General features: G+C 38.9%; 109 protein-coding genes, 1 pseudogene and 1 riboswitch (1 of these 111 cut by a window edge). Of the genes and pseudogenes, 87 read left to right on the plus strand and 23 right to left on the minus strand.

What is annotated here, in order from left to right; genetic code table 11:
* Window positions 1–16 precede the first annotated feature (16 nt).
* Together ACP3VS_RS07910 and ACP3VS_RS07915 are read left to right on the plus strand one after the other, a co-directional pair.
* Entirely contained in the window at window positions 17–1696 is a 1680-nt protein-coding gene (locus tag ACP3VS_RS07910) for a methyl-accepting chemotaxis protein (RefSeq protein WP_426388517.1), read from the plus strand.
* A 363-nt stretch (window positions 1697–2059) separates the two neighbouring features.
* Window positions 2060–4021, plus strand: coding sequence for a methyl-accepting chemotaxis protein (locus ACP3VS_RS07915; RefSeq protein WP_426388518.1), 1962 nt, complete (start codon window positions 2060–2062; stop codon window positions 4019–4021).
* Between the two features lie 43 nt (window positions 4022–4064).
* Here ACP3VS_RS07915 and ACP3VS_RS07920 read toward each other — a convergent pair whose 3' ends face one another.
* Entirely contained in the window at window positions 4065–5459 is a 1395-nt protein-coding gene (locus ACP3VS_RS07920) for an alanine/glycine:cation symporter family protein (RefSeq protein ID WP_012293928.1), read from the minus strand.
* 187 nt (window positions 5460–5646) lie between these two features.
* Here ACP3VS_RS07920 and ACP3VS_RS07925 point away from each other — a divergent pair, with 187 nt between their 5' ends.
* The 12 genes from ACP3VS_RS07925 (at window position 5647) to ACP3VS_RS07980 (ending at window position 17797) form a co-directional block, all read left to right on the plus strand.
* Complete coding sequence (locus tag ACP3VS_RS07925; RefSeq protein WP_325881442.1) at window positions 5647–6345, plus strand: aspartate/glutamate racemase family protein; 699 nt, start codon at window positions 5647–5649, stop codon at window positions 6343–6345.
* A gap of 1 nt (window position 6346) precedes the next feature.
* Complete coding sequence (locus ACP3VS_RS07930) at window positions 6347–7405, plus strand: P1 family peptidase (RefSeq protein ID WP_012293930.1); 1059 nt, start codon at window positions 6347–6349, stop codon at window positions 7403–7405.
* 468 nt (window positions 7406–7873) lie between these two features.
* The gene (locus ACP3VS_RS07935; RefSeq protein WP_207889824.1) at window positions 7874–8434 is read left to right on the plus strand and encodes a M15 family metallopeptidase; all 561 of its coding nucleotides are present in this window, start codon (window positions 7874–7876) and stop codon (window positions 8432–8434) included.
* On the plus strand, window positions 8418–9212 hold the full coding sequence (locus ACP3VS_RS07940) for a M55 family metallopeptidase (RefSeq protein ID WP_012293932.1): 795 nt from the start codon (window positions 8418–8420) through the stop codon (window positions 9210–9212). Before ACP3VS_RS07935 ends, ACP3VS_RS07940 begins: the two co-directional genes overlap by 17 nt.
* 198 nt (window positions 9213–9410) lie before the next feature.
* Complete coding sequence (locus tag ACP3VS_RS07945) at window positions 9411–11240, plus strand: peptide ABC transporter substrate-binding protein (RefSeq protein ID WP_426388519.1); 1830 nt, start codon at window positions 9411–9413, stop codon at window positions 11238–11240.
* An 83-nt stretch (window positions 11241–11323) separates the two neighbouring features.
* Window positions 11324–12268 (plus strand): ABC transporter permease, encoded by a 945-nt coding sequence (locus tag ACP3VS_RS07950; protein ID WP_036161306.1) that lies wholly within the window; start codon window positions 11324–11326, stop codon window positions 12266–12268.
* A complete protein-coding gene (locus ACP3VS_RS07955; protein WP_012293935.1) occupies window positions 12268–13242 on the plus strand; it encodes an ABC transporter permease in 975 nt (324 codons plus the stop codon). The genes ACP3VS_RS07950 and ACP3VS_RS07955 overlap by 1 nt, the downstream gene beginning before the upstream one ends.
* Entirely contained in the window at window positions 13235–14308 is a 1074-nt protein-coding gene (locus ACP3VS_RS07960) for an ABC transporter ATP-binding protein (RefSeq protein ID WP_012293936.1), read from the plus strand. The genes ACP3VS_RS07955 and ACP3VS_RS07960 overlap by 8 nt, the downstream gene beginning before the upstream one ends.
* Entirely contained in the window at window positions 14295–15248 is a 954-nt protein-coding gene (locus ACP3VS_RS07965; protein WP_012293937.1) for an ATP-binding cassette domain-containing protein, read from the plus strand. Before ACP3VS_RS07960 ends, ACP3VS_RS07965 begins: the two co-directional genes overlap by 14 nt.
* Window positions 15245–16177, plus strand: a complete 933-nt coding sequence (locus tag ACP3VS_RS07970; protein ID WP_036167947.1) for a S66 peptidase family protein — start codon at window positions 15245–15247, stop codon at window positions 16175–16177. The genes ACP3VS_RS07965 and ACP3VS_RS07970 overlap by 4 nt, the downstream gene beginning before the upstream one ends.
* A 7-nt stretch (window positions 16178–16184) precedes the next feature.
* On the plus strand, window positions 16185–16970 hold the full coding sequence (locus ACP3VS_RS07975; RefSeq protein ID WP_031419620.1) for a serine hydrolase: 786 nt from the start codon (window positions 16185–16187) through the stop codon (window positions 16968–16970).
* Window positions 16967–17797, plus strand: a complete 831-nt coding sequence (locus ACP3VS_RS07980) for a C40 family peptidase (RefSeq protein WP_207889825.1) — start codon at window positions 16967–16969, stop codon at window positions 17795–17797. Before ACP3VS_RS07975 ends, ACP3VS_RS07980 begins: the two co-directional genes overlap by 4 nt.
* A gap of 393 nt (window positions 17798–18190) precedes the next feature.
* On the opposite strand, the gene ACP3VS_RS07985 is transcribed toward ACP3VS_RS07980, so the two are convergent.
* The 3 genes from ACP3VS_RS07985 to ACP3VS_RS07995 all read right to left on the minus strand — a co-directional run bounded on the left by ACP3VS_RS07985 (window position 18191) and on the right by ACP3VS_RS07995 (window position 21053).
* Window positions 18191–18634 carry a hypothetical protein gene (locus ACP3VS_RS07985; protein WP_230591380.1) on the minus strand — a complete coding sequence of 148 codons (444 nt, stop codon included), beginning with the start codon at window positions 18632–18634 and terminating at the stop codon, window positions 18191–18193.
* A gap of 109 nt (window positions 18635–18743) precedes the next feature.
* Window positions 18744–19529 (minus strand): glucosaminidase domain-containing protein, encoded by a 786-nt coding sequence (locus ACP3VS_RS07990; protein ID WP_230584372.1) that lies wholly within the window; start codon window positions 19527–19529, stop codon window positions 18744–18746.
* Between the two features lie 129 nt (window positions 19530–19658).
* Complete coding sequence (locus tag ACP3VS_RS07995; protein WP_426388520.1) at window positions 19659–21053, minus strand: hypothetical protein; 1395 nt, start codon at window positions 21051–21053, stop codon at window positions 19659–19661.
* Window positions 21054–21307: 254 nt separating this feature from the next.
* Between ACP3VS_RS07995 and ACP3VS_RS08000 the strand changes: the two genes are divergently transcribed.
* From ACP3VS_RS08000 to ACP3VS_RS08040, 9 genes are all read left to right on the plus strand, one after another.
* A complete protein-coding gene (locus ACP3VS_RS08000; protein ID WP_198694806.1) occupies window positions 21308–22261 on the plus strand; it encodes an ABC transporter ATP-binding protein in 954 nt (317 codons plus the stop codon).
* Window positions 22254–23771, plus strand: a complete 1518-nt coding sequence (locus tag ACP3VS_RS08005; protein ID WP_036161309.1) for an ABC transporter permease/substrate-binding protein — start codon at window positions 22254–22256, stop codon at window positions 23769–23771. Before ACP3VS_RS08000 ends, ACP3VS_RS08005 begins: the two co-directional genes overlap by 8 nt.
* Before the next feature lie 136 nt (window positions 23772–23907).
* Window positions 23908–24546, plus strand: coding sequence for a DUF2975 domain-containing protein (locus tag ACP3VS_RS08010; protein WP_036161312.1), 639 nt, complete (start codon window positions 23908–23910; stop codon window positions 24544–24546).
* An 11-nt stretch (window positions 24547–24557) separates the two neighbouring features.
* Window positions 24558–24770 (plus strand): helix-turn-helix domain-containing protein, encoded by a 213-nt coding sequence (locus tag ACP3VS_RS08015; RefSeq protein ID WP_031419630.1) that lies wholly within the window; start codon window positions 24558–24560, stop codon window positions 24768–24770.
* Between the two features lie 46 nt (window positions 24771–24816).
* A complete protein-coding gene (locus ACP3VS_RS08020) occupies window positions 24817–25140 on the plus strand; it encodes a DMT family transporter (RefSeq protein ID WP_012293949.1) in 324 nt (107 codons plus the stop codon).
* Window positions 25141–25152: 12 nt separating this feature from the next.
* Window positions 25153–25524, plus strand: coding sequence for a DMT family transporter (locus ACP3VS_RS08025; protein WP_012293950.1), 372 nt, complete (start codon window positions 25153–25155; stop codon window positions 25522–25524).
* Window positions 25525–25584: 60 nt separating this feature from the next.
* Window positions 25585–26298: an HAD family hydrolase gene (locus tag ACP3VS_RS08030; RefSeq protein ID WP_012293951.1), complete on the plus strand. Its 714-nt coding sequence runs from the start codon at window positions 25585–25587 to the stop codon at window positions 26296–26298.
* A gap of 158 nt (window positions 26299–26456) precedes the next feature.
* Window positions 26457–26888 (plus strand): hypothetical protein, encoded by a 432-nt coding sequence (locus ACP3VS_RS08035; protein ID WP_031419634.1) that lies wholly within the window; start codon window positions 26457–26459, stop codon window positions 26886–26888.
* A 97-nt stretch (window positions 26889–26985) separates the two neighbouring features.
* Window positions 26986–29202 carry a YheC/YheD family protein gene (locus ACP3VS_RS08040; protein ID WP_426388521.1) on the plus strand — a complete coding sequence of 739 codons (2217 nt, stop codon included), beginning with the start codon at window positions 26986–26988 and terminating at the stop codon, window positions 29200–29202.
* An 81-nt stretch (window positions 29203–29283) separates the two neighbouring features.
* Here the strand turns inward: ACP3VS_RS08040 and ACP3VS_RS08045 are convergent, their stop codons facing one another.
* Entirely contained in the window at window positions 29284–30495 is a 1212-nt protein-coding gene (locus tag ACP3VS_RS08045) for an ATP-grasp domain-containing protein (protein WP_426388522.1), read from the minus strand.
* A 140-nt stretch (window positions 30496–30635) separates the two neighbouring features.
* Between ACP3VS_RS08045 and ACP3VS_RS08050 the strand changes: the two genes are divergently transcribed.
* Both ACP3VS_RS08050 and ACP3VS_RS08055 read left to right on the plus strand, forming a co-directional pair.
* A complete protein-coding gene (locus tag ACP3VS_RS08050; protein ID WP_012293956.1) occupies window positions 30636–32030 on the plus strand; it encodes a Mur ligase family protein in 1395 nt (464 codons plus the stop codon).
* A gap of 146 nt (window positions 32031–32176) precedes the next feature.
* On the plus strand, window positions 32177–33565 hold the full coding sequence (locus tag ACP3VS_RS08055) for a UDP-N-acetylmuramoyl-tripeptide--D-alanyl-D-alanine ligase (RefSeq protein ID WP_036167963.1): 1389 nt from the start codon (window positions 32177–32179) through the stop codon (window positions 33563–33565).
* 49 nt (window positions 33566–33614) lie between these two features.
* On the opposite strand, the gene ACP3VS_RS08060 is transcribed toward ACP3VS_RS08055, so the two are convergent.
* Window positions 33615–34961, minus strand: a complete 1347-nt coding sequence (locus ACP3VS_RS08060; RefSeq protein WP_036167966.1) for a C40 family peptidase — start codon at window positions 34959–34961, stop codon at window positions 33615–33617.
* Window positions 34962–35204: 243 nt separating this feature from the next.
* Complete coding sequence (locus tag ACP3VS_RS08065; protein ID WP_426388523.1) at window positions 35205–35570, minus strand: VOC family protein; 366 nt, start codon at window positions 35568–35570, stop codon at window positions 35205–35207.
* A 414-nt stretch (window positions 35571–35984) separates the two neighbouring features.
* A riboswitch (cobalamin riboswitch) is annotated at window positions 35985–36173 on the plus strand.
* A 30-nt stretch (window positions 36174–36203) separates the two neighbouring features.
* Between ACP3VS_RS08065 and ACP3VS_RS08070 the strand changes: the two genes are divergently transcribed.
* The 6 genes from ACP3VS_RS08070 (at window position 36204) to ACP3VS_RS08095 (ending at window position 41810) form a co-directional block, all read left to right on the plus strand.
* Window positions 36204–36326 carry a hypothetical protein gene (locus ACP3VS_RS08070; protein WP_258858684.1) on the plus strand — a complete coding sequence of 41 codons (123 nt, stop codon included), beginning with the start codon at window positions 36204–36206 and terminating at the stop codon, window positions 36324–36326.
* Window positions 36327–36389: 63 nt separating this feature from the next.
* A complete protein-coding gene (locus tag ACP3VS_RS08075) occupies window positions 36390–36557 on the plus strand; it encodes a hypothetical protein (RefSeq protein ID WP_012293960.1) in 168 nt (55 codons plus the stop codon).
* A gap of 713 nt (window positions 36558–37270) precedes the next feature.
* On the plus strand, window positions 37271–38632 hold the full coding sequence (locus tag ACP3VS_RS08080; RefSeq protein ID WP_426388524.1) for a PepSY-associated TM helix domain-containing protein: 1362 nt from the start codon (window positions 37271–37273) through the stop codon (window positions 38630–38632).
* Between the two features lie 182 nt (window positions 38633–38814).
* Window positions 38815–40293, plus strand: a complete 1479-nt coding sequence (locus ACP3VS_RS08085; RefSeq protein ID WP_031419647.1) for a sensor histidine kinase — start codon at window positions 38815–38817, stop codon at window positions 40291–40293.
* The gene (locus ACP3VS_RS08090; protein ID WP_031419648.1) at window positions 40271–40957 is read left to right on the plus strand and encodes a response regulator transcription factor; all 687 of its coding nucleotides are present in this window, start codon (window positions 40271–40273) and stop codon (window positions 40955–40957) included. The genes ACP3VS_RS08085 and ACP3VS_RS08090 overlap by 23 nt, the downstream gene beginning before the upstream one ends.
* Window positions 40958–41099: 142 nt before the next feature.
* A complete protein-coding gene (locus ACP3VS_RS08095; protein WP_080720007.1) occupies window positions 41100–41810 on the plus strand; it encodes an ankyrin repeat domain-containing protein in 711 nt (236 codons plus the stop codon).
* 595 nt (window positions 41811–42405) lie between these two features.
* On the opposite strand, the gene ACP3VS_RS08100 is transcribed toward ACP3VS_RS08095, so the two are convergent.
* The 4 genes from ACP3VS_RS08100 to ACP3VS_RS08115 all read right to left on the minus strand — a co-directional run bounded on the left by ACP3VS_RS08100 (window position 42406) and on the right by ACP3VS_RS08115 (window position 46112).
* Window positions 42406–43011: a response regulator transcription factor gene (locus ACP3VS_RS08100; protein WP_031419650.1), complete on the minus strand. Its 606-nt coding sequence runs from the start codon at window positions 43009–43011 to the stop codon at window positions 42406–42408.
* The gene (locus ACP3VS_RS08105) at window positions 43008–43544 is read right to left on the minus strand and encodes a sensor histidine kinase (RefSeq protein WP_419185341.1); all 537 of its coding nucleotides are present in this window, start codon (window positions 43542–43544) and stop codon (window positions 43008–43010) included. The genes ACP3VS_RS08100 and ACP3VS_RS08105 overlap by 4 nt, the downstream gene beginning before the upstream one ends.
* Window positions 43545–44114: 570 nt before the next feature.
* Window positions 44115–45263 (minus strand): DUF418 domain-containing protein, encoded by a 1149-nt coding sequence (locus ACP3VS_RS08110; protein WP_036215600.1) that lies wholly within the window; start codon window positions 45261–45263, stop codon window positions 44115–44117.
* A gap of 141 nt (window positions 45264–45404) precedes the next feature.
* Window positions 45405–46112, minus strand: a complete 708-nt coding sequence (locus ACP3VS_RS08115) for a class I SAM-dependent methyltransferase (RefSeq protein ID WP_230584373.1) — start codon at window positions 46110–46112, stop codon at window positions 45405–45407.
* Between the two features lie 171 nt (window positions 46113–46283).
* On the opposite strand from ACP3VS_RS08115, the gene ACP3VS_RS08120 reads away from it, so the two are divergent.
* Entirely contained in the window at window positions 46284–46526 is a 243-nt protein-coding gene (locus ACP3VS_RS08120) for a hypothetical protein (protein WP_031419654.1), read from the plus strand.
* Between the two features lie 52 nt (window positions 46527–46578).
* On the opposite strand, the gene ACP3VS_RS08125 is transcribed toward ACP3VS_RS08120, so the two are convergent.
* Entirely contained in the window at window positions 46579–47628 is a 1050-nt protein-coding gene (locus ACP3VS_RS08125) for an NAD(P)/FAD-dependent oxidoreductase (RefSeq protein ID WP_012293971.1), read from the minus strand.
* Between the two features lie 147 nt (window positions 47629–47775).
* Between ACP3VS_RS08125 and ACP3VS_RS08130 the strand changes: the two genes are divergently transcribed.
* The 10 genes from ACP3VS_RS08130 to ACP3VS_RS08175 all read left to right on the plus strand — a co-directional run bounded on the left by ACP3VS_RS08130 (window position 47776) and on the right by ACP3VS_RS08175 (window position 59357).
* Window positions 47776–48564, plus strand: a complete 789-nt coding sequence (locus ACP3VS_RS08130) for an ABC transporter ATP-binding protein (protein ID WP_426388525.1) — start codon at window positions 47776–47778, stop codon at window positions 48562–48564.
* Between the two features lie 16 nt (window positions 48565–48580).
* Window positions 48581–49507 carry an iron-hydroxamate ABC transporter substrate-binding protein gene (locus ACP3VS_RS08135; RefSeq protein WP_031419655.1) on the plus strand — a complete coding sequence of 309 codons (927 nt, stop codon included), beginning with the start codon at window positions 48581–48583 and terminating at the stop codon, window positions 49505–49507.
* A gap of 23 nt (window positions 49508–49530) precedes the next feature.
* A complete protein-coding gene (locus ACP3VS_RS08140) occupies window positions 49531–50532 on the plus strand; it encodes a FecCD family ABC transporter permease (RefSeq protein WP_012293973.1) in 1002 nt (333 codons plus the stop codon).
* On the plus strand, window positions 50525–51532 hold the full coding sequence (locus tag ACP3VS_RS08145) for a FecCD family ABC transporter permease (RefSeq protein ID WP_036166445.1): 1008 nt from the start codon (window positions 50525–50527) through the stop codon (window positions 51530–51532). The genes ACP3VS_RS08140 and ACP3VS_RS08145 overlap by 8 nt, the downstream gene beginning before the upstream one ends.
* A gap of 157 nt (window positions 51533–51689) precedes the next feature.
* Window positions 51690–52631, plus strand: coding sequence for a nuclease-related domain-containing protein (locus tag ACP3VS_RS08150; protein WP_012293976.1), 942 nt, complete (start codon window positions 51690–51692; stop codon window positions 52629–52631).
* Between the two features lie 1102 nt (window positions 52632–53733).
* Complete coding sequence (locus ACP3VS_RS08155) at window positions 53734–54153, plus strand: MarR family winged helix-turn-helix transcriptional regulator (RefSeq protein WP_012293977.1); 420 nt, start codon at window positions 53734–53736, stop codon at window positions 54151–54153.
* Window positions 54154–54166: 13 nt separating this feature from the next.
* A complete protein-coding gene (locus ACP3VS_RS08160) occupies window positions 54167–55369 on the plus strand; it encodes an MFS transporter (protein WP_012293978.1) in 1203 nt (400 codons plus the stop codon).
* Window positions 55370–55531: 162 nt separating this feature from the next.
* Window positions 55532–56401, plus strand: coding sequence for an iron uptake system protein EfeO (efeO, locus tag ACP3VS_RS08165; RefSeq protein WP_012293979.1), 870 nt, complete (start codon window positions 55532–55534; stop codon window positions 56399–56401).
* A 6-nt stretch (window positions 56402–56407) separates the two neighbouring features.
* Window positions 56408–57667, plus strand: coding sequence for an iron uptake transporter deferrochelatase/peroxidase subunit (efeB, locus tag ACP3VS_RS08170; RefSeq protein ID WP_036166434.1), 1260 nt, complete (start codon window positions 56408–56410; stop codon window positions 57665–57667).
* Window positions 57642–59357, plus strand: a complete 1716-nt coding sequence (locus ACP3VS_RS08175) for an FTR1 family iron permease (RefSeq protein WP_012293981.1) — start codon at window positions 57642–57644, stop codon at window positions 59355–59357. The genes efeB and ACP3VS_RS08175 overlap by 26 nt, the downstream gene beginning before the upstream one ends.
* Before the next feature lie 56 nt (window positions 59358–59413).
* On the opposite strand, the gene ACP3VS_RS08180 is transcribed toward ACP3VS_RS08175, so the two are convergent.
* The gene (locus tag ACP3VS_RS08180) at window positions 59414–60268 is read right to left on the minus strand and encodes a pentapeptide repeat-containing protein (protein WP_031419663.1); all 855 of its coding nucleotides are present in this window, start codon (window positions 60266–60268) and stop codon (window positions 59414–59416) included.
* A 176-nt stretch (window positions 60269–60444) separates the two neighbouring features.
* On the opposite strand from ACP3VS_RS08180, the gene ACP3VS_RS08185 reads away from it, so the two are divergent.
* The 4 genes from ACP3VS_RS08185 (at window position 60445) to ACP3VS_RS08200 (ending at window position 66068) form a co-directional block, all read left to right on the plus strand.
* On the plus strand, window positions 60445–62025 hold the full coding sequence (locus ACP3VS_RS08185) for a PucR family transcriptional regulator (RefSeq protein ID WP_230584374.1): 1581 nt from the start codon (window positions 60445–60447) through the stop codon (window positions 62023–62025).
* A 131-nt stretch (window positions 62026–62156) separates the two neighbouring features.
* Entirely contained in the window at window positions 62157–63425 is a 1269-nt protein-coding gene (locus ACP3VS_RS08190) for a cytosine permease (protein ID WP_426388526.1), read from the plus strand.
* The gene (locus tag ACP3VS_RS08195) at window positions 63422–64525 is read left to right on the plus strand and encodes a DUF917 domain-containing protein (protein ID WP_426388527.1); all 1104 of its coding nucleotides are present in this window, start codon (window positions 63422–63424) and stop codon (window positions 64523–64525) included. Before ACP3VS_RS08190 ends, ACP3VS_RS08195 begins: the two co-directional genes overlap by 4 nt.
* Window positions 64518–66068 (plus strand): hydantoinase/oxoprolinase N-terminal domain-containing protein, encoded by a 1551-nt coding sequence (locus tag ACP3VS_RS08200; protein WP_426388528.1) that lies wholly within the window; start codon window positions 64518–64520, stop codon window positions 66066–66068. The genes ACP3VS_RS08195 and ACP3VS_RS08200 overlap by 8 nt, the downstream gene beginning before the upstream one ends.
* A gap of 229 nt (window positions 66069–66297) precedes the next feature.
* Here the strand turns inward: ACP3VS_RS08200 and ACP3VS_RS08205 are convergent.
* Window positions 66298–66528, minus strand: a pseudogene (locus tag ACP3VS_RS08205) (transposase); the annotation flags it as partial.
* Between the two features lie 779 nt (window positions 66529–67307).
* Between ACP3VS_RS08205 and ACP3VS_RS08210 the strand changes: the two are divergent.
* From ACP3VS_RS08210 to ptsP, 11 genes are all read left to right on the plus strand, one after another.
* A complete protein-coding gene (locus tag ACP3VS_RS08210; protein WP_012293989.1) occupies window positions 67308–68087 on the plus strand; it encodes a hypothetical protein in 780 nt (259 codons plus the stop codon).
* A complete protein-coding gene (locus ACP3VS_RS08215; RefSeq protein WP_012293990.1) occupies window positions 68084–68440 on the plus strand; it encodes a GntR family transcriptional regulator in 357 nt (118 codons plus the stop codon). The genes ACP3VS_RS08210 and ACP3VS_RS08215 overlap by 4 nt, the downstream gene beginning before the upstream one ends.
* Window positions 68441–68449: 9 nt before the next feature.
* A complete protein-coding gene (locus tag ACP3VS_RS08220) occupies window positions 68450–69172 on the plus strand; it encodes an ATP-binding cassette domain-containing protein (protein WP_426388529.1) in 723 nt (240 codons plus the stop codon).
* A 43-nt stretch (window positions 69173–69215) separates the two neighbouring features.
* Window positions 69216–70136: an ABC transporter ATP-binding protein gene (locus tag ACP3VS_RS08225; RefSeq protein WP_099805257.1), complete on the plus strand. Its 921-nt coding sequence runs from the start codon at window positions 69216–69218 to the stop codon at window positions 70134–70136.
* Entirely contained in the window at window positions 70114–71052 is a 939-nt protein-coding gene (locus tag ACP3VS_RS08230; protein ID WP_036161327.1) for an ABC transporter permease, read from the plus strand. Before ACP3VS_RS08225 ends, ACP3VS_RS08230 begins: the two co-directional genes overlap by 23 nt.
* A gap of 173 nt (window positions 71053–71225) precedes the next feature.
* On the plus strand, window positions 71226–73175 hold the full coding sequence (nagE, locus tag ACP3VS_RS08235) for an N-acetylglucosamine-specific PTS transporter subunit IIBC (protein WP_012293994.1): 1950 nt from the start codon (window positions 71226–71228) through the stop codon (window positions 73173–73175).
* Window positions 73176–73271: 96 nt separating this feature from the next.
* The gene (gene nagA / locus ACP3VS_RS08240) at window positions 73272–74423 is read left to right on the plus strand and encodes an N-acetylglucosamine-6-phosphate deacetylase (RefSeq protein WP_036161330.1); all 1152 of its coding nucleotides are present in this window, start codon (window positions 73272–73274) and stop codon (window positions 74421–74423) included.
* A gap of 33 nt (window positions 74424–74456) precedes the next feature.
* Window positions 74457–75167 carry a sugar isomerase domain-containing protein gene (locus ACP3VS_RS08245; RefSeq protein ID WP_426388555.1) on the plus strand — a complete coding sequence of 237 codons (711 nt, stop codon included), beginning with the start codon at window positions 74457–74459 and terminating at the stop codon, window positions 75165–75167.
* Window positions 75145–75897 (plus strand): glucosamine-6-phosphate deaminase, encoded by a 753-nt coding sequence (locus tag ACP3VS_RS08250; protein ID WP_180276562.1) that lies wholly within the window; start codon window positions 75145–75147, stop codon window positions 75895–75897. The genes ACP3VS_RS08245 and ACP3VS_RS08250 overlap by 23 nt, the downstream gene beginning before the upstream one ends.
* A complete protein-coding gene (locus ACP3VS_RS08255) occupies window positions 75894–76160 on the plus strand; it encodes an HPr family phosphocarrier protein (RefSeq protein ID WP_426388530.1) in 267 nt (88 codons plus the stop codon). Before ACP3VS_RS08250 ends, ACP3VS_RS08255 begins: the two co-directional genes overlap by 4 nt.
* On the plus strand, window positions 76157–77869 hold the full coding sequence (gene ptsP / locus ACP3VS_RS08260) for a phosphoenolpyruvate--protein phosphotransferase (RefSeq protein ID WP_031419728.1): 1713 nt from the start codon (window positions 76157–76159) through the stop codon (window positions 77867–77869). Before ACP3VS_RS08255 ends, ptsP begins: the two co-directional genes overlap by 4 nt.
* 194 nt (window positions 77870–78063) lie before the next feature.
* Here ptsP and ACP3VS_RS08265 read toward each other — a convergent pair whose 3' ends face one another.
* On the minus strand, window positions 78064–78831 hold the full coding sequence (locus ACP3VS_RS08265; RefSeq protein WP_012294001.1) for a sporulation protein: 768 nt from the start codon (window positions 78829–78831) through the stop codon (window positions 78064–78066).
* Between the two features lie 324 nt (window positions 78832–79155).
* Between ACP3VS_RS08265 and ACP3VS_RS08270 the strand changes: the two genes are divergently transcribed.
* The 3 genes from ACP3VS_RS08270 to ACP3VS_RS08280 all read left to right on the plus strand — a co-directional run bounded on the left by ACP3VS_RS08270 (window position 79156) and on the right by ACP3VS_RS08280 (window position 82178).
* Window positions 79156–79887, plus strand: coding sequence for a sulfite exporter TauE/SafE family protein (locus ACP3VS_RS08270; RefSeq protein ID WP_036215638.1), 732 nt, complete (start codon window positions 79156–79158; stop codon window positions 79885–79887).
* A gap of 31 nt (window positions 79888–79918) precedes the next feature.
* Complete coding sequence (locus ACP3VS_RS08275) at window positions 79919–80629, plus strand: cytochrome c biogenesis CcdA family protein (protein ID WP_426388531.1); 711 nt, start codon at window positions 79919–79921, stop codon at window positions 80627–80629.
* 67 nt (window positions 80630–80696) lie between these two features.
* Window positions 80697–82178 carry a multicopper oxidase family protein gene (locus tag ACP3VS_RS08280; protein ID WP_012294004.1) on the plus strand — a complete coding sequence of 494 codons (1482 nt, stop codon included), beginning with the start codon at window positions 80697–80699 and terminating at the stop codon, window positions 82176–82178.
* Between the two features lie 50 nt (window positions 82179–82228).
* Here the strand turns inward: ACP3VS_RS08280 and nhaC are convergent, their stop codons facing one another.
* Window positions 82229–83611 (minus strand): Na+/H+ antiporter NhaC, encoded by a 1383-nt coding sequence (gene nhaC, locus ACP3VS_RS08285; protein WP_031419733.1) that lies wholly within the window; start codon window positions 83609–83611, stop codon window positions 82229–82231.
* Window positions 83612–84150: 539 nt separating this feature from the next.
* Here nhaC and ACP3VS_RS08290 point away from each other — a divergent pair.
* The 6 genes from ACP3VS_RS08290 to ACP3VS_RS08315 all read left to right on the plus strand — a co-directional run bounded on the left by ACP3VS_RS08290 (window position 84151) and on the right by ACP3VS_RS08315 (window position 89442).
* Complete coding sequence (locus tag ACP3VS_RS08290) at window positions 84151–84771, plus strand: DUF47 domain-containing protein (protein ID WP_031419734.1); 621 nt, start codon at window positions 84151–84153, stop codon at window positions 84769–84771.
* A gap of 15 nt (window positions 84772–84786) precedes the next feature.
* The gene (locus ACP3VS_RS08295) at window positions 84787–85803 is read left to right on the plus strand and encodes an inorganic phosphate transporter (protein WP_012294007.1); all 1017 of its coding nucleotides are present in this window, start codon (window positions 84787–84789) and stop codon (window positions 85801–85803) included.
* A gap of 194 nt (window positions 85804–85997) precedes the next feature.
* Window positions 85998–86696 carry a response regulator transcription factor gene (locus ACP3VS_RS08300; RefSeq protein WP_031419736.1) on the plus strand — a complete coding sequence of 233 codons (699 nt, stop codon included), beginning with the start codon at window positions 85998–86000 and terminating at the stop codon, window positions 86694–86696.
* Window positions 86693–88144 carry a HAMP domain-containing sensor histidine kinase gene (locus ACP3VS_RS08305; RefSeq protein WP_099805253.1) on the plus strand — a complete coding sequence of 484 codons (1452 nt, stop codon included), beginning with the start codon at window positions 86693–86695 and terminating at the stop codon, window positions 88142–88144. Before ACP3VS_RS08300 ends, ACP3VS_RS08305 begins: the two co-directional genes overlap by 4 nt.
* Window positions 88141–89211: a LolA family protein gene (locus ACP3VS_RS08310; protein WP_036166357.1), complete on the plus strand. Its 1071-nt coding sequence runs from the start codon at window positions 88141–88143 to the stop codon at window positions 89209–89211. Before ACP3VS_RS08305 ends, ACP3VS_RS08310 begins: the two co-directional genes overlap by 4 nt.
* A gap of 9 nt (window positions 89212–89220) precedes the next feature.
* Window positions 89221–89442, plus strand: a complete 222-nt coding sequence (locus ACP3VS_RS08315) for a hypothetical protein (RefSeq protein ID WP_012294012.1) — start codon at window positions 89221–89223, stop codon at window positions 89440–89442.
* A gap of 135 nt (window positions 89443–89577) precedes the next feature.
* Here the strand turns inward: ACP3VS_RS08315 and ACP3VS_RS08320 are convergent, their stop codons facing one another.
* Together ACP3VS_RS08320 and ACP3VS_RS08325 are read right to left on the minus strand one after the other, a co-directional pair.
* On the minus strand, window positions 89578–89931 hold the full coding sequence (locus tag ACP3VS_RS08320) for a DUF4260 domain-containing protein (protein ID WP_031419741.1): 354 nt from the start codon (window positions 89929–89931) through the stop codon (window positions 89578–89580).
* Window positions 89918–90358, minus strand: a complete 441-nt coding sequence (locus ACP3VS_RS08325) for a MerR family transcriptional regulator (protein ID WP_281486576.1) — start codon at window positions 90356–90358, stop codon at window positions 89918–89920. The genes ACP3VS_RS08320 and ACP3VS_RS08325 overlap by 14 nt, the downstream gene beginning before the upstream one ends.
* Before the next feature lie 452 nt (window positions 90359–90810).
* On the opposite strand from ACP3VS_RS08325, the gene ACP3VS_RS08330 reads away from it, so the two are divergent.
* Entirely contained in the window at window positions 90811–92259 is a 1449-nt protein-coding gene (locus tag ACP3VS_RS08330; RefSeq protein ID WP_036161350.1) for a tetratricopeptide repeat-containing diguanylate cyclase, read from the plus strand.
* A gap of 46 nt (window positions 92260–92305) precedes the next feature.
* Here ACP3VS_RS08330 and ACP3VS_RS08335 read toward each other — a convergent pair whose 3' ends face one another.
* Window positions 92306–92860, minus strand: coding sequence for a GNAT family N-acetyltransferase (locus ACP3VS_RS08335; RefSeq protein ID WP_012294016.1), 555 nt, complete (start codon window positions 92858–92860; stop codon window positions 92306–92308).
* Between the two features lie 168 nt (window positions 92861–93028).
* Between ACP3VS_RS08335 and ACP3VS_RS08340 the strand changes: the two genes are divergently transcribed.
* The 9 genes from ACP3VS_RS08340 (at window position 93029) to ACP3VS_RS08380 (ending at window position 101260) form a co-directional block, all read left to right on the plus strand.
* Window positions 93029–93499, plus strand: coding sequence for a DUF2975 domain-containing protein (locus tag ACP3VS_RS08340; RefSeq protein WP_036166351.1), 471 nt, complete (start codon window positions 93029–93031; stop codon window positions 93497–93499).
* Window positions 93500–93509: 10 nt separating this feature from the next.
* A complete protein-coding gene (locus ACP3VS_RS08345; protein WP_031419746.1) occupies window positions 93510–93722 on the plus strand; it encodes a helix-turn-helix domain-containing protein in 213 nt (70 codons plus the stop codon).
* Between the two features lie 182 nt (window positions 93723–93904).
* On the plus strand, window positions 93905–94558 hold the full coding sequence (locus ACP3VS_RS08350; RefSeq protein WP_036166348.1) for a TetR/AcrR family transcriptional regulator: 654 nt from the start codon (window positions 93905–93907) through the stop codon (window positions 94556–94558).
* A 37-nt stretch (window positions 94559–94595) separates the two neighbouring features.
* Complete coding sequence (locus ACP3VS_RS08355) at window positions 94596–96914, plus strand: ABC transporter permease (RefSeq protein WP_426388532.1); 2319 nt, start codon at window positions 94596–94598, stop codon at window positions 96912–96914.
* 3 nt (window positions 96915–96917) lie between these two features.
* Entirely contained in the window at window positions 96918–97676 is a 759-nt protein-coding gene (locus tag ACP3VS_RS08360; RefSeq protein ID WP_426388533.1) for an ABC transporter ATP-binding protein, read from the plus strand.
* A 124-nt stretch (window positions 97677–97800) separates the two neighbouring features.
* A complete protein-coding gene (locus ACP3VS_RS08365) occupies window positions 97801–98319 on the plus strand; it encodes a sigma-70 family RNA polymerase sigma factor (RefSeq protein ID WP_031419752.1) in 519 nt (172 codons plus the stop codon).
* Entirely contained in the window at window positions 98306–98968 is a 663-nt protein-coding gene (locus ACP3VS_RS08370; protein WP_426388534.1) for a TIGR04104 family putative zinc finger protein, read from the plus strand. Before ACP3VS_RS08365 ends, ACP3VS_RS08370 begins: the two co-directional genes overlap by 14 nt.
* Before the next feature lie 147 nt (window positions 98969–99115).
* Window positions 99116–99667, plus strand: coding sequence for a biotin transporter BioY (locus ACP3VS_RS08375; RefSeq protein ID WP_426388535.1), 552 nt, complete (start codon window positions 99116–99118; stop codon window positions 99665–99667).
* Between the two features lie 18 nt (window positions 99668–99685).
* Window positions 99686–101260 (plus strand): amidohydrolase, encoded by a 1575-nt coding sequence (locus ACP3VS_RS08380; protein ID WP_426388536.1) that lies wholly within the window; start codon window positions 99686–99688, stop codon window positions 101258–101260.
* A gap of 22 nt (window positions 101261–101282) precedes the next feature.
* On the opposite strand, the gene ACP3VS_RS08385 is transcribed toward ACP3VS_RS08380, so the two are convergent.
* Window positions 101283–101492: a hypothetical protein gene (locus ACP3VS_RS08385; RefSeq protein ID WP_012294026.1), complete on the minus strand. Its 210-nt coding sequence runs from the start codon at window positions 101490–101492 to the stop codon at window positions 101283–101285.
* Between the two features lie 221 nt (window positions 101493–101713).
* Between ACP3VS_RS08385 and ACP3VS_RS08390 the strand changes: the two genes are divergently transcribed.
* The 6 genes from ACP3VS_RS08390 to ACP3VS_RS08415 all read left to right on the plus strand — a co-directional run bounded on the left by ACP3VS_RS08390 (window position 101714) and on the right by ACP3VS_RS08415 (window position 108120).
* Complete coding sequence (locus tag ACP3VS_RS08390; RefSeq protein WP_031419757.1) at window positions 101714–103486, plus strand: glycerophosphoryl diester phosphodiesterase membrane domain-containing protein; 1773 nt, start codon at window positions 101714–101716, stop codon at window positions 103484–103486.
* Between the two features lie 116 nt (window positions 103487–103602).
* Window positions 103603–104553 carry a stalk domain-containing protein gene (locus tag ACP3VS_RS08395; RefSeq protein WP_031419759.1) on the plus strand — a complete coding sequence of 317 codons (951 nt, stop codon included), beginning with the start codon at window positions 103603–103605 and terminating at the stop codon, window positions 104551–104553.
* Between the two features lie 108 nt (window positions 104554–104661).
* A complete protein-coding gene (locus ACP3VS_RS08400) occupies window positions 104662–105195 on the plus strand; it encodes a cysteine hydrolase family protein (RefSeq protein WP_012294029.1) in 534 nt (177 codons plus the stop codon).
* Complete coding sequence (locus ACP3VS_RS08405) at window positions 105185–105730, plus strand: N-acetyltransferase family protein (RefSeq protein ID WP_426388537.1); 546 nt, start codon at window positions 105185–105187, stop codon at window positions 105728–105730. The genes ACP3VS_RS08400 and ACP3VS_RS08405 overlap by 11 nt, the downstream gene beginning before the upstream one ends.
* A 22-nt stretch (window positions 105731–105752) precedes the next feature.
* Window positions 105753–106634 (plus strand): DMT family transporter, encoded by an 882-nt coding sequence (locus ACP3VS_RS08410; RefSeq protein ID WP_036166330.1) that lies wholly within the window; start codon window positions 105753–105755, stop codon window positions 106632–106634.
* A gap of 937 nt (window positions 106635–107571) precedes the next feature.
* Complete coding sequence (locus ACP3VS_RS08415; protein ID WP_012294037.1) at window positions 107572–108120, plus strand: GNAT family N-acetyltransferase; 549 nt, start codon at window positions 107572–107574, stop codon at window positions 108118–108120.
* A 78-nt stretch (window positions 108121–108198) separates the two neighbouring features.
* Here the strand turns inward: ACP3VS_RS08415 and fumC are convergent, their stop codons facing one another.
* Together fumC and ACP3VS_RS08425 are read right to left on the minus strand one after the other, a co-directional pair.
* Window positions 108199–109590 (minus strand): class II fumarate hydratase, encoded by a 1392-nt coding sequence (gene fumC / locus ACP3VS_RS08420; protein ID WP_426388538.1) that lies wholly within the window; start codon window positions 109588–109590, stop codon window positions 108199–108201.
* A gap of 275 nt (window positions 109591–109865) precedes the next feature.
* Window positions 109866–110081, minus strand: a complete 216-nt coding sequence (locus ACP3VS_RS08425; protein WP_012294039.1) for a hypothetical protein — start codon at window positions 110079–110081, stop codon at window positions 109866–109868.
* 526 nt (window positions 110082–110607) lie between these two features.
* Here ACP3VS_RS08425 and ACP3VS_RS08430 point away from each other — a divergent pair.
* The 5 genes from ACP3VS_RS08430 (at window position 110608) to ACP3VS_RS08450 (ending at window position 115159) form a co-directional block, all read left to right on the plus strand.
* The gene (locus ACP3VS_RS08430; RefSeq protein ID WP_012294040.1) at window positions 110608–111336 is read left to right on the plus strand and encodes an AAA family ATPase; all 729 of its coding nucleotides are present in this window, start codon (window positions 110608–110610) and stop codon (window positions 111334–111336) included.
* Window positions 111333–112556, plus strand: coding sequence for a GNAT family N-acetyltransferase (locus tag ACP3VS_RS08435; protein ID WP_426388539.1), 1224 nt, complete (start codon window positions 111333–111335; stop codon window positions 112554–112556). Before ACP3VS_RS08430 ends, ACP3VS_RS08435 begins: the two co-directional genes overlap by 4 nt.
* 137 nt (window positions 112557–112693) lie before the next feature.
* Window positions 112694–112831 (plus strand): hypothetical protein, encoded by a 138-nt coding sequence (locus ACP3VS_RS08440; RefSeq protein WP_171821085.1) that lies wholly within the window; start codon window positions 112694–112696, stop codon window positions 112829–112831.
* Between the two features lie 71 nt (window positions 112832–112902).
* Window positions 112903–113421: a GNAT family N-acetyltransferase gene (locus ACP3VS_RS08445; protein ID WP_426388540.1), complete on the plus strand. Its 519-nt coding sequence runs from the start codon at window positions 112903–112905 to the stop codon at window positions 113419–113421.
* 526 nt (window positions 113422–113947) lie between these two features.
* Window positions 113948–115159, plus strand: a complete 1212-nt coding sequence (locus ACP3VS_RS08450; RefSeq protein ID WP_036166320.1) for an MFS transporter — start codon at window positions 113948–113950, stop codon at window positions 115157–115159.
* Between the two features lie 52 nt (window positions 115160–115211).
* Here ACP3VS_RS08450 and ACP3VS_RS08455 read toward each other — a convergent pair whose 3' ends face one another.
* Window positions 115212–115343, minus strand: the end of a protein-coding gene (locus ACP3VS_RS08455) for a PLP-dependent aminotransferase family protein (protein ID WP_036166317.1). It continues 1278 nt past the right edge of the window; 132 of the gene's 1410 nt are visible here — the last part of the coding sequence; its start codon lies off the right edge, out of view; it ends in the stop codon at window positions 115212–115214.

The raw sequence follows: 115343 nt of genomic DNA on the forward strand, positions 1-115343 counted from the left end.
GAATTGAGGGAATCATATGAGATTAACTGTGGAACGTAAACTACAAATTGCTTTTGGTATCGTGCTAGCCTTCTTATTAATGATTACAGCCATTGCGATGTATTTCTTAACTAATAATAATAGGACACTAGCTGAAATCGAAGACAATACGGAATTAATCCATCTATATCAAGATATCTCGTTCCAAACTGTGCGTGCAAACGCAGCTATTCGAGGATATATATTATATGGTAAGGAAGAAATGTTAAACAATCATCATGAAATTCGGAATACCTTACATACATCCATTAATCGCCTTCAAGAAATAGGCGCTCGCAATCAAGATTTTGAACAATTTTTACAACAGCTTGATGATTGGGAAAAGGCGATAGATGGACAGATTATTCCGCTTTATAAACGTGGCGAAATAGAACAGGCTCAGCAAGTAGCCTTGCCGATTTTAGGGGAGGGCTCTTTGAAACTTGTAGTCTTTGGAAAGACAATGGCCACTGCACAGCAGGAAGACATGCTAGCACATATAGAGGCGACCAAGCAAAAAGGGGAAAGAAGTGGTATTGAAATATTGATATTGGCGGCAATTTCTCTCCTCATTAGCATCATTATTGCCACTGTATTTGGTAGAAGGATTGCTAAAAATATCCAACAAACGGTCAGTGAAATGGATACATTCTCAGAGGGGAATTTAAACACCCATCTTCAATTCAAAACAAAGGATGAATTTGCTCACCTAGCCCAGTCATTCAATACAATGTCAGAAAAGCTTCGTCAGATGATGAAGCAAGTAGGAAATTCCTCTGAACAAGTGGCAGCGACCTCTGAGCAGCTAACGGCAAGTAGTATGGAGGTCACACAGGCAACGGAGGTTGTCACAGAGTCGATTCAAGATATTGCACATGGAATTGAAGAGCAGGATACTTTAACAGGTGATGTACGGAATTTATCGGCCCATATTTTGAAGAAAATGAATGATATTTCCACTAGCATTCAAAATGTTAATGATGCAACCGTCGAAACGAAAAATATGGCGAGTTTAGGTCGTTCTTCTGTCCACGATGCAACGGTACAAATGGATGAAATTTCAGCCAATACGAGTGAATTAAATACGCGTGTCCAGGATTTAGATGATAATTCAGCAGCTATTGTAGCAGCTGTAAATGTCATTAAAAGTATTGCGACGCAGACCAATTTACTTGCTATCAATGCCTCTATTGAAGCGGCACGAAGCGGTGAACATGGGAAAGGGTTTGCCGTTGTCGCTGAGGAAGTACGCAAGCTGGCAGATGAGTCTAATTTTGCAGCAGTGGAAATTGAAAAAGTAGTAGCTCAAATTACTGACAGTACAAGAATAATTGAAGAAGATATGGTCAATAGCAATGATTCGGTGCATGTAGGTCGGGATAAGGTTAATGTGGCAAGAGATAATTTTATACAAATTGATGATGCTATTAATGATGTTCAAGCACAGACGGAGTTAGTTACCGCAGCTATTCGTACCATCCATCAAGATATTGAACAGCTTGTCCAAGAAATTGACTACATAGGTGAGGTATCTATGAAATCAAGCCGTCATGTGCAAAGCGTTGCCGCTTCTTCCCAAGAGCAAAATGCGGCAATGGAGGAAGTAGCGGCGGCTTCCACACATTTAGCGAAAATGGCGATAGATTTACAGGAATCGATACAAACATTTAAATATTAAGCTCAGGATAAAAGAGGGGTCTACTGGTTAAATAAATCATTGGACAACCTCTTTTTATTACCTTTTTATCAGTTCAGCAGTTCCAATTTCTATAAAGTCTAGACCAATAGAAGCCATTTCAGCGTGTAGCTATTGATTAGTAAGTTGTGGGCTAATAGGAAGTTATTCCTGACAATTACAGGGATTTAGAGTATCTGTAAAGACTGAATAATAAAAAAATCATAATTATGTTTGAAAAATAATATTTCATCCGATAAAAGCTATGGGAGAGATGTAAAACAGATACAGAGTGGGAACGGTTGTAGCAAATATCAGGCTGACAAGTGATATTTTTCACTTCAAGAAACAAAAGGAGAATAATATATGAAGAAAATATTTAGCAGTTTTAAGGGCAAGCTTTATACGCTATTTGCGCTAGTATTACTAATTCCTGTTATATCTGTAGGTAGTTTATCTTATTTATCAGCTAAGGATTCCATTGAAGAGGAAATCTTATTTAGCGCCAATGAAAGTGTAGGAATTCTAAATAAGCTAATTGATCAAACGATTACTGATAAGATGAATGACATTCAAGTGTTTAGTAGTGAAATAGATGCACAGCAATTTAAGCAATCTCAAACGTCTATTGAATCAAAGTTTAAACAATATGGACAGCTTAATCCAGACGTTTTAAGTATTTATGTTGGAACAAATGATGGTTCGTTTTCTCAAGTACCCAGATTGAATGATGCGGATTATAATCCATTAGATCGAGATTGGTATAAACAAGCGACGGCTTTAAAAGGTGAAACTTTAATTACTAACCCGTATAAGGATGCGGGAACAGGTGATATGGTTGTCACGGTGGCTAAACAGATTAAGGACCAGTCAGGGGTTGTCGCTATTGATATTAAATTAACAAACCTTCAAAAAATTGCAGATTCCATTCGAATTGGGAAAAATGGTTATCCCTCTATTTTTGGGGAAGACAATCTGGTCATTTCCCATCCTACCCTCGAAGCGGGTGGCAAGATAAAAGAAAGTTTCCTCGATAAAATGTACGAAAGTCCCTCTGGCACCTATGAATACGTCTTTAACGGCGATGATCGTATTTTATTCTATACGACGAATGAAGTAACCAATTGGAAAATCACAGGTACCATCTTTTCCAAGGAAATTGATGAATCGGCTTCATCGATTTTATCTCACACCATTATAGTGCTACTTGCAGCTGTCGTTATTAGTTCTATAATCTTCTACTTCGTGATGAAGGCTGTCATTAAACCAATTAAAGCATTAAAAGATAGCGCCGTTACGATTAGTAAAGGTGATCTGACAGAAACTGTTACGATAACTTCGAATGATGAAATTGGGCAATTAGGAATGGCCTTTAATGATATGCAGGAAAGTTTACGGACGCTTATTCAAAAAATCGAACAAAATGCAGAGGAAGTGGCATCGTCTGCTGAAGAGCTAACAGCTAATGCGAATCAAACAAGTATAGCAACCGAAAAAGTCGCAATTTCGATTCAAGATGTTGCATCAAGTGCAGATGGTCAAACTGTTAGTGCCAATAAAAATGCCGAATCATTACATGAGCTTTCAACAGCTATTCTTCATATTGCTGAAATTTCATCTGCTGTGACGGACCTTTCACAGCATGCGACATTACAGGCAGATGAGGGCGGACAAGCTGTTCAAAATACAAAGGATCAAATGCAGTCTATTCATTTATCTGTTGCTGATTCTAATGCTAAAATTCAAACCTTACATGAACGTTCACAGCAAATTACATCCATTTTAGACGTCATTACAAGCATTGCGGATCAAACTAATTTACTGGCTTTAAATGCCGCTATTGAAGCAGCAAGAGCAGGCGAGCATGGAAAAGGATTTGCAGTTGTAGCAGATGAAGTCCGTAAGCTTGCCGAGCAATCACAGGATTCGGCTAAACAAATTTTTGAATTGATTCGCGGAATTCAACAAGAAACAGAGCAATCTGTAAGTATTATGGCTAAGGTAACGGAGGATGTTCAAAGTGGTTTACATATTTCTGATGAAGCCATTACGAAATTCCAAGTCATTATGACAAGTATGAATGAAATTACGCCAAAAATGGAAGAGGTTTCTTCTGCCTCAGAGCAAATGTCTGCTGGTGTGCAAGAGGTAGCAGCAGTGACGGAAGATCTAGCCTTCTCAGCCAAAGGGAATGCAGCCGCTTCTGAAGATGTTGCAGCCTCAACTGAGGAACAGTTAGCATCAATGGAAGAAATCAATGCCTCGGCACAAGCACTTGCGCATATGGCCGATGAATTAAAACAACTGATTAGTCAGTTCAAATATTAAAAAAACGCCCCTCCATTCATTGCAATGGAGGGGCATTCCTATTTTATCGATCTTCTTCCCAACAATCAGTATTTTTTAATGTCGGAATTGATTTGGCATAAAAGACAGGGTTTTTACCTGCTTTGCGTTGGCCTGTAAAATCATCTAATACAAGGAAGGCAATTTTACCAAGAATCATGATGATAGCAATATTGATGAAAGCCATGAGCCCCATAAATAAATCTGCTAAATTCCATACAAGTTGAACTTGTGCTACAGAGCCGAACATAACCATGACTAGTACTAGGACGCGATACATAACCATCCAACCCTTATGGGCATTTATAAATTCGATATTAGATTCACCATAGTAATAGTTACCGATAATTGAACTGAAAGCAAAGAAGATAATGGAAATGGCAATAAAATAAGGAGCCCAATCCCCAACGTGTACAGCTAGGGAATTTTGCGTCAAAATAATACCATTACTTTCACCTTTATCATATAAGCCAGCTAAAATAATGATAAAGGCTGTTGCTGTACAAATCATAATCGTATCGAAAAAGACACCTAAGCTTTGTACAAGTCCTTGCTTAGCAGGATGTGAGGTATTAGCAGTCGCCGCAGCATTTGGCACACTACCCATCCCAGCTTCATTTGAAAATAAACCACGACGTACCCCTTGCATAATAGCGACTCCAATTGCTCCACCAGCAGCTTCTTGTAGACCAAATGCATGTGTGAAAATTAATTTAAAGACATTCGGTATTTCTGATAAATTTGTCACCACAACAAAAAGCGCTACAAGTAAATAGAAGACGGCCATAACAGGTACAAGGACTTGCGTTACCTTTACAATTCTTTGTACACCACCAAAAATAATTAATGCTGTTAGTGCTACAAGTAAGCCTCCAATGAGCTTTGGACTTATATCAAATGCTTCCCCAACCGAAGTAGCAATTGTGTTAGACTGCACTGCATTAAATATAAATCCAAAACTTAGTGTTAATAGAATACTAAAAATGATACCTAGTTTTCTTTGACCTAACGCTTTTTCCATGTAATAGGCAGGTCCACCTCGGAAAGTATCGCCATCCTTTACTTTATAGACCTGTGCTAAAGTACTTTCAATGAAGGCTGTTGCCATTCCTAAAATAGCAATAATCCACATCCAAAATACTGCACCTGGTCCACCGACACCAATGGCTAAGGCAACACCTGTAATGTTCCCAGTGCCTACACGTGAAGCGGCACTAATCGTAAAGGCTTGGAATGGTGAAACCCCTGAATCTCCCTCCCTTTTTTCGACAATCAGACGAAACATTTCAGGAAAAAGACGAATTTGTACAAATTTTGTACCAAATGAAAAATATAGTCCAGCAGCTAATAATAAGATAATCAGGATATATGTCCATAAAATATTATTTCCACTATCAACAATATTTGAAATCCATTCCATAAGTTATTCCTCCTTTCACAGTACGCTTTAGTCTACACTGTTTTTTTATGAAAAATCAACCTTTCTAATATAATAAATTATAATAAAGTTTTGAGTTTTCCTATAAGAGTGGTAAATTCCGAAAATTCTCTCATTTTTATTCGGCTAATATGTATAATAAATAGAATAAAAGGAGGGAGTTTTGATGATGAAAACAATCGGCTTGATTGGCGGTATGAGCTGGGAATCCTCTGCTGAATATTATAGGTTAGTAAATGAACAGGTCAAACTACAGCTAGGGGGCCTTAATTCTGCTACATGTATTTTGTATAGTGTTGATTTCCAGCAAATTGAGCATTTTCAAGCGAGGGGACAATGGGACAAAGCTGGCATTGTGCTTGCGCAAGCCGCACTGTCACTTGAACGAGCAGGTGCAGATTTTATCGTTATATGTACCAATACGATGCATAAGGTCGTAGAGGTTATGGAGGAGGCCATCACTATCCCCATATTACATATTGCTGATGCCACGGCTCAACAAATAAAAAAGGCTGGACTACAAAAAGTAGCTCTCCTCGGCACTATGTACACAATGGAACAGGAATTTTATAGGTCGAGAGTAGAGGGCTATGGAATAGCGGTTATTGTGCCAGAACGTCATTCACGTATGGAAGTTAACCGGATCATTTATGAGGAATTATGTTTGGGGAGTATCATCCCAAATTCCAAGTCCTATTACATTCAAGTAATTAATGAGCTTGTGGAGGCAGGAGCGCAAGGAGTAATTCTTGGCTGTACCGAAATTGGCCTGCTCATTCAGCAGCAGGATATCCGTGTTCCAGTCTTTGATACAACGATGATTCATGCCCAGGCGGCGGTGTCAATGGCAATTCAGGAGGAAACGTAATATGCAGGGAAAGGTAAGGCAATTCGGCATTGAAGTGGGTGTGTTACCAGCTGGGCAGAAAAACTGTATTACTGATGTTGAAGGGGTACGAGTAGGACATGTCACATTGGATGAGTCGATAGATCATGAAGGAGCTTACGCCTGTACAGGTGTCACAGCTATTTTACCACACGGGGGGAATTTATTTCAGCACAAAGTTACAGCAGCTAGCCATGTGTTAAATGGTTTTGGCAAAACAACTGGGCTTGTGCAGGTGAATGAGCTAGGTGTGATTGAATCACCAATTATGCTCACAAATACTTTTGGTGTACCAGCCGTTATGCAGGGAGCACTACGTTATATGCTCGACATGAATGAGGATATAGGTCAAACGACTGGCACCATCAATATTGTTGTAGGTGAATGCAATGATAGCTATTTAAATTCCATCCGAGCATGTCCCGTAACACCTGAGCATGCCGTAGAAGCCATTCGTAATGCCTCTCCGAATACAGCACAGGAAGGGGCAATTGGCGCTGGAAAAGGAATGATGTGTTTTGGCTATAAAGGGGGAATTGGCTCCTCTTCTCGAATTGTCAAAGTTGATAAAGAAGAAATTAGCTATACGGTGGGCTGCATGGTGCTCAGTAATTTTGGGCACAGCTCAGAATTTTTAGCTGAACGTTATGCTGCTTCCTCCATCCAATGTGCATCGACCCTAGCGCCAACAGATGGTTCGATTATTATAGTCCTTGCCACCGATGCTCCACTAAGTAGTCGTCAGTTGAAGAGAGTCATTAAACGCTGTGGGATAGGTTTAGGTCGAACAGGCAGTCATTACTCACATGGCAGTGGAGACATTGTGATAGGCTTTACAACTGCACACAACATCCCACATATTTCTGAACAGCTTGTAGAAACAAGAACTCAACTCCGTGAGGATCATCCCGTGATGAATCAGTTATTTGCGGCTGCGGCAGAGGTAACTGAGGAAGCCATTCTCAATTCACTAGCTCAGGCACAAACCACAATTGGTCGCAACGGACATCAAGTAGAAGCCTACTCATTTCAAAAAGCATAGCGAAAAGGTTATTGAGACATAGACAGTGTTTCAATAACCTTTTTTTGCGTAAGTACACTAGATTCAACATTTTTTTAGCATGTGAGGGCCATGAGATGAATAAAATCCTTAAATAGAGGATAAAAGATATTTTTCGACGACATTTTGCTGGATTAGGAATCTTTTTAAGAGAATACCCACTAATTTGTAATAATTGTATTTTTATCTAGTCAATGCTAGAGAGATATGATAACATTCATTTTAAAAAACTGAATAATCTAATAATTAAGGAGGTGTTCTAGTATTGTAAACCTCTTTCAACCAATTGGAACGACTTCAAATGAAAATTCACCTGAGAGGCCATCTGTTATCGAAAGCCAAGAGCCTCTTATCGAGATTACAGGTTTTCATAGAAGAATTTTTGTTGAACCTATTTACTATCAGCAAAAGATTCCTAATAGTTTACGAAGCATTTATGTACGTGAAGGTTTGTTTGAACGCTTGCAGCATGCTTTGACCCTATTACCGGAGGATTTTAGCCTGCTAATCTATGATGGCTATCGCCCATTCCAAGTTCAACAGTATTTATTTAGTTATTTTTTAAAGCAATTGGCCCACATTCTGCCACATGCTACAGAACAAGAATTACTGCAGGCAACTAAAAAGTATGTCGCCTTACCAAGCGCAGAGGCTGCTCATTTAGCACCCCATTTAACAGGAGGTGCTATTGATATAACGCTTGCTGATAGACAAGGGAAAGCTTTGAATCTCGGTACAGCCTTTGATGAAATGAATGAAAAATCAGCTACACGCTATTTTGAACATAACTCAAATGAAAATCCAGAGGCTTGTCAACATCGACGTTTATTATACAACTGTATGACACAAGTAGGCTTTAGTAATTATGCAGAGGAATGGTGGCATTACGATTTTCATAACGTGGCGTGGGCAAGACGAGTTCAAGCTAAAACGGCCTGTTACGGAGCCATTCAGGTAACGATTCAAAATCATGAAATAAAGGAGATTCGATTCAATGAAGGTTTATATTAGCGCCGATATAGAAGGCATTACGGGTACAACTACCTGGAGTGAAACAGAGTTAAATGCACCTGACTATCAATTTTTTCAAAAACAAATGACACAAGAAGTAGAGGCTGCCATTGAAGGGGCGATAGCGGGGGGAGCAACAGAAATACTATTGAAGGATGCACACGATTCAGCACGCAATCTCGATATTTCTAATTTACCTATCAACTGTAAGGTAATTCGTGGCTGGACTTACGATCCGATGTGTATGGTTGCGGGTCTCGATCAAAGCTTTGACCGTGCGATTTTTATTGGCTATCACAGTAAAGGGGGAAGTGCGCGTAATCCGCTTGCCCATACACTTTGCACGTATGCAGATGTCAAAATAAATGGTGAGTATGCGAGTGAATTTTTAATTAATACGTATGCAGCGGCACTACATGGTGTTCCTGTTTCGTTTGTCAGTGGGGATGTTGGCTTGACTGAAGAAATTCAGACCGTCAATGAAAACATTGTGACCTTCGCGACAAAAGAAGGAATAGGGAATGCAACTATTAGTGTCAGCCCGAAGCTAACGCTTATGGAAACCAAAAGACTGGTAGAGTCCTCGATGAAGGTGCCACGTGAGCATATTCAGGTACCATTGCCAGAGCGCTTTATGATAGAAATCATATATCGAGATCATACACGGGCTTATCGTAATTCCTTTTATCCAAATGCCACATTTAAACCACATAATTCTGTAGAATTCAACACGGATGATTTTTATGAAGTACTACGTATTTTGCAATTTTTAACTTGACTGTGAGGATGGGCTTTAACTAAGGAACGTGTGAGCCAATAGGACACGCTGTTGTCATGTTGAATAAGTAGTTTTGGTTGGCATCTATAGAGAGAGGGTCAATAGAGACTGACCTAGCGAATGTTTGAAAAATCCTATTGAGGGTCATGTCATCAGTCCTTCCAATAGGATTTTCATTATAAAAAGAGGACTAGGGGGATGCATGTGAGAAAATATGGGTGGCTTTTCGTTTGTCTGGTCGTATTGTTTTGTGTAGCCTGCAATGATGAATCATCGAGTGAAAAAGCATCAGAATATCGCGTAGTGTATTCAGGGGAAATTAAAACATTAAATTATTTAAAAACGTCTGAAACGAATGAATTTGCGGTGGCGGCGAATATGGTGGATGGTCTCATTGAATATGATAAGTACGGGGTAGTCCAGCCAGGATTAGCGAAGGAATGGTCGGCAAATGAAGATGCCACTGTATGGACCTTTAAATTGCGTGATGACGCCAAATGGGTGACACATGAAGGGAAAGAATATGCGAATGTACTTGCACAGGATTTTGTGGACGGTTTACAATATGTTCTTGATGCCAAAAATGAATCCTCGACAGCCTGGATTGCGACAGTTGTAAAAAATGGAGAGGCATTCTATAACGGTGACATAACGGATTTCAAGCAGGTAGGCATAAAGGCGTTGGATGAACATACAGTAGAATATACTTTAGAAGCATCAACACCTTATTTTCTCTCTATGTTAAACTACGTTTGTTTCTTCCCAATGAATGGTAAGTTCATTGCAGAAAAAGGGGTGGACTTTGGCACAACACGGGAAAATTTCCTTTATAATGGCGCTTATATTTTAGATAAATTTGAGCCACAAAATGAGCGTGTTCTAGTAAAAAATAATACGTATTGGGATAAAGACAAAGTACTGATTGACCGTATCCGCTACAAATATAATAAAGAAGCAGCAACGGTAGCACCTGAACTGTTTTTACGTGGAGAAATTGATTCCGCAAGTATTCCTACTTCCATTATTGATGAATGGTTTAAGGATGATAAGAAAAAATCTCAAGTTCGTCAAACACAAAATAACTTCTATACCTACTTCTACGCTCTCAACTTTAACCCACAATTTGACGCAGAATATGAACCAGATAACTGGAAGGTCGCCGTCAACAACAAAAATTTCCGAAAATCAATATTTCATGCCCTGGACCGTGTTTCCGCCATGCTAACGATGGAGCCTTATAATCCAGCCGATTTGCTGAGCAACACGATTACCCCAAAAAACTTTGTAGATGTTGAAGGGGTAGATTACACACAATTAACGCCGCTTGCAGCTATTTCCAATGAAGACTCCTTTCATAAAGAACTAGCACTTGAGTTCAAAGAAAAAGCCAAAGCGGCATTAGCGGGAAAAGCTACATTCCCTGTAAAAGTGTTATTGCCATATAATGCTGGTAGTCCAGACTGGGCTAATCGTTCCCAAGTAGTGGAGCAGCAAATTGAAAAATTACTCGGGACAGATTATGTCGACATTATTGTTGAGGCAGGTCCAGCGACAGGCTTTTTATCTGAGGTGCGTCGTCCTGGTAAATTTGCGCTTTTAGAAGCGAACTGGGGTCCAGATTATGCGGATCCATCCACGTATACGGATCCATTTACAGTGGATGGTACTTATAATAAACCTGAATTAGCTGAGGGGTATACAGAAGCCAATGGAAAAACGACGTATCAAAACCTTGTGGATGAAGCAAAAGTAACGATTGATGTGGCAAAACGTTATGAGCTATTTGCAAAGGCAGAGGCCTTTTTAATTGAAGAAGCTTTTGTAATTCCCTATTCCGTGGGTGGTAGTGGCTATGTTGCATCTAAATTAAATCCTTTTGAGGCACAGTATTCACCATTTGGTGTGACTGCTGAGAAATTTAAAGGCCAGCAAGTTTTGGAAAAACCAATGAGTAATGAAGACTTTAAGAAAGCGCTTGCTCAGTGGGAACAAGAGCGTGCTGACGCTTTGGCTAATGCTAAAAAGTAGTAGGGGATCGTAGATGAAAAAGGAGATACCGAAAGGAACAGTCGGCATCTCCTTTAGTCTTTTTGACATAGGAGGATGGCGCGATGTTGCACTATATAGGAAAACGACTCTTACAATCTGTGTTCACCCTTTTTATTATTATTACTATTGTTTTTTCGTTATTACGATTAATGCCAGAGGAAGGATATTTAGGTGCGGCAGCCGATAAAATGTCTCCTGCTCAGCAAGAAATCTATTTAACGAATCTAGGATTACGGGATCCATTGCTTATCCAGCTAGGAAACTTTTACACGAAATTATTACAAGGGGATCTCGGGAAATCGGTGACCTATCGAACGGATGTACCTGTTACAACGATTATTGGGGACAAAATTATATATTCACTACTTTTTGGTTTAGGAGCTGTTGCCCTTTCACTCTTAATTGGTGTGCCGCTAGGTATTATGATGGCTTATCGTAAGGGGCGTTGGCTCGATCGACTTGGGACAGGCTATATTGTTTTTGTCGTAGCTGTACCTGCAGCTGTTTATTATTTAGTGATACAAATGTATATTACAGATCTTTTTCAATTGCCGATGCTCTTTGATGAATATAGACCGATTACATGGATTCTTCCATTAACCTCCATGGCGTTGGCTCCTACAGCCTCCTATGCGATGTGGATGAGACGTTATATGGTGGATGAATTGAACAAGGACTATATTAAACTTGCGAGAGCTAAGGGAGTAAAGGAACGAACATTAATGTTCAAGCATGTTTTACGAAATGCCTTTATCCCAATGGCGCAATATTTACCTGCCACTATTTTGTTCACCATTACGGGCTCTATTTATATAGAATCTTTGTATTCCATCCCAGGGATGGGGGGCTTACTCGTTGATGCGATTCAACGACAGGATAATACGATTGTCCAAGGCTTAGTGCTGGTGTTCTCCTCCCTTGGTATCATCGGACTTATTTTAGGGGATATTGCCATGGCGCTTGTTGATCCTCGGATTAAACTAGGCAAGGGAGGCGGAGTACGCTAATGGGCATGTATACGAATGAAATTCATAATATTTCTAATAAATCACGGGAAACATTGTTTGAATTTGTGGAAGTCGATGCGCGACAAGCAGAAGAAACAGGTCATTCTAATTACTCATATTGGCGTTCCACATGGCAATCCTTTTTGAAAAATCGACTAGCTGTGTTTTTATTAGTTGGCGTGCTTATAATTGTTGGGTTTACGATCCTACAGCCGTATTTACCAGCACAAAAATCACCAACGGAAATTTACCTAGATGAGCAAACTGGGATGCAGGCACGTAATATTTCCCCTAATGCTGAGTTTTGGTTTGGTACAAACTCAATTGGGCAGGATTTATGGTCACGAATTTGGGCGGGGACAAGGACATCCTTATTTATCGGCTGTGTAGTCGCTTTAGTAGAAGCCGTGGTTGGGATTACAGTTGGAACACTATGGGGCTTTTCGCGAAAGCTAGAGGTGCCTATTACACAACTGTATAACGTTGTTGATAATATCCCAACAACCATTGTCCTGATTTTAATGTCTTATATTTTACGACCAAGTATATCAACGATTATTATCGCCATGTGTATAACGGGGTGGGTGGAAATGGCTAGATTTATTCGCAATCAAATTGTTATTTTACGCGACCGTGAATACAACTTAGCCTCTAAATGCTTAGGGACACCGGATTACCGTATCATTTTTAAAAATCTACTACCCTATTTAATTTCTGTCATTATGTTACGGTTGAGTCTAGCTATTCCCTTTGCCATAGGGGCAGAGGTATTTTTAACGTATATTGGCTTAGGGCTGCCAATTAGTGAACCGTCCTTAGGTAATTTAATCAATGAAGGGCGTGTGCTCATGATGTCGCCAGACTTACGATATCAGCTAATTTTTCCGAGTATTGTATTAAGTGTCATTACTATTGCGTTTTATATTATTGGTAATTCCTTTGCAGATGCAGCAGATCCGAAAAACCATGTATAAGGAGATGAAATTAGTGACATCTAAAAAATCACGCCTATTAGTTATCCAAAATTTAGTCATTCAATTCACATTACGTGGTCGTGTATTAACAGCAATTCGAGATATTTCTCTGGATATTTATAAAGGGGAAAGCTTAGCTATTGTTGGTGAATCTGGTTCTGGCAAATCCGTGCTCATGAAGTCCATTATGGGCTTGCTCGACAAAAACGGCAGCATTAAAAAGGGCAGAATCATTTATCGAGCACAGGATCTAGGCCAATTTACGACAGAGCAAGAATGGCTTCGGATACGAGGAAAGGAAATAGCGATGGTGACGCAGGACCCGATGACATCTTTAAATCCGTTAAAAACGATCGGGAAGCAAATTGAGGAATGTGTATTGTTACATCAAGGCTTGAAGGGGAAGGAGGCTTATGAAGAAACATTAAAATTACTCACAGATGTTGGAATCCATGATGTGAAAAAACGCTATAAGCAATACCCACATGAATTTTCTGGTGGGATGCGTCAACGTATTGTCATTGCGATTGCGATCGCCTGTAAGCCAAATATTTTACTATGTGATGAACCAACAACCGCTTTAGATGTAACCATTCAAGCACAAATTTTGCAGCTATTAAAAAATCTCCAACAGAAGTATGGCTTAACGATTGTCTATATTACGCACGATTTAGGCGTCGTCGCCAAGGTGGCAGACCGTATCGCGGTGATGTATGCGGGTGATGTGATTGAGGTGGGGGAAACTCATGAAATTTTCTTTAATAGTAAGCACCCTTATACATGGGCCCTTATTTCCTCCTTACCGCAGCTCGGCTCCAAGGGAGAAGCGTTGTATTCGATCAAAGGGACGCCGCCCAATCTTTTTCAGGAAATAAAGGGTGATGCCTTTGCGCCGCGCAACGAATATGCGCTGAAAATTGATTTTATCGAGCGCCCACCTTTTTTTCAGGTTAGTGACACGCATTATGCACGAACATGGTTATTAGATCCACTTGCCCCAAAGGTAGAACCTCCTGCTGCCTTACAAGCCTTTTTTGCAGAGGGGAGGCAGTATGCTAGTGAGTGATAAAGAAGTGTTACTAGAAGTGAAAAATTTAACCGTCAATTTTGGCAAGGGGAAAGATACATTTACGGTCATTGATGATGTTAGTTTTCATATTTTTAAAGGCGAAACATTTGGTTTAGTAGGTGAATCAGGTTCAGGGAAAACAACGATTGGGCGGTCTATTATGCGCATCAACGAGGTTACAGAGGGACAAATTTTATATCATGGCAAAACTATTCATGGGAAAATTCCGAAAGATTGGGATTTGGAAATTACCCAGAAAATCCAAATGATTTTTCAGGACCCGATGGCGTCGCTCAATGAACGTGCAAAAGTTGATTATATCGTGTCGGAAGGATTATATCCTTTCAAAAAATATAAAGATGAGGCAGAACGTCAGGAAAAGGTACGCAAGGCACTATTAAACGTAGGTCTACTTCCAGAATTTTCGAATCGATTTCCTCACGAATTTTCTGGTGGTCAACGCCAACGTATTGGCATTGCTCGTGCATTAGTGATGGAACCAGAATTTATTATCGCTGATGAGCCAATATCTGCCTTAGACGTATCTATTCGGGCACAGGTATTGAATTTATTAGCAAATCTTCAACGGCAAAATCATTTAACCTTTTTATTTATTGCTCATGATCTATCCGTTGTCCGTTTTATCACGGATCGTACGGCCGTCATTTATAAAGGAAAAATTGTCGAGCTAGCCGAAACTGAGCGGCTTTTCATCCATCCACTTCATCCGTATACGAGAGCTTTACTATCAGCTGTACCGGAGCCAAACCCTTATAGGGAACGAGAGAAAGTGGTAGAGATTTATGATCCAACACAACATCGTTATGATGACAGTCCTCCTTCATTTGTGGAAATTGAGGATGGACATTTTATTTTAGCTAATGAAGAAGAATTAACAGTTTATCGTACTTTATTGAAACGGGAGGTAAATGAATGATTCGTCCAAAGGCTTTGAAAAAAGGTGACACAATTGGTCTACTAAGTGCTTCAGGTGCTACTCCACCGGAAAGATTACAGCCGGCTATAGCGAGTATTGAAAAGCTTGGGTTGAAGGTGGTCGTTGGAGAGACGTGTCACGTGCGACATGGTTATTTAGCGGGCACTGATCATCAGCGGGCGGCGGATGTTCATCGAATGTTTCAGGATCCAACGATTGACGGCATATTTTGTGTTCGTGGTGGCTATGGGGCAACGAAAATTTTACCACTTTTAGATTTTGAGGTAATGAGGGCGAATCCTAAAGTCTTTGCAGGCTATAGTGATGTGACGGCTTTACATATAGCCTTCAACCAGCTAAGTGGCTTTGTTACGTACCATACACCCATGCCTTCGACTGAGTTTATTAGGCAGGAAATGGACGATTATACTTGGCAATCCTTTTGTCAGCACATAATGGCAGAAGAGATGGAGGAGTATGACTTAAAAAATCCTGTAGATCAACCAATGTCTAAACTCGTAGCTGGAAGTGCTACAGGAACACTTATTGGGGGCAATTTAACATTAGTGACAGCATCACTTGGGACACCCTATGAAATTGATACAAAAGGGAAAATTCTATTTTTAGAAGATATTGATGAAAGTGAACAACGAGTTGACCGAATGTTAACGCAATTAAAGCTAGCGGGGAAATTAGATGACGTAGCAGGTATCTTATTAGGAGCATGGACCAATTGCGGACCTGAAAATCCACAAAAGCCAGAACAAAGTTTATCGCTACAAACGATTTTTGAGGAAATTCTAGTGCCTTTTAACAAACCCATTATTTCAGGAATAGCGTGTGGACACTGTTTACCAACGCTGTCACTGCCTTTAGGAAGAACTATTACGATGGATGCAGACAATCATCAGATTCGTGTTGTTAGGTAGGTGTCATATGGAGAAAATAATCCAAGACCTCCTCCATGAAACTCCCTACAAAGTGCACCTCTTTGTAAAAAATCCAAAGAATGAGCAATTCCTATTTAGCCATCAAATAGGGGAGGCATTTTCGAGTGCTAGTATTATTAAAGTGCCGATTCTTCTAGCTGCTTTAGCGTATTTTGAGAAATACAGCATATCCCTTCATTCGTCCTTACCCATATCTCCTGCTGATTGGGTAGATTTTAGTGTAATAAGCGAGCAACGTCTGACGCAAAGCACCGTTTATGAGCTACTAGTATGGATGATTATAACAAGTGACAATACAGCAACAAACGTCCTAATTGATGTAGTAGGAATGGAATTTTTAAATGATTATTTCCGTCAAATAGGCTTACAGGAAACGTTGCTACAGCGAAAAATGATGGATGTCGAGCGCCTTGCAATGGGTTTAGACAACTTTACGTCTGCATGGGACATGGCTCACCTTTTTACACGTATTTATCAACAGGATTTACTAGCACCACCTTACAATAGGCTTGTCATCGATATTTTAAATAGACAACGCGCACATGAAGGCTTAAAGCGCTACCTCGTAGATGATGTAAAGCTAGCCCATAAAACAGGAGGGCTTGACACAGTCGATCATGATGTAGGTATTGTCTACAGTAACTCAATTGATTATCTGATTGGTGTTTTCATAACAAACGTAACGGAAAATGAGTTGGCTCGCCAACTTATTGGTCGTTTTTCAAAAGTGGTTTATGACCATATGATGGAGCAGAGGGAGGAACAGCAATGAAGTCTATCATTAAAGCTATGATTGCCAATTTGCATGTCAAGCCTGATGAAACTTCTGAATTAATAGATGAAGTTTTTTATGGCATGACAGTAGATATTCTGACAGACTGTCATGAGGATTGGGTATATGTCCAAACTGCCTATCGTTATAAAGGATATTGTCAGAAGGCTGATTTGCTGCTGGATGAAGATAAGGTATCGTTATGGCATAGAGAAGCACAGCATATCATTATTCAAAGTTTTGCAGATGTTTTACAGCAGCCTCGTATCCAAAGCACAAAGCTGATGACTCTTGTGAAAGGTTCTAGTATAGGCGTTGTTACGCAAGAGGACGTACCAGAAGAATGGTCTGCTGTACAATTAGTGTCGGGAAAAATAGGCTATGTTCGCACTAAGTGGCTACAGGCAAAGCGATCTCAAACGCAAATAACCGAGCATTCTTTTCGAGAAAACGTGATCGAAACAGCGTTAGGCTATCTAGCTACACCTTATCGCTGGGGTGGCAAATCACCATTAGGAATCGATTGCTCCGGCTTATGTTCAATTGCTTATATGTTAAATGGGGTTACTATTTTTAGGGATGCTAAAATGGTGGAGGGCTTTCCTATTGTGAAAATAGAGAAAGAAAGTAGACAAAAAGGTGATTTGCTCTATTTTCCAGGTCATATAGCTTTATACATGGGCGATAATTTGTATGTTCATTCTTCCCTTGGTGGGAACGAAGTGACCATCAATAGCCTAGATAAACAGCATGCACTCTATCGTCACGATTTAGCGACAACCCTAACAGAAGTAGGTACTTTATTTCCGGAGAAGCCCAAGCTATAGGCTTCTCTTTTTAACTGCCATTAAGCAGCTAGCCAATGGCCAGTATGCTATATTAGAAAAAAATTGAAGGGTAGAAGGGGAGTAGTTGGATTAAGGTTTACACGTCGTCAATCATCGCTAGATATAATTGGACAGATATGAGTTTAAAAGGAAGATGGATGTCCATGTAGAAGGACGGGTTCCAAGAGCGAAAGTAAGAAATCTGTATGTTAAGGAGGAGGGTTCAAGAAATAAAGACAGATGTCCATGGGTTAACGAATGAAGTCCATAACTTAAAGAGAGGGGTTTATACACTTCAGAAGGATACTCAATAGCTAAAGCATCATAGGGGCGTTACATAATAGAATCCGTTATTCACCGACAAATCAATATAGAATGTCTTGCTTTATTAGGTCAAAGCCTATAAAGCTTTTTTTGATGGTCATTATTTCGGAGGGTTTGCCAAAATAAATAAAGGACAAACGCCAAAATATTGATGACAAATAATGCGACTAGCTGCCATAAACCAATTAAAAAAGTGACCATGTATAGATCAAAGGCTGCTTCACCGACAGGCATATGTGGGAAGGGTGTTAATTGACTATAATGCCACACGAAATAACAGGCTAGTGCAGTACCTTGTCCCACATAAATAAAGATCCAATGGATATAAAATGATATTTTTAGTCGCCAGCAACAAAGGAACAGATTCAATACAATTATCAACATTGGGAACAGGACTATTTGAAAAAAGCTTTCAGCTATTTGAGTCATAAATAATAAGTTGTAGCTAAGTTGAATGATTGGCAAAAGTACTAGGTTGATGATGATGAGGCTGAGTAGTTGTGTACGAGTCACTATAGTCCTATCCTTTCCTTGCCGCATTTTTACATAAGGACGTTTGAGAAAAAGATTGGTTTCGCAAAAAAAAACTCCATGCCCATTTTCTGAGCATGGAGATTATCGTCTAATAGTGATAAATATTTAATTGCATACCAGCTTCGAGTCGATCTGACCTTAGCTGATTCCATTGCTTAATAGAGGTCACGTTGACATTATAGACCTCTGCGATATCTACTATAGAGTCACCATCCGTGACTGTGATCGTTTTTTTATCCTTTACCGGGCTGTCATATTGCTGTAGGTCATATTGAGCGATAAGTGAATTCAATTTTTCATTATATTTTGAATCAGTGGCATAGGAGCCTGTTAAAAACTTCGTCGCATCAGTATAGGATTTGGTGTTACTTTTGAAAACACCTGCATAATATTCCTTGTTCCACGAAACTCCATTTCGCATTAGCTTTACATAGTCCTGCATAGAAGCCTCATAGGAAGGGTATTTACGGAAATCAGCCATAATGGTAGACAGATTACCTGATCCATCATCCTCAGACGTTTCGAGTTTCACGGAATTATTTTGATAGCTGCCTTTCATGCCAAACAGATTATAATTGGGGGCAGAGCCAAGACCACTTTGTCCGCTCTCGCTTTCGAGAATGGCTTGTGCAATCATCACAGAGGCATATAAGTCATTATTGGCACCGAGATTTCGTGCAGTTTCAGCGATTTTGCCGATAAATTCTTCTGCACTTGGGCGATCATCAATGACGACAGGCTCTTCTCTTTCTGTCGTATGAAACAATTGGGTCACCATAAAAAATGAAATACAAATAACCACGACAGCAATCAGAAGTCCTTTAAAAAAATTAACTACGTATTTCATGATAGGCTTGATGTTGGTAGTGACCACATCTCCCTCCCTTCTATTAAAAGTTTAGCTATCTCTTATTATGACAAAGAGTGAAAGAGAAATAAAGAAGTGTGTAAATAAATAGCTTATATCATTAATAGAACGTTGCGAACGTTAAATAGTTCCATGTCATTCCGCTGAATTGTCTATCTTAAAAGTTTGAGACATATATTGTTTAAATCTCTCAAAATATTGTTCGGAAGCCTCCCAGCGTCTAGTATTTAAAAAAGCTATCTCGTGGCGACCAAAATGGTTAGGTGGTTGGTAGTGTCGAGAAACATAGGATGGATTTTCTAATGAATAAAAATAATACGCTTCATCAGGCGTCTTAATTTCAATACGAGCATGAATAAAATCACCATCTTCATCCGTATAGGCCTGACGAAAACTATAATATTTAGAACCGTCCCAGAAACCATCGTTATCCTCGTCAAGCCCTTGAATTTCTGGATGTTGTAAAATTCGTTCTACATATTGTACCTCGATTTTAGGCACATAAAGGGTAGCGACATTTACACAAGTTAATAACATAATCCAGTGATCCTGAATATCCACTAAATTGTCCTGAGGTAAATCCGTAATGTCCCACCATTCATCTCCTTCATCGAATGATTTTCTCAATAGGGAGACGGTTTGATCTTCATTGAGCCAAATAAAATAATGATACTGGGAGGTTTTCATATAAATGCTATCATTCGTCTTGTCTCCGTCATCATCGATATGCGCTCGCTGAACAGTGAAATGCACACCATGTTCCTCAAGGTCAAAATAAGGCTTGTCTCCAGTCATCAAAATACACTTTGTTAGCTTTAGTATATTTTCCACATCGATGTGATGGTCCGTAAAATATACATGAGTTGCCTTCTTGATGTGGGGGATTTCCTTTAAATTAGTCAGTGCGGAGCGTCCTTCTTTAAGGATACTCACCAATGTGACGAATGAAAATTCAATCTCTTCTTCATCGTCATCCATATCATAAAAAACCTCGTCAATTAACACATCTTGTATACGGATAGGGAGTTCCTGAAAAACGCCATCTCCGTGCCAAATGTTGACGATACATTGCAGTGACTTCTGTCCATGAACGTTAAAGCGATACTCATCGTCTTGAACTAATACGTTTGCCTGAAGATGACCATTGACAATCGTTTCCCCATGATTATAGGAGCCACACAAAATATCCTCTACTGTCAGATGTCCGTGAACATAGATTTCCTGACCACCTACAGCTATATTTTTAGCTGTCAAATTGCCCATTACCATCAGTCCTATTGCACCATCCGTTTCTGCATTGTATAAATGATCTACCGTCAAATGACCATCAATAACAATAATGATCACATTGTCTTGCTGTGGGAAAGGAATGTCCCAATCCAAATCAAGAAAAGGAAGCTTCAAATCTCCCTCATAGTACGCAACAAGGTCGTTCTCACTAAAATCCGTGTAATGGCTTGCCCACCAAGAGTTTTCGGGAAACTTATCAGCCAGTTTGTTAATAGGTATAAATTGAAAGACATTCTTCATAGTTCACTACCTCCCAATTGCCGTTTTTTTTATCTTCTCATACGGAGGAATTAACAGTCAATTTAGTAGATTTATGTGTAATTAGGGATAAAATGCTATGATAAATAGTAAAGAGGTTTTACTACCATTGAGGAGTTGGGAGTGTAGTAAATCAACTAGCCTTCGTACAAATGTTTGGAAGGGCTATTATTTGTGAAATATATAGACGAAATACAAATTTACTATTTTATTCGCGAAATATAAGGAGCTGGCAAATGATAATATTTGATAATGTTTCAAAAATGTATAGTAACGACCATGTGGCTGTCAAAGCCCTCAACGTGGAGATTAAAAAAGGTGAATTCTTCGTTATTATCGGTCCAAGTGGATGTGGTAAAACTACTTTATTGAAGATGATCAACCGATTAATTCCATTGACTGAAGGAACTATTTGGATCAATGGAAAAAGAGTAAGTGATTATAATATTCACGAGTTACGCTGGAGTATCGGCTATGTGTTACAACAAATTGCTCTTTTTCCGCATATGACCATTGAAGAAAATATTGCGATTGTCCCAGAATTAAAAAAATGGAGTAAAACTAAAATTCAAAAGCGTGTGGATGAACTATTGGAATTGGTAGGCCTTGAGCCTGAAAAATATCGTCAGCGCAAGCCAAAGGAGTTATCTGGAGGGGAACAGCAAAGAGTGGGCGTAATTCGTGCATTAGCAGCTGATCCAGAAATTATTTTGATGGACGAACCTTTCAGTGCTTTAGATCCCATCAGTCGTACAAAGTTACAGGATGATCTACTGGACATGCAGCGTAAAATTCAAAAAACCATCGTCTTTGTCTCGCATGATATGCAGGAGGCGCTGAAGCTAGGGGATCGACTATGTGTCATGAAAGATGGAGAAATTGTTCAAATTGGATCTCCTCAGGAAATGGTAGAAAATCCAGTGAATGATTTTGTCCAACAATTTATAGGGGTAAATTCAGTTCACAATAGGTTTGATATTCGGACGGTTATGCAACCAATCGTAAGTGTTAGTGAGCTAGGGGATACGATTACTATCAATGAGCCGATCACAACGATTCTTGAAAAACTGACAGAGCATAACGTTCTTGGTGTGGAAGAAAATGGGGAGATTATGGGTATGGTGACTCGAACAGCTATACTGCAATATGTCGCAAATGATTTCAAGGAAAGAGGTCGAGCACATGACTAATTTCGTGGCGATGTTTGAAGAACGAAAGGAACAGCTTCTGGCAGCATTACTCGAGCATATACAAATCTCCTTTATAGCCCTATTTTTTGCCATCATTATTGCCATTCCGCTAGGTATCTATTTAACCAATAAAAAGAAAATAGCAGAAACTATAATTGGTATTAGTGCCGTGCTACAAACGATTCCATCTCTAGCGTTACTTGGGTTATTAATTCCTCTGTTCGGAATTGGCAAAGTTCCAGCCATCATTGCCTTAGTGGTCTATGCACTTTTACCGATTCTACGGAATACTTATACAGGCATCAAGGAAGTGGACCCTTCATTGAAGGAGGCCGCATTGGCAATGGGGATGAACACACCTAAACGTTTATTGAAGGTCGAATTGCCTCTTGCTCTGCCTGTCATCATGGCTGGTATTCGAACCGCTATGGTGTTAATTGTTGGCACAGCCACATTAGCTGCTTTAATTGGAGCCGGTGGTTTAGGGGATATTATTTTACTAGGCATTGATCGTAATAATACCGCACTCATTATTTTAGGGGCTGTGCCTGCAGCAATATTAGCATTAATCTTCGATATTTTACTGAAAAGGCTTGAGTCGCTGTCATTTAGAAAAACAGTAATAGCTGTCAGTCTTGTGAGTATGGTTGCATGGATGATGGTCTTCATGCCGCTTCTAAATGGTAAAGACCAAGATGAAATTGTCATCGCTGGAAAGCTAGGAGCGGAGCCTGAAATTCTCATTAATATGTATAAGTTATTAATAGAGCAGGATACAGACTTAACAGTGCAATTAAAACCAGGACTGGGTAAAACCTCATTTGTATTTAATGCGTTGAAATCTGGCAGCATTGATATATACCCAGAATTTACAGGCACAGCCATCTCAGAATTTTTAAAACAAGAAGCCATCAATAATAATGAGGCAGATGTCTATCGGCAGGCGAAAGATGGAATGCTAAAGCAATTTGATATGGTGATGCTGAGCCCAATGAACTATAACAATACGTATGCGTTAGCAGTATCGGAGGACTTGGCAGAAAGATATCAGCTACAAACTATTTCGGACCTTAAATCGATAGAACAAGCTGTTAAAGCAGGGTTTACATTGGAATTTAATGATCGTGAGGATGGATATGTCGGGATTCAAAAACGCTATGATATTGCGTTTCCCTCCCTTGCAACAATGGAGCCTAAGCTTCGCTACCAAGCGATTGAATCGGGAGATATCAACCTACTCGATGCTTATTCAACGGATAGTGAAATTCGTCAATACAAGCTCCGTGTATTAGAGGATGACCAAGCGCTGTTTCCGCCTTATCAAGGAGCCCCATTATTACGAAAAGAGACGCTGAACCAATATCCAGAGATTGAACAATCCTTAGATAAACTCGCTGATCAAATTACAGACGATGATATGCGGGAAATGAATTATCAAGTGAATGTAGAAGGAAAACTAGCGGCAGAAGTAGCTAATCAGTATCTAGTCAATGCCGGCTTACTGAAATAAACCATCATGACCCTCTAGTAGAAATGTGCTAGAGGGTTTTATTAATATCAATAATAATTTAATGATAAACATTAATTTATTATTGATAGAGATAAAAGGAACAGTATAATAAAATAGAAGAAAGGGGATGCTAAAAATGGAGAAAACAATTCAAAGCAAAGAATTTCAATTGTTGACAAAGGGGCTTCGGATCATCTTTACGGTCATCATGGCTCTCATGATTTTAGGCATGGCGTGCATGGCAGTTATTTTTATAGTAGCAATGATTGTGTCAGAGGATGCTGTGAATCATTGGTTAGTCAAGACAAGTGTGACAGCTTCCATTCATTTTGAGGGATTGGAAATGCTGTTGTCCAAGCAGACAGTTCAAGATATGTACTACAGGAAAATGGATATCGTGAAATTATTAGTAACTGCTACCATATACATAACTATTCTGTTTTTAATCGTTGTTCAAGTAAGAAATATTTTAAGTAATATAGCAAAAGGGATTATATTTTCGCTAGATAATAGTATAAAAATAGAAAGAATTGCGTATTGTGTGATAATCTTGAGCTTGACTGTAAGTGCATTCCGTACATATATCGTCTATCTAATGATGCAACCGTTTAAGCTTGAATCCTTATTGGAAAAGACAGATTTTATTACAGGGATCAGCTATCATTACACAGGCATTAATTGGACATTATTACTATGTGGTTTGGTGATTTGGACCATTGCGCGTATTTTCCGTTATGGTACATTTCTCCAAGATGAATATGATGCAACAGCTTAGGAAGTGAAAATATGACTATAATTATTCGTTTAGATCGGATGCTAGCGGATCGTAAAATGCAACTGAGTGAGCTTGCAGAAAGGGTTGATGTGTCAATTGTCAATCTTTCTAATTTAAAAACAGGTAAGGTAAGAGCTGTTCGTTTCTCTACTTTAAATGCTATCTGTAAGGCTCTGGGCTGTCAGCCGGGAGATATATTAGAATATGTCGAGGATGAAGATTAATCATTGTAGCATTTAAACATAGCAGCAAGAAAGGATTTTCATAAAAATGATGGTTTTCAGTTTTTTATTTATCGCCATTGTAGCAGAAGTTTTTGCAAGCTCTATGCTCAAGCGTACGGAAGGCTTCTCTCGTATTTGGCCATCTCTCGGAGTAGTGGTCGGCTATGGCACGGCCTTTTATTGTTTAGCCTTAACCCTAAAAACAATACCCATTGGCACAGCCTATGCAATATGGGCAGGATTAGGCACAGCACTAACAGCCATCGTGGGTGTTGTACTGTATAAGGAATTATTTAATCGTAAGAAGGTACTAGGGATTCTTTGTATTATTTTAGGTGTCGTGGTACTTAATCTTGCGGGTAGTCATTAGGAGGCTAACGAGATGAAAGGCTATTTATTTTTAACACTCTCGATTATCAGTGAGGTTTTTGCAACAACTATGCTGAAGCTTTCAGATGGATTTACAGTTCTAGGCCCATCTGTGGCGGTGGCACTTGGCTATGGAATATCATTCTACAGCCTATCCCTATGCTTGAAAACTTTGCCACTAAGCCTGGCCTATGCCATTTGGTCAGGTGTCGGCACCGCCTTGACGGTTATTGTAGGTATTGTCATTTGGGACGATATGTTTAACCTCTACTCTGCGCTTGGGATTGCACTCATAATAGGCGGAGTTATTTTGCTAAATGAAGGAAATCGAAATGATAGAGGGGCGGATAGCAAAGTGGAAGTGACGGATAGCATGCCAGAATAGACGGATAGCAGTAGGAAAGTGACGGATAGCATGTGGAAATAGACGGATAGAGTCAGAAAAATGGCGGATAGCAATGCAGGAATTGCAAATGACCGTTTAGGGGAGGAGGATGGGCTAGTGAAGGCGATTATTTTTGATTTTGATGGGACGATTATTGATACAGAAACAGCTTGGTATACAGTTTTTAAGGATGCTTATGCATCTTATGGTGTGGCATTATCGTTAGAGACGTATGCAAAATGCCTTGGTACAAATCTTCAGGATTTTAATCCTTATACCTATCTAGTTACACATCATCAAATGGATTTAGATGAGGAGGCATTTCGAACATCCATTCAAGGAAGGCATGCGGAACTGATGGAGTTGGAAGTGATAAGGCCTGGTATTTTAAATCTTTTGCAGCAAGCAAAGGAAGCGGGTTTAAAAATTGGTCTTGCAAGTAGTTCAAGCCGTTCATGGATTGATCGATTTGTAGATGCATTGGGTATACGAGAGTTTTTTGATTGTTATTGTACCGCTGATACGGTGACAAATGTTAAGCCTGATCCTGAGCTGTATGTGCAGGCACTTGAACAATTAGGTGTAAGTGCTAATGAAGCGATAGCTATGGAGGATTCACCGAATGGAGCACGTGCAGCTTTGGCAGCGGGTCTTCACACGGTAGTGGTTCCCAATACCATCACCAAGCAATTACCGTTTTCTACAGGTCATCATACAATAGATGATTTGGAACAATATGATTTAGAACAGCTACTGGCAAGCCTTGTCAAATAATGATTTGCTTCGAACCTCTAACCACTCATTTCGTTTGGTAGAGGTTTTTTTAGTTTCTTTGTGAAAAAGTCGTCATATTATGTATCGCTACATATTATAACGAGAGGGCAACTTACGGAGACTAGGATACTTATTCAGACTAGGGAGGGGGCTACAATTTGAATAGTGAGAAAAGAAGAAATCATTTTTTATGCGAAGCTTTGTGCGATTTGAAGGATCTTCAGGATATTATGATGGATTTTCATTCTAAATATTTCGGTCAGCTGCTTGTAAAAATAGTTGGGAGTGATACGATTCCGTTTTTTTTAATTACCAATAGTGGCGCACATTTAAGACTAATGGATACGGTAAAGGACTTTGAAACGGAGTTTTTCCGAATAGAGGACGTCGATAAAGATCGATATCGTGGCACGGTGTCTTTGCTACGTGCCTTTGATTATGAGGGGAACGATACCAATTCCCTTGCGGATGTAGTGAGGCTAGAAAAGACAAGTACAGAAAAATCCATTGAGCTTAGTAGTATTTCTGCGATTCAGCTATTAAAGCCAGATATGCTAAAAGGGAAATTTATCATTGAACCTAAATGGTAGCATCCTATTAAACGACTAGAGCTAGAGCATCTGTCTATATGAAAAGGATTAAGAGTGAATGTAATAGAGATAGAATCTAATGAAAGGAAGTTTAGCTATGACGATTATTGGTATGCTGCATCATCGACTTGATCCGACGACAGTTCTCAAGTCATATGCATATGCGGCAGTTGCAAAGGCAGAAGGGGCACAGTTTTTTTACTTTACACCTAAAAGTGTTGATTTTGAAAAACGTAGCATTCGCGCTAAGGTATATGAGAATGGGCAATGGCAGGAAAAAACAATGCCCTTTCCAGATGTTATTTATAATGCGGGAAGTCCAGAGAAGTTATCTGTGTCTAAAGAGATTATTGAGCGCTTAAAAGAAGAAATTCCCTTTACGACCTATTCGATAGGGAATAAATGGAATGTTATGAAACGATTAAAAGAAGCCAAGGAATTTGAACAGTATTTGATTCCTTCTGAAATTGTCAAGAATGCTGATGTATTTCATAACTTCATCCATTATTATAAAAGAGTTGTGTTTAAGCCAATTGATGGACGTAAAGGAAAGGGTATTTATTTTATTACGAAGGCCGGACCCAAGAATTTTGAGGTGAGAAAAGATAGTACGAATACAATCTATTCGAAGCCACAATTAGATGCCTTATTAAAAGAGCAACTTGCGTCTGGTACTTTTATTATGCAGCCTTATATTCAATCCATTACAAAGGCAGGCCAGGTATATGATTTCCGTCTGCATGTACAAAAAAATGGTGAAGGTAAATGGGTGGTGACGACTGTCTACCCTCGGATTGCTCCAAATGGCTCTATCATCCCAAATATAAATAATGGTGGATTCACCAATTATTTAGACCCATTTTTAGAGCAAGAGTTCAAGGAAGAAGCTTACAATATTCGACGAATGCTTGAGCATTTCTCTTTAGCACTGGCGCATCATCTAGATGACATACAAATGGAAAAGTTCGGGGAAGTCATTGATGAAATAGGCATTGACGTCGGTTTAGATCAACAACAAAAAATTTGGATGTATGAGGTAAATTGGCGCCCGGGCTGTCCTCCTGCTTTTTATTTAGAATTAGACGTCGTCATTAATTCTATCCGCTATGCGATGTATCTCGCAAAAAACCATAAACCTGTAAAAAAGAAAATGGTTCAACAGAAAAACAATCAAACGGACGTCAAAAAAGATATTGTTCAACCAAAAAGCAATCAAGTGGAGGCTAAAAAGGACTTACCTATTATTGCCATTACAGGAAGTGCAGGAAAAACAACAACCAAGGCATTTGTCGGTTCGATTTTATCAAAAAAATGGAATGTGTTTGAATCGAAGGATTATTGGAATACGACAGAGCATACAAAAAAGCATAAGGAAGAAATCAATGACTCTCATCAGGCTGTCGTATTAGAATACGGCATGGCGTACCCAGGTATTATTTCGAATCACTGTAGCATTATACAGCCGAATATTAGTATTGTGACGAATATTGGTTTGGCCCATGTAGGTAACTTTGATGGGGATGTAAGAGGGGTTGCGAAGGCAAAGTCGGAACTGATTCATGGGATGGACCAACAAGGGCTACTTATATTGAATAAGGATGATGATAATTCAAGATATTTAGAGACACAGCAATTTAAAGGGAAAATGTTAACGGTGGGCATAAAAAGTGATGCAGATTACCGAGCATATGACCTTCAGTATAAGGATATCGGCATGTCCTTTAAAATGAAGCTACATGGTCAAGAAATAGAATTGTATATTCCTATTTTAGGGGAGCATCATGTTTATAATGCGCTTAATGCTGTAGCTGTAGCTGATTATTTAGGGTTTAGTCCATTGGATATCCAGGCAGGGCTCAACTTTAAAAAGCCACCAAGACGATTAACGATTTATAACTTGCGTGATGATATAACGGTCATAGATGATACGGTTCACTCCCATCCACAAGGAGTCCGAGCTGCCATTGATGTATTGACCAATATTGCCAAAAAAAGAAAAGTAGCGATTATTGGACAAATGCGGGAGCTTGGGGTGTTGAGGGAAGAAGAATATCGGAAGGTTGGCGAGTATATTTATAAGGTAGGTATTGATGAATTCATCACTTATGGATTTAGGACTGATGAAATGAGTAATGCCGCAATTGAGATGGGGATGGACCCATCCAAGGTCCACCACTTTATTAATAAAGATGCCTTGCATGCACTGCTAGATAAACTCATACAACCTCATGATACGATTCTCGTAAAGGGAGCTAGTAAAACGAATATGTTTGAGACGGTGAAATATTTGGACCAAACATTGAAAGAAGAATAATCATTACGTCACGATAACGGAATGCATATAAAAACCCGAGTAACTGTCCACTGGCAAGCGGCAATTATTCGGGGTTTTTTTTCATACTCTTAAAATAAATTTGATTTCTTTGGCGGCATTTGTTGCATGATTCCGAGCTTCCGATAAGGTTGACCCTTGTGCTATGACATAGGCATAGCGGTGACCCATTGATAAAGGAGGGGTTAAGAATGTACCTTTCCTTGGTTTAACATAAACCTCGACCACTCCCGTTGAATTTGTCGCTCTTGTTCTACCAATTACTTTTTCTAAAATTCCTTTGCTTTCTACAATGACATATTTTGTGTAAACAAATTTTTTATGTCTAGGCTGAAAGTTAGGCTCTTCGCCAAGCAGAAGCTTCAATGTTTCTTCTACTAAACTAAATCCGAGTGCCGCTTGAAGCATGTTGTTCATGGCACCTCCAGAAATCCTTGGGTTAATCTCAATGAGTTTCCAGCCGTTTTTTGTCAATCGGAGTTCCAAATGGAGAGCGCCATTTTCTATATCAAATGCTTTGACAATGGACTGAAGAACTTCCTCAATGCCTGCCTGAATATCCAAAGGGGCTTTCACTAAAACGCCATAGCCTGTTATGATAAACCGTTTCCCTTGGGTAATTTCCTGTTCAATAATGCCAATTATATGTGATTGCCGTTGATATACAACCGCCTCTACTAAATATTGAGGGCCTTCCAAATATTCTTCAATCATAATCGTTTCATAGGGATTTTTACTACGCAATGCTTTGAGGTGGTTTTGAAGCTGGTCGACATCCGTTGCTAATAGTACATCTTTGGAACCTGTTGACTTTGGTGATTTCACGATTAATGGAAATGTTAAATTTTTTGCAATAGGCTCATTAGGTTTCATGAGCGAAAATTTTGGTGAGTATGGTTGGTCTTTCAAATGATTTCTAGTCTTTTCTTTATCCTCCATGATTTCAATTGCGGAAGAGGATGTGTAGTTATGACAAAATTCATCACATAGCATGGAAGCAATATGAACAAATGGATCAACAAAACTAACGATACTTTTTATCTCTAATCCGGTTTTCCCTAGTTTATCAATTTCCTCTTTCATTCTTTCGATATTCAAAGTATCAATGAGAATCATTCTATGAATATCGGGGTAAGATCGGCGCTGCTGAAGTTGTTTTTCATTATTGGTGAAAAGTATTGTGAAATAGCCTAATCTTTCTGCTACTCTTGTTGCTTCACGACTAGACCCGGATTTGTTTGTACCGATAAATACAATCGCTTTCAGGTATATCACTCCTTCTATTGGTACTTAGATACTTAATCACCTTTATATATATGCAAAGAAATAGTTTTCTTCTAGTTGTGTATCTTGTCTACATCCAAGCAACTTTTAAGAGGTTACATATACTAGAAAAGAAAGGAGGGAGAAAAAATATGAAGCCTCTTTCGGTGAAAAATTTAGCAGTGATTACGGCGGGCTATATAGTGCAAGGGTCTGAGGACATACTGATACAGCATGGTGCTTATCGATTAAAACAAGTGAAAAAGCCCAATACGGCCCTTTTTACAAGTAAACGTATTGTTAATTGGAAAAGTCTTGAGCCACTTTCTCCTCTTGTAATAGTGACCGACAGAGCATATCGGCCCACAGAGATTCCAACCAAGATTATTATCATACAGGTTGCGAATGTAGATGAGGCCTATTGGAAGTTTGTTCACTTTTATCGCAATCAATTTCATATCCCCATTGTTGCTATTACTGGTACTTCAGGCAAAACAACGACGAAAGAGATGATTAAACATATTCTTTCTGCTGATCGACAAGTGACAGCAACGACATTAAGTAGTAATTCAAGAACGGCATCATTGCAATATTTACTGAATATTGAAGATGACACAGAGGCGGCTGTATTTGAAACAGCTGTTGGCTCACCTGGAGATGTCACGAATGCAGGGAAGTATTTCAAGCCGACCATTGGGATTATTACGAATATCGGTGCCCATCATTTGAATTATTGTAAGACGCTTGAAGGCTATATTCAGGCAAAGGGAGAAATGCTAGATATCATTCAACCTAAAGGAACCCTCATCATAAACGCCGAAGATATGAATACTAAAAAACTAGATATATCTAAGTTTAATGGGCGCTTAGTGAAGGTGGGTATCCATGATTCTTGTCATTTTCGTGCAAGTCATATCCAATATTATCAAAAGGGTATGAACTTTAAGCTGCACCATAATAGAAAAACTTATGATATTTTTGTACCGGGATTTGGTCAACATCAAGTGTACAACGCCCTTGCTGCCATTGCAGCGGCCTATGAAATAGGGGTACCTATTCCAGTTGCAGCCAATCAACTCCAATCTTTCCGTCAATTGAAAAAACAACTACAGCTCTTTGAAGGCATTAATCATTCTATGCTTTTAGATGATACCTGGAGTATTACGACAACTTCCTTAGAGGCGGCTTTAAAAGTGTTGAATGAGCTAGGAGATGGAAAGAAAAAAATTGCTGTTATTGGCACGATTACCGATTTGGGCTCATGGGGCTATATTATACATGAGCAAGCGGGTGAATTAATCCAACGTATTGGTGTGGATGTGCTAATTACTATTGGCGAGCATGCACGGATTATGGCTGATCATGCGGTGAAATTAGGCTTTAACGCTCCAGTTTATACCTATAAAAATAGCACGCTTGTTTATCCATTGTTGCAGAAGATTATAGATGAAAATACGATTGTCCTCATAAAGGGTGATATGTATAGTGAACAGGTTTCGAAATTAGCAACTGAGCTTAAATATAAACCTCCGCCGCCCACAGTTTAGCTCACTTCTTCATGGTTAGGATATTAACTGTGTCACATAGAATACCACTCTAATAAGGTATAGTAATTGATCAGAAAAGTAGCACTCGTGATCAAGAGAATGAATAGGTATGTACAAGATTGATAAAGAAAGGAGGCGTAGTACACTTGCAATCCATTAGTGTGCAAAAAATTAGAGGCGTCTTGCAGGGGAAAATTATCCATGGATCAGATCAATGGTCTGTAAAGCATGCAATTTACTATAATCGACATGATTTAACTCAAAGTCATACACTTATGTTTGTGAGTCGAAGTGATAAAATCAACTGGCAAGAGATTGATAGGAAGGGACCATCCCTTGTCATATCTGATAAACCAGCTACTGAGTTAAAAAATGCGTTAGATAATACAACGGTTTTACACGTCAAAAGCGTGGCGCAGGCCTATTGGACATTTATCGAATATTATCGTGGTCTTTTTCATATTCCGGTTGTGGCATTGACTGGAACCTGTGGTAAAACGACAACAAAAGAGATGCTAAAACATATCGCTAGTAAGCATTGGCAAGTGCAAGCATCTGTAAGTAGTAAAAATGAGCCAAGGCAATCATTACCCTATTTGACGGGCGTGGATGATAAAACACAGGCAGCCATTTTTGAACTAGGCTTGGGGAATACAGGGAACATAAAACACCAATGCATGATTTATCAGCCGACCATCGGCATTATTACGAATATTGGTGTTCACCATCTAGATGGCTGTCTCAATCTTGAAGGTTATATTAAAGCGAAAGCAGAGATTGTAGAGGGTATTCGAGCAGATGGTACACTAATCATTAATGCAGATGATGCTAACATCGAAAAAATATCTTACCAAAAATTTAAAGGGAAAATTATTAAATTTGGTTTACAGGATTCGGCTGATTACAAAGCTTCTGCTATCCAATTTACTCATACAGGCATGAAATTTGTGCTGGAAGTAGCAGACACTAAATACAATGTATTTGTGCCGGGTTACGGTGAGCATCAAGTATATAATGCGTTAGCCGCCATTGCTGCCTGTAGCGAAATGGGACTTTCTATACGCCAAGCTATTGCAGGTTTAAGATCCTTTAAACAAATGGCGAGACATTTAGAATTTACGACAGGTCTAGGTGACAGTACCATTATTGATGATACGTGGACCAATAATCCAACTTCTGTCGAGGCAGCCCTGAAAGTGTTAGATACAGTAGGAAAAGAGAAAAAAGTTATTCTTGTGCTAGGGGATATAAAGCGATTAGGAAATTTTGAAGAAAAATATCATCGGGAAATTGGCTCCAAAGTAGCTGAAAGACAGATAGATACATTAATTACGATTGGCAAAAGGGCAGAGGCAATTGCCGACCAAGCGAAAAAAGATGGAACTAAAGCAGAGGTTCATACGTTTAAAGATGTAATAGGTGTTTTAGAAATATTGAAACCAAAGCTTGACGCGGACACCATTGTTCTCATAAAAGGACCGATGTCAAGTAAATCTATGATTGAATTTGCCAACAATCTTAAAAATTTATCTTAAATAAAAAGGGTGTCTCTAATAGTTGAGACACCCTACCATTTAAAGCTTGTTATTTTAACACACGTCGAGCTGTAACATAGTTCTTTTGCGCCCAAGTGGAGCTTAAATTTTGTTTAACAACATTGTTAGTAGTCATACTAATAAATTGATTATTTCCTAAATAGATGCCTGTTTGCGTGATAGTTGCTCCTCCATCATTCGTTGAGAAGAACAATAAATCACCTTTTTGAAGCTGAGATTTGAGCACTTTTGTACCGACTAAAGCTTGTTTACTCGCTAGTTTATCCTTTAAATCAATGCCATTCTTGTTATATACATAGTACGTAAATCCCGCACTTGTGAAAGTTAGTGCACTCTCATTATACGTATAACCAAATTTTGCTTTGCTAGTTAAACCTGAAGCTGTAGCAATAATCTTATCGGCAGACGTATTCGCTGAAGGTGCACTTACAGAGGGGGTGTTAGAGAAAACCCGCTTAGCTGTAATATAGTGTTCTTTATAGTAATCAACTAATAAAACTCTCGTCATCACACCATCGGAATTTGGGATGATAATACGGTGATCACCGGCATAAATCCCAACAATAGAAGGATTTTTTGAGCCTGCTACACTATTAAAGAATACTAAATCACCCTTTTTCAAGTTTGCACGAGCTACCGTTGATCCTTGGTTCATTAAATCAGTTAACGTTTTTGCACCAAGTGTCACACCGCTTTTACGATAGACGAAATCGACAAATGCTGGGGCTGTAAAGCGTAGGCTCGATTCATTTGTTGAAGAACTAATCGTTGCTTTATTTTTATACGTTAGCGCATTCTCTACAATTTTATCGCCTTTTGTTGCAGGGTTGGCAGATAGAAGGGTAGGTAAAACGCGTCGTGCTGATACATAGTTTTCAGTATAATAAGGTTTACTATTTAAATCTGAGATCACAATATTTTGCTTGGAATCAGCCATGTGAATCATTTTATTGTCACCTATATACATACCTACATGGTCGGGGTCAGTTCCTGTTTTTTTACTCTTAAAGAATAGTAAATCTCCCTTTTGTAATTGGTTACGTGCTACATACGTACCTTGTTGAATCATATAGTTTTCATTATACGTCCCAAGATCTACACCATTTTTCTCGAAGATATACATTAAAAATGAAGCACAAGAAAATTTATAAGGATATGTAGGCTTGTAAACCGTATTGCTATATGTCGCTTGACCCATTAAGCTTTTACCAGTTTGAATCAATTGATTGGCTTTAGCGGCAACTGCCTGAGCGTTGTTTTGTGCATTTGTTGTAGCTGCCTCTACTTGAATTGGCTGCGTCGCTGTTTGGACTAATCCGAATGAGCTAAATCCAATGGTTAATGCAAGTGTTGTAGATAAAAATCGTTTATTCATGTTGTAAATAACCTCCTGAAGCGTTTAGTAGGATTTCTCCTGTATCGTCTTGCCTTGGAAATAATCGTAGCATGAAAATATAGGGCTTCTTGGCGGTAAATGTTGCCAGGGAGGTGTGGGGGAGTGCCTCAACGCCTGCTATAAATGGCTTTATCGAAGGAATTTACAGTTATATTACAAATGTTTCAGTAAACTGTAATATGGGAGGATTTCATCTAAAAAAACTGCCCAAAATAGGGCAGTTTAGGCAATTGCCTGTATGATTTCTACTCGATTACCAAAGGGATCTCGGAATTCAAAACGCTCATAATAGGGGATAGGTACAGAGTCTTCTATTTCGATTTGATGTTCGGCTAGTTTCTTCTTCCAGTAATCAATATCTTCAACTTGATACGCAATATGAGCCTTGGTCGACAATCGATCAAAGCCATCCTCTGTTCCTACATGTATCTCTTGGTGACCAAGCTGTAACCAAAAGCCGCCTCTGCCTTTAAGAGAAGCGGGTTTTTCTATTTCTTTCAGACCTAAGACACCGCAATAAAAATCTTTCCCTTGATTCTCTGACCCTTTTGGAATAGTAATTTGCACATGATGTAAAGCAATAATCATAGTTAGACCTCCTGTTTCAAATACTTATAGCTAATTATAGATTAATTTCAAAATAGTTGAAATGAAAGGTCGTGTCTACTCTCAGACTGTAGACAAACTCAAAAAATTTGAGAGTTTGCCAACAGTCTTTTTTCTTTTACAATGAAATAAAGTAAAGCCGTTGATTTCCACTACGGGCGGACGCTTTCTGCGGGCGGGGTCGAGCTGCTTCTCTCGCTTCGCTCAGTCCAGGATCTCGACTTTCCCGCTTTTCCCGCAGGAGTCGCCGCCCTTCGTTCCCATCAACTTCTACATAAAGTCTTACTTAATGCAAGTGAAACCATGAAGAATATTATGAAATAGCTGAATGAGTAAATAAACTATAGTTTTTTGAATCTATTAAGATCATACAAACCTTATGGTATAATAATAAAAACGGAATAATAGGATAGAGGTACAAACCAAATTGGGTTTGTTTAAAAGGGAAGATCGGTGGAAATCCGACGCTGTCCCGCAACTGTAAATGGGAGCACATTTCAAGAGACCACTGTTACGCCTTGTAATGGGAAGGTGAAAGGTGTGAAGAACATAAGCCAGGAGACCTGCCTTTATCTAGTACAGCCAAGAAACCTACGCGGATAGGGGGTGTTGAGTGTGACTAGAGAAATTCTCCTGCATGCTCATAGTACGATGATTGCTAAAAAGATAGCTTCTATGAAGAATAGAAAGCTTATTTCCATATGGCAAACATCGTATTATGTCGTGTATTTGTCATAAAAGACATCTTTCTAATGAGGGAAAGATGTCTTTTTTATGTAAATTATTAAAGGAGTGGTCCACATGAATCCACAAGTTGTTGAGTATTATGAAAGTTTATTTAAATTAGAAATTATGCAAGAGCCAAAGCCTTTAAAGGAGCTTGTTGAACAATATGTTGGGCATGATACAGCACATGAGCAATCTATTTTAGCAGCGTACGCGAATGTGATGAAGGAATTAATTGGATAATCAACGTTTGAGGGCTACTTCTTGATGGGGTAGCCTTTTTGATTGTGCATTTGTTGACAACATTTTTGTGGAAGGCGTAAAATTCAATGGCTTATTAATTTTGCAAGCTATGAAAGCAGCGAGAGCAGTGAATTCGCTTACGTGAATATTTTCCCAGAGGTCATTCGAATACTGGCACGTGGGGTAATCGATGGGCAGGCAGTTATGACAAGCAAAATTGCTTTAGAAGATATCGTAGAAAGGCTTTAAAGCATTAATGAAAAATCGAAGTCCGTGTAAAATTCTTGTGAATTTGAGTTTATAAATCTTTCCTAAATCGTAGCTAAACTTGTGTCCACATTTGTTTGGCTATGATTGTTTCATCTTTAAATAGGATAATACCACTAGGAATACATTTGTTTGTCATAAAACCGCCTTTAGGACTTCATTCATATTTCACTTTTACTTTATATAATAAATTTGATATTTATCTTCATTCAGCAACTGTTTGTACTGAAAGTAGTATCAAATACAGATGGTTCCTCCTTCAAAGGGAGTGATGAATGCTTATTAAGTGTTCAAACGCCTACTGAATCAAGATAATGCCTCAATCGGATATCACAGATTTTGAAGAGGAACTTTCCAGCCAAGCTCCTCTTCAAAATCTGGCCGTAGCCTAACGTCAGCGGCCATTACGGTGAGGCGTATTTGATCAAATAGATTGGAGATTAAAAATGAAAAATCTGCTTTATTCAAGGCTTTGGCGTTTGCATTTTTTCGCAGCCCTTTGTATTACGCCATTACTGCTATCTCTCACATTAAGTGGGATTGGTTATTTGTTTTTTACAGATGTAGAAAATCGTTTATATGATGATTATTTTTTTGGCGATAGCCATAAAGAAGAGGTCTTAACAATTGATGAAGCAGTGGAAAAAGCAGAGGCAGCATTTGCAGGTTACTCCACTACAAAAGTGATTATGTTGGAAGAGCCTTATAATACGCGTTTAACTTTATCAAATGGGAATGAACAGAAGTATGTATTTTTAGATGATCATTATCAAATGGTTGGTAGTCAGGATGCCAATTATACATTCTCTAATATTATGAGAAATACCCATAGCTCATTATTTATTGGTGGTACATTTGTCAATTATTTAGTAGAACTAGCGGCATGCTGGACAATCTTTTTACTACTATCCGGACTTTATATGACGTTTAAAGGGGATTTATTGAAAAAGCGCAAATCGGAAAATAAACGACAAAAAAGTAAGAGATACCATGCGCTTGTTGGGACAATCATTACTATTCCCATGGTGATGTTCATTGCTACAGGGCTTTTATGGTCTGCTTTTCAAGGTTCCATATTGGCAAATATAGCGTCAGAAAGTCCAACTTTCGGCTACCCATTATTACAGCAAAAGCCACCAACATCCGATGTGTCTGAAATTCCATGGGCAACGCGTCAATTAGAGGCGCCATCATCTGAGGGAGAACATGCACAGCATCACGGTGGGGGGGCTGTCCGTTATACAAACGACAACCAAATGACCATTGCTAATCTTGAAAAAGAAATAACTGCCATGAATATTGCCAAACCTTATTCGATTATTTATCCATCAAACGAAGAAGGCGTATTTACAGTGGCAAAGGCCAGTAATTCAGGTGTAACAGGACTTGATGTCAAGCCTACAGACGAGGCAACGATGTATTTTGATCAATATAGCGGCAAGTTTATTGATCAGGTTAACTATGAGGATTATGGTATGCTGGCGAAATTCTTTACATGGGGCATTCCTTTACATGAAGGCCATTTGTTTGGCTGGCCAAATAAGCTGTTAAACTTACTGGTATGTTTAGCCTTTTTAGCAGTAATTGTATGGGGGATTCGCACTTGGATTTTACGTAGGAAAAAAGGTGAGCTATCTGCACCACCACAAATTTCACATAAAATCTCACTTCCTTTCGTAATTTTCCTTATTATTTTAGGAATTATTATGCCATTGTTTGGTGCCTCATTGATTGCGGTAGTGTTGATTGAATATTTCATTTTAGGATGGCAAACCAAAAAGAAACTAAGAGCAGAAGAAACTAAATAAAGATAATGGATACGGCACAACCCAAATGTGTCGTATCTTTTTTTGTTGTTTATTTCATTTGGAGTAAGCCGAATACTATGTTGATGCAGAAAATTATTTATAGATTTTTCAGCGCGATTTTATAAAGTTTTAAGATTTGTATGGTACATTGCTATTAGTTTCAGCTTATTGGGGGAATTTAGATGTCGATTAAAACGAGGTTTTTGCTATCTTATGTGGGCGTTATTATGATTGCCATCACGCTTTTACTTGCAGCGGTTTTTCTTTTTTCCTTTGCCATTACAGGTGATGTTAAAGCAATTGAGCATTTTTACAAAAAGTCTTATGTCCAAAAGCCTTTAACAACGGTAGAGGAAAATGCTTTTTTAGATTTGAAATTATTGGCAAAAAAAAATCCCCAGCAGCTTTTAGATATTGAACAGCTACAAACCATAAATGCTCCTTCCATTGAGATTGTTGTGCGGAAAGACCATCAAATTGTTTATGCAACACAACAAGAGCATCAACAACTATTGCTTCAAAGTTTACCAGGTTTTGAAGCGACCAATATTAATTCACGTGACACAATTATGATTAATCAAGCCTTTTATACGTATGTGAAGTTCGATTTTTATTTCCCAGACAAAACAGAAGGGAGTATCTTTGTATTAAGAGAGGTTAGTTCACATGCGGAGGTCACGCGAGAACTGTTACCCATTCTGTTAGGTATCTTATTTGTCTTATTTATGATGATTATCGGTTTACTCAATTATTTAGTGTCTAGAAGTATCATTAACCCAATCACAGCCTTAAAGGAAGGGGCAGAACGGATTAAATCGGGTGATTTAGATTTTGAAATTACATCCCGTTCTAATGATGAAATTGGTCAGCTTAATCGATCGTTTGAGGAAATGAGAGTTAAACTGAAGGAATCTGTACTAATTCAGCTTCAATATGAAGAAAATCGGAAAGAATTGTTATCGAATATCTCCCACGATTTAAAAACGCCAATGACCTCTATTATTGGCTATGTGGAGGGCATTAAAGATGGTGTAGCGAATACTGAACAGAAAATGGATAAATATTTAACAACTATCTATACGAAAGCCAAGGATATGGACGTGTTAATTGATGAATTATTCTTATTCTCGAAATTAGATTTGAAAAAGGTTCCGTTCCAAATGGAAAGTGTCAATCTTCAACAATATATGCATGATTATGTGGAGGATGCTAGCTTTGACTTTATTGCCAGAGATATTCATTTACAATATATATCAGCAGGCTCTTCGCTTTTTGCTATGGTGGACAGGGATAAGCTAAGACGTGTCTTATCCAACTTATTGAGCAACAGTGAAAAATATATGGATAAACCTTATAAGCAAATTATTATTTCCCTACATGAGCGAGTAGATGATGCCATCATTCAAGTTACAGATAATGGTGCGGGAATTGACCCTACTGCATTACCACATATATTTGATCGTTTTTATCGTGCGGAACCTTCTCGAAATTCTCAAACAGGTGGAAGTGGTCTTGGGTTAGCAATTGCCAAACAAATCGTCCTTGAAATGGGTGGCGATATTTGGGCAAAGAGCGAATTAACAAAGGGAACGAGCATTTTCATTTCATTGAAAAAGGATGAGGAAATGGGGGGAAATCATGAAAAAAATACTATTAATTGAAGATGAAGTGAGCATAGCAGAGCTCCAACGAGACTATTTAGAAATTAATGATTATGTGGTAGATATTCAGCATCATGGCGATGAGGGGCTGAAGCAGGCGCTTCATGGCGATTATGATTTAATTATTTTAGATATTATGCTTCCTGGAATGAATGGCTTTGAAATTTGTAAACAAATTCGAGCAGTGAACAATATCCCCATCTTATTTGTATCGGCTAAAAAAGAGGATATTGATAAAATTCGAGGTCTTGGGTTAGGGGCAGATGATTATATTACTAAGCCTTTTAGTCCTAGTGAGCTTGTGGCAAGGGTCAAGGCGCATATATCTAGATATGAGCGTTTAGCCTCAAACCAACCAACGAACAATATGATGTCTATACATGGCCTTACGATCGATACATCAGCTCGAAAGGTTTTGGTGAATGGTGAAGAAGTGGCCTTTACGACCAAGGAATTTGATTTGCTTGTGTTTTTTGTCAAACATCCAAATCAAGTATTAAGTAAAGAACAATTATATGAGCGGAACTGGGGCTATGAATCCGCTGCGGATGTTTCCACAGTTACCGTGCATATACGAAAGCTTCGTGAAAAAATTGAACGTGATCCAGCACAGCCAAAGTTTTTAGAAACCGTATGGGGTGCAGGTTACCGCTTAAATGTGTAAGACACCGCCTCGTCGTCTTGACGAGGTTTTTTTAATTGAAAATTTTAGACTTTTTTAAGAAATGGTTAATAGGCAATTTAGCAATGAATTATAAACTATACATAGACTGCTAAAATTAAATAGTGAGGGCGGTGAATAGCCAATGAAAAAAATGCAAGCAGCTATGATCGCTTTATCATTTTTATTGCAGGGATGTGCCTCAAATGATACGGAGACCATAAGGCGTGATAAAGGAGGAAATGAGGAAATGGCAACAGATTTGACGAGTCAATTGTTTCAAGCGGTAGAAAAAAGCGATGTAGAATCGCTAAAAAAAGTTATACATGAAAAAGTGAATATCAATGCACAAGACGCAAGCAATCGAACGGCTTTGATGATGGCTACCTACAATCAGGATGTGGAAGCAGTGAAATTACTCATCGATGCAGGTGCGGATGTGAACATCCAGGATGATATGAAAAACACGCCTTTCTTATATGCGGGTGCGGAAGGCTATTTGGATATATTAAAGCTAACGATTCAAGCAGGTGCCGATTCTACGATTGTAAATCGTTATGGTGGAACGGCATTAATTCCAGCATCTGAGCACGGCTACATTCATGTCATTGAGGAATTATTAACTACCACAAACATCGATGTGAATCATGTCAATAATCTGGGATGGACAGCATTAATGGAAGCGATTGTATTAAATAACGGCAACCCTACACAGCAAACGGCCATTCAAATGTTGATTGATCATGGAGCTGATGTCAATATTCCAGATAAAAATAATATGTCACCTTTACAGCACGCAAAACAGAAAGGATTTAAGGAGATTGAAGAAATCCTTGTTGCAGCAGGAGCAAAATAAACGACTAGACTTTAGCCATCGAGAAGCTTCACTCTTGATGGCTTTTATCTCGTCAAAATCGTGATGCAAGTGGCCAACGCTTTGATATTATTACTTCATTGCGCAATCGCTATGTGACTGTGATAACAAGTGAAGGGGAAGAGTTTGTAGCTAATTATGTGCCTTTCCACAAGCAGCTGTTGGAAAATAAGCTCCTCAATTTAGATTACCTGCAGGTCAAACCTTCCCTTCAAACAAGGTGTTACATACCAAGTGTACTCACATTGGGCAGAAATTGATGTAAAGAGCTTTGTTGCAAAAAAATAGCACCATTTACACTGCAATCTGCTAAGGCTATTAATAGTAATTCATTGGAATTGTAATTAACTAATAATCCTAAAACGGATTTATTAGCTGGCAGAAGTGTGGAACTTCGTGGTAATGGTGGCACATTAAAAGCAGATGTAAATTATACGGTGACACCATTAAATAATTGGGCGATAGCGACAAATGTAGTTCTCCAAGGTAAATAAACAGGTGAATTTGTAATTGAACTATGTAGTATACGTTCTCCTATCAAAAAATCTCGTCACAGAGGTGGCGAGATTTTTCTGATTTATAGCCAGCCTTTATCACTAGCAATTTGAGCGGCCTGCTGTCTTGATTCTACTTGTAGCTTTTGAATAGAGGTTGATAAATAATTACGAATGGTGCCTTTTGTTAAAAATAATTGTTTACTGATTTCGTGAGTGGTTAAGCCTTCTTTCACCAGTTGTAGCACGGCAACTTCTCGCTCATTTAAAGGATTTTGCTCTTTCATAAATAAGGTAGCAGCTAAATCTTTACTGACCACCTTTTCACCTTGCATGATTTTGCGAATAGTAGCAATTAAATAATCAATCGGTTCATCTTTCAGTAAGTAGCCATGTACCTCACAATCCATGGCCTTTTGTAAATAGCCTGGGCGTGCAAATGTAGTGACAATCATCACTTTACAGGGCAAGTTGGCCTCTTTAATTTTTTCTGCAAGCTCTAATCCTGACAGATGGGGCATTTCAATATCTACCAGGCAAACATCGGGTAATTCCTGCTGAATGTAGTCCCATGCTTTTTGACCATCTGAAACTTCAGCTATTACTTCAATATCTGGTTCGAATGACAAAAGGGATGTTAAGGCACCACGTAACATTTGTTGGTCCTCTGCTAGTAAAACTCGTATCATGTTGAGGGCTCCTTTCCATCTTGAATTGGTATGCTGAATATTACGAGAGTGCCTGTCCTTGTACCCCCTTCAAAAAGGGCACAACCTTGCAGAACACGCATTCTTTCTTTCATCGAGTTCATGCCATTACCCAGCCCCTTCTGTTCCAAACCAATCCCATCATCTTGAATGGCAATGGTAAATTGTCTATTTCGACATTCAATCTCTATGTTGCAGTTTTGAGCCTGACTATGCTTCAGCATATTAGTTGTAGCCTCACGTACACATAAAGCTAACATGGTTTCCTCAACACTTGAAAGAACAATTTTTGGACAATGATTGTTAATAGTGGTCGTAATATTCGCACTTTGTAAGAGCTGCTGGCAGTGTAGTAGCTCTGTTTGTAGAGACACAAAATTCATATCCGAAACGAGCTCTCGTACTTGCTTTAAGGCTATACGTGTTGTAGCTAATATGTCATTTAATTCTTGTTTGACACTGGAAGGATCTCGGTCGATAAGTTTAGTGGTCAATTCCGTTTTGATTTTAATCATCGTCAGGGTGTGACCAATCGTGTCATGAAGATCTCTAGCAATGCGCTGTCTTTCCTCTTGTTGAACAAGCTGGGTATTGACATCTGCCAATTCAATTTGTAGGTTTTTCGACTTTTCTACAAAATAAATGAGAACAGGGAATACTAATTGAATGATCATTAAGGGTATTAGTACTTGTGTGTCAACAAGTGCTAGGGAATTTGCGGTCGCCCACAAAATGATTAAAAACATAGCAGCTATACCAAGAATTCCGCTAGCAATATGCCATTTTGATTTTGCCCTCCCTAATAAATCGGCAAAGGTAAATCCGAAGATAAGCATGAAGATATCCTCGTAAATAGCAAGGATGGTAATGAGAAGGAAGCCTACAAGTGAGGCAATTAGTAGCTTCCAATCTCGATTCCATAAAGCCATATAGAAGGCGACTAAGTACAAGGCTAAAATAACGATTTTAGCTGTGAAAGGGAGTACAGAATGCGACCATAATACCATGGCAATTAAAACAATTATGGATACAACATCGATGATTAAATAGTGTTTAACTTGTTCTCTGGGATATATTTTTATGGCTTACACCATCCTCTGTTGCTTATTCTTTGTCAGAGCTTGAATCGTTTTTTTACGAACCCATTCCATCGGGCCAATACGGAACTGGTGCTGCCAAAATGTTGCTAGTACTAGCTGTAGACAAGATAGGGCAACCCACATACTTATAATAAAAAGGCTATTTACATGCCCGCCTAAGCCAAGCCCCCAGCCGTAAAAAATAATAGACGCCAGCACGTTTTGCAGGACATAACAGCTCAATGACATTTTGCCGACATTGGCAAACCGTTGCCAAAGCCAATCTAGCTTCTTATATTCTACCAGTTTACCTAAAATTCCAATATAGCCAATGGATAGAATAGGTGCACATAAATAGCGAACAGGTAAATCAAAAAGTCCCCCAGGTATAAAAATTAGCAGATTCAATGGAATACCAATGAATACACCGATTGTAAAAAGCTTTTGTCGAGCTTGATAACCTTTACTTGTTGGTGAAAAAACCTCGTTGCGCATGAATTTGACCCCAAGGATAAATAAAAAAACATTCATCGGGATAATAAATATAGCTTCCGTTCGATAAAATAAAAAGTTTGTCAGGCGATGCTGTACTTGCGCCAGCCATGTACCATTTTCATAGATGGCTGTGACAGTTTCCATCCCATTTAGGGAAACGCTAGCCCCAAGCAATGTAACGACAAAAATAAAAAGAATGAGGAAGACATGAAAACTACCCAAAAGATAGAAAGCCCATGTCATGACTTTGTCGCCTAATCTAATGAGAATAGCCACGATAAATGCCGTAACGGCGTAGCTCATTAAAATATCATATTCCATGACCAGTGTGTAATGAAGTAGTCCTTCCACCCCTAAGAAGACAATGGTCCAAAGATACACGCCAGGCCAAGTATTTCCTCTACGAAGTGCCTGCTGGTATTTTAACTGTAAACCTACCCCAAACATAATCGTTAATAATCCTAGTAACTTGCCGTTTACAAAAAATAGTACTAACATTCGTAAAAAATCATTGAATGACCACCAACCAGTATAATTACTCGTTGTAATATACGATAAATCACCCAGATAAGCAAAAATCCAAATATTCGTTCCGAGGGTCCCTAAGACAGCGAATCCTCTTAGCATATCGATAAAGGGAAGCCTTTGTTGTGTTTGCATAGTTCCATCACTCTTTCTTTGTTTTTCTTATATTCATGATAAGAAAACAGGAGGATAAAACCTATTCACACGAGTCAAAGAATCGTTATGACAGGTGTCATAACAAAAAAACCAGCAACGCTTTGGATGCTGGCTAGATGGTTATTTTGTACAGATATAGATGCGATAATCTAAAATATTATCGTATTTTTCATTCATCATAATATGCTGATCCAAGACATCATACAATGTGGATTCAATCTCCTTGGAAATGTGGAATTCTGGCTTAGAGGAAATATCCTTATTTTTTTGTATGCGAATATCTTGAAACCCTATCTCTTGAAATAATGCAACCCAATCCTTTTTCGTAAAGAGAGCATCAAACCCGTAAAATTGTTGAATATCGTCTGCCAGCTGTGAGGAAAGAAGCGTAGGGATTGTAAATTCAATAGCAATCAAGCGCCCACCTTGTTTTAATAAACGAAAAATCTCTTGCAATGCACGTTGTTTATGAACAAAGGAAAGAACAGATTCAGCAAGCACAAAGTCAAATGCTCCATTGGGGAGTGATGTTTCCTCAATCGAGCCTTGAATGATATTGACTGGTAAACGTGCTTTTTTCATGCGGTGACGTGCCTTTTCTATCATAATGGGATTAATATCGATACCCGTTACATTTGTTGTATAGTAAGAAGCCAAAAAGGCAGCTGTTTGCCCTGTACCACAGCCAACATCTAAAATATGAGAGGTTGGCAGAATACTCTCATTCTTTAGGATTTCCTTTGATAGATTGATGCCACCAGGATGGGCACCACCAACACCAAATTTTGCTAGGAATTGGAGATAATTAGAGTCTTGAATGAAAACCACCTTCTTTTTCATATAGTATGAAAAGAAAACTAGTATGGTTCCCTTACATATGATGAAAAGCTAGAAATCCTATTTTTAAATAGATAATTTTTGATACTTCTTCATACGTCTAATTCCTTCATAGATGATGCACATATACTAGGGGAGAGCTTTTAGATAGGAGGTGTATAAATGCCACATTTTCAGCCGAATTATAGAAGAGGAGTCTATCCTTCAAACAATATGGGAACTTTTGGTCCTCCATTTCGAGGTAGAGCGATGCAACCTAACTATCCACCCAATCGGCAATTTCAAGGTCCTGGTTTAGGAAGATTGCCAGATCATTTACATGCAATCATGGGGCATGCTGGAACGATTACGAATGGCGTAAATATGTTAAGACAGATGGGGGCACTATTAAGTTTATTCAAATAAAAGAAAGAAGCCCTCTTAAGAATGCTTTCTTTAAGAGGGTTTCTATTGCGAACTAATGGGATGGGACAAGTTCTTTTTCGATAATGGAGCGATTTTTCTCTTTAAATAGTTCATTATGAGAGGACACCATTCCATGGCGATAAGCAGTTGGCTCTAAATAAGTTTTAATAGAGTTGACCGCGTTGGCTGCATCTTGGAATGTCCCAAGCAGCAAATTGATTTTTCCTTCAAATGATAAAATATCTCCTGCCGCAAAAATACCAGGCTGTGCTGTTTCACCAGTTGCTTTGCCTTCAAAATAATAATCATCCTTTTTAGGAATAGAAATGGCTTCATCAAACGTGAGGGACGCTTCACAATTATAGCCATGACTAATGATAACCTCGTCAATTTGACGAGTGTAACTTTCCTTCGTTTTCGAATTTTCACATCTCACTAATTGAATAGCGGTTTTATCATCATTCGCTAAAAGCTTTGTAATCGTCGTATTACATTCAATTAGGACCCCTGCATCAATGGCTTCTTTTACAGTTGCTTCATGCGCTGATAATGTATCTTTACGGTAAACCACTGTCACACTTTTAGCAAGGGGGCTCAGTTCTACAGCCCAATCAATGGCCGCATTGCCACCACCAGAAATAAGGATATCCCTATTCACAAAACGTTTATAGGATTGAACGGTATAGTGTAAATTGGACATTTCATATTTCTCAGCACCTTCCAGTGTTAGTTTCTGAGGGTTTATAATACCGCCACCAACCGCTAATAGAACAGTTTTTGAATAATGCCTTTCTCCAGTTGCCGTATGTACAATAAATAGATGTTCTTGTCGTTCAATAAAATCTACTTTTGTGTTTGTTAGAATAGTAGGGTCAAATGTTTTAGCTTGCTGGATCAATTGTTTAACAAATTTCTCACCTAAAATAGGGGGCTGGCCTCCTATATCCCAAATAAGCTTTTCAGGATAAAGTAATACTTTTCCACCAAGTTGAGATTGGCTCTCTATTAATTTTGTTTTTAATCCTCGTAAACCACTATAAAAGGCGCTATATAAGCCAGCAGGGCCTCCGCCAATAATTGTCACATCATACACATGTTGCATTTTTATTGCCACATCCTTAATTGATAGTAAAAAAGTAATTGACAAAATCTTATCATAAAACTAGACTAATTTTAGTGATAATGATTATCATTTTTAACAGTGCCTATCATAGCATGGAATGAAGTAAAATGAAAGAGAGGGTCCGAATTGCGTTTAGAAGTTGAATCGATTCGTGTTGGTTATGAGAATAAAACGATTGTGCATGACTTATCGCTACAAATTCCAGATGGCAAAATCACAACCATCATTGGTTCAAATGGCTGCGGAAAGTCTACCTTATTAAAGGCAATTACACGAATTTTAAAGCATGAGAGTGGACAGGTCATTCTGGATGGTCAAAATATTTCCAAGATGAACACGAAGGAATTGGCGAAAGAACTTGCGATTTTACCGCAAAGCCCAGAAAGTGCACATGGTTTAACAGTGGAAGAGCTTGTATCCTACGGTCGATTTCCCTATCAAAAGGGCTTTGGCAATTTATCACAGAAAGATAAAGAGGTCATTGACTGGGCTTTACAAGTGACAAAAACAGAAGAATTCCGCTTGCAATCTGTAGACGCTTTATCAGGTGGACAGCGTCAACGAGTGTGGATTGCCATGTCTTTAGCTCAAGAAACCGACATTATATTTTTAGATGAGCCAACAACCTATTTAGACATGGCACATCAATTAGAGGTTTTAGAGTTACTTTACAAGCTAAATGAAGAACAAGGGCGCACGATTGTTATGGTACTCCATGATTTAAATCAAGCGGCACGTTTTTCTGATTATATTGTGGCGCTGTCACAAGGAGAGCTTGTTAAATTTGGAACTGCGGAGGAAGTCATGGTTCCAGAAGTATTAAAAAAAGTGTTTAATATTGATGCTGTAATTGGCAAAGATCCACGAACGAACAAACCAATATGCATTACATATAACTTATTACAAACCGTTTAAAGGAGAATGAAAGACAATGAAGAAGTGGTTATTACCAATGTTTATGATGCTCGTACTAGTACTTGCAGCGTGCGGCAATAAAGAAGAGAAAATAGAAAAGGCTGATGAAGGCTCGAAAGAAGCGACTTCTGCAGAAACAATTACTTATCAATCTGAAGCAGGTCCTATTGAAGTACCAGCAAACCCTAAACGTGTAGTCGTGTTATCTTCATTTGTAGGGGATTTATTACAGCTTGATGTTGATGTTGTCGGTGTAGATGCATGGGCAGCGAAAAATCCGAACTTTGAAGATGCTATTAAAGATGCAGTAGTTGTAGAAAATACAGATATCGAAAAAATTCTTGAGCTAGAGCCAGACTTAATCATTGGTTTAAATGGTATTGAAAATGCTGATAAATTATCAGAAATCGCTCCAACTGTATTATTTACGTATGGGAAAGTAGACTATTTACAGCAATTTATTGAAATCGGTAAAGTGGTCAATAAAGAAAAAGAAGCAACGGCATGGGTAGAAGATTTTAAAGTACGTGCAGCGGAATCTGGTAAAAAAATTAAAGAAAAAATCGGGGAAGATGCAACTGTAACAGTCGCAGAAAACTTTAATAAACAATTTTATATTTATGGCGATAACTGGGGACGCGGAACAGAGATTTTATATCAAGAAATGGGCTTAAAAATGCCTGAGAAAGTTAAAGAAACAGCTTTAGAGCCAGGCTACTATGCTATTTCTCAAGAGGTTTTAGGGGATTATGCAGGGGACTATGTGATCTTCAGTATGTTCCAAGACCAAGATAATTCATTTACAGACGCAGCATGGTTTAAAGACTTAGAAGCAGTGAAAAATGGTCATTTATTTGAAGTGAATGCAAATGCCTTTTATTTCAATGACCCGATTACATTAGAACATCAACTGAAGTTCTTTGAAGAGAAATTTTTACAATAATTAGTAGAGAGTAGCGAAGGCAAATGACAAAGTTTCGACAGTTACCATTTTGGCTTCAGGTATTGCTTGCATTGCTCGTATTAATCGGCACGGCTTGTATCTCGCTGTGCTTAGGTGCAGCGAATACGAGCATTCAAGATGTCTATCAAGCAATTGTCGGACAAAGTGGTGGTAAGCATTACACGATTTTACGTGAAATTCGATTTCCTCGTATCATTGCTGCTATTTTTGTTGGCAGTGCACTCGCAGTTGCGGGAGCGATTATGCAGGGGGTTACACGCAATCCATTAGCGGATCCAGGGCTACTTGGTTTAACAGCAGGGGCAAATGCGGCCCTTGCTTTAACGATGGCATTTATCCCGAAATTCTCTTATTATACGTTAATTATAGCCTGCTTTATTGGAGCTGGAATTGGTATGATAATCGTTTATGGGATCGGTGCTTCTACTAAGAAAGGTTTCTCACCATTGAGACTTGTTTTAGCTGGTGCAGCAGTTACTGCATTATTACAGGCGATTGCTGAAGGCACAGGCATTTTATTTCAAATTTCCAAGGATGTTTCGATGTGGACGAGTGGCGGATTCATTGGCACGACATGGCAGGCGTTATTGATTGTTCCTGTCATTGTCATAGGTCTCCTATTGTCATTTGCTTTTAGTCGACAATTAACGATTTTAAGTTTAAATGAAGAAGTTGCGGTAGGAGTTGGACAAAACACAACATTGATTAAAGGTATTATGATGTTTGCTGTCGTTATTTTAGCAGGCTCTGCCGTAGCTCTTGTTGGGAATCTAGCATTTGTTGGCTTAATGGTACCTCATATTGTTCGCGCATTTGTAGGAACGGATTATCGTTTTGTCTTACCGATGAGCGCAATTATTGGCGGCTGGTTTATGGTGACGGCTGATTTTGCAGGTCGCATGATTAATGCACCATTTGAAACGCCAGTTGTAGCGATTGTTTCGATTCTTGGTCTACCATTCTTCCTACTATTAGTAAGGAAGGGAGGACGCCAATTTGTTTAAAGAAGGTCGCAAAAAACAACGAAAATGGCTTTTTACTTGGCTTGTCGTCACGTTATTCATTTTTGTTCTAGGCATTTCTTTAGGACCAGCCTCAGTTTCGTTTGATCGCATTCTACCAACCTTGTTAGGCAACGGTAGCTTTAAAGAATCCTTCGTATTATTCTCAGTTCGCTTACCAAGAATGTTGGTATTAGCAGCGGCAGGGATGGCGTTAGCTTTAGCAGGTGCGGTCCTACAAGGGGTTACACGCAATGATTTAGCAGATCCAGGGATCATTGGTATTAATGCGGGAGCAGGTGTCGGGATTACAGTCTTTTACTTACTTGTAAATGGCGATCTCCCACATTTTGCTTATATATTGCCAGTTGTAGGGTTTTGTAGTGCTCTTTTTACTGCCCTTTGCATTTACTTTTTCTCTTATCAACGCCATAAAGGGGTGCAACCTGTTCAATTGATTTTAATTGGGGTAGGGGTAGCCTCTGCTTTATCTGGGGTTATGATGGTATTAATCTCCTCAGCAGAGCGTAGTGATGTGCAATTCATTGCCCAATGGCTTGCAGGTAGCGTTTGGGGTACGGATTGGCCATTTTTCTGGGCTTTAGTGCCCTGGCTTGTGCTTGGGATTCCGTACATTTTCTATAAATCCAATGTCTTAAATGTCTTGGCGATGACGGAGCAAACAGCCGTAGGTCTTGGGATGAATATCGGGCGCGAGCGGTTACGCTTATTAATCGTCGCTGTGGCACTAGCAGCAGCAGCAGTTTCTGTAACAGGTGGTATTGCCTTTATAGGGTTGATGGCACCTCATATTGCCAAACAGCTTGTCGGAGCACGCTACCAATTCTTTTTACCATTGACTTTATGCATTGGCGCAAGTTTATTAATGCTGTCCGATACGATTGGCCGCGTTGCCATTGCTACTGCAACAGTGCCAGCGGGAATTATTGTGGCCTTTATTGGCGCACCTTACTTTTTATATTTATTACGGAAAAGTGTATAGAAAAGTGATAGCACGAGTAAATGGATGCTCGAAAGCAAAGGCTTTTGAACTACTGAAATGAAAGAAAGATTTATTTTACTAAATGGATATGGCAAGTTTTTAGGAACCTCATTTGTTGAGGTTCTTTTTTTATATAATCAAGACAGGAGGTGAATAAATGATTCTATTAGCACGTCGAATATCGGAAACACAGAAGACACTAGAAGCCATTGTTCGAAGACTCTCAAACTCTCACCAGGAGTACTCGAATTATGATGAAAACTTAAGACGTTTAAAGGCTGGACACGCAGGCGAACAGCGTGTAGATGCAGAGTGGCTTGAGATAGACCTTCCTACCCCCTATTATTTTCTCCATGATTTTCAAACGATGAATAACTTCGGCTCTACTCACCAAATGGACACCATTTTTCTATGTCCACACTTTTTACTGATTGTAGAAATCAAAAATATAACAGGCGTTCTCTCATATGATACCTCCTTTGCACAATTGACACGGATGACCTCAGAAGGCAAGGTAGAGGGAATGACTGATCCATTTCTTCAACTTGAACGACATGTAGGATGGATGAAAAAACTGTTACATCAAGAAAAATTTCAATTGCCTGTTTTGCATGCAGTCGTGCTTGCAACAAAAAATGGAATTTTATCAGAAGGTTTTCATGGACAGCCAATATTTCATGTAACCGGATTACGTACACATTTACAAAAATGGTTCGACCTGCATCAACCAGTAGAGAATGAAAACCTCTTTCGATTTGCTATGCACCTCATGTCCCTGCATAGCACAATAAAAAGAGAGGTGAAGGTACCTCTTGAGGAGATGGTAAAGGGGGTTCTATGTCCCCATTGTGCGAATGGTCAGCCAATGAACTACCATTATAAAAAATGGCATTGCCCTCGCTGTAAATGGGTCGACCAGGATGCATTGAAAAAAGCCCTCGAAGATTATCGATTATTAGTAGGTCCAAAGCTCACCAATAAAAGCTTCCGCGAATTCTTTGCCATCGATTCCCCAAACGTCGCCTACAAGCTACTACAGCAGCTCCCATTAAAAGCAGACGGAATAAAGAAACATAGACAGTATTGGATTATGGAATAGAAACGAACTACAATTCAGCCAGACTGAGTTGTAGTTTTTTTGTGGGGAGATAGTGAGGCAAAGTGAGCGAAACATCAAGAGTGACGGATAGAGGGAGGAAAGTGACGGATAGAAAAGGAAAAGTGACGGATAGAGAGTGAAAAGTGATGGATACGCATGAAGAAGGCTCGGGTGGAGAGGCGAAAATGAGGGAATCGCAAAGAGTAACGGATAGAGTGAGGAAAGTGACGGATAAAACGGAAAAAGTGACGGATAGAGAGTGAAAAGTGATGGATACGCATGAAGAAGGCGCGGGTGGAGAGGCGAAAATAAGGGAATCGCAAAGAGTGACGGATAGAGTGAGGAAAGTGACGGATAGAACGGAAAAAGTGACGGATAGACAATGAAAAGTGATGGATACGCATGAAGAAGGCGCGGGTGGAGAGGCAAAAATGAGGGAATCGCAAAGAGTGACGGATAGAGTGAGGAATGTGACGGATAGAACGGAAAAAGTGGCGGATAGAGAGTGAAAAGTGATGGATACGCATGAAGAAGGCGCGGGTGGAGAGGCGAAAATGAGGGAATCGCAAAGAGTGACGGATAGACAATGAAAAGTGATGGATAGAACGGAAAAAGTGACGGATAGAGAGTGAAAAGTGACGGATACGCATGAAGAAGGCGCGGGTGAAGAGGCGAAAATGAGGGAATCGCAAAGAGTGACGGATAAAGTGAGGAAAGTGACGGATAGAATGGAAAAAGTGACGGATAGAGAGTGAAAAGTGATGGATACGCATGAGGAAGGCGCGGGTGGAGAGGCGAAAATAAGGGAATCGCAAGAAGTGACGGATACTCCTGCTCGCTTTCTACTCCTTGTCCACCTTTCTCTTCTCCATTACAGCCGACTAATAAAATTGACATAAATACCATGCCTGAAATTATACCCTTTTTCATTATTTCTCCTTCTCCTTCCAAAGAAATTCACCACTTAATCAAGTGCTATATAAAAATAACAAATGCACCCAAATTACCCTTATTTTATAGATGTGATATCCCGACTAGACAAATAGAGATTTTAGGTTTATAGTTAGCTAGGCTAACTAATATAAAAGGAAGAAGTGATCTTGTGACAATTGAGCAGGAGTTTTTTAATCAGTATCGTTTAATGTATAGGCCTTTTATTAATAAGCTAAATGTGCAACTTGAACCGTATCAGTTATATAGCTCACAGTGGGCAGTTCTTCGTTTATTAAAGGATAAGGGTCCGCATTCCTTTGTTGATATCGCGAATTTTATGTCTATTGAGAAGCCGAGTGTGACGAAGCTTGTACATAAGCTTGTGGAGCTAGGCTATGTGGAAACGATGGTGGGCAAGGATAAGCGAGAAAAGCTTGTGTATTTATCGGCGTATGGGGAGGAGCTTGTGCAGGAGATTAAAGCTCACTTGAAGCCATTTTTTGAGCATGCACTGGCAGGTGTACCTCAGCAAGATATCGAAATTGCGACACAGGTTTTTGAAAGAATTTGTATGAATATTAATCAATAGGAGAGCGAGTAACGTGGAAGTAACAGCAAGAAAGAAACTATGGACAAAGGACTTTTTAATTGTCTCTCTCATAAATTTTACCATTACGTTAATCTTTTATTTATTAATGGTTACGATTGCTGCTTATGCAGTGGAACATTTTAATGCGTCTACAAGTACAGCCGGTCTTGTATCGAGTATTTTTATTATTGGAACATTATTAGGGCGTCTTGGAACGGGCCGTATTATTGGGGATTGGGGAAGCAAGAAAACATTATTCTGCGGATTACTTTTATTTATGTTGTCAACGATGTCCTATTTTATAGCAGGAAATTTACCGTTACTTATGCTGAATCGTTTAATACAAGGGATTGCCCTTGGAGTAGCGAGTACAGCGACGGGGACGATTATTGCACAGATTTTACCACCTGAGCGACGCGGGGAAGGGATTGGTTATTATAGCTTAAGTGCGATTTTGGCTACAGCTATTGGACCTTTTGTCGGTATTTTATTAACACAGCTATTTGAGGATTATCGCATGATTTTTGCTGTTGATTCCGTTTTAGCTATTATCTGCTTTTTCATGTATTTTATCGTAACAGTCCCAGATGCGCCGAAGAAGACAGTGGATGCAGCTGTGAAGGCTGGCTTTAAGATGACGAATTTCATTGAATTGCGTGCTGTACCGATTGCCTTTGTTGCACTGGTAATTGGTTTTGCGTATTCGGGTGTTATGTCCTTTATGACGTTTTATGCGAAGGAGCTTGATTTAGTATCAGCAGGCAGTTACTTTTTCATCATCTATGCTATTGTCATTTTAGCTACACGCCCATTTACTGGGAAATTACTAGATACACGAGGTGCTAATATTATTATTTATCCATGTTTGGTGATTTTTGCTATTGGTATGTATGCATTTAGTTCAGCGTCAACAACCATTGCTTTTTTAATTGCTGCAGCATGTATAGGTATTGGCTATGGTAACTTCAACTCTGTTGCACAGGCTGTTGCTATTAAGGTAACGCCGAATGAACGTTTAGGACTTGCGACATCTACTTACTTTATTTTTTATGATTTAGGATTGGGTGTCGGGCCTTATTTCTTAGGATTATTTGTGCCTTCAGCGGGCTACAGTGCCATATTCTTTGCGATGGTCTTTGTCATTTTATTATCCATTGTGCTTTATTATTTCTTACATGGTAAATATGAAAAAATGAAACAAGTAAAAATCTTGTAGATTAGAATCATTATATTGTGGAAAAAACGTCTTTTTTCTAGTTGTTTATAAAAAACAACTTAAAAATGACGTTTTTTTCTTTTTAAAAAAAATTATCTTGCATTAGAGGATGATAATCATTATCATCACAATATAAAACAAAATCGGGAGTAGGTACGAAGTATGAAAAACAAATCATTATTGTCTGTATTAGTAGCAGGAGGCATTCTAATGGCAGGCTGTGGTAATACAGAAGATACAAAAAAAGAAGATAAGCCAGAAACAGAGCAATCAGATAAAGCTGCACAAGAGGTTGATTTATCTTCTGAACTAGCAGCCTATCAACAATTTGCATTAGAGCAAATGGATCAATTTTTACTAGAAACAGAGAAATTTGTCAATCTTGTTAAGGCTGGAGATATTGAAGGAGCAAAAGCTGCGTATGCACCAGCACGTATGTATTTTGAGCGTTCTGAACCCATTGCAGAAAGCTTTGGCGACCTAGATCCACGTATTGATGGTCGTTTAGCTGATATACAGGAAGAAGGAAAAGGTGAAGAAGAATGGTCAGGCTATCATAAGCTTGAGTATGCGCTTTGGGAAGAAAATACAACAAAGGGCTATGAGGTAGTGGCTGATCAGCTTCTGGCAGATGCGAAGGAATTACATGCCCTCGTACAAACAGTTGAAGTGACTCCTGATTTAATGATAACGGGTGCAGTTGATTTATTAAATGAAGTGTCAACATCTAAAATTACAGGTGAGGAAGAAATTTACTCCCATACAGACCTGTATGATTTTAAAGCGAACATTGAAGGTGCTGAAAAAATCTTTGAAATTTTACGTTCAAAATTAGAAGCGAAAGATTCAAAATTAGTCACAGCGCTTGATGAAAAATTCAAAGCGGTGGACGATTTATTAGCACAGCATGCCACTGCCGATGGTGGTTATATTTCCTACGAGGAATTAACAGAGGACAACACAAAAGCGCTTGCGGCAGCGGTGAATCAGCTTGGAGAACCATTAAGTCAAATGGGAATCATTTTGGAGTGAACATAAATGACAGCATCAAATGAAGAAAAATGGATGAATAAAAAAATCTCTAGACGTGATATGTTGAAACTGACAGGCATTGGGGTGGCAGGTGTTGCCATTGGTGCCTCTGGTTTAGGTGGTGTAATGAAAGCAATGGGCTATGATGTTTTTGAGCCTGTGGCTGACAGTACTACGGCAAGCAATAAGGTCAATTTCTACGGCCCCCATCAGTCAGGTATTGTAACACCTGTACAAACGAATATTTATTTTGCTTCTTTAAATGTGTTAGTGACATCGAAGAAGGAACTGCAAGAGTTATTCCAGCAATGGACACCTCTTGTTGTGCGTTTAATGAATGGTGAATTAATGGCTGATATTTCATCGAATACGAGAGTACCGACTGGTGATACCGGTGAGGCAGAGGGCTTAGATGCTGCCAATTTATCAATTACTATTGGTGTGGGTGCTTCCTTATTCGATAAGCTTGGTATGCAGCATTTAAAGCCAGCGGAGTTAAAGGATTTACCACATTTCCCAAAAGATCAGCTACAGAAAGAATATACAGGTGGTGATTTGTGTATTCAGGCCTGTGCAGATGATCCACAGGTGGCATTCCATGCGGTCCGTAATTTAGTGCGTGCAGCATCTGGGAAAGTGGAGATTAAATGGTCACAGTCAGGCTTTAACTCGTTCCCAGCAGGTGGTGGGACCCCCCGAAATCTTTTTGCATTCAAGGACGGCACAGTGAATCCATCCATTACAGATGAAAAGGATTTAAAAAAAGTTGTTTGGGTGGATAAAGGTTGGCTAAAAGGCGGCTCTTATTTAGTTGCACGTAAAGTTCAAATGCATCTTGAAACATGGGATCGTACATCTTTAAAAGATCAAGAAGCTACATTTGGTCGTTACCGTGATAGTGGGGCACCGATGGGTAAAACTAAGGAATTTGATGATTTTGATGTAGAGGCGAAGGATGATAAAGGGAATTATATTATGCCTGATACATCACATGTTCATTTGGCTCGTAAAGCAGGAGCTCGTATTTTGCGGAGATCGTATTCCTATGCATCTGGTGTGATGTCGAATACAGGCACTCATGATGCAGGGCTTATCTTTATTTCATTTCAAAAGGACCCTGCCCAATTTACAACGATTCAAAATAGCTTGGGACGTATGGATAAAATGAATGAGTATATTACCCATCGAGGCAGTGCAGTGTTTGCTTGCTTCCCTGGTGTACAAAAGGGGAGTTATTTAGGTGAAGCACTTTTTAACGCGCTGTAGTATCGTTATTGCTTTATTTCTGACTTTAGCTTTACCTGTGCAAGCTGCGCAATCCTATAGTCATTTATATATTGCAATTAGTGATGCATTAATGAATACAAAGCAGGATAAAGAGACAGAGGCTAAACAGGCTCTTGAACAGTTTGCCACAGATTGGGCTAAGGTTTCTTCAGAACAAAAAGAGGCGAAAGCTAAGGTTGATGACATCCTTGCCCAAGCAACAGAGGCCACATCAAAGGATGACCGATTAGAGGCGCTGTCTGCCCTGTCGAATGCTTTACGAGCCCTAGAAAAACTGGAAAATCCAGTAGATGAGGCTGCACAGCGAGCGGAGTTTGGGCAAAAGATGAAGCCGATTTTGGCAGACTTTGAAAAAGCTTTAGCTAGTGAGGATGCTCAGGCAATTGACGAAGCTTATAAGGATTTTAATCTCAAGTGGAACAAAAGTGAGCGCCCCGTACGTGAGCAAAGTATTGCCATGTATGGACAAATCGAAACACAGATGGCATTTCTACGAATCTCTATTTCTGCTGAAGAGCCTGATATCGCGTTAATGAAAACTCAATTTGCAGATTTACAACAAACGATTACAGATTTTGTAGCGGGTAAAGAAACAGCAGAAGCGGTAGAAGGTGACTATTCATTAGCTACATTAATTGCTTATATTGATGAGGCGATGGACTTTGTAGATGACGGTGATTATAAGGCAGCCTCTAATAAGGTTCGAGAATTTATCATGATTTGGCCACGTGTTGAAATAGAAATCTCAACTCGTAATGGTAGTCTTTATACTAAAATTGAAAGTGATATGCCTATTATCGCAAGTGATTTATTAAAATCCTCTGTCGATCAAGAAGCAATTACAAAAAAATTAAATACATTCCGTACAGAAATCGAATTGATTCAAGGAGATTCGGATTATACGCTTTGGGATGCAGCGTTAATTTTATTACGAGAAGGGCTAGAGGCTTTACTCATTATATTAGCTCTTGTATCGTTTCTTAATAAGTCAGGGCAAAAGAAAATGCGGAAATGGATTTATATTGGAGCATTTGTGGGTGTTTTGTTATCAGCCGTTGCCGCAGTTCTTATGTCAACAATTTTAAACTCGGCTACAATTGATACGAATCGTGAATTAATGGAAGGCTATGTAGGCTTACTGGCCGCTGCGATGATGATTGGTGTAGGTATATGGCTGCATAGTAAATCAAGTGTGGTCAGTTGGAATCGCTATATTTCGAAGCAAATGGGCAATGCTATTTCCAGTGGCTCTATTTTTGCCATGGCAGCGATTAGCTTCTTATCTGTTTTCCGAGAAGGGGCAGAAACGCTTGTTTTTTACGCGGGTATTGCACCGAAAATGGCGACTTCTCAGTTTATCCTTGGGATTGTAGTTGCACTCATTATCCTTGCCTTGCTTGCCATTGTGTTGTTTAAGGCAAGTGGGAAAATTCCTATTCATAAATTCTTTGCCGTAGCAACATGGCTCATTTATGTATTAGCCTTTAAGATTATCGGTGTCAGTCTGCATACATTACAGCTGACTAATAAGATTTCTACAACAATTGTCGATGGCTTACCTGTCATAAGCATGATAGGTTTCTATCCAACCGTGGAAACAATGATTGGCCAAGCCATATTATTAATTTTAATCGTGGCAACCATCATTTATAAAAAGAAGCAAGCCTGAACGTCTTTCACAAACGCTTATGGCCTTAAGGGATGTCTCGATGGAGGCATCCTTTTTTACTGCCAGTGTGCTGGACGTTTAATATAAGAAGGTAGTTTGGTAGTGTTATCGCCCTGTGCGGCGTTGATTTGCATTTGTGTTAAAAATAAACTTGTCGATAGATCAGCACCACGTAAATTGGTATCACGCAGATCGGCCCCAATGAAATCTACCCCTTGTAAATTGGCTCCTTGTAAATTGGCAGCAATTAAATAGCCACCTCTTAAATCAGTAGCTCGCAAATCTTTACCCTGAAAATTTTTACCTATCCAATCAACGCCGCGCTGATTCAATTTGAGAGAAGCTTTCCCCTTTACAAGATGTTGTCGCATTTGTTCGCTAGTTTTTAAAAGAAGAGCATTTACTGGCATACGAATAGCCATCATGTCCAGTGCCAATAAACCATTAGCGTCAAGTTCCGCTGCCTGCTGTAGCTGTTCTAATTGAACGAGGAGCTGTTCATGGAGCATACTGTCAATTTGATAGGATAGAGCTTCCGCTACATAAGCAATCATTTCATATAGCTGCTCCATAATTGGAAACACTTGAAACATTTTGTCAGCAAGTTCTCGTGATTGGCGCCAATCTTGCCCTTTAAATGTCACTTGGGAAACGTGCTGACCGGCACCTAAGCAATCAAATACAGTACAGCCTTTATAGCCGCTCATCCTTAGCTTGCTATGAATTTGACAGCTATAGTCCTCTGTTAAATTGGAGCATGGCTTGCCTGCTGGTTTATGCATGGCAAAATCACTGGAAGCGACTATATTTAATGCTGTACAACATAATCCAAAGCAGCTTGGGCAATCTGCCTGTAAGCTTTCTCGAATTGTCATGCCAAACGATGTGTCTCTAATTGTTCGATTAGACATCCTTTTTTTCCCTCTCTTCCCTCATGAACTTTGCTATTATTTTAGCACGGGCATATTAGGTTATGAAATATGCAGATAACCATATTTTGAAAGACAGGTGTGATTATGTTATTCTTCTTCACAAGACGTTGTATAGAAAATTTAGAAAAGTAGTGGTGGTTGAACATGGGGTAACGGTGAAAGATTTATTGCAATTGCCTTCCTTTCGCGGGGCAGAGGTTTTAACAGGTCGAGATAATCTGCATCGCACGGTCTCTTCTTTATCTGTTTTAGAAGTATCGAATGTTGATTTTTATTCGAAAATTATTAATCGTGTGCAAGAGGAATGGTATGCAGAAGAGCTGGTGATTAGCTCCTTTTATTCCATTCGAGATAGTGTGGAACAGCAATGTGAGACAATTCAGCATTTACACGATTTAGGAGAGCTGGGCCTTATCTTATATTATGTGGGTATTGTGTTGCCACATATACCAGAGGAAGTGCTTGCCTTAGCCGAATCTCAAGGGTTTATAATTATCTGTATGCCCAAAAATGATTATTCTCTCCGTTATAATGAAGTTATTTATGAAGTTATGGAAGCGATTGTTAGTAATCAGGGTGTTAATGACCATTTCGTTAAAGAAACCTTAGAGAAGGTATCCTTATTGCCTGAGCATTTAAGAAGTGTGGAAATTACATTGAAAATGCTATCAGATCGCTTGAAAGCCAATATTCTGCTAACCAATAGTCATTTGGATATTATCAATCAAGTCATGTGGCCAAGAAATTCATCATTAGATGTGGTCTACGCTATCCATGAATGCTCACAATCACAAGTTTTTCGTGAAACAGGTAAATTTGAGTTAAAACAAAGTGACATCTCATGTGTGATTGACTATAAAAGAGTGCATCAAAAAAATGGGGAGCCTCTCTTTTTATTCCTTATAAAGGAAAATACCGATTTACCTGCCAAGACAATTGAAAAGGTGAGTGAGGTTGTCCAAGTCGCCATTAATTTATGGGGAGACAAGCATGATGAGGTCAGCGAATATGCCCTGGTCAAAGCAATCATCAATGATGAAAGTGAAAAAATGAGAAGATTAGCCAATCTCCTGCATATTGATGTTTCTGCTATTCAAATGATGTGGTTAGTATATATGCATGATTTAGCGGATGAAAAAAAGGTTCGAGATGAGCTAGAAGAGCAGTTGTCTAAATATTATCAAACAAGAGTCATTCAATGTATTGACCACTGTATGATTGTGCTACTCGGAAATTGCTTGTACAAGCACCATGAGTTTGAAATTACTGTCGAATTTAATGAAACTACCAATTATGCTGGACAAATCGTAGAAATCGTCTATGCACCCAAAATGAAAAACACGAAGGCCGTTCGTCAGATGTATCAGTTAGTCAATCAGGTAGGGGATAAAGCCCACACGATATACCCCATGCGAAAATTATTTACGGCAGCTGAGGTTCGTTCCATGAAACGAGCTATTGCTGTAAGTAAGCAAGGGGAAGAAATGATTGAGGAATATTTATCGGTCATTGAACCCATCTTACATGATCATGATACATTACAGACATTGATTACCTTTTTATTAGATGCAAATGCAAGTATGGAGCGCTGTGCGGAACTACTTTATATTCATAAAAATACGGTGAAATATCGTATCAAAAAAATTAGCGAGCTGATTGGCACAGATGTAACTATTTACGCCGAATTTTATGATGTGTATATGGCTTGCATGCTCTATCGATTAATTAATGATTAAAATAATCTGAAATTTTGTTATTTTGAACAAAATTTCAGATTATTTTTTTTATTTAGGCAAAAGACTCCCTTCTATGCTTTCTTTATAATTAAAAACATTCATCCATCAACTAAGTATAAGGAGGGAGTCGCTTGAGAAATGACAACAATGTTCAATCATGGTATAGCTTAGGGATTATTTGGGGTGGTGCCATGATATGTATTCCTAGTTTATTGGTAGGAAATACACTCATTACAAGTATGAGCTTATCGAAGGCACTGGCTGTAGCATTTGTAGGCTACGCAATCGTCGTCTTCATTATGGTATTACAAGGAATGCAAAGTAGTGATTTAGGTAGGCCGACTGTCCATGTTGCTGGGCAAGTGTTTGGGAAAAAAGGCTCTCGTACGATTTTATCTATTATCCTAGCAATCGCTTGCTTAGGGTGGTTTGGTATTCAGGCTAATGTTTGTGGGGTTGCCTTAGCGAATTTGCTTTCCATCTATCACTTGAATATATCGGTTCCTCTAGCATCGTTCATAAGTGGTATGGTCATGGTGGTCTCTGCTATATATGGCATGAAGGTATTACGTATATTAAGCTATATTGCTGTCCCATTATTAGTCATTATTTGTGTATATGGTTTAGTCCAAACATTAACAGGGGAGCAGCTTGAGTTCATTCGTGCTTACGAGCCACAAGGAAATATGAGTTTTATGGATGGTTTAGCAGTGACCATTGGTTCATTCGCATTAGGGGCAGTCATAGCGGGTGATTATTCGCAATATTCCAAAAAACGTTCGGATGTTTTCAAGGCCGCTACGTTAGGAATTATTCCTGCTGGAGTGTTAATGATTGGCGTAGGAGCTATTTTAACAATTGCTTATCAAACAAGTGACATTACCGCAGTCTTTTTGCATATTGCTACACCATTTATCGGCGGGGTTGGCTTAATTTTAGCCACTTGGAAAACCAATTTGGTCAATGCAATTTCAGGCGGTATTGCCTTAATTAATGTATTTGACGTAGCAAAAAACAAAGAGAGAATGGCGATTTTTGTTGCTGGGACAATCGGTACGATTTTAGCAGTCGTAGGGATTTTAAATTACTTCACACCAATTATGTCCATTCTATCCGCGATGATTCCACCTGTTGCAGGTGTTATGATTGCTTCTTATTGGGTTATCCATAAAGGACATAAAGATAGCTGGGCTGAGGTAGAAGGCGTTAATCGCTTAGGGGTGTTTTCTTGGCTAGTAGGGGCAGTGATTGCCTGTATGCCCGTTGTATTCTCTTTCGTTCCTGGATTGCCGACATTACCTAATCAACCGATGATCGGCATTATTATTTCATTTCTTATTTATTATATTGGGTATCGTGTATCCGTACAAAAAACTGCCATATTGGAGGAACATAGATGAGATATTTAGATCAAGCGGCTATTGAACATATAGCTATAGGTGCAGCATTTTTAGGAACAGGTGGTGGTGGAGATCCGTATATTGGGAAATTAATGGCGCTTTCTGCCATTGAAAAAAATGGTCCTGTTAGGCTGTATTCCGTGGAGGAAATGGAAGATGAGGATTTTTTCATTCCCGCAGCTATGATGGGAGCACCATCAGTTTTAGTCGAGAAATTTCCTCGTGGTGATGAGTTTGTAAAAGTTTTCCAAAAGCTTGCGCAGTATTTAGGGAAAGATAAAATTGCCGGTACATACCCGATGGAAGCGGGTGGGGTCAATTCAATGATTCCAATTGTGGTGGCTGCACAGCTAGGTTTACCTTTGATTGATTGCGATGGTATGGGGCGGGCATTCCCAGAGCTGCAAATGGTGACGTTTAACTTAGATGGTATTTCCGCAACGCCTATGGCCATCACAGATGAAAAAGGCAATATCGGCATTTTTGAAACGATTGATAATAAATGGACAGAGCGTATTGCCCGCGCCGCTACTGTTGAAATGGGCGCTAGCTCTTTGGTGAGCCTGTATCCAACAACTGGTGCTCAACTAAAGAAAAGTGGTGTGCATCATATTGTGACACTTTCTGAAAAAATCGGTGAAATTATTGCCTCTAAAGATCAAGAGGTGAACGATAAGCTTGCAAGCCTTTTAAAGCTCATTGCAGGGTACGAGCTATTTCAAGGGAAAATTGTCGATGTAATTCGCGAAACGAAGGGTGGCTTTAACTTAGGGAAAATGCTTCTAGAAGGAATTGATGGCTATAAAGAGGGTCAGATGAAGGTTCATTTCCAAAATGAAAATTTACTGGCAGAAAAGAACGATCAAGTTGTTGCGATGACACCAGACCTGATTTGTTTAGTCGATTTTGAAACCTTGTTGCCTGTGACGACAGAAAGTTTAAAATATGGCAAACGTGTGCGCGTAATTGGTTTACCATCACATGAAAAATGGCGCACAGCAAAAGGGATAGAAACTGCAGGACCAAAATACTTTGGCTATAATTATGATTTCGTGCCAATTGAAGAATTGGTGAAAAAGGGGGTAGCTGAACATGTATAAGATTGGAATTGACGTAGGTGGAACAAATACAGATGCTATTCTTTTAGATTATAATAGTCAGCTAATTTATAGTGTAAAGTCACCGACAAGTTTAGATATTAAATCAGGTATTGAACAATCATTGCAGCAATTATTACAAGGTGCAAACATTGATAAAACGAAAATTACACATGCCATGCTAGGGACAACACAATGTACCAATGCCATTGTTGAGCGTAAAAAGCTAGCAAGGGTTGGTGTTATTCGACTAGGTTATCCAGCTACAGCCTCGGTGCTACCTTATACAGCTTGGCCTTCCGATATGATTGATAAATTATCAGGGAATTATGCAATCGCACATGGAGGCTATGAATACGATGGCCAGCTATTGAGTGCGCTTAATCACGCAGAGATTACAAAGCTCTTAGAAGAGTGGCGTGACCAGGTAGAATCAATTGCCATTGTAGGTGTCTTTTCATCTATTAAAAATGATCAAGAATTGCAGGTTCGTGACTGGATTCGAGCGATCTATGGGGAAGATTTCCCGGTTTCTTGCTCATCACTAATTGGCTCTGTAGGCTTAATTGAACGTGAAAATGCAACGATTTTAAATGCCGCTTTATGCAAGGTCATTGAGACGACAACACAGGGCTTTATTCAGGCACTTCAAGCGGAGGGTATTTTCAATGTAGACGTGTACCTATGTCAGAATGACGGAACATTAATGTCCATCGACTATGCAAAGCAATTCCCAATCTTGACGATTGCTTGTGGGCCTACTAATAGTATAAGAGGGGCTTCGTATTTATCACAAATTCAAAATACAATGGTATTAGATGTAGGTGGTACGACTTCGGATATTGGCGTGTTACAATATGGATTCCCCCGAGAATCTTCAGTCGCAGTGGAGGTAGGGGACATCCGCACTAACTTTAGAATGCCTGACATTATTTCAGTCGGGCTAGGTGGTGGTAGTATCGTTCGAGTGAAGGAAAATAAAATTACCGTTGGCCCCGATAGTGTCGGTTATAAAATTAGTGAAGAGGCATTAGTATTTGGTGGGTCAACTATGACAACCACAGATATTGCCGTCCGTTTAGGTCTTGCAGAAGTAGGAGATCGAAATTTAGTGGCACATATTGATGAAGCATTCGCTAAAGCCGTTCAAGAAGAAATTTCTTCATTACTAGAACAAGCCATTGATAAAATGAAAACATCATCAGAGGATGTATCGCTTGTTTTAGTGGGCGGTGGTAGTATTATTGTGCCAGAAAAAATTCATGGTGTTTCTACTATTGTTAAATCAGAATTTGGCGGTGTGGCAAATGCGATTGGAGCATCCATTGCACAAATTAGTGGGCAATACGAGCAAATTTATATTTATTCTAAAGAACCTCGGGAGGAATCTTTAGAGGATGCACAAAATAAAGCAGTAAAACAAGCTGTATTAGCAGGTGCCCTTGCGGAAACAATCGAATTGGTTGAAGTGGAAGAAACACCATTAGCGTATCATCCAGAAAACGCAACAAGATTAAAAGTAAAAGTTGTAGGCAAAATGGTGTAGCGATGAAAAGAGTCGTAAAAAGGGCTCTTCTCAGACTGTAGACAAAAGTCATCGAGAAATGTATTCTCGATGGCTTTTGTCATTTTTCTTTCTCTTTCATTTTCAATATTTGGTAAATCATTGCTGTATCCAACATACTCTTCGAGCATAAATGCTCTCTTAAGCTGTCTGCCACGTCCAAGTAGCTAGTTTCTTTAAATTAATTCATGGCAGCAAAAGTAAGCATCGCCTGCATGGATCGAATACCAAAAACGTACTGAATAAACGTCATTTTAAAGAGAACAACAGGATCAGTACTAGGACGCCCATTAGGTAAATAGAGCTGTTCGACTAAAGGATAGATAAATGAAAAATCAATAGCAGCCTCTAGTTTTCGCACTAAATGATTGTTGGGAACTAATGGATCAATCGTTAACATTTCTAATTGTTCTCGTTCATTGGATGGATTCTTCGTCATCATCGTTTATCACCTCAAAAATTTACTTTTCAACACCCTATGTAGATGGAGTACTTTATGTAGAAGTTGATGGGAACGAAGGGCGGCGACTCCTGCGGGAAAAGCGGGAAAGTCGAGATCCTGGACTGAGCGAGGCGAGGGAAGCAGCTCGACCCCGCCCGCGGAAAGCGTCCGCCCGTAGTGAAAATCAACGACTTTACTTTATTTCATTGTAAAACAAAAAAGACTGTAGGCAATCTCTCAAATTTTTTGAGTTTGTCTACAGTCTGAGAAGAGTCCTAAAAAGGGCTCTTCTTTTTTTTACTTCATGATAGTGGAATTAATAGCACTCTTCGGACTAATCTGTACGTCCTAATTTCTCCTTTTTGGTTTGTCTTTTAAGTTTTTCATTCATCATTTTCTTGTTAAGAATGCTTACTCTATCAACCATTAGCAATCTCATATCCTCTACAATATATTGGGCTAACTTCGGATATGTCATCTCCTTCAATACCGAGTCGGAATTTTTGCCCTTGAATGCCCCCTCTATTTGTAAACTCAATATAGTAGTAAAATAGCACCATTTTTTCCATTTTGGTTCCGCCTTTTGTTGTCTTTGTGTCCTCGCAATGTATTCTGTTTTAGACTTTATTGATAGCTGAAGAGAGCTCATGCTATACAAGTTAAATGTTTCATTTTAATCAAACGAGGCTCTCATTTCCTTTTTCTTGTATTTGGTACTTGAAAATAAAGAAGTCATAGTGTAATATCTGACTAGTACACTATGACACGAGGTGTTGAGTATGAAAAGTTTTGTAGGACTTTTAAAAAAAGAATGGGTACTTTACCGCTCATGGTTTTTAATGGGGATATTTGCGGGAATTATGTTTTCTTGGATCGTTCCCTATGGATTACATCAATTTGTTGATCTCTTCCCTAAAGAAAATCAGCTAGCATTTGCCTTTACGCTTCTTGTCCTTTTTGTAGGTGGATTTTATTCTGTTTTACAATTTTTAGCGAGTATGCGTTTGGATATTAAAGCTAAGGAAAGCTGGCTCCATTCCACTAGTTCCATCACAAAGCTAGTAGGAGCCAAGATGGTCTGTTCGCTCATAGGCTATGCGCTTTTTAATACGCTCTTTGTGGGTATTGCCATCTTTAATATAAAAGAAGAGTTTATCGCAAATATTGGACAAATCGTATTCGTTTTAATAGGAATTGTGATTGCGTTAACCATTTTCCAATTTATGTTATTTGTTTTACTGTTGTTCTTTTTAGCTTTTTACTTGCAATTGAAGCATGTGATTGGGCGTTTTTCCATTGTATTGACGATGGTTGCTTTTGGACTTACCACATCGGCTTGGGTACGAATAACGGAGAGTCAGTTTTATGACACGGTTTTCCACCGTGGCGCCATTTCGTTAAGCAAATTAGAACCGTTTTTACCCAAAGTAAAAGCAACGACAACGATGGAATGGAGGCTGGGCTCTATTTATGTTGTTGAAGAAGTAGCTTCTATTTTACTCATCGTACTGCTTTTTTTAACGGCATCCAAGTGGCTTGAAAAGGTGGTATTACGATGACGATGGATTTTTCACGTGATAAACCAATTTATAGTCAGCTTGTCGATCGGATATGCGGGGACATTTTAAAGGGGCAGATATTGCTTGGAGATCGACTGCCCTCTGTAAGGGAATATGCAGTCGAAACGGGTGTCAATGTTAATACGGTGCAACGAGTCTATAAGGAGTTAGAGGCAATGAATATAACGGAAACCAAACGAGGACAGGGTACTTTTATTACGACTAATGAGGAACGCATCGAAGGATTACGAGATGATATGAAAAATAAGTTAGCCGAAAGTTTTTTAACATCTATCGAGGCGTTGGGATTTTCCAAAGAAGAAATGCTCGTTGTATTAAAAAATAAAGCATGAGGTGAAGGAATGTTACAGCTATTAAATGTGTCTTTTCAGTATAAGAATAAGCCCATTTTACAGGATTTATCCTTTTCCTTTCCTATTGGACAGATCATTGGGCTCGTTGGGGAAAATGGTAGTGGTAAATCTACACTTCTCAAAGTTTTAGCTGGCTTATTACGCTCCTCAACTGGTGAAGTGGTATTGAATGGTCAACCAATTACTCGACGAAGTGCGGATCAAATTGCTTATTTACCAGATACTGATTTGTTTTTTGATTATTATACGGGGGAACAGCTCTTTCAGCACTACGCTTCTCAATTTGAAGACTTTTCCTATGATAAGGCATGTATAGTAGCTGAATTTTTACAGGTGGATAAAAATAAGAAGCTACGTCAATTATCAAAAGGGAATCGTGGACGTATGAAAATGGCTGCTACACTGGGCCGAGAAGTTCCTTATTATTTAATGGATGAACCATTTGCTGGGCTAGACCCCATTGTGCGAGAGCAGCTCATTAAAGGTTTAATTCAATTTACGGACATTGAAAATCAAACGATTTTGCTGTCTACGCATGAATTATATGAGGTTGAACCTATTTTAGATCAAATTATTTTATTAAAAGCTGGCTCTATCACAGCTTATGAAGACGTAGAGACATTGCGTGATGTGACCAATAAAGATGCGGTTCAATGGATGAAAGGTTTTTATGGTCATTCTTCCAATGATAAAGATCGCCAACACTTTTAACGATAAAGGCTCAGGCGTAACTAAAAAGAAAGGGTGAATAAATATGACAGAACCAATTGTTCAATTGCAAAATCTATCGAAAACCATTCGTGGAAAGCAATTAATACAACAATTAAACATTGATTTATATCCAGGACAAATTACAGGTTTTTTAGGACCCAATGGGGCAGGGAAAACAACAACGATTCGTATGATGACGGGCCTTATGCATCCAACAGAGGGCAAGGTCATCATTGATGGACTATCGCTACAGGAGCATTATGAGGAAGCGATTAGCAAGGTTGGTGTGATTGTCGAAAATCCAGAAATGTATAAATTTATGTCGGGCTATAAAAATTTATTGCATTTTGCACGTATGCATAAAAATGTTTCAAAGGAACGAATCATGGAGGTCGTTAAACAGGTTGGTCTAGAAAATCGTATCCATGAAAAGGTTGCAACGTATTCTCTTGGTATGCGTCAACGACTAGGGCTTGCTCAGGCGCTATTACATCGACCAAAATTTCTAATATTAGATGAACCAACGAATGGTTTAGACCCAGCTGGTATTCGCGAATTCCGTATGTACCTTCGCAAAATTGCGGCAGAAGATAACGTGTCGGTTTTTGTATCCAGTCACTTATTATCTGAAATTGAGCTAATGTGTGATCGAGTGGCCGTCATTCAAAATGGGAAGCTAATCGACATTCGTGAAATTCATAATGAAAGCACGTCGTTTTACTATGTGGAAGCACAGCCACAAGAGCAGGTTTCTGCCCATCTGGCACAACATGATTACAAGTTTGAGGCAATGAAACAAGGCTATGTAATTGAATTGAAGAAAGAGGATGTTCCTGCATTGACATTAGGGCTTGTGCAAGCAGGTATGCAACTATTTGCCGTACAGCCACATCAGAAAACATTAGAGGATCAATTCTTAGAAATGACTGGAGGCGGACAAATTGCTGAAGCTAATTCAAAATGAATGGATGAAATTATGGCATAAAAAAGGGACGTGGGCAATGGTCGCTATGCTTGTCCTTGTCATTCTAGTTCCTGGCGGCATCATGAAATATTATGAGGGTAAATCATCAGATGAGGGATCATGGCAGGAGATAGAGCAGCAGTCTATCCAAAATAATAAGGCAATGCTGGCAGAGGAGGACATATCCGAGGAAGACAAAGCATTTTTTGAAGAGCGAATTGCTATTTCGGAGTACCGATTAGCCCATGATGCGCCGAGTCAAGAAGATAGCAGCCTTGCAAGCTTTATGTCCTTTACAAGCAATATGCTAACACTTGTCACTTTATTTACGGTGATTACTGCCGCAAGTATTGTCTCCAGCGAATTTTCAACAGGTACTATTAAAATGCTGTTGACTCGTCCTATGTCCCGTGCGAAGGTGTTAACGTCTAAATTATTGACAACCTTCTTATTCGGTTTGTTTTTAGTTGCTGTAAATGTAGTTGTGAGTGCAATTGTAGGTTTAGTATTATTTGGTGTAGGCTCAGGTGTGGAATTAGAGATTGTTAATGGTCAGGTGGCTGAAAAGGCAGTATGGAATGATTTAGCCTACCATTATCTATTATCTGGCGGTGATTTTGTTATGTCTACATTATTTGCCTTTTTAGTTGGTTCAGTATTCCGTTCGAGCTCATTAGCAATCGGCTTAACGATGTTCCTGTCATTTACAGGTGGCATGATCATTATGTTCTTAAGTAGATACGACATTGTCAAATACATTTGGCTAACACATGCAGATTTAACTCAGTATGAAAAAGATATGTTAATGGTTCCAGATATGACAATGCCATTCTCGCTAACTGTATTAGCTATTTATGCTGTAATTTTCCTAGTGATTAGTTATACATCCTTTATGAAACGAGACGTTACTGCATAATTTAAAGAAGAACTGTGCCCTAATGCTTTATTAGGGTACGGTTTTTTTACATCAAGAATTATTAAAAAAGTATTTATTTTTTTTCAAATTGCGCCTATAATAATAGCAACTTAATGAAAACGCTTTTTTTTCATAAAAGTGGTCTAGACAACTATACCAAAGGGGGATAAAGAATGTTTGCTTTCTTACAAAAAATCGGTAAGTCACTTATGTTTCCAATCGCGACATTACCGGCAGCAGCCTTGCTTTTGCGTTTAGGTTCTGGGGATATGCTTGGAGCAGTGCCGAATGAAGCCATTCAGTACATTGCTAGTATTATGGCCGCTTCTGGGAATGCTATACTAGGCAATTTACCTATTATTTTTGCGATTGGTATTGCGATGGGGTTAGCACATGATAGCAGTGGGGGAGCAGCTCTTGCAGGTGCGATTGCTCACCTCGTATTAGTAGCCGTTTTAGGGACGGTTAATGAAGAATTAAATATGGGTGTGTTTGGTGGTATTATTGCCGGTATTACGGCAGGCTTACTGTATAACAAATATTATAATGTGAAATTTCCAGAATGGTTATCATTCTTTGGTGGACGGCGGTTTGTACCAATTATCACGTCCATCACTATGGCGATTTTAGGGAGCATTTTAGCCATTGCTTGGGGACCAATTCAGGGCGGTATTGATGCTGTCGGCAATTGGATGATCGGTGCAGGATCACTTGGCGTTGGGATGTATGGTTTCTTCAACCGTCTATTAATACCAGTTGGTCTTCACCATGTAATCAATACGGTTATTTGGTTTGATTTCGGTGAATTTACGAATGCCGCGGGTGAAATTGTGAAAGGGGATATCCATCGTTTCTTAGCAGGCGATCCAACAGCTGGACATTTCCAAGCTGGTTTCTTCCCAATAATGATGTTCGGTTTACCAGCAGCTTGTCTTGCGATGTATTTCACAGCGAAAAAAGAAAAACGACCGATTGTGGGTGGAATGTTCGTATCTATCGCTTTAACAGCCTTTTTAACAGGTGTGACGGAGCCGATTGAATTTTCATTCATGTTCTTATCACCTGTTCTTTATGGTATCCATGCAGTATTAACAGGTATTTCCCTTGCAGTTGCCTATATGGTTGGGTTCCGTGATGGCTTTGGATTCTCAGCAGGGTTAATTGACTACTTGCTAAACTTAGGTTTGGCCGATAAACCATTAATGCTTCTACCATTAGGTTTAGGCTTTGGGGCCATATATTTTGTCGTCTTTTATTTCTTGATTAAAAAACTGGACTTAAAGACACCAGGACGTGAAGATGATGAGGAAGAGGATGGGGAATCAAATTCAGCTATTTCCGATGATATTGATGTACGTGCCTACTACACAATTGAAGCATTAGGTGGTAAAGAGAATATTCAGCAAGTGGATTACTGCACGACTCGTTTACGTATGTCCGTACAGGATGCCAGTGTCGTGGATGAGAAAACATTGAAGCAAACAGGTGCGCGAGGTGTTATGCGTATTAGTAAAACCAATGTACAAGTAATTATTGGAACATCTGTTGAGTTTTTAGCGGAGGCTATGAAAGAACGTCTGCAAAAAGGCAACCCAGCACCTGCTAATGTCCAGTTGCTGACGGAACAGCCTGTAGCGACAGCAGAAGTAAAAAGTGACGCAACAACAACTTTCCATGATTTTGAAATGCCAATGACAGGGGATTTATTACCGTTATCAGAAGTACCGGATGAAGCATTCTCTGCTGGCCTGATGGGTCCTGGTTTTGGGATTCGTCCAACAGATGGAACTGTTTATGCACCGTTTGACGGTCAAGTGGTGATGATTTTCCCAACGAAGCATGCGATCGGTTTAAAATCTGAAACTGGTGTAGAATTATTAATTCATGTCGGTTTAGATACTGTAACACTGAATGGTGAGGGCTTTGACATGCTTGTATCAGATGGTCAAACAATTAAACGTGGAGAGGCATTATTAAAAGCAGACATCACAAAAATAAAGGAACAAGTGCCTTCCATTATTACCCCTGTCGTTTTCACTAGCCTAATGGGGCAAGAGATTACGTTAGAAAAATCAAGTTTCCAAAGAGCAGGCGCTACCAATATTATTTCATTGAAAAAGTAACAAGTCATGGGGCTGTGTGCAGAGGGAACATAGGCAATCATATTGCAAATGGATACCTTTTCAACAGCCCTTGTTCAAGAAGAGGAGATGTTTTTCTTGAGTTTAATAATTCGGAACATCACAGTGGTCAATGCGAGTGGTCGAGATGAACAGATGGATGTGTGGATGAAGGACGGCAAAATTGCTCAGATTGCCCAGCATATTCACGCGCAGGGCGTTGATCAATTAGAGGGTTCAGGAAAGTTTTTATTGCCAGGATTTATTGACATGCATATTCACGGGTCTGCCCAAATGGATACGATGGATGCATCTGATGAAGGGTTACATATCATGGCCCAATCACTATTAAAAGAGGGTACAACCAGCTTTTTAGCCACTACGATGACGCAAAGCTTTGACAAAATCGAACGGGCCATCGTCAATGTGGCACAATTTCAGCCAAAGTCAGATGAAGCGGAAGTACTTGGTCTGCATATTGAGGGACCTTTCGTATCGAAGCAGCGTGCAGGAGCTCAGCCACTTGATTATATTGTCCAGCCAGATATGGAAGTCATTAAAAAATGGCAAGCATTAAGTGGTCAAAAAATTAAACAAATTACGCTGGCACCGGAGGAACCTAATGGAATGGCAGCTGTCCAAAGCCTTTCTGAAAGTGGCGTTATTGTATCAATTGGTCATTCCGACGCTACATTTGAGCAAATGCAGGAAGCTGTTCAATTAGGTGCATCACAGGGGACTCATTTATACAATCAAATGCGTCCATTCCATCATCGTGATCCAGGTGTGGTTGGTGGTGTTTTGCTAGTAGATGCCATAAAGGCTGAACTAATTGTTGATTTTATTCATATGCATGAAGGAGCTGTGGAAATGGCTTATCGCTTGAAGGGGGCAGACGGCATTATTTTAATAACGGATGCGATGCGAGCGAAGGGTATGCCCTACGGTGAATATGATTTAGGTGGTCAATTGGTGCATGTGACAGAATCAGGCGCACATTTATCGAACGGTTCACTGGCAGGCAGTATTTTAACAATGGATCAAGCAGTACGAAATATGCGTCAGATTACCAACTGTACATTGGAGGAGCTTGTGAAAATGTCCAGCTATAATGCTGCCCAGCAATTAAAATTAACGAACAAAGGGCAGCTTACAGAAGGGTATGATGCGGATGCAGTGATTGTAGATGAACACTTGCTGCTCCATCAAACGATTAAAGCTGGCCGGATCAGGGTGCAGACAAACAATTAGGAAGAAATGTTTGAAATGAAAAGGTGATAGATGATGAATACCTATTTTCAACAAGTCAATCGCTATTTAACAATGGTGGCACAACAAGAAAGTGAACAAATTAACCGTGTAGCTCAGTTAATCGTTAAACGTCTAGTACAGGGAGGCATTATCCAGTTATTTGGTTCAGGTCATTCCATGTTATTAGCACAAGAATGTTATTTCAGGGCTGGCGGCTTAGTTCCAGTCAAACCGATACACATTGAATCCTTAATGCTACATCAGGGAGCCCGGCAATCTTCACAAAATGAAAAGAAGCAAGCATTTTTAGCTCCCTATAAGGATGAGCTACAGTTTGATGACAAAGATGTTTGTATCATCATTTCAACCTCTGCCAACAATCCAGTACCAATTGATATGGCGATTTACGCAAAAGAAGCAGGTGCGCATACGATATCACTACAATCATTGGCCTATCAACAGCAGCCATCACGCCATCCCTCAGGTCAACGTTTAGAGGATATCGTGGATGATGTTTTAAATACGCATGTACCACTAGGGGATGGGGTTTTAACAGTTGATGAGTTCCAATATGGACCTGTATCTACCGTATTAGGGGCAGCGCTACTAAATGCTCTATGCGCTCAAATCATTGAAATTCTGCATGAACAAGGCGCCAGCTTACCCGTATTTGCTAGCAGTAACTTAGGGAACACCAATAATGATGAGCTCATTGAACAATATGGTCAGCGTATTCATTTTTAAGACCTTAGGAAAAGGAGGATATGTGGTGAACATAGAAAGATTTAATTCAAAAGAAGATTTATATGCACGAGCCGTTGCCATCATTGCGGCTGCTAAAAATAATGGGTCCACAACGTTCGGGCTAGCTACTGGTGGAACGATGGAACCGTTGTATGCTAAAATCTGTAAAACAGATATTGATTTTTCGAATTGCATCAGCTTTAATTTGGATGAATATGTAGGGCTTGAAGCTAACCATGAGCAAAGCTATGCCTATTACATGCATCAGCATTTATTTCACGAAAAACCATTCCAAGCTTCTTATTTACCAAATGGCTTAGCGACGAACCCTTTAGAGGAAGCAGCTCGCTATGAAGCGCTATTACAACAACATTCCTTAGACTTTCAATTGCTTGGTATCGGACAAAATGGCCATATTGGCTTCAATGAACCAGGTACACCATTTGAGTCCTTGACACATCTTGTAACATTGGAAGAATCGACTCGTCAAGCCAATGCTCGCTTCTTTTCATCGATTAATGAAGTGCCCACGCAAGCGTTCACTATGGGGATTCAATCTATTATGCGTGCAAAATGCATTTTGTTAATTGCAGTGGGAGAAACTAAGCGTGAAGTATTAGAGCGTGTGCTGGCCTCTGATTATACAGAGGAAATTCCAGCAAGTGCTTTAACCAAACATCCAAATGTCATCATTTTAACAGATTTACAAGTAGAGGAGAATAAATCATGAAAACACAACAATTTACAGTAATCGATCCGTTAGGAATTCATGCACGTCCAGCAAGCCAGCTTGTGGCAAAAGCTACACCATGCGCTTCCGCAATTGAAGTGCGTACTGAAGAAAAAGCAGCGAATTTAAAATCAATTCTTGGCGTAATGGGATTAGCTTTAAAGCAAGGTTCTCAATTTACACTATATGTAGAGGGGGAAGACGAAGATCAAGCATTTGAGGCATTAGCAACATTACTGACAGAAATGGGGCTTGCACAATGACACATCTCGCTGGTATTGCCGCTTCAGACGGCATTGCCATTGCTAAAGCGTATCGGTTTGTACAGCCGAATTTAACATTTAGCCAAACAACGGTTCAAGATGTTCAGGCGGAGCAGCAACGTTTAGCCGCTGCTCTTGCCAAAACGGAGCAAGAGCTAGAGGCCATCAAACAGCAAACATTAAAAAAATTCAGTGCCGAGGAAGCAGCCATCTTTGAAGCGCATTTATTAGTGGTGAAGGACCCAGAATTAATTGGGCCTATCAATCAAAAAATAGCTGATGAAGGAGTCAATGCAGAATTTGCCTTACATGAAGTTTCATCAATGTTTGTGGCGTTATTTGAAAGTATGGATGATGAATACATGAGTGCACGTGCTTCAGATATTAAAGATGTGACCAACCGCATTTTAGCACATTTACTCGGTGTACATATTCCTAACCCAAGTAGTATTAGTGAACAGGTGATTATTGTAGCTAATGATTTGACTCCTTCAGAGACAGCTCAATTGGATCGTAACTTTGTCCTAGGCTTTATTACGGATATTGGGGGGCGCACCTCTCATTCAGCCATTATGGCACGTTCATTAGAGATTCCAGCAGTAGTTGGAACTGGTGTAGCAACGACTACGATTCAAGATGGAGATATATTAATCGTGGATGGTTTATCCGGTCAAGTGTTTGTCAATCCAACGGCTGATGTGATCGTTAGCTATCAAGAAAAAGCCCAAAGCTATCATACTCAACAAGCGGAATGGTCGACCTTAGTAAACGAACAAACGGTGTCCAAAGACGGTGTACATGTAGAGCTAGCCGCTAATATTGGCTCTCCAGGCGATTTGGAGGGCGTATTGCGCCATGGGGCTGAAGGAATTGGCCTATATCGTACAGAGTTTTTATATATGGGCAGAGAAAACCTGCCATCTGAGGATGAGCAATTTACGGCTTATCAAACGGTTCTTGAGGGAATGCAGGGGAAGCCAGTAGTCATTCGCACACTAGATATTGGTGGAGACAAACATTTGCCCTATCTACCGCTACAGGAGGAAATGAATCCATTCCTTGGTCATCGTGCCATTCGTCTATGCTTAGAGCAACAGGAATTATTCCGTACGCAATTGCGCGCTCTACTGCGAGCATCTGTATATGGAAACCTCAAAATTATGTTCCCGATGATAGCGACTATTCAAGAGTTCCGTGATGCCAAAGCGATTTTGTTAGAAGAGCAAGAAAAGCTAAAAGCAGCGGGGGAGGAAGTAAGTGCTGACATTGAAATTGGTATGATGGTTGAAATTCCTGCTACAGCAGTGATGGCTGATGTTTTTGCGAAGGAAGTGGACTTTTTCTCCATTGGAACGAATGATTTAATTCAATATACAATGGCTGCAGATCGTATGAATGAAAAAGTATCTTATTTATATCAGCCGTATAATCCAGCTATTTTACGCTTGATTCAAATGGTCATTCATGCCGCCCATCAAGAACAGAAATGGGTAGGGATGTGCGGAGAGATGGCAGGCGACGAGCTAGCAGTTCCTTTATTGCTTGGCTTAGGCTTAGATGAATTTTCAATGAGCGCAACATCCATTTTGAAAACACGCTCTTTATTGAAGCGCCTGTCTGTTAAGGACATGCAAGCTTTAGCGACTGAGGCGTTACAAGTAGCAACAGCTGAAGAGGTTATGGAAAAAGTAAAGCAAGCGGTGAAATAACTTTTCTATTAGCTACACGTGGTAAATGGTTCAGGCTGTAGATGAGCTCAAAAAAATGTTGAGTTGTCTACAGTCTTTTTTCTTTTTCACAGCAAAACCCGATTTTTTTGCCATGACATAAAATCATCTCCTCCATACGTGTGCTTGGAGATAAAAAAGTAGTTGAAGTGCTCTTCAACTACTTTTTATTGAATTTATATATGCTTTGAAATAAGTTGTTGAAGCTTTTCTGGAAGCGTCGGTAGATCATGCATCGTAATCGTTGTTCGAACGTAGCTTTCATCCATCTCTAGAGCCTCTGCGAAGAAGCTTCCAATCCCTCTTACTTTGCGGTCAATTTGTAATAGAATTTCTGCAGAGTGATTGGACTGCGAGAGGAAAACTATTTCAAGTTCATCTAGATGTCCTCTAAAGGAACCTGTTGGTACAAATTCAAACTCCTGTACAAATGGATAATATCCACGGAAGCGTGCTGGGGCTTGTTCACATTCTGCTTCTCGTAAACGAAAACCTAATTGCCCTATAGCGTCAAGTATATGTGATGCGAGGCTTGTTGGCTCTACACGAATATAATCTTTATCACTTGGGTCTACGGCATTTTTAATATCAAGTCCAGTTTGAATCCAAACTTGCGTTTTGCCCGCACTAATGGGTGTTTCAAAGGGCAGTGTCAATGAAATGGGAATGACCTTCTCTTCACTAGCTGCTAGTGTAAAAGGCTCTGTCACTTTGACTTTTTGTAGAGTGGCCACCTCTGTATGTTTATGATCATTGGACTCTCGTATATATGTCGTATTTATAGATAAATAGATAGAATCCACTTGTTGTTCAACTTGACCACCACGCACGATGATTTCACCTCGCATGACTTCTCCAGCTCGATAAGTATCCTTTTCCAACCTTGTATCAACTGTTGCTGAACCTATTCCAAAACTTGCTAGTGCTTTATGAAAAAAAGACATTCTTACATTCCTCCTACTGACATTGTTAGATATACATACGCACAGTTTGAAAAAAGGTTTCAAGACTCATAAATTTTTCGCCATACTCATTGGAAATCGAAAGAGGGATGGCGATAGCACGAGCAATGAAACCATATCTAGTATCGCTCTCCCGGTGTGGATTCGTATGATAGCGTCTACCAACAAAAAGACATACTTTGATCACATCATAGTTTTCTCAAAACGGTGTGTTCGATTTCTGCACCGTTTATTCATATTTAACCTTTATACTAGTTTTGGCTAGTTTTTAAAGCTGAAATGATGAACAGATAGAGGGTGTTTCAATTGTATAGTTTTTTGTCAGCGATTAGTCAATTTATGAGTGAGCCAATCAACCAATTTTTAAATGCCTATGAGCATTCAGCTTGGGCTATGGCGCTTCTTTTAGGTCTCATAGGGGCACTAGCTCCCTGCCAAATAACCGGTAATATGAGTGCGATTACATTTTATGGAAATAGGACGCTTCAAATGAAAAATAATTGGCAGGATATTCTGTTTTTTATTTTTGGAAAAGTAGTTGTTTTTAGCGGACTTGGTTTTTTAGCATGGTTATTTGGACAATCGTTTGAAACTAAAATGACATTGTATTTCCCCATTTTTCGTCAGGCCATTGGACCAATTATGATACTGACAGGGCTCGTTTTATTAGGTTTATTAAAGCTAAAATTTTTAAATTGCCTATCGAATCTTATTCCTCCTGTTATGAAAGGGGGCAAATTAGGTTCCTTTTTAATGGGGGCTAGTTTCTCTATTGCCTTTTGTCCAACCATGTTTGTGCTGTTTTTTGTATGGCTAATGCCCATTGTGACAGGCACTTCCTATGGGTTTATCTTACCGAGTATTTTTGGGGTTGCCACTTCTGTACCACTACTTATCATGCTTCTCTTCATTTATCTTTTCGATGCTAAGCGTCTCATTTTACGAAGAAGCATGAAGATGGGGAGAGTTATTCAATTAATGGCAGGCATATTGTTACTATTACTAGGTATAATGGACACCATTACATATTGGGGATAACTTAACTTGTAAGATGTAAGGAGCGAACAAAATGAATCCAGATATGAATCTTTTTTTAGCCTTTGGCGCAGGGTTTTTAAACTTTATTTCGCCTTGCACCTTACCGCTCTATCCAGCTTTTATTTCTTATATTACAGGAATGTCATTGGATGAGCTTCAGGGAGACAATAAAAAATTAAGAACGATTGGTATGTTGCATACACTATTCTTTTTAATTGGATTTTCTGTGATTTTTATTTTCTTAGGCTATGGCTCATCTGTTGTGGGGTGGTTTTTCTTCCAGTACCAAGATGTTTTGCGACAGGTTGGGGCTATATTAATTGTGCTGTTTGGTTTAATTATTATAGGTGCTTTATCCCCGAAATTTTTAATGCAAGAAAAACGTATTTCCTTTAAAAATCGTCCCACAGGCTATTTGGGCTCTTTTTTTATTGGTCTTGCCTTTGCAGCGGGCTGGACGCCCTGTACAGGCCCAATTACGGGGGCAGTTTTTATGATGGCTTCCCAGCATCCAGGGATGGGTATGTTTTACATGATCGCCTATGTGTTAGGGTTCGCCATCCCATTTTTCCTTCTATCACAATTTGTCACGAAATTCGCATGGATACGAAAGTATAGTCACATGATCACAAAAGTGGGTGGCTATTTTATGATTGTGCTAGGCATTATTCTATTTTTCGATGGTTTAACAAGAATCATCATTTGGCTAAGCCCCTTGTTCGATGGTTTTTCAGGATTTTAACGACCTTCATCATTTCTCCATACTTCTTTGTTACATTCGTTTTGTTGTAACAAAAGGAGGAAAATAGATGAAATCTAAAGTATGGTTTTCATTACTGACGCTATTGATTTTACTAATAGGCGGGTGTAGTACTAGTAAAACAGCTGACGAATTATCTACTAAACCAATGAACAAGGCTCATGAGGGAATGGATAGGACAAATGGTCATATGAGTCATACAAATCCCTTACAGCTTGCACCTTCTACAGGAGAAAATGAGTTGGTCATCCCACCTTTACTAGAACCAGATGGAGATAATCCAGCTCACTATTCAATTGTCGCACAAGAAGGGACAACAGAGTTTTATCAAGGGGTTCAAACAGAAACCTATGGCTATAACGGGTCCTTTTTAGGGCCGGTGATACGGATTCAATCGGGACAAACTGTGCAATTTTCAACAACAAATGAAATGAGCAAAGAGACAACATTTCATTGGCATGGTTTAGAAATACCAGGTGAGGGGGATGGTGGCCCTCATGAACGAATAGAACCTGGTCAATCGAAGCAGCTGACTTTTAATATCCGCCAGCAAGCAGCTACTTTGTGGTTTCATCCTCACCCAGAAGGACAGACGGCTGAGCAGGTATATAAAGGACTAGCTGGGCTCATTTATGTGGAGGATGAAAATTCACAGCGTTTAGGATTACCTCATGAATATGGCGTGAATGATATTCCGTTAATCTTTCAGGACCGCCAGTTTGATGATCAACAGCAATTGAACTACCAGCAATTCAAAAATAATGATGGGACAATTGGTGATACATTACTCATCAATGGTACGCTCAATCCGAAGCTTCATGTCCGCCAAGAGCCTGTTCGACTTCGATTAGTGAACGGCTCCAATGCTCGGAATTTCACTTTTAAGCTTAGTACAAATGAGAATTTTCAACAAATCGCCACAGATGGAGGATTTTTAAATAGCCCTGTTCCACTAAATAAACTGACCTTAACACCAGGTGAACGTGCTGAAATTATCATCGATTTTTCCAAGCTACGTTCTTCCAATGATTTATCATTGATAAATGAAGAAGGTGTAGTCCTGTTACCGTTTACGATCACAAATGAACGCACTACTCCACAGAAGATGCAGGATGTATTTAATCAATTCTCTACAACTAGTGAAGAACAACAATTACCTGTATCTAAACGTATAGAGCTATTTGGTATGGGGACGATGGTAACGATTAATGGCAAGCAATTTGATAAGAATAGAATTGATTTTGTTCAACAGCAGGGAGTGACAGAAATTTGGGAAATTTACAATAAACCTGATATGATGGGAGGCATGACCCATCCGTTTCATATACACGGCACGCAATTTAAAATTGTATCCATTAATGGTCAGGCGCCACCGCCCAATGAACAGGGCTGGAAGGATACGGTGTCCATTGAACCAGGTGAGTCAGTTAAATTAGCAGTGAAGTTTCAAGATAAGGGCATCTATATGTTCCATTGTCATTTATTGGAGCATGAAGATAATGGTATGATGGGACAAGTAAAGGTAGAATAGAAATTTTTGGTGGATAAAAAGGTAGCTGATTTTTAATCAGCTACCTTTTGTTATTGCTCAAGCTTTGTTAATGTTTTGCCACTCCAGCCAAAAATAACGGTTAGAATCGGGCCGAGTAAACAGAAGAAGGTGAAAGGTAGATAATCCAGTGTGGAAATTCCGAGGACACTTGTGATGAAAATACCACAGACACTCCAAGGGACAAGTGGATTGACAACCGTTCCAGCATCCTCCATGACACGAGATAGGTTTTTAGGAGCTAGGCCAACCTTCGCAAATTGAGCTTTAAATGCTTCACCAGTTAACAGGATAGATAAATACTGCTCACCGATTAATGTATTGATGCCAATGCCAGTAATCGCCGCGCCTGTAATAACTGAGCCAGCACTTTTTAATAAGCTTTCAACCTTGGCTAAAATACTTTGTATGATACCAAGTGTGAATAAGAGGCCACCCATTGTTAAGGCCAGTAGTACAAGTGCAATTGTAAATAGCATGCTATTCATGCCACCGCGTGTCAGTAAGGCATCTACATCCTTATTACCAGAGTGAGAGACATAGCCATCAAATAAAATTTTGAAGACGTCTGAAGCAGGTAGGGGGTCCAGTGTATAAGATAGACCCACTCCAAGAATTGAGACAACCGCTAATGTAATAACGGCAGGAGCTTTATAGAATGTCATAATAACAAGGACAACTATTGGCAATAATGTATACCAATGAATAAGTCCTGTAGACAGCAATCCTTCTTTAAATTGCTCAACCGTATCAAAAGATGTTGCTTCACCTGTTGGCGATAAAATGGCGTATAGTACGAATGAAATCAGGAAAGCAGGGATTGTTGTCCAGCCCATATTTTTAATATGTTCAAATAGATCTACACCGACTGTTCCTGAAGCAAGATTGGTTGTATCGGATAAGGGTGACATTTTATCACCAAAAAAGGCGCCAGAAACAATTGCACCAGCAGTTATTGTTAACGAAATGTCCATGGCACCTGCGATACCCATAAATGCCACACCGACAGTTGCCACGGTTGTTAACGAACTACCAACAGAAATACCTACAATGCTACAAATTAAAAAAACGATGGCAAAGAAAAAGTTTGGTGAAACGGTTAAAAAACCATAGTAGATGAGCGTTGGGATTGTTCCACCCATAATCCAGCTCGAAATTAAAATACCAATAAAGAAGAAAATGAAAACAGCGCCCAATCCAGCACTAGCACCAGCAATCATCCCACCTTCTAAATCGCGAAAGGAAACTCTTTTTAACAATCCATAGGCTAGTAAAAGTGAAATAACCAGAAATATTGGGATATGGGGTGTTGCTTTTAAATACCCAATACTAAAAGCCATTGTGGCAATAATTAAAAGTATAACGAAGCTTGCCTCAATAAATCGAGGGTTGCTTTTAGCTTCAATTCGAAACATATGTAACCTCCTACTAAATACTTCTTCGCTTCAATGCGGTGAAGCCCAAAAGTATTATAGCACGCTAATATTTTTTGTCAATTGACAGAAAATTGAAGAATTCCTTTAAGTTATACAAAATTGTTGTTTTTTATTTTATGTATAAGCAACAACGAGGACGAGCATAACAAATAGGAAAGGTTACATGTTTCGACATTCTTTAGGTAAAAAATAACAGAGGAATATTTATTTAGAATGTAAATGTTGTTTACAATTCCTTAACATTTCAAGTGGTAAACAAATAGAAGGGAAAAAGTAAATTTCAAGTATTTTTATAAAAATAACAGAAAAAATGCTCATATTTAAAGAAAAATAGTGATTTTTATTATTTGATTTCCAACGTTTTCAACTTGGAAACTGCCCTGAAAATAAATGTGGCAAATTTTATATTACAGTTTTGTAAAATCAACACGTAAGTGTTTAAAATTTTGTAGAATTGTGTAAATGTTTTGTTATGATGGTTCAGATATTGATAATTTTTATTTTACAGGAGGAACAAGATGTTCAACTCAAACAAGCAAGATCCTTTTTTTCAGTCCTTATTAAAAATCGCTAAAAATGTGAATGAGGGAATTTATTATGCTCATAATGCCCATATTCAAGATATAGATGCGTTAAAAGAAATTGCCGATACAATGAAAGAATATGAAACAAGCGGCGATAAATTAATTCATGAGCTCATCGTTATGCTTAATAAATCATTTATGACACCAATTGAGCGAGAAGATATTTTAGCTTTAGCGAATAAATTGGATGATGTGATTGATGGAATGGAAGGCTGTATTGCCCACTTCAATATGTACAATTTAACGGAAGTAACGGAGCCAATGCGTCAATTCCTAACATATATTTCGAAGAGTACAGATGAAATGGTACAAGCCATGGAGCTATTAAATAATAAAAAGCTTGTTGAGATGCGTAAACATGCTATTCAAATTAAAGATAACGAACGGGAATGTGATGAAATCTTCCGTTCCTCAATGAAGCAGTTATTTATTCAAGAAAAGGATCCAATGCGCCTCATTGTTTTCAAGGATATTTATGAGCAATTCGAGGATATTGCTGATAGCTGCCAAACAGTGGCAAACACAATTGAAACAATAATTATGCGTAACGCATAAGATGGAGTGTAACAAATGGATACAATATTACTCATTACCATATTAGTCGTTATATTTGCATTAGTATTCGACTTTATAAATGGCTTCCATGATACAGCGAATGCTATTGCAACATCTGTATCAACCCGTGCGTTAAAACCACGTACAGCGGTTTACATGGCTGCAGTTATGAACTTCGTCGGAGCCATTACATTTGTTGGAGTAGCAAAAGCCTTAACAAAAGACATTGTAGACCCGTTTAGCTTAAATGCTTTTGATGGCGATATCACGGGTTCTGTCGTTATTTTAGCAGCTCTATTATCTGCTATCACATGGAATTTACTTACATGGTATTTTGGAATTCCGTCAAGTTCTTCCCATACATTAATTGGGTCAGTAGCAGGTGCCGCTATTGCAGCAGCAGGATTCAATATTTTGAACTATGCAGGGTTTATTAAAATTTTACAAGCACTGATTTTCTCACCATTATTAGCGTTTGCCGCTGGTTTCCTAATGATGACCCTATTGAAGGTCATCTTTAAAGATATGAATTTATACCGTACAAATAAAGGCTTCCGTACCATGCAAATCGGGACAGCTGCCCTACAATCATTTACACATGGAACGAACGATGCGCAAAAAGCAATGGGGATTATAACACTTGCTTTAATCGCAGGAGGATTACACACAGGTGACGATATCCCTTTCTGGGTGCGCTTTGCAGCAGCTACAGCAATGGGTCTTGGTACCTCAGTAGGTGGATATAAAATCATCAAAACGGTGGGCGGTAAAATTATGAAGATTCGCCCAGTGAATGGCGTCGCAGCCGACTTAGCATCGGCTTCCATTATCTTTGGTGCGACATTAATTCACTTACCGGTATCCACAACACATGTTATTTCTTCATCTATCATGGGTGTAGGAACAGCACATCGTGTCAAAGGCGTTAAATGGGGAATGGCCCGTAAAATCGTAACAACTTGGGTCATCACTATGCCAATCTCTGCAGTAATGGCAGCATTAATTTACTATATTTTAAGTTTATTTTTCTAGTTTGACGAGGAGAATGCACAACGACTGTGCATTCTTTTTTTGTTTTGGGAAGAAGGATAGCTCCGCATAGTAGAAATGGACAATCCTAATCATTTGTGCAAAATAAGAATTCGTTCTAAGTTAATTATAAAGAAAGTGTAAAGTTCAGGGAAAATCACTTTTTCCGTAGTAAGGTTTAAGCAGGAGGAGAACTGATGAAGGTAAAGTTATTACTGATTGAGGATGATGCTGCAATTGGTCGCATTGTCAAAGATACGCTGGAGCAAGAGGGCTATCAAGTGACGTGGGCAACTACGGGTCTTGAAGGGCTGGAAGATTTTCAGAAGCAACCATTTGATTTAGTGTTAGTTGACTGGATGCTACCAGAAATGGATGGTCTTACGGTTTGTCAAAATATACGCTGGGAAAGTGATGTCCCCATCCTCATGATGAGTGCTCGTAAGGAAGAAGCGGATAAAGTGGAGGGCTTGCAAGGAGCGGATGATTATATCGCGAAACCGTTTAGTTTGGAGGAATTAAAGGCTCGTGTGGCATCGCATCTTAGACGCTGGAGACGCTATAACAAGCAAGACGAAGTAGAAGAGCAAACTGCCTATGCAAATGGATTAATCATTGATTGGAAACGGGAAATAGTGAGCATTAATGAGCAAGAAATCGCATTAACCCAAAAAGAATTTGCTCTTGTCAAGCTACTAGCAAAAAATCCGAGTCAAACCTTTACGAAGAAGGAACTGTATCAGTATATTTGGCAGCAGGCAACGTTAGAGGACACTCATACTGTTACAGTACATATTAAGGCACTAAGAGAAAAGCTAAAAGATTCAGTGAAACATCCATATTTTATTCAAACTGTATGGGGCAAGGGTTATCGTTTTATTGGTGAACCGCTATGAAAATAAAATCTTGGTTACTTATCACTTTTTTTATTGTTATGGTGTTGCCCATATCTGGTGCTTATAGTCTGTATGTGTGGATAAATGCTTATTATCAAGATAAAAATGTTGCGGAATACTTTGACAAGTGGACAGAGCTAAATCAGGTAAAAGCAATCGTTGACAATCCAGCACTATATCAAAAACAGGCAAATTTAGAAGAAATAGAAGAGCTGACCAATGAGCAGTTGGCGATTACACTTTATACGAAATCTGGTTTTGTCTTATATTCCTCTAACCCGTTAAAATCGGGCTATGTATGGAAAGAGCGCATGTTTAAAGGTTTATATGAGTTACAACAATCATACAACGCCTTTACCTACAAGGAACCAGTATATCGCAATGGGGACTTGTTAGGCATCTATGAAATTCAATTAATAAGAACTGATTGGGTGAAAGGCGTGGAGAAGCGTTCATGGCTTGTCATTATAGGCTCTATCTTGCTGTTTCTAGTGATTTATATAGGGGTCATTTTGTTGCTTAATCGAAAACTTAATCGACCATTACGAGAATTGATGCATCAAATGCGGAATTTTGCCAAAGGTGAGCATATAGAATCTAATTTAAGTACAAGGAAAGATGAGATTGGTTCACTCGCTCAAACATTTGTGGCGATGCAACATGAAATTGAAAAGACCCGAGCTTCCTTAAAAGTAGAACAACAGCAAAAGGAAATGATGATTGCAAGTATCTCCCACGATTTAAAAACGCCTCTTACGGCTATTCAAGCCTATGCGGAATCCTTACTAAACAATGGCTTATCACAACAGCAGCAAGCAGACTATCAGCGGGTTATCATCACGAAGGCTGATCGAATGAAGCATATGCTAGAAGATTTATTAATGTTTACATTACTCCAATCTACGAGCTATGAATTAGAGCTGGTAGACGTAGATGGGGAAGAATTTTTTGAGATGGCTTTGTCAGACTATGAACCGTTATGTGAGGAACAGGGGTTTACATTAGAAGTGTTCTGTGATGTAGATGGGCTATATGCTGTGCACCCTAAACAACTTCAACGTGTAATTGATAATTTATTGAGCAATGCTTGGCGCTATGGTGAGATCGGCACATCTATTGGTTTAGCAGCGGTTAAAGCTGGAAGTGTTCCGGAATGGGGGTTTGATTTCCTTAAGCCAGCTTTGACGAAGCAAGAGGGTATGTATATGATTGTGCAAAATAGCGGACAGGGCTTGCCACAAAAGGACATTGTAAAATTATTCGAGCCCATGTATCAAGCGGACCATGCCAGATCAAAGGCTGGAGAACGAGGCACGGGACTTGGCTTAAATATTACGAAACAAATTATTGAAAAACATGGTGGTACGGTAGAGCTGCTTTCTAGTGAGAACATTGGAACAGCTGTTGTCTGCTGGCTTCCACCTAATAAAGGAGTAGACGAACTATGAGTTGGAAAAATTCATGCCGAGCAGCAGGCTTAATCGCTGTCATGACATTTAGTTTAGTAGGCTGTAATACCGAGGCATCGTATTCACCCCAGGAAATTATTGAGCAGACGCTCCAAGAATCGAAGCAACCGCTTACCTATTATGGCGAATATACGTTAGATATGGGAGAGCTAGGGGGCAAAGCTCAGGTAAAAGAATGGGTCAAGGATAAGTATAGACGTATAGAAATGAAAGGTGACAATGGTGAACATGTCATCACGGTCAAAACTGACTCTGAGCTGATAAGCTATGATGTCACGGAACATACAGCCTTTAAAATGGCGTATCCACAAGGCGAACTTGACGGGCTACGATCGCCTAGGGAAGAGGTACAGCTTGTTTTTAATTTGGTTAAAGATACACATGAGATTAAGATAGCAGGCGAAGAGAAGGTCGCTGGAAGAGACACATATAAAATTGTAGCAAAAACTACAAAAACCGAATCACTATTTGGGGATATAGAAGCATGGATTGACAAAAAAACATGGCTGATGTTAAAAATGAAGTCAGATAATGCAGGTAATCAAATAATCACCGAATACTCAAAAATAAATGTTGATGAAAAAATAGATGATCAACAATTTATACTTGATCTACCAGAGGATGTAACGATCCAAGAAATTAGCGGTGAAGATACTTCAGCATTAATTTCATGGGACGAAGCAAAGCAACAACTAGGAAAGTTTTTAATGGTTCCGCAAGAAAATGCCCTTTCTATAGATAAAATTTCAATGGTTAAAGGATTAGAGGATCGACCAGAATATTCCTTTGACTTTGGATTAGATGGGCAGCCAGCGTTTTTCATCACTATTTTTAAAGCGGATGAGAGTATGAGTGAAATTGGTCCCATCTTAAATGAAAAAGAGATGGATATTCGAGGACAAAAAGGAACGGTTATGGATGATAAAAATTTCCGTTCGATTGCTTGGCAAGAAAACGGCTATCAATATAGTATCGTTGGCGAAAATCCAGAGTTAACGATTGAGGATCTTATAAGCTATGCACAACAAATGGAAATTGTACAATGAGGTGATGCTATGAAAAGAGCACATGGGATGAAATGTCTTGCATTGTTTTTATTTACAACTATTTTTTTATACGGGGTAGGGGATACCTATCAAGTGTCTTGGCTACAATTTCATTTTACGGGTCGATACGATGAAGTAGGCTTTTATTTCAGCTTTACTTCACTTATTCCGATATTGATTGGATTATTGATGGTAGGGCTATATGAATCACTTTTAAAACGATTAATATAAAAAGTGAAAGGCAGGATCTCAGATGAGGATCCTGCTTTTTATAGTAGGAGTACGCTATTGTTTTATCGTTGACCACCTTTTTTTATGGTTTTGCTCAACCATTGATATTCCTTTATTCAGGCTTCCTCTTATTCATTAAGCAATCTGCTGTAAATGTGTTTTCGTAAAGGCTTCCTCATATTTTAAACCGTAACCGAGTGCTCGATCTAAGAAAATATGTGCTAGCCAAATCAAGGCAACCATTAGAAGTATTGGCGTAGATAGCGTAAAGCCGATTACGAGAAGTACGGCCGGTATGACAAAGCTATGTCCAATATTATAGAAAAGGGCCCCCATTTTTGAATTGATCATATATCCGAGCATCGTGATATCAGGTAAAAGTAAAAATATCATAAATGATAGCCATGAAAAATCTAAGTGCCCATAAAAAAAGATAGTCATGATAAAGGCGATGACATATTCTAGAGAGAGAATTTTACGTAGTTTCATTGTGACCACGACCTTCCTGTAAGTTTTGGTACATATCTTCCATTAGTAAGTTAATTTTTTCTTGGTTGTTCTGAAATTGTCCGTCAGCCATTAATGCTTTGGTTAGCTGTAAGGAATGTAGTGCGTGCTGATAAAAGTACATGAGCTGTTCAATATGGGCAATCTTTGCAGAAAATAGCTGTACGGTTGTTTCATTACATTCCGTGGATATAGGTTTCTGTTCGAGTGTCAGTAAAAAATTAATTTCTTGTAAGCTAAAGCCAAGCTGGCGTAGGACGAGAATAAATTTCATGGTCTGTTCACATGTGCCATCATACACACGGTAGCCATTGTTTAACTTCTGCGGATGTAAAAGTCCCTCTTTTTCGTAATAGCGGACTGTATCGGTGGATAATCCAAACTTCTCAGCAAATTGTTTAATTTTCATAAAAGCACCTCCTACAATCATCCTAACATTGGAGTAAGCTCCAAGGTCAATACACTTTAAGAAAAAATTTGATACGGTTAGGGGGAGGGGGGCGTATTAAAATATAGAAGGGCTATTGGAGGTTTACTTTATCTCCAAAAGAGAGGAAGTGGAGAAGTTAAATTTACCTCTGCAAAGGCCAAGAAATTAAAAGAATTATTGGGTATTGAAGAATCTTAACAAGTCTCTGTGAAAGAGGCTTGTTTTTTGGTTGCGAGAAAATTATAGTGAAAGTACCATGTTAAATTTACCAGTAAAATATAAAAATAGTAACATAGGAAAATATACACAATCACTCATTTGTCTAGTATTAATTGCTTAATTTTGTAAAAACAAATGAGTCCAAAGAATTGTAATATTTTATTCGTGCAGGTAGTATTAAAGATGTAAGGGTGAAAATAAGGGGGAGCGGTATGAACGTACAAGAATTTGAAGAATTATGGATTACGCTCAATGAATTATATAACGCGGATCGTTTTTTAGAATATATAGAAATAAGTAGTGCCGCAGTCGAAAGTGCCATTAAGCTTGGAATGTATGATAAGGCCATCCTTCTATTACGTTATAGCTGTGCCAGTTATTTTCAAACTGGTGATTTACAGCTATCGATTAGTGTACTTGAACAATATCGAGAGCTGACTTTTCAACATGGTAATGATATTGATCTTATTCAATATTATAATATAGCTGCCATTTATTGGGGGACTTTTGGTCACTTAAAGAAATCTGAAGAGCTGATGTTAAAGGGATTAAAAATTGCTGAATCTATTCAACATGTGGAGAGCCTGGGGAAAATTTATAATAATCTAAGCGATTTGGAAATATCAATGGGCAATTATCGCACAGCCAAGGAATTCGCCTTAAAAAGTCTTTATTACTCAAATGCGTTTGAAGTGCAGCATAAAGAACCTTATACAGGAATTATGTATCCAAAAACAAACCTAGCAGTAGCACTTATATGGCTGGAAGAGTTTGATGAGGCTAATGTACTATTACAAGAATTATTAGCAACAATTCATAACCCACCCTATTCAAAAGTACAATTAGAGGTCTTCAATGCATATGCTGTTCTTTGTGAACGACAAGGACGCGTAAGTGAGGCTATTGATTTATATCAAAAGACTAAACATTATGCTTTGCAAAACAATGACCTGTCCTTGCTCCAAATCATCTATAATTCATTAGTGAAGCTAATTGAGGATCAAGGGAATAAAATTGTTTTATGTGCTGTTCAGAAGGAATATATTAATATTTTGTTAGAAATCCAACGTGAAAATTACTCACATGTATTATTTGAAATGGAGTACAATGATCATAAAAAGCAATTTGAAAAAAATGCTTATTTTGATCCGCTAACGAATATTTACAATCGACGTTATTTTGATGAAAATGCCAAAAGGATGCTCGAAAAAGCAGCTGAAAGCAATCAGCAACTAGCGTTGATGATGGTGGATTTAGACCATTTTAAAGAAATCAATGATATGAATGGCCATTTATTTGGAGACGATGCGCTAACGAATACTGCTAAAACATTACAAGATTATTTTCAACCCTTTGAAGCTATCGTTGCTCGCTTTGGGGGAGACGAGTTTATCATTCTCAGTCAAGTAAAAGAGGGGGAAACGGTGCAAACATTGGCCGACAACCTCTATCAAACCTTAACGGCTTTGTCACTCACGGTAAATGGCGAAACGGTTCAATTGGAATTTAGTATCGGAGTTAGTACGAATCATTTTGGCAAAATCAAGAAAGTGGAAGAGCTGATTCAGCATGCGGATGAAGCACTTTACAAGTCAAAGCGTAATGGACGTAACCAAATTACACACTATAACCATTATTGTGATGTGGGAAATGGTATTTAAAGAGAAAGAGGCATGACTTTATAGTAGGTGCCTCTTTTAAATACGTTTACAAGCTGCTGTCAGGATTAATAATGCCGTAAAATACGATATCTTCAAAAGTACCATTTTTAAAAACATGAGATTTTAACGTTCCCTCATAGCACATGCCACACTTCTCCATGATTTTGCCAGAGGCGGGATTAGATAGAAAATACTGCGCGAAGACACGATGATACTGTTTTTCTTTAAAGGCAAATTCAATGATGGCACGAGCAGCTTCTGTTCCATAGCCATTCCCCCAATACGGTTCCCCAATCCAATAAGCCATTTCTCCATTTCGATGCTGTTGTCGATTGGATAGCCCGATAGCCCCATATAAATGTCCGCTTTGTTTGTCCGTTATAGCAAATTCATATAGTTTCTCTTGTTCAAAATTTTGTAGATGGTTGGAAATCCATGACAAAGCACAATCTAACGTATAAGGATAGGGCAAATTTAACGTGCTCTTGTAAAGGGCAAAATTGTTACATAACAAACTTACTTCAGGTGCATCAGCCTCTGTAAAAAGTCGGAGCATGAGACGCTCTGTTTCGATTGTTTTGTCTGTTGCTTGGTAAAACATTGAATTACCCCCTTCAAAAATGGTAAAACAGATTATAACACAATTAAATAGAAGGAATAAACTACATAATGGAAATTAATGATTTCTTGAAATTAGATAAAAATTTATTGAAAAACGATAAATGTTATGGTAAATTGAAGAAGATAATAAATAAAAGAGGTGCGTAATATGAAACGAGAAACGCTCTTTTTAAAGATCGCTGTTTTTCTAATGGGATTGCCGGTTTTTGCTTTATGTATATGGGTGGTGCCACGTGTTGCTTTAGATACAGCTCAGCATTCTCCAATCTTAACCATTGTTGCATTACTTGGCGTCTATGCAACGGCAATTGCTTATTTTGTTGCTCTATATACAACAATCAAGCTGCTAAGCTATATTGATCAAAACATTGCTTTTTCAGAGCTGTCAGTGAAAGCTTTAATTAATATTAAATATTGTGCAATTATCATTAGTAGTGTTTACTTGGTGGGCATGCCACTGATATACTATGCTGCAGAAGTAGACGATGCCCCTGGTCTTATACTTATTGGAATGGTTATTATTTGTGCTTCTTTTGTGGTTGCAGTTTTTGCTGCTGTTCTTCAAAAGCTACTAGAAAATGCCATCGATATCAAATCAGAAAATGATTTAACGGTTTGAGGTGAATACTATGGCGATGATTATCAATATTGATGTCATGTTGGCGAAACGGAAAATGAGTGTAACTGAACTTTCAGAGAAGGTTGGCATCACGATGGCGAATCTTTCTATTTTGAAAAATGGCAAAGCGAAAGCAATTCGCTTTTCAACATTAGAGGCGATTTGTGAGGCGTTAGAATGTCAGCCTGGGGATATTTTAGAATATAAACGGAACGAAGGATAAAGACTGTAGTTCAAAGCCGTCGAGAGAATAACTCTCGATGGCTTTTGTCATTTTTTCACACGGGTCATCCGTATTTACTTAGAATAAAAAAATGTAGTAAATATTGCCAATAGAATATAGTTATGCTACGATAAAGCTAAGATAAATCGACAGTCAGTCGGTCTATTGAGAGGAGTGTTTGGATGAGGGAAATGAAAAAAGCAGAGGAACGGAGAAATGAAATTTTAGATGCAGCAGATGAGCTGTTTACGCAGAAGGGGTTCGATGGCACTAGCACCAATAATATTCTTGAAAAAGTTGGGATTGCCCGCGGTACGCTATATTACCATTTTAAATCCAAGGAAGATATTATGGATGCCCTCATCGAACGATATACCGAAACCATGTTAACGAAAGCAAGGGCAGTTGCAGTGGACAACAGTATTGCGGTGAATGAGCGCATATTAAGGGTTGTGATGGCATTAAATATGCAGAATGAAAATGAAAATGGTCAGGAAATTATGGACCACATTCATAAGCCGCAAAATGCATTAATGCATCGAAAAATACAGCAGGTAGTCATGAATCAAGTGCCGCCATTATTGACGGACATCATCCGTGAGGGTATTGAGCAAGGGATTTATCATACACCGTACCCATACGAATGTATGGAGATGATTGTCGCTTATACAAATACCGTCTTCGATGATGACTTGGTATTGTTGTCAGATGAAGAGCGGGCCGCTCGTATCCCAGCATTTATCTTCAATGTGGAGCGAATGCTTGGCGTGGAAAGCGGTAGTTTGTTGTACATGATGAAAATGTTTAGTCATGCAGGGCAAGGCGAGACGAAATAAATGGATGAGGGTCTTAATACTGACAAAGGGGTGACCTATGTATTTCAAAATTGTACGGAATGATATAGCGAATAGTAAGGTGATTACATGTTTGACAACATTATTTGTGGCAGGTGCGGCTATGCTTGTTACGCTTTCGGCCGTTCTTATTGTTCATTTATCCACTTCCATTGATACATTATTAAAGCAAGCGGAAACATCTCATTTTCTTCAAATGCATTCGGGTACTATCGATCAAGAGCGTCTCATTCATTTTGCGGAGCGCAATGAGCAGGTGGATGAATTTCAGATAAATGAATTTCTCAATGTAGATGGTGCCAAGATAAACATTGCAGGCAACACACTTGCACAAAATGTACAGGACAATGGGTTTACCACCCAAAGTGAGAAGTTTGATTTTTTACTAGACCTTGATGGCCGTGTGATTGACGTGGAAAAAGGAGATATTTACGTACCTGTAGGCTATATGAGGGACGGCACAGCCAAGCTTGGTGATACAGTAATGATCCATAATAAGCCATTTACAGTTGCAGGTTTTTTAAGGGATTCACAAATGAATTCTATGCTAGCGTCGTCTAAACGATTTCTCGTTAGTGAAGAGGACTATGCAGCCATTAAGGCAGTTGGCACTATTGAATATTTAATAGAGTTTCGTTTGAAAGATTTGGCTGATTTGAGAAGCTTTGAAGAGGCCTATCAACGTGCAGATTTAGAAGCGAACGGACCTACGATTACGTGGCCGCTCTTTAAAATGCTAAATGCCCTATCAGATGGTTTGATGATCGCTGTTATTTTATTAATCAGCGTGCTAGTGGTGGTCATTGCATTGATGTGTATCCGTTTTACATTGCTAACTAAAATGGAAGAGGATTATCGTGAAATTGGTGTAATGAAGGCAATTGGTTTACGGGTTGCCGATATACAGAAAATGTATCTTGCAAAATACGGTGTGATAGCGGCCTTGGGCTGTGTGCTTGGCTTTACCTTTTCATTTATGGTAAGGGATATTCTTTTAGCAAATATCCGTCTTTATATGGGGGATACAGCCAATACGGCACTTATCTGGCTGTTCACTATTATAGGTCTTGTGCTAGTATTTGCTTCCATTCTGATTTATGTACAATTTGTTTTGAAACAGTTTCGTAAGCTTTCGGCTGTTCAGGCTATCCGATTTGGAGCGGTGCAAAGTAAAGCAAGACATGCGAGGTGGCTAAAAATTAGCACCAATAAAAGGCTTCCTATCAATCTCTTTTTGGGCGTGAAGGATGTACTATCCCGTAAAAGATTATATGCCACGATGCTTACTGTCTTACTATTAGCAACATTTATCATTATTGTACCTCAAAATTTATACAATACCATTTCCTCCAAAAAATTTATCACGTATATGGGGATTGGCAATAGTGACATCCGCATAGATATCCCACAAGGGGACCAACATATTCAGCATGTAACAGCTGTGCTCGAAACGCTAGAGCGTGATAAAGATATTACGAATTATACGGTTCTGACGACAAAAAAATTTACAACAATGACAGATGACGGAGTGGAAGAGAGTCTAAAAATAGAGTTGGGCGACCATACCGTTTTCCCAGTAGAATATGCGCAAGGTAGGGCGCCGGTAGCCCAGGATGAAATGGCCCTTTCTGTTCTTAATGCGGAGGAGCTTCACAAAAAAGTGGGTGATACTATTATCCTTATCGTCCAAGGTGAAATGAAAAGTTTAACAGTGAGTGGCATTTATTCAGATATTACCAATGGTGGGAAAACAGCGAAGGCAGCATTCTTAGATGATTCTACAGATAGTATGTGGAACGTATTTTATGGAACGTTGTCTAATCAATCGGAAGTCGAAAAAAAGGTTACGGAGTATGCAGATAGATTTCATTTTGCCAAGGTTTCAGGCATCGAGGAATATATTTATCAAACATTCGGAACGACCATCAGTGCTATTAAGAAAGTTTCAAGTGTAGCACTTGTAGGAGCTCTCCTTATGTGTGTGCTGATGACAGTGTTGTTTATGAAAATGCTTATCGCAAAGGATCGATCTCCCATTGCTATCTTGAAATCGATGGGCTTTACAAACGTAGATATTTCCATACAATATGCGGCACGTTCAGTTGTTGTCTTGATGCTGGCCATTACTGTGGGGACAGTTCTCGCTAACACATTAGGAGAATTCCTGACATCCACGATCATTGCATCATTCGGTGCAGCTTCATTTAATTTTATCATTAATCCACTATCTGCCTATGTTTTTTGCCCGTTAGCTCTCCTAAGTGTCGTACTCCTAGCAACACTTATTGGTACTTTTAAGGCGGGACAGTTAAAAATAATGGATCATATAAAGGAGTAGAATATGAAAAAGCTTTTGAGTGGTGAACAAATAGCCAAGTCATTTCAGGTCGGAACTGAACGACATGAGGTTTTAAAGTCTATATCTATTGATGTATATGAAGGCGAGTTCGTTTCAATTATGGGCCCTTCTGGTTGCGGTAAATCAACCTTACTATACGCTCTTAGTGGGATGGACAGCATTGATCAAGGACTGGTTTCTTTTGATGGAGTCGATGTAACAACACTCCATGACAAGGAGCTAGCTGAACTTCGTCGAACGAGGATGGGTTTTGTGTTTCAGCAGCCAACCTTTCTTAAAAGTTTAAATATCCTTGATAATATATTGTTACCAGCAGTACGTGATCAGCGAAAGAATATCGTAGCTTTAACGGAAAAAGCACAGAGCATCATGAAAAAAGTAGGGATTGAGGACTTAGCAACGCGTGATATTACGCAAGTTTCAGGTGGCCAGCTTCAGCGGGCAGGCATTTGTCGTGCTTTAATTAGTAGTCCATCGATGATTTTTGGTGATGAACCAACAGGCGCATTAAATTCAACGACTGCCCAGGAAATTATGGATATTCTAGCCTCCATCAATCAAGAAGGTACAACGGTTATGCTTGTGACACATGATCCGAAAATTGCTGCACGAACCGAGCGTATTCTCTTTATGAGTGATGGTTCTATTATCAGTGAATTGCGTTTACCACGATTCAAGGGTATTGATTTGGATGATAGAATGGCAATAGTTGCAACGACGATGCGAGAAATGGGTATTTAATAGATGAATTCAAAAAATCCGCAATGACTTGGAGTAGCTATTGCGGATTTTTTTATTTTTTTTAGAAAAAATGAATCGCTTTAGCAATGGCGTCCGTCAGTAGTATAGAAAGTAGGTGAGAGCAATGATGGATATTGAACAAGTAATCGAGGAGCATGGAGATTACTTACTAAAGGTCGCCTATTTATACGTGAAGAATAAGGCAACAGCGGAAGATATTGTGCAGGATGTGTTCATAGCCTTTTACCAGAAGCAGGGACAGTTCCGGCAGCAAGCATCATTGCGTACATATTTAGTAAAAATGACAGTAAACCGGAGCCATGATTATTTACGGAGCTGGAAAAGTAAACGACTGACATTATTTGAAAAGATTATGAGTCGTACAACGGCAATAACGCCGGAGATAGAAATGCTCGAGAAGTCTGTTAAAAAAGAGCTGACAGAGGCGTTATTTACGTTATCAGTAGCCTATCGCGAGGTTTTAGTTTTGTATTATTTTGAGGAGATGACAACTGTGGAAATTGCACAGCTTGTACGATGTCCGGAAGCGACAATTCGTACAAGGTTACAACGAGCGCGTAAACAGCTGGCAACAGCAATGGGAGACTTTGATTGGGAGGTGCTACGTCATGAATCAATTTAAAGAAGGGCTATTAAAGGAACTACAAGATGTGAAATTCTCTCAGAAACGTAAACAACTAATCGCAGAAAAGGCTCGACGAAATGAAAAACATCAAGTAGGTCATCAATGGACGTATCGTATCGTACTGGCAACCTTTACGGTATTGGTCATTGGTTTTAGTTATCTTTTAACAGAGCAAAAGGAACAGCATTCCACAGGTCACCAAGCAGCAACTATTCAGTCGGATGCCTGGAGTTGGTGGTCACTATTCAATTCGGATTATGTGCGAGGAATGTTGTTGTTGGGCTTTTTTGTCGGTGCCGCTTTTATTGTCAAGCGTGTATTAATAAAAAAAGGATACGGTCTTCCTATTTGTATTGAATGCGGGGAGAGCTGGTCTGCAAAAGGCGCGCGCAAATTGTATCGCAAAAATGGAGAAATTGTGTGTCCTCATTGTGGCCAAAAACAGTATCGCACGAAAAAATCTATGCAATTAGGGGGGATGCTTTCTATGCCAATACCACTAATCATTTTGTTGCAACATGTGTTCCATAATTACTACATCGGTTTTATTTTCTTCCTAGTAGGGGTGATTATTTTTCTTTATCAAATCGTACCATATGTATTTAAGCTACAAGATAAGGATTCTATGAATGAACCTTTATGGTAATCATCATATCGAAGGGGAAATTGCGAAGTTCATCTAGCAATTTCTTTTTTATACTAAAATACATTGACAACCGTTTTCATTTGCATTATCTTTGTGTTAACTTATTTTTATTATTAGTTAACGTATAGCAAAGGGAGGCTTTTTACATTGAAAAAAGGAAGTACATATCAATATGTGTTGGCGGCATTTGGGGCAGCGATTATTGCTGTTTTGGCACAGGTGACTATTCCACTACCTCTAATTCCAATTACAGGACAAACTTTAGCAGTTGGCATCGTCGTCACTATTTTAGGGACAAGATTAGGGACATTATCTGTTCTTTTATATATGTTGTTAGGGGCATCTGGTTTACCTGTGTTTAGTGGGATGTCTGGGGGTCTAGGAATTTTGGTTGGGCCGACAGGGGGATATATTGTAGGATTCCTTGCCACAGCGATTATTATGGGCTTATACTTAGATAAATTTGGTATTTCATTTACCCAAGCGATTATTGCAAATATCATAGGGATGATTATTACGTTATCATTTGGTACAGTTTGGTTAAAAATTATAGCAGACTATACGTGGACAGCTGCCTTTATGGGCGGTGTGGCACCATTTATCGTAGTAGGAATCGTTAAAGCGGTGCTTGCAGCATGGATAGGTGTCATTGTCCGTCGCCGCTTAGAAAGAGCACATTTAATTGAAGCAATAGCGTAGGACATAGGGGGAATTGTTTTGGCAACATTATGGACAGGTGGAAAGATTTACACGATGGCTCAGGTTGATGAAACAGTAGAAGCAGTCCTTGAAGAAGATGGGAAAATTGTGGCGACAGGCTCTGTAGAGAGCTTGTCGCCACTAGCTACTTCTACTCGACATTTACAAGCCAATGTGATGTATCCAGGTTTTGTGGATAGTCATTTACATATTATTGGTTACGGGGAAAAACTGAAGCATATTGATGTATCGGCGATAACGAGTAAAGAGGCGTTACTAGCAAAGCTTCAAGAGCGTATGTCCAAGGTATCGTCCAATGAATGGGTCATAGCGATTGGATTAAATGAAAACCAATTTGAAGAGCCCATTTTTCCTACTTTAGCGGAGCTGGATGCGCTTGGTGAAGCTTATTTAATCATAAAACGTAGCTGTCACCATTTAATTTTAGCTAATTCTAAGGCACTTGCATTTGCAGGGATTACCAATGCTACGCCTTCACCAGAGGGGGGAATCATTGAAAAAATAGATGGTCAGCTCACGGGTGTATTAAAGGATGCGGCGTTATATTTAGTGGTTAATCATATGCCCCATATTACACCTGCGTATATTGAGGATGCCTTGGTAAAAGCTGTGGCCTCATTACAAGCATATGGTTTAGTGGGTGGTCATTCGGAGGATTTAAGCTATTACGGGCCGCCAAACCAACCCATTCAAGCTTACCGTAAAATAGTGGAATCACAGCATTCATTCAAGGTTCATTTATTGCAGCATCATACGGTTTTTGAGGAGATGGAAAAATTGGATACTACATCCTCACCTTTTTTGGAGTTTGGTGCTATGAAAATCTTTATTGATGGAGCCTTTGGAGGAAGAACCGCAGCGCTACGTCAACCATACAGCGATGACCCACATAATACAGGAATGCTTATACATACGACAGAGCAATTAACGAAGTATGTTCAGTTGGCTCGTCAATCTGGACAAACTGTCGCTGTCCATGCAATCGGTGATTTAGCCATCGAACTGATTGTAGATATTTTTGCGGCATATCCACCACAGGCCGGTCAGCTTGATCGTGTGATCCATTGTAGCTTGGTCGATGATGACATTTTAACTAAATTAGCTAAATTGCCTGTTGCTATCGATATGCAGCCGCAATTTGTTCAGGGAGAATATGACGCTGAGCTATCGAAGCTTGGTGAGGAGCGCGTTCAAGGTTTACACCCTTTAAAGTCACTTCTTGACCATGGGCTTGTCGTTGCTGGTGGTAGTGACGCACCGATTGAAGTACCGAATCCATTAATGGGAATCTATGCGGCTGTCACAAGGTGCAATGTGGGAGAAAAACATGATGGCTACAATCCTAAGGAGAAAATTTCTCGTTTTGAAGCAGTCCATTTGTATACAGGAGGAGCGGCTGAAATAATTGGTCAGCAGCACACTCGTGGTAAAATCGCAGCAGGCTATTCAGCTGATTTTACGATTTTAAAAGAGGATATTTTCACTGTGGATATAGAGCAACTACCTCAAATTGACGTATTTTGTACCGTGGTAGATGGGAAGATTGTATATGAAAATCGCTGCGAAGGGTAACCTTGCAGCGATTTTTTTGAAGCTATTTTCTATTTACAATATGATGTATTTGTTGTTCTAAGGTTGTCACACGTTTTGTTAAGTCCTCTACTTGCTGTTGCATGGTTGGTGGAGGAGGCACAGGAATCGTTGCTTTCATTTTTTTGATCATACGAATCATCCCGAAAAAGATTGCTAAAAACAGGCCTAAAAGAACCGTTGTACTAATCATATCGCCAATGTCGAATTTCATGTTTGCGCTCCTTTCTCTACAGGGTATCTAGTTATATACAGGATGGCTTCGAGAAAAGTTTCAAGAAAATGGAGAACGTCACGATAAATACACAAATATTTTTTCTACAAGTTGCATAGGATACTTGAACAAATTGCTATTTTATTGCTTTGAGTACTGTGTCATGGCGGTCAAAACATACGTTAGAAGAGAGCGATTTTAACTGTAACAGGGGTGATTATGTGCACAAGGCAGGACAAGTAATGCGACAGGCTGTTAATAATATTTATATTTATCGATTAGACTATGTACAGGTTTTCGCATTAATTAGAGTCTTTCAGTTTTTATTAATGATCCCTGTAAGTACTATGCTGTTAAAGCTCATGCTACGAGTAACAGGATATACACATATAACCGAGCAAAATTGGCAAAGCTTTATGGCACATCCTTTTGTCATAATGATGATTTGTCTATTAATCTTGTTGTTCTTATTATTTGTTTATTATGAAATGGGCTTTCTATTTTTAATGGCCTTTCATCAACAAAGAGGAATGCGCTATCGATTTTTTTCTTTATGGCAGCAGCTAAATCGGAAGGTTGTTTATTTTTTTAGTGTCCAAGTCCTATTTTTAATCGTCTATCTTGCTCTATTAATGCCACTTGCTTCTTTTATGCTACCACTCACCTTAACCCAATCCATCTCACTTCCACATTTTTTAACAGAAGAAATCATGAGTAGTCGAACTGGTAGATTAGCATATGCAGCAGTGGCAAGTATTTTAGTAATGATCGGTATTCGGAGTATTTTAACGTTACCTATCTTTACAATCCAGCCAAAGATTTCTATTTTACGTTCTTTCAAGCAAAGCTGGCGATTTTCCAAAAAAGGTTTATTGGAGCTTTTAGCCCTATTGGTTATGCTTTTAACAGGTCATCTATTCGTCATGCTCAGTATAACAGTAATTAGCACACTTCCACTTTATTTTATGGAGCGCTTATTACCAAGTGCCGCATTGATAACAGCAGGGGTAACGCTCGCCTTTCTAGAAATGGTGTTTGTGGTGCTCTTTAGTTTATTACAGGCCATGTTTTCACAAGTCATGGTTGCCATCACCTACAATACACCTATCCTAGGGAAAATCAACAGGTCTGCTAAACAAAGAAAACGACGCTATAAACCTTTACTGCTCATTAGCCTTGTTGTTTTTGTTGTCTTAAGTATGATGAATATTAATTCGTTAGAGAAAAGCGTCTATGCACCCGATACTAAAATTATTGCCCATCGAGGCTATGTGGCGGGCAATGTGGAAAATACGATTAGCGGGCTAGTGAGCGCAGCAAATGCCGGAGCAGACCTCATTGAAATTGATATTCAGCAAACAGTGGATGGCGAATTTGTTGTATTCCATGATCGTACTTTGAGGCGATTGGCAGGGAAAAATGGAGTCATTGCTAATATGACCTTACGTGAATTAAAAACATTAACGATTCATCAAAATGGCTATAGCGATAAAATTGCTTCTTTAGAGGACTGTATCGAAATTGCTAAAGCTTTAGACGTCGCGTTACTAATTGAGTTAAAGGTACATGGCAAGGAAACGGAAGATGTGTTGCCCAAATTAGTAGAAAAGCTACGAAAATACAAAGTACTGGATTCGTATTATGTGCAATCTGTAGATGGGCAGAAAATGACTCAATTAAAAAAAATAGTGCCGAATTTAAGAGTGGGTATTGTCTATGCACTTAATATCGGCCCAATGGAAGAAAGTGTGGATTTCATTGCCTTAGAGGAGTCATGGGTAACTGAGCAGCTTATTGAAGAGCTGAAGCAAAACCCGATGGATTTATTTGTTTGGACGCTGAATGATGACCGTTCCTTACAAACCTTTATCGAGAAAAATGTGAGCGGCGTCATTACCGATCATCCTGATGTTGCCCGCGATTTAAGGACAAAGCAAAGCGAACATCAATATTTCTTACAACGGATCCTTAACCGATTGAAATTTATATTTTAAGTATGGAATGCGATACCTGCCCAACGGCTTTTAAAAAAATCTGGCCATATTGTAACCTTTTTCATATGAACACGACTACTTCTATGAATTCGTGAAATAAAGGAGATGCTTTTTATATGAAAATGACGAAAGTCGTACCATTTGCTATGACAGCACTATTAGTAGGGAGCGCGATGGGCGTTCCAACTGCATCAGCGAGCGAGGCTGAGACTGTAGTACCTGTTTCAGAAACTATTGAACAACAAGCTCAGCCAGTTTTTATTAAAGTAACTGGGAAAGTTGAAAATGTAGAGGTCCGTGAGAACGCAACCTACTATACAGTAGTAGAAGGTGAACAGACGAATATAGTGGTTGTCGATAAAGATTCATTCGTGTTCGACAACATGGGAAAAGAAGTGAAGCTTCAAAAAGGGGATAAGGTGTCAGCTTACTCTTATGCGAAAAAGCCTATGCTTGCTATTTATCCACCACAATATAACCCAGAGGTTATTATTGTAGAAAAAGATAATATGGGCAGTGTGGAAGTCGATTACTTCGATAAAAACTTAATCGATACGGACAATTACTTGAAATTAAACGTTGGAGAAGACACAAAAATTGAAAGTGCTTCTGGAAAAAAACTAAAAGCTAGTGATTTAGAAGAACAGCACTTAGTTGTGTTCTACACAATCGCAACAATGAGTATTCCTGCTCAAACACCACCTTCAAAGGTTATCGTGTTGGATACTATTGAGAAGGAAGAGCCAGTTGAGGTGGACCCAGTGCCAACGCCTGAACCAACACCAGATCACGCTGCCATTGAAGAGATTATGCAAAAAGATTTTTATGAGGTAGAAGGGACGAAAATGGTTCCTTTACGATTAATTGTAGAAAAGCTTGGCTTTGACGTAGAAGTAACGCCTAAAGGTGCCATCATTTCTAAAGGTGCTGTTTCCTACACAATTACTCGTGGCCAAAAAGAATATGGCTACAATAAAGCGCTTCGCCAATTTGACGTAGCACCTGCTTTATTAGAAAATGGTAAAACATATGTATCTGTAGAGTTCGTCAAAGAATTAATGAAATAAAGAGGATGAAGTATCTAGCAAATCGCTAGGTACTTCTTTTTTGTATTTTCTTCCCATGAAAAATTCAGTACAATAATTAAGAAAAAGTCGCCAATAAAGGAGAAACCTATGAAACAAGCTCTTATCATTATCGATATACAAGAAGCCTTCTTTTTAGACAACGAACAAAATCTATGGAATGACGAAACGATCATCAAGCATATTAATTCGTTAATCGCATGGGCACGCCACAATGAGGCACCTGTTATTTTTATTCAGCATACAGACGCCGAGGATGTGGATTTCGCTTATGGTCAGCCTGGGTGGGAGCTATACCACGGTCTTCATCGACAAGCGGAGGATAAGGTAATTCAAAAACCAACATGGGATGCCTTTTATCGAACTGAGCTTGCCGAATACTTGCAGGAGCAGCATATTGAGCAATTAATTTTTGCTGGTGCACAAACTGAGTTTTGCCTTGATACAACCATTCGTAGTGCTTTCAGTCATGGCTATCATCACAATATTTTAGTGAAGGAAGCCCACAGTACATTAGCTAATGATATTCTTGAAGCACCTCAAATTATTCAGCATCATGAATGTATCTGGCACAATCGATTTGTGCGAATTCAACCAGTTGCGGGGTTCCAGCATGTGGATTAACAAGAGAGACTATCCCTGTAAAGAATGGTCCTACACGGTTCGCTGTGCCGAATGGGATGATGCACAAGCCTTGTCAGACCTACGTGTACAATTAGATGGTGAAACGGAATACTTTGACCGAGCACAAGGGGAGGGATTCATTGACCGAGCAGGATTCGAGCAGCTCATCTCTAATGACCTAGCAAGCCCCAAAAATCTATGTTTAGTAGCGGTCGTTGATGATCAACTTGTAGGGTACTCAAGATGTGAGGGTTCTACATTCATAAGGCTTGCCCATAAGGTTATTTTTGGCGTAGGCGTTAGGAAGGATTTTTGGGGGTACGGCATTGGAAAAGCCCTGCTGCAAGTATCTATCGACTGGGCAGATGCAAATGGTATTCAGAAAATGGCACTAGAAGTGTTAGAATCTAATGACAAGGCCGTTCAGCTCTATCAAAAATGTGGCTTTGAAGTGGAAGGTATGCTAAAAAATGATAAGCGCCTTTCTGATGGACAATACTATCACACTATCCTGATGGGCAGATGGAAGGCATAGGGAAGTTGAAGGAATTTACAGTATGACAAATTTTATGTATCTATTTTGTTTAATCGTATGGGGTCTAAATTTTATTGCCGTAAAAATACAGGGGACCCCCGTTAGTTTAGAATTATCATTAACCTATCGTTTAGTCATAACAGCTCTATTATTTTTAATACTTGCTTGGTTGATGAAACCACAAGGCAAACCACAGAAGCAGGATGTCCCCTTTATCATTGTTTTTGGTGTTTGTAATTTTGCATTCAGTTATTTATGTTTGTATTACGCAACGATGCTCAGTTCAGCAGCCATTGTCACGTTAATTTTTTCATTAAAAGTGATATTAACGCCCATTGCTTTACGAATTTTTTTGAAAGAACCTTTGCATCGCCGTGTACTTCTTGGTGGTATTTTAGGCGTCATAGGAGTGGGTGTATTAATCTACCCAACTTTACATAGTTTTTCAGGGTTAGCTGATTTCAAAGGGATTTTTATTGCTTTTTTAGGGACACTACTGACAGCAATCGGTGATGCTAGCTCTGCCAGAAATGCGAAGCGCCACATTGACCCGGTTTATGCCAATGCGATTGGCTTTGCCGTTGGGAGTTTGGTCATGTGTGGAATTGTCTGGATGGCAGGACAAAAAATAATGATTCCAACATCCATAACCTATTTATCAGCATTGCTGTATTTAACGGTAATCGCCTCGTTTCTCGCCTGGCTATTTTATTTAAAGCTAGTTGAAAGGATTGGAGGAGCGAAGAGTGGCTATATGGTCGCCTTATTTCCTGTCATAGGCGGCATTGCCTCTGTCCTGATTGGTGAATCTACAGTAAGCATCTATTTGATCGTGGGCTGTCTATCCAGTTGTATCGGAGCGGCGATTGCCTTAGGTTTTAAAATTAAGCCTATTTTACGATGAACGAAAACCCTTATCCTTTCATAAACTAGATAAGAACGTTTGAAAAGGGTGAGGGAGTTGGCATTCGTTCCGAGAAGCACAGAAAAAGATCAGGATCATTGGGATATCGATCGTTGGGAAAATGATGGTGGCAGTAGTTTAGGGGGGAAAGGGAGGCAAATTTGTCTCCCTACAAATAGTTGAAACCTTTTTCATCTCTGTTCGTATGAATTAGTAGAGACAGATTTGATTTGAAAAGGGAGAATTGAAATTTTTGAGCTATTGAACAAAACGATTACTTTTGATTATTTATGTGATTGTCATTGCGGATGCGTATTACTCAACATTGTATATGGAACCCAAAACACCACCGCAACATCAAACAATCAAAGCGACTGCTATTACCATTAACATACTACGGTAGCAAGCCTAACAAAAAGAAACGGACAACCCGTCGTTTAAAGCCGATGATCATGCAGCCATTCCAAGGGAAAAGGATTGACAAAATGGTCATGTCGATAAATAGTTTAGACGTTCGTCCACCAGTACTTATTTTTTTACGATATCAACAGCTTCGTTGCTGACGCCCTGTCCACTGACAGGGTATTTTTTATGAGGTGCATCAGTGTGGCATGAACCAAGGGAGAGGGAGATGCGTATGACGAAAGTCTATGTGATGACCATGACGAAAGGGAATGATGAGCAGGATTACGAGCAATGGGTGAACGAAAAAATATTTGAGAAAAAATCAGACCTAAAAGAGTAATTAAACAAAGAAGGCTATTTGAAGAAATCTACATATCAATATATGAAAATAGAGGCAGAATCTATAGTTGTTGCTGACATTCAAAAAATTAAACTTAAATAACAATCGTGTTTACTAAAAAATAAATAAAGCAATCTTCGCTCTTTTCATATAAAATATGGAAGATATAACATACTTGAAAGAGGTGGCCACATGTTCCCTACTTTAAATACGGATCGATTAGTGTTACGAGAAATTACAGAAAAGGACGCGCAAGCTATTTTAAATTGCTTTTCTAACCCTGACGTATTACGTCATTACGGTCAAAATCCATTGACTAGTTTAGAGCAAGTTAAACAAATCATTAATCGTTTTTCAAAAAACTATGAGGAACAACAAGGCATTAAATGGGGGATAGAACTGAAGGGGCGAGAAGGCCTAATAGGTACTATTGGATTTCAAGAATGGTCAACAGAGCATAAGAGAGCTGAGATAAGCTATGCCCTTTTCCCTGACAGTTGGGGAAAAGGCTATGCACAAGAGGCGCTGAACAAAGTCATTTCATTTGGCTTTCAAGAGATGGAGTTATTACGTATAGGAGCCATTGTTTTCACAGAAAATGATGCTTCCAACAAGCTATTAACAAAAGTAGGCTTTGAAAAAGAAGGCTTATTAAAGAAATATATGCATCAAAATAATGTGCCATATGATACGTATGTTTATTCTCTAATCAATATGAAAAATCATAGTCTAGAATCGTGAAAAATAAAAGGATTGGGGAAATGACCCCAATCCTTTAACCGTTTTTCGCCAAACAGCAGGTGAATACTTATTCTTACATTATTTTACGTTCGGGTAAATCATTGTAGCGGGGTCAACATATTCATCGAACTGCTCTTCTGTTAGCAGACCACTTGCAATAGCTGCTGCTTTTAACGTAGTGCCTTCTTTGTGAGCTTTTTTCGCAATTTTTGCTGCGCTTTCATAGCCGATATATGGATTTAATGCTGTTACAAGCATTAATGAGTTTTGTAAGTTATGATCGAGTACTTCTTTATTCGGCTCAATGCCAATTGCACAATGGTCATTAAATGATTTCATTGTATCTGCTAATAGGCGAGTTGATTGTAAGAAGTTATAAATGATGACGGGCTTAAAGACGTTTAGTTCAAAATTCCCTTGAGATGCTGCGAAAGCAATCGTCGCGTCATTTCCTACTACTTGTGTGACTACCATTGTCATCGCTTCACTTTGTGTAGGATTTACTTTACCAGGCATAATGGAAGAGCCTGGCTCATTTTCTGGGATCGTAATTTCACCAATCCCTGAGCGTGGCCCACTTGCAAGCCAACGAACGTCATTGGCAATTTTCATTAAATCAGTTGCTAAAGCTTTGAGAGCGCCATGTGCAACAACGGCTTCATCATGGCTTGTTAATGCATGGAATTTATTTGCAGCAGAGGCGAATGTTTTGCCTGTTAGCTCACTGATTTCCGCCGCAACACGATCACCAAATTCTGGATGTGCATTGATCCCAGTACCAACCGCTGTTCCACCAATCGCAAGCTCTTTCATATAGTCTATATTTTGAATAATCATATGCTCGGATTTCTCTAGCATAGCTGCCCAGCCGCTAATTTCCTGACCCAATGTAAGAGGTGTGGCATCCTGTAAATGTGTACGACCAATTTTAATAATATCTTTAAATTGAGTGGCTTTGTCTTCCAAAGTTGATTTTAATAATCGTAGTCGTGGTAATAAATAATCTTCCACTTTTAAAACTGCCGCAATATGCAATGCAGTTGGAAATGTATCATTCGAGCTTTGTGATTTATTGACATCATCGTTCGGATGAATGCGATCTGCCTCACCAGCATCCTGTAAAAGTTGGTTCGCGCGGTGTGCAATCACCTCATTAACGTTCATGTTTGATTGTGTACCACTACCAGTTTGCCAAACAACTAGTGGGAATTGATCATCCCATTGTCCATTTAAAACTTCATCTGCTGCCTGAACGATTACATTCGCTTTAAGATCTGAAAGCTTGCCTAGTTTATTGTTCGCGATTGCAGCACTTTTCTTTAAAATAGCCATCGCCTGCACAAGCTCAATAGGCATTTGTTCCGTGCCAATTTGGAAATTTTCTTTACTGCGCTGTGTTTGCGCACCCCAAATTTTATGAGCAGGTACTTTGATTTCTCCCATAGTGTCTTTTTCAATACGATAATCCATGTCAAAACAGCTCCTTTATTATGTAAAATTCCTCCAATATACAGATAAAAACGGATACTCTTAGTCTGATGTAAGAATATCCGTTTGATACATGCTTATTCAAAAAAGAGGGGGATTCTGAAATAAGCAATTTGGAGAAAAGAAATAATCTATTGATAATGATAATTGTTATCAATTAAAATGTCAACAAATTTGTTTGGAGAAATAATAGGGTGAGAATAATTCGCAATAGTACTATGGTTATTCCCGAATTTAGAGGAAATAAACGTTATAGATTATCTCTTTTTCTTACCTAAATCTTTAAGTGGCTGCTTTTTAGGAACTTTCTCAAAAATAATCTTCACATGATAATGGTGGTCGTCAATTTGAAGCACCTCAGTTACCTTTGCCTTTCGTCCTTTAATACGAATATCCTCTTCGATGGCAGGGAGTTTGACGAGCAATTGGCTTAATACGGACGTTTTATTTTCATAATAATGAGTGACAAACATTGTTCTTCTCCTTCTAACATTTGATTGTTACTCAATTTATGAGGGGAGCCTAGTTTCTAGAACTTTTATAGATGGAATAGGTGCACGGAGAAAATTTGTTACTCAAACAGCATATAAAGGACCATGGCCTGCAAAAATGCTGATGATCTTGGGTATAATCATAGAACTCCGTTGAATATTGCTGGGAAATTACACTCTTCGCAATTGAAAAATTTCATTCATACCGAGAATCACGCTGCCACTTAATTTTATAAAAATCAAAAATATGACATAATTTTACGGAATGAAATTGCAACTTTCGACATATTTCTTATTTATTTCTCGGGAAATATCTCTTACATAATGGCGGTGTTGAGTGGGACTGCGAGCGCTCAATTTTGCACTATTCCTGCTGTGAACTTTCATTGAAAAAATAATGACTTTATGATGTGATTTACTATTCTTAATTCTTTTTTATCAAAGAGGTAGTGCGATAACGTTTCAGTAGAGACATTGTTCGTTATAATAAGAGGAAGGAGGAAATAAAATGTATTTAAAATCATGTAAAGTGCTACAGGACACGATTCCTAATAAACAAATGTATCCTTTTAATATCCCGAGCTTGCAGGATTTACAGGAGTTGGAGTTTCCAACTAATGTGACCTTCTTTGTTGGGGAAAATGGCTCGGGTAAATCAACCTTACTGGAAGCCATTGCAGATCGTTGCGATTTTAATACGGCAGGTGGTGGCCGCCAAAATCTGTATGAAGTACATAAGGCAGAATCTTCACTGGGTGAGTATATCCGTTTGTCGTGGATGCCGAAAATTTCAAATGGTTTTTTTCTTCGATCCGAAACATTTTATCAATTTGCCAGTCATATTGATTTGATAGAAGATCCAAGGAGATATAACGCTTTTGGTGGAAAATCTCTACATCACCAATCCCATGGTGAATCCTTTCTGGCATTATTTATGAATCGTTTTAAGGGTAAAGCGATTTATTTATTGGATGAGCCCGAGGCAGCATTGTCTCCAACAAGGCAATTAAGTTTGTTGAAAATTATGAAGGATCTAGAGCATGAGGCACAATTTATTATTGCCACACATTCACCGATTTTACTGGGCTATCCTAATGCAACGATTTATAGCTTTGACAATGATGAAATTGAAACAATCCGCTATGAGGATTCCATTCATTACATTGTCACCAAACGGTTTTTAGATGCACCGCAAACTATTTTTAGTGAGTTATTTGATGAGGAGAGGGAATCATGAATCAACGAAAAGGCTTAGTCATGCGAGAAATTCGATTGGATGAAATGGCACAATCTATTGACTTATTAAATTATGTCTTTCAAATGTCCATGTCTATTCATAAGGACCGTCGTTTTGTGAATGCGAAAAGTAGACAATTTAATGAGGGACATGCCATCGGATGGTTTGATGGCTCGCATTTAGTATCGCAAATTTTAAGTTTGCCTTTTGAAGTCAATGTCCATGGGAAGATTTATGAAATGGGGGGGATTACAGCAGTTGGCACCTACCCAGAGTATTCGGGCCATGGCTTGATGGAGAGCTTGATTATTGAAAGCCTACAAAGTATGCGCAACGAGGGACAATGTATATCCTATTTATTTCCATATTCAATTCCCTATTACCGAAAAAAGGGATGGGAAATTATGAGTGACATTGTAGAGTTCCAAGTGAAGGATACACAGCTCCCGCATTATGCCGGACTCAATGGGAAAATTCGACGTGTCGATCCAAAGCATCAGGATGTAGTGGATATCTACGCCCGATATGCCGAAAAAACACATGGGGTAATGGTGCGAAATAGCATTGCGTGGAATGAGAAGTTTCAGGAGGATTTCTGGGAAGAGAAATTCATTGACAGTGATGTTAACCTGCAGGCTGCCGTCTACTACGATGAAGGAGATGTGGCGCAGGGCTATATGTTCTATCGTATTATGGAGGAAAATTATTATATTGATGAAATCGTCTATTTACAGGAAGAAGCACGTAAAGGGTTATGGAATTTTGTCTCTGCCCATAGCTCCATGATTTATAATGTCTATGGGAAAACGACAGGTAATGAAGCCGTAGCATTTCTATTAGAGGATAGTGAGATTATTCAAAAGGTCTCTCCTTATTTTATGGCGAGAATTGTGGATGTTAAAGAGTTTTTATTACGCTATCCATTTGTCAGTCAAGACTTTGAACTTCAGCTAGCCGTAACAGATCGGATTGTAGCTTGGAATAATGGCACCTTCATCATTAAAATGGTGGATGGTAAGCTGTCTGTCCAAAAGGTGAGCGAGACATTAAATGATAATGCTGTCCATTTAACGGTGCAAACCTTGGCCACGATGCTGCTAGGCTATAAACGACCAAGCTATTTAGAAAAAATCGAACGGTTACAGGGACGTAAAGAGGAAATTGCCTTACTGGAGGACATATTACCCGTAGGCATACCGACCTTCATTGATTATTTCTAGGTACATGAAACAGCATATTGAGCTGAACTACTTCTCACAATAGTTCAGCTTTTATTTGTCATAATGTTACTGCATAGTTGAACAAGGTTGTACCTTTAAATACATAGACATTCATGGATATAGTGAGGGGGATAGAAATGGATTTAATAGTCGGAATAGCTATTGTACTCATTGTGTTTTTCTCTTCTAGCCTAATTGAAAAAAGGTTGAAGTCCATTGAAAAACAAAACAATCGTGTCATCGAAATACTGGAAGAAATAAGAGATAAAAAATAAAGGCATTTGCCAATAGGGGGATTTTACTTCAAGTAAAGGGTAGAGTCCTATTGGAATGGAGTTTTTATTATATGGATCTATATATTGAACGATTACAAGTGGCAGATGCCGAAAGTTTGTATAAATTTGAACTTGAAAACAGAAAATTTTTCGAAGAAATGGTACCTACTCGTGGAGAAGAATACTATAACCCTGAGATTTTTAAAAAAAGACACGAAGCTTTACTTGAAGAACAAGCTCAGGGAGGGTCATATTTCTATTTAATTAAAAATGAAGATAGTTCTATTCTAGGAAGAATAAATTTAGTGGATATTGATAGATTTCATAAAATCGGTCATCTCGGTTATAGGGTGGGGCAAGAACATACTGGAAAAGGAATTGCTAATCAAGCATTACAAAAATTAATTGAAACAATAGCTGATGAGGATATAAAACAAATTAAGGCGGAAACAACAACAAATAACGTAGCTTCTCAAAGAGTTTTAGAGAAAAATGGTTTTGAGAAAATAACGACTAGTAGTGAGAGTTTCGAAATGAATGGTCAGAAATTAAATTTCATCTATTATGCTTTGACTATTTCGCCTTGTTAAACTAACAGATGAAGAGTATTGAGCTGTTTAGACAGCTCCCAGACTGTAGACGAAATCCATCGAGTAGCTCACTCTCCATGGATTTTGTCATTTTTCTTTCTCTTTCATTTCTAATATTGGTAAATTACTGCTGATTTCACTATACTCCACAAGGGAAGCAGCTAGACCCCGACCGCGGATATCGTCTGCCCGTAGTGGATATCAACGACTTTACTTTGTCTCATGTAAAATAAAAAAGACTGTAGACAGCTCTTTTTTATTTATTGTACAAATGGAGCAATTGAGTTGAAGAAGGATTGGTTATTGAATGAACTTAAAATGTGGTAATAATTTACTATGAATGTGTAATAGTAAAAGAAACAATGCTATAATTCATTTAAATATGTATGGAAGATCAAAAAACTTGTGATAAATCGATATCCCCCAGATTTATCCGCTAGATGATAGGAGTCAAATTTCAATGAATAGTCCAATCTAATATTCCCCGATTTAGCCAAAATCAGATTGAAATATCGGGGGATATAAAATGAAATTGAATAGAAATTTTTCTTTATTACTTTTAGGTCAGTCACTCGCTAATATAGGCGATGTATTATATATAGTCAGTGTTATAAGTACAATTTTTTTGTTAACAGGCTCTGCCATTGCAGCATCGTTTGTGCCATTTACAATTGCCTCTTCTATGTTTATATCTAGTCTGCTGACACCTCTTTTGGTGGAGAAACTAAATCTTAAATGGTTACTAGCTGGGTCACAAATTGCAAAAACGATTTTACTCTTTATTCTAGGGTTTATGGTAATGGGTTTATCAGCAGCTAATTATTATTTTATCTTTTTCATAATAGGAATGATTGCTTTTTTTGATGGATGTGCTAACCCAATCAGGCAGACATTGACTCCATACTATGTTAAACCTGAAAAGCTACTTCAAGCTAATGGAATTTCGGAAACGATTACGCAGGTCATCCAAGCAGGTATGTGGTTCGTAGGAAGTTCCTTGTTAATTATTATGAGCGCTCAACAACTGATTTGGTTAGTTGGATGTTTATTTGTCACGGCAAGCGTATTACTTTGTCTGCTAGAAAGTGTAAACAATCATCCATCAACCGAAATAAAGGGGAAACTTGAAAAGATTAAAGAGGGTTGGCAAACTTTATCTAATACGCCAGTTTTAAAAAGGATTGCTTGGATAGAATTTTTAGAAACAATTGCAGCAACAGTTTGGATAGCTGCTATTTTATATGTGTTTGTCAGCGATGCTTTGAACGTTGATGAAAAATGGTGGGGATTTATCAATGGAGCCAACTTTTTAGGGTTGATTTTAGGAAGTGCCTATTGTATTAAATTTTCTTCTGTGGTGGAAGAGAAAATAGGAGCCTATATTTTTGTTGGTTCCTTTGCAAGCTTCATATTTACAATGTTATTTAGCATAAACAGCATTCCAATGATTTCCTTACTTTTATCACTTTGTGTAGGGCTTTTTGGACAAATTAAACAAATTCCTCAACAAACAGTGATACAAACCAGTGTGTCAAAAGAACAGTTATCAACGGTTTATACTTCATTAGGTGCTATCGGGACTGGGATTTTCGGCATTGGCTCTCTTGTTATGGGGGTAATAGCAGATTTAGTAGGAATTAGACTGGTTTTTGTCATTTCGGGGCTATTACTTGCGATAGTCAGTGTAATCGCTCACAAAAATAAGCAACTGTTTGTTAGAAATGTTTTAAAACAATAAAATGAAAGAAGAAGTTGGACCATCATATTTTTGATGGTCCTTTTTATGAAACTCATTGTACGAACAAGGTGTTATTTTGAAGGGGTGACCATGCTTTTTTTAGTAGTTGAACGCCTAATTTAATTTCTTCCATTGATAATTTACTGAAGCCTAGTTGTAGCATCGGTTCTATACTTGCTTGCTG

The organism is Lysinibacillus sp. VIII_CA, from assembly GCF_049943995.1.
GTDB classification, from domain to species: domain Bacteria; phylum Bacillota; class Bacilli; order Bacillales_A; family Planococcaceae; genus Lysinibacillus; species Lysinibacillus pinottii.

Excerpts from the sequence above, each read along its gene's own strand:
- ACP3VS_RS07910 (WP_426388517.1), top strand. The coding sequence starts at position 17 with ATGAGATTAACTGTGGAACGTAAACTACAAATTGCTTTTGGTATCGTG.
- ACP3VS_RS07915 (WP_426388518.1), top strand. The coding sequence starts at position 2,060 with ATGAAGAAAATATTTAGCAGTTTTAAGGGCAAGCTTTATACGCTATTT.
- ACP3VS_RS07920 (WP_012293928.1), bottom strand. The coding sequence starts at position 5,459 with ATGGAATGGATTTCAAATATTGTTGATAGTGGAAATAATATTTTATGG.
- ACP3VS_RS07925 (WP_325881442.1), top strand. The coding sequence starts at position 5,647 with ATGAAAACAATCGGCTTGATTGGCGGTATGAGCTGGGAATCCTCTGCT.
- ACP3VS_RS07930 (WP_012293930.1), top strand. The coding sequence starts at position 6,347 with ATGCAGGGAAAGGTAAGGCAATTCGGCATTGAAGTGGGTGTGTTACCA.
- ACP3VS_RS07940 (WP_012293932.1), top strand. The coding sequence starts at position 8,418 with ATGAAGGTTTATATTAGCGCCGATATAGAAGGCATTACGGGTACAACT.
- ACP3VS_RS07945 (WP_426388519.1), top strand. The coding sequence starts at position 9,411 with ATGCATGTGAGAAAATATGGGTGGCTTTTCGTTTGTCTGGTCGTATTG.
- ACP3VS_RS07950 (WP_036161306.1), top strand. The coding sequence starts at position 11,324 with ATGTTGCACTATATAGGAAAACGACTCTTACAATCTGTGTTCACCCTT.
- ACP3VS_RS07955 (WP_012293935.1), top strand. The coding sequence starts at position 12,268 with ATGGGCATGTATACGAATGAAATTCATAATATTTCTAATAAATCACGG.
- ACP3VS_RS07960 (WP_012293936.1), top strand. The coding sequence starts at position 13,235 with ATGTATAAGGAGATGAAATTAGTGACATCTAAAAAATCACGCCTATTA.
- ACP3VS_RS07965 (WP_012293937.1), top strand. The coding sequence starts at position 14,295 with ATGCTAGTGAGTGATAAAGAAGTGTTACTAGAAGTGAAAAATTTAACC.
- ACP3VS_RS07970 (WP_036167947.1), top strand. The coding sequence starts at position 15,245 with ATGATTCGTCCAAAGGCTTTGAAAAAAGGTGACACAATTGGTCTACTA.
- ACP3VS_RS07975 (WP_031419620.1), top strand. The coding sequence starts at position 16,185 with ATGGAGAAAATAATCCAAGACCTCCTCCATGAAACTCCCTACAAAGTG.
- ACP3VS_RS07980 (WP_207889825.1), top strand. The coding sequence starts at position 16,967 with ATGAAGTCTATCATTAAAGCTATGATTGCCAATTTGCATGTCAAGCCT.
- ACP3VS_RS07995 (WP_426388520.1), bottom strand. The coding sequence starts at position 21,053 with ATGAAGAATGTCTTTCAATTTATACCTATTAACAAACTGGCTGATAAG.
- ACP3VS_RS08000 (WP_198694806.1), top strand. The coding sequence starts at position 21,308 with ATGATAATATTTGATAATGTTTCAAAAATGTATAGTAACGACCATGTG.
- ACP3VS_RS08005 (WP_036161309.1), top strand. The coding sequence starts at position 22,254 with ATGACTAATTTCGTGGCGATGTTTGAAGAACGAAAGGAACAGCTTCTG.
- ACP3VS_RS08010 (WP_036161312.1), top strand. The coding sequence starts at position 23,908 with ATGGAGAAAACAATTCAAAGCAAAGAATTTCAATTGTTGACAAAGGGG.
- ACP3VS_RS08015 (WP_031419630.1), top strand. The coding sequence starts at position 24,558 with ATGACTATAATTATTCGTTTAGATCGGATGCTAGCGGATCGTAAAATG.
- ACP3VS_RS08020 (WP_012293949.1), top strand. The coding sequence starts at position 24,817 with ATGATGGTTTTCAGTTTTTTATTTATCGCCATTGTAGCAGAAGTTTTT.
- ACP3VS_RS08025 (WP_012293950.1), top strand. The coding sequence starts at position 25,153 with ATGAAAGGCTATTTATTTTTAACACTCTCGATTATCAGTGAGGTTTTT.
- ACP3VS_RS08030 (WP_012293951.1), top strand. The coding sequence starts at position 25,585 with ATGGCGGATAGCAATGCAGGAATTGCAAATGACCGTTTAGGGGAGGAG.
- ACP3VS_RS08040 (WP_426388521.1), top strand. The coding sequence starts at position 26,986 with ATGACGATTATTGGTATGCTGCATCATCGACTTGATCCGACGACAGTT.
- ACP3VS_RS08050 (WP_012293956.1), top strand. The coding sequence starts at position 30,636 with ATGAAGCCTCTTTCGGTGAAAAATTTAGCAGTGATTACGGCGGGCTAT.
- ACP3VS_RS08060 (WP_036167966.1), bottom strand. The coding sequence starts at position 34,961 with ATGAATAAACGATTTTTATCTACAACACTTGCATTAACCATTGGATTT.
- ACP3VS_RS08065 (WP_426388523.1), bottom strand. The coding sequence starts at position 35,570 with ATGATTATTGCTTTACATCATGTGCAAATTACTATTCCAAAAGGGTCA.
- ACP3VS_RS08075 (WP_012293960.1), top strand. The coding sequence starts at position 36,390 with ATGAATCCACAAGTTGTTGAGTATTATGAAAGTTTATTTAAATTAGAA.
- ACP3VS_RS08080 (WP_426388524.1), top strand. The coding sequence starts at position 37,271 with ATGAAAAATCTGCTTTATTCAAGGCTTTGGCGTTTGCATTTTTTCGCA.
- ACP3VS_RS08085 (WP_031419647.1), top strand. The coding sequence starts at position 38,815 with ATGTCGATTAAAACGAGGTTTTTGCTATCTTATGTGGGCGTTATTATG.
- ACP3VS_RS08090 (WP_031419648.1), top strand. The coding sequence starts at position 40,271 with ATGAAAAAAATACTATTAATTGAAGATGAAGTGAGCATAGCAGAGCTC.
- ACP3VS_RS08095 (WP_080720007.1), top strand. The coding sequence starts at position 41,100 with ATGAAAAAAATGCAAGCAGCTATGATCGCTTTATCATTTTTATTGCAG.
- ACP3VS_RS08100 (WP_031419650.1), bottom strand. The coding sequence starts at position 43,011 with ATGATACGAGTTTTACTAGCAGAGGACCAACAAATGTTACGTGGTGCC.
- ACP3VS_RS08105 (WP_419185341.1), bottom strand. The coding sequence starts at position 43,544 with ATGATTAAAATCAAAACGGAATTGACCACTAAACTTATCGACCGAGAT.
- ACP3VS_RS08110 (WP_036215600.1), bottom strand. The coding sequence starts at position 45,263 with ATGCAAACACAACAAAGGCTTCCCTTTATCGATATGCTAAGAGGATTC.
- ACP3VS_RS08120 (WP_031419654.1), top strand. The coding sequence starts at position 46,284 with ATGCCACATTTTCAGCCGAATTATAGAAGAGGAGTCTATCCTTCAAAC.
- ACP3VS_RS08125 (WP_012293971.1), bottom strand. The coding sequence starts at position 47,628 with ATGCAACATGTGTATGATGTGACAATTATTGGCGGAGGCCCTGCTGGC.
- ACP3VS_RS08135 (WP_031419655.1), top strand. The coding sequence starts at position 48,581 with ATGAAGAAGTGGTTATTACCAATGTTTATGATGCTCGTACTAGTACTT.
- ACP3VS_RS08140 (WP_012293973.1), top strand. The coding sequence starts at position 49,531 with ATGACAAAGTTTCGACAGTTACCATTTTGGCTTCAGGTATTGCTTGCA.
- ACP3VS_RS08150 (WP_012293976.1), top strand. The coding sequence starts at position 51,690 with ATGATTCTATTAGCACGTCGAATATCGGAAACACAGAAGACACTAGAA.
- efeO (WP_012293979.1), top strand. The coding sequence starts at position 55,532 with ATGAAAAACAAATCATTATTGTCTGTATTAGTAGCAGGAGGCATTCTA.
- efeB (WP_036166434.1), top strand. The coding sequence starts at position 56,408 with ATGACAGCATCAAATGAAGAAAAATGGATGAATAAAAAAATCTCTAGA.
- ACP3VS_RS08180 (WP_031419663.1), bottom strand. The coding sequence starts at position 60,268 with ATGTCTAATCGAACAATTAGAGACACATCGTTTGGCATGACAATTCGA.
- ACP3VS_RS08195 (WP_426388527.1), top strand. The coding sequence starts at position 63,422 with ATGAGATATTTAGATCAAGCGGCTATTGAACATATAGCTATAGGTGCA.
- ACP3VS_RS08200 (WP_426388528.1), top strand. The coding sequence starts at position 64,518 with ATGTATAAGATTGGAATTGACGTAGGTGGAACAAATACAGATGCTATT.
- ACP3VS_RS08210 (WP_012293989.1), top strand. The coding sequence starts at position 67,308 with ATGAAAAGTTTTGTAGGACTTTTAAAAAAAGAATGGGTACTTTACCGC.
- ACP3VS_RS08215 (WP_012293990.1), top strand. The coding sequence starts at position 68,084 with ATGACGATGGATTTTTCACGTGATAAACCAATTTATAGTCAGCTTGTC.
- ACP3VS_RS08220 (WP_426388529.1), top strand. The coding sequence starts at position 68,450 with ATGTTACAGCTATTAAATGTGTCTTTTCAGTATAAGAATAAGCCCATT.
- ACP3VS_RS08225 (WP_099805257.1), top strand. The coding sequence starts at position 69,216 with ATGACAGAACCAATTGTTCAATTGCAAAATCTATCGAAAACCATTCGT.
- nagE (WP_012293994.1), top strand. The coding sequence starts at position 71,226 with ATGTTTGCTTTCTTACAAAAAATCGGTAAGTCACTTATGTTTCCAATC.
- ACP3VS_RS08245 (WP_426388555.1), top strand. The coding sequence starts at position 74,457 with ATGAATACCTATTTTCAACAAGTCAATCGCTATTTAACAATGGTGGCA.
- ACP3VS_RS08250 (WP_180276562.1), top strand. The coding sequence starts at position 75,145 with ATGGTCAGCGTATTCATTTTTAAGACCTTAGGAAAAGGAGGATATGTG.
- ACP3VS_RS08255 (WP_426388530.1), top strand. The coding sequence starts at position 75,894 with ATGAAAACACAACAATTTACAGTAATCGATCCGTTAGGAATTCATGCA.
- ptsP (WP_031419728.1), top strand. The coding sequence starts at position 76,157 with ATGACACATCTCGCTGGTATTGCCGCTTCAGACGGCATTGCCATTGCT.
- ACP3VS_RS08265 (WP_012294001.1), bottom strand. The coding sequence starts at position 78,831 with ATGTCTTTTTTTCATAAAGCACTAGCAAGTTTTGGAATAGGTTCAGCA.
- ACP3VS_RS08275 (WP_426388531.1), top strand. The coding sequence starts at position 79,919 with ATGAATCCAGATATGAATCTTTTTTTAGCCTTTGGCGCAGGGTTTTTA.
- ACP3VS_RS08280 (WP_012294004.1), top strand. The coding sequence starts at position 80,697 with ATGAAATCTAAAGTATGGTTTTCATTACTGACGCTATTGATTTTACTA.
- nhaC (WP_031419733.1), bottom strand. The coding sequence starts at position 83,611 with ATGTTTCGAATTGAAGCTAAAAGCAACCCTCGATTTATTGAGGCAAGC.
- ACP3VS_RS08290 (WP_031419734.1), top strand. The coding sequence starts at position 84,151 with ATGTTCAACTCAAACAAGCAAGATCCTTTTTTTCAGTCCTTATTAAAA.
- ACP3VS_RS08295 (WP_012294007.1), top strand. The coding sequence starts at position 84,787 with ATGGATACAATATTACTCATTACCATATTAGTCGTTATATTTGCATTA.
- ACP3VS_RS08300 (WP_031419736.1), top strand. The coding sequence starts at position 85,998 with ATGAAGGTAAAGTTATTACTGATTGAGGATGATGCTGCAATTGGTCGC.
- ACP3VS_RS08305 (WP_099805253.1), top strand. The coding sequence starts at position 86,693 with ATGAAAATAAAATCTTGGTTACTTATCACTTTTTTTATTGTTATGGTG.
- ACP3VS_RS08310 (WP_036166357.1), top strand. The coding sequence starts at position 88,141 with ATGAGTTGGAAAAATTCATGCCGAGCAGCAGGCTTAATCGCTGTCATG.
- ACP3VS_RS08315 (WP_012294012.1), top strand. The coding sequence starts at position 89,221 with ATGAAAAGAGCACATGGGATGAAATGTCTTGCATTGTTTTTATTTACA.
- ACP3VS_RS08320 (WP_031419741.1), bottom strand. The coding sequence starts at position 89,931 with ATGAAACTACGTAAAATTCTCTCTCTAGAATATGTCATCGCCTTTATC.
- ACP3VS_RS08325 (WP_281486576.1), bottom strand. The coding sequence starts at position 90,358 with ATGAAAATTAAACAATTTGCTGAGAAGTTTGGATTATCCACCGATACA.
- ACP3VS_RS08330 (WP_036161350.1), top strand. The coding sequence starts at position 90,811 with ATGAACGTACAAGAATTTGAAGAATTATGGATTACGCTCAATGAATTA.
- ACP3VS_RS08335 (WP_012294016.1), bottom strand. The coding sequence starts at position 92,860 with ATGTTTTACCAAGCAACAGACAAAACAATCGAAACAGAGCGTCTCATG.
- ACP3VS_RS08340 (WP_036166351.1), top strand. The coding sequence starts at position 93,029 with ATGAAACGAGAAACGCTCTTTTTAAAGATCGCTGTTTTTCTAATGGGA.
- ACP3VS_RS08345 (WP_031419746.1), top strand. The coding sequence starts at position 93,510 with ATGGCGATGATTATCAATATTGATGTCATGTTGGCGAAACGGAAAATG.
- ACP3VS_RS08350 (WP_036166348.1), top strand. The coding sequence starts at position 93,905 with ATGAGGGAAATGAAAAAAGCAGAGGAACGGAGAAATGAAATTTTAGAT.
- ACP3VS_RS08355 (WP_426388532.1), top strand. The coding sequence starts at position 94,596 with ATGTATTTCAAAATTGTACGGAATGATATAGCGAATAGTAAGGTGATT.
- ACP3VS_RS08360 (WP_426388533.1), top strand. The coding sequence starts at position 96,918 with ATGAAAAAGCTTTTGAGTGGTGAACAAATAGCCAAGTCATTTCAGGTC.
- ACP3VS_RS08365 (WP_031419752.1), top strand. The coding sequence starts at position 97,801 with ATGATGGATATTGAACAAGTAATCGAGGAGCATGGAGATTACTTACTA.
- ACP3VS_RS08370 (WP_426388534.1), top strand. The coding sequence starts at position 98,306 with ATGAATCAATTTAAAGAAGGGCTATTAAAGGAACTACAAGATGTGAAA.
- ACP3VS_RS08385 (WP_012294026.1), bottom strand. The coding sequence starts at position 101,492 with ATGAAATTCGACATTGGCGATATGATTAGTACAACGGTTCTTTTAGGC.
- ACP3VS_RS08395 (WP_031419759.1), top strand. The coding sequence starts at position 103,603 with ATGAAAATGACGAAAGTCGTACCATTTGCTATGACAGCACTATTAGTA.
- ACP3VS_RS08400 (WP_012294029.1), top strand. The coding sequence starts at position 104,662 with ATGAAACAAGCTCTTATCATTATCGATATACAAGAAGCCTTCTTTTTA.
- ACP3VS_RS08405 (WP_426388537.1), top strand. The coding sequence starts at position 105,185 with ATGTGGATTAACAAGAGAGACTATCCCTGTAAAGAATGGTCCTACACG.
- ACP3VS_RS08410 (WP_036166330.1), top strand. The coding sequence starts at position 105,753 with ATGACAAATTTTATGTATCTATTTTGTTTAATCGTATGGGGTCTAAAT.
- ACP3VS_RS08415 (WP_012294037.1), top strand. The coding sequence starts at position 107,572 with ATGTTCCCTACTTTAAATACGGATCGATTAGTGTTACGAGAAATTACA.
- fumC (WP_426388538.1), bottom strand. The coding sequence starts at position 109,590 with ATGGATTATCGTATTGAAAAAGACACTATGGGAGAAATCAAAGTACCT.
- ACP3VS_RS08425 (WP_012294039.1), bottom strand. The coding sequence starts at position 110,081 with ATGTTTGTCACTCATTATTATGAAAATAAAACGTCCGTATTAAGCCAA.
- ACP3VS_RS08430 (WP_012294040.1), top strand. The coding sequence starts at position 110,608 with ATGTATTTAAAATCATGTAAAGTGCTACAGGACACGATTCCTAATAAA.
- ACP3VS_RS08435 (WP_426388539.1), top strand. The coding sequence starts at position 111,333 with ATGAATCAACGAAAAGGCTTAGTCATGCGAGAAATTCGATTGGATGAA.
- ACP3VS_RS08440 (WP_171821085.1), top strand. The coding sequence starts at position 112,694 with ATGGATTTAATAGTCGGAATAGCTATTGTACTCATTGTGTTTTTCTCT.
- ACP3VS_RS08445 (WP_426388540.1), top strand. The coding sequence starts at position 112,903 with ATGGATCTATATATTGAACGATTACAAGTGGCAGATGCCGAAAGTTTG.
- ACP3VS_RS08450 (WP_036166320.1), top strand. The coding sequence starts at position 113,948 with ATGAAATTGAATAGAAATTTTTCTTTATTACTTTTAGGTCAGTCACTC.